This window comes from Pseudomonas sp. Emmai (assembly GCF_055179735.1).
In genome coordinates, this window is sequence record NZ_CM143685.1 from 5463435 (window position 1) to 5577287 (window position 113853).

Below are 113853 nucleotides of genomic sequence, written 5' to 3' on the forward strand. Positions count from 1 at the left end.
GACATTGGTGGTGAAGCGCAACACCTGAGCTTCGCCCTCGCCTTCGACGTCCACGGCAATCGCCACGAACGGAGCGTCGTCGACTTTGATGCCGACTTTCTCGACCGGGGTAATCAGGAAGTAGTCATCGCCGTCGCGGCGGATGATGGTCGAGAACAGCTTGACCATCGGCTTGCGCCCGATCGGCGTGCCCAGGTAATACCAGGTGCCGTCCCGGGCGATGCGCATGTCGATGTCGCCGCAGAAGTCGGGGTTCCACAGGTGGACCGGTGGCAAGCCTTTGGTCTTCGGGATTTGCCCCAGCAGGTCGTTGGCTTTTTGCGGGCCACTCATGGCGTTCTCCTTGGAATTACTGTTCGCCGAGCCCCAGCAGGCTACGCGCGTATTGCTCCAGCGGCGGGCCCAGCAGGTCTTCTGGCTTGGTGTCGTGGAACGTCAGTAAACCGCCACGACTCTTGATCCGTGCAGTATCGATCAAATACTGGGTGCTGGTCTCGATCAACATGATCTGAATCACGCCGCTGTCGATACCGAGGCGATCCACGGCTTCCTGGTCGAGCCATTCATCCGAGTTGCCGATGCGGTCGTCAGCCTTGGCAAACCGCGTGTACAGCAAGTAATGCGCACCGGCGGCCCGGGCTTCGCCCATGGCCGCATCGAGCCCTTCCGGCGCACGGGCGCGGCGGACCATCGGGAAGTATTCGATAAAGCCGTCGAAGGCGGTTTCAGCCACCACATTCGGGCGCGGATAAGCGCTGCCCGGCGGCGCAAAAGCACCTTGGGCGATGTAGATGAAGGAGTCCGGCTGGATACGGAAGTTGTTCACGCGCTGACTGTTGCTGTGATCCAGCAGCCCCGCGTCGCTCATGTGATAGCGAACACCTTCGCCCATGTCGCTGACATTCATGCAGCCACCAAGCGCCATAACGGCCAGCAGCAAAACCAGGCTACGCATCCTACCCTCCAGAAGCCGGTGACGGAAAACCGGCGAATGGGCGTTGGATGCAGCTTCCGCGCCAGTCCTTGGGTCTATCGATAATTCGAGTTTGGAAACACAGACTGTGGCGAGGGGGCTTGCCCCCATTCGGCTGCGCAGCCGTCGTGAAATCGGAGAATGCCGTTTTTACTGGCACAACGCAGGGGAATGTTTTGGGGCCGCTTCGCGACCCAACGGGGGCAAGCCCCCTCGCCACAAAGGCCCTGTCAGCCGCCGATAATCTTCATGATGGTCGCACCACCGGAGAACGCCACTTCCTGCTTGTCCCCCAGGGCTTTCACCAACAGCCGCTGCAACGCCGGCAACGCCTGATGACGCGGCTTGTCCAGCAAGTCGCCGACATAGTGGCGATTGCTCGACGACAGGCAACCATGCAGCCAACCGGTCGACGACAGCCGCAGCCGCGAACACGTCCGGCAGAACGGCACGCTTTCGTTGGCGATCACGCCAAAGTAGCCCTGCCCCGGAATTTCGTAGCGCACCGCCGTGGCATCCACCGGCGCGTCGGCTTGCAGGTATTCATGACGCTCGCCGATCAGGCTCAGCAACTGCTGAAGGCTGACGAACTGCTGCAAAAAGGCATTGTTGTCGCTGGCCAGGTGGCCCATGCGCATCAGCTCGATAAAACGCAGCTCATAGCCACGCTCCAGACAGTAATCGAGCAGCGGCATCACCTGGTCGAGGTTCTGCCCGCGTAACGGCACCATGTTGACCTTGATCTTCATCCCGGCCGCTGAGGCCTGGTCCATACCATCGAGCACAGTCGCCAGGTCGCCACCACGGGCAATGCTGCGAAACGCACTGGCGTCGAGGGTATCGAGGGAAACGTTGATGCGCCGGATGCCGGCATCCACCAGCAGCGGCAGTTTTTTCGCCAGCAGCTGACCATTGGTGGTCAGGCTGATGTCTTCAAGCCCCATCTGGCCGACGGCGTTCATGAAGGCTTCGAGTTTGGGACTGACCAGCGGCTCGCCACCGGTAATACGCAACCGCTCGATGCCGGCGGCCTCGATCAAATACGCCACACCGCGCGCCATGGCCTCGGCCGACAATTCATCCTGCGCAGCCACCAGCCGCTTGCCGTTAGGCACGCAGTAGGTACACGCGTAATTGCAGGCGGAGGTCAGGCTGATCCGCAAATTGCGAAAACGCCTGCCTTGACGGTCAACGATCATGGATCACTCCGGCGGAAGAAGTTTCGGGACCGCTAAAACTTGACTCACAAATCAAGTTTTAGCAAGTCCCAAGCCTGAGTATATTCCTGCGGTACGGCGCCATGTAGCGAAATAATGGCGCCATCAGGCAGCTGAATGGCTCAGCTGCTTGGGGTGTCGGTGTCGCGCTTGCGTTTGTTGCCCATGCGCACGCCGATGTCCATCAGGAACTGGAAGAAGCCTTCCTGATCTTCCAGCACATTGCTCCAGAACGGCGAGTGATACAGCGCCACAGCGCCATGCACCAGCGCCCAGGACGCGCAGTAGTGGAAGTACGGCGGCACGTCTTCGAGCTTGCCTTCGCTGATCCGACCCTTGATCAGCAGGGTCAGGCGTTCGAAGTTCGAGGCACGGATCTTGTGCAGCTCCTCGACCATCTCCGGCACCTGGTTGCCCTTGACCACCTTTTCTTCCAGGCGATCGAACAAGCGATAGCGCTGCGGGTCGCGCATGCGGAATTCGAAGTAGGCCCGGGACAGGGCTTCCTTGTCCTTGTCGACATCGGCCGAATGCAACAGCTCATTCAAATCGCGCTCGTAATCGAGCATCAGGCGCAGATAGATCTCGGCCTTGGATTTGAAGTGCTTGTAGATCGTGCCTTTGCCGATACCGACGGCATCAGCAATCATCTCGACGGTGACACTGTCTTCACCCAGTTCGAGGAACAGCTTGAGCGCGGTATCGAGAATTTCTTGCTCGCGGCGACGAAACTCACGGACCTTACGAGGTTCTTTATGCATAAGAAAAGGTCTGTAGGGGTCAAAATTCGAAGCCGCGTATTATGCCTAACTTGCGCCAAAATGCACGGATCATCCGACCATATCTGCGTTTCTTGATCATTTCACGCACGGCCCCCGGTTGATGAGAACTCTTCCGAAGCGCCCGTATTCCAAAATTGTTTAAAAACCGGGGCCGCTAAACTGGACTCGGCGCAATACTGATCAATACTTGAACTGTCGGCGGGGCATCTCCCCCAAGTGCCGCGTCGATATAGGTACCAACGGACCGCGTGCCTTTGTTTTACTCCTAATGGTCTTAACCCGGATTCACCCCCCAGAACCCGGGTTTTTTTTGCCTGCGATTCAGTGGGCATCGCCGCGCAGGAGCTGCCGAAGGCTGCGATCGTTACCGGCGTTACGCCGATGCCCTGACGTGCGCCAACGGAAACAACCGCTTGAAATTCTCGGTCGTCTGCTCGGCAAACCGCTCGTAGGATTCCCCGCGCAACATCGCCAGAAACTCTGCCACTTCCCGCACATATTGCGGCAGGTTCGGTTTGCCGCGATAAGGGATCGGTGCCAGGTACGGCGAGTCGGTTTCCACCAGCAAACGGTCGGCCGGCACTTTGCTCGCGACATCGCGTAACGCATCGGCATTGCGGAACGTGACAATCCCGGACAGGGAAATGTAATAACCCATGTCCAGCGCAGCCTTCGCCATGTCCCAGTCTTCGGTGAAGCAATGCAGCACGCCGGCCTGGGGCAACGCGGCTTCGCGCAACAGCGCCAGCGTATCAGCACGGGCACCACGGGTATGGATGATCACCGGTTTGCCGGTTTGTTGAGCAGCCTGCAGGTGCAGGCGGAAGGATGCCTGCTGCAATTCGGCGGCTTCCGGCTCGTAGTGGTAATCCAGGCCTGTTTCACCAATCGCCACCACCCGCGGGTGATTCAGCTCCTGCAACAGCCAATCCAGCGCGGGCGCGGCACCGGGTTGCACGTCCAGCGGATGCACGCCGACCGAACAATCGACGTCGTCATAACGCTCGGCCAGGGCTTTGACATCGGCGGCGTTATCGACGCTGACGCCGATGCACAGAAAGTGCCCTACCCCGCGCTGCCGGGCCGCATCGAGTGCGGCATCCAGGGAGCCGTCATGGGCGGCGAGGTCGAGGCGATCAAGGTGACAATGGGAATCTACGAGCATAAAAAGGGCTGCAACTTACATCGTATGAGTGGGACGGTCGGATTTCAGGGCTCCGGCCAGATGGGTTTCGATTCGACTGCGGGCGGCGTTGTCACCGTCGTTGAACTGCACGCCCACCCCGGCAGCCCGGTTGCCCTGAGCGCCTTTGGGGGTGATCCAGCTGACTTTGCCGGCGACCGGAATCTTCTCCGCTTCGTCCATCAGGTTCAGCAACATGAACACCTCATCGCCCAACTTGTAGCTTTTGTTGGTCGGGATGAACAGGCCACCGTTCTTGATAAACGGCATGTAGGCCGCGTACAGCACGGACTTGTCCTTGATGGTCAGGGACAAAATGCCGTTACGCGGTCCGGTATTGACGGGTTCATTCATGCTGACCTCCACGGCTGATGCTCAGAGTCTAGTCACTTCTGGCCCGGCAAAGACACCCATTGCACCAGCAGCGCCTCAAGCAACAGCGCCGGATTCAGGTTGGCCTTGCTCATCACCTTCTGACGCTGGGCGAGGATCCAGTCCTGAATAGCGAGGACCTTGCCCTGACCGGACTTCTGCGCCAGGTATTGAATGACCTTGCGCATGTCCATCAGGCCCAGGCCTTGTTCATCCTGGGTCAGTTGATAGCGCAGGATCAGGCTCGACCAATCGCAGAACCAGTCAAACAGCAGTAACTGGGGAAGGCTTTTCCATTCTTCGGCCAACTGGGTCGGCGATTTCTGTTGCTTGAGCAACTGCTTCACGCCTTCGACCACCAGCAAGCGCTGTTCGCGAACGCCTTGAGTCTGCAACTTGACCGCGGCCAATGGCGAACCGGCGGCCAGGGTCAGCAATTCGACGCGTTCATCCTGCGTACAGTCCGGCAACGCCGTCGCCAGCCACGCCAGGCTCATCGCCTCGCTGGGCAGCGGACAGGCCTGCTGCTGGCAACGACTCTTGATCGTTGGCAGCAGACGGCTGGTCTGGTGGCTGACCAGCAGCAATACGGTATCGCCGGACGGTTCTTCGAGGCTTTTGAGCAAGGCGTTGGCGGCGTTGACGTTCATCGACTCGACCGGCTCGATCAGCACCACTTTGCGCCCGCCCATCTGCGCGGTCTGGACCACGAAACTGACGAGGTCACGCACCTGATCGACCTTGATCGCCTTGTCCGCTTCTTCGGGCTCGAGGATGTAGTTGTCGGGGTGGCTGCCGGCCTTGAGCAGCAGACAAGATTTGCACTCGCCGCAGGCATCCTGGGCAGTCGGACGCTGACACAACAAATGCGCCATCAACCGTTCGGCCAACGCACGCTTGCCGATCCCGGCCGGGCCATGCAGCAAATAGGCGTGGGCGTGCTGTTTACGCCCCGCCAGTTGCTGCCAGAGCTCGTCCTGCCACGGATAGGCCTCAGCCACGGGTCAGCTCCAGCAAACGCGGGAGCAACCCATCCAGCGACTGCTGGACTTGCGGCAGCGGCTGGGCGGCGTCCACCAACACGTAACGGGCAGGATCGGCTTCGGCGCGCTTGAGAAAGGCGCTGCGCACGGCATCGAAAAAGGCACGGCCTTCGAGTTCGAAGCGATCCAGCCGACCGCGCGCACTGGCGCGGGCCAGGCCGACTTCCACCGGCAGATCGAAAATCAGCGTCAGGTCCGGGCGCAAGTCGCCCTGGACGAAGGCTTCCAGCGTGGCGATGCGTTCCAGCGACAAACCGCGACCGCCGCCCTGATAGGCGTAGGTCGAATCGGTAAAGCGGTCGCACAAGACCACCGCGCCCCGGGCCAGTGCCGGGCGAATCACCTCGGCCAGGTGCTGGGCACGGGCGGCGAACACCAGCAACAGCTCGGTGTCGGGGTTCATGACTTCATCCACCGGGGCCAGCAGCACTTCGCGAATGCGCTCGGCCAGTGGCGTGCCGCCCGGTTCGCGGGTCAGCAGCACTTCGATACCGGCGGCGCGCAGGCGCTCGGCCAGGTATTCGCGGTTGGTGCTCTTGCCGGCGCCTTCCGGGCCTTCCAGAGTAATAAACAAGCCAGTCACAGGCAGTCCTTAATCAGAGTCATTGCGGGCTTTGCGGCGCGGCTGCATCCGGTGCGGGCGCGGGTGCAGGTTCTTGTGCGGGCATCGGTGGTACAGATTCTGGCGCGGGCGTGGATTCCGGTGCCGGGGCCGGCTCTTGGGCCGGGACCTGTGGCACCGCTTCCGGCGCAGTATCCGGGGAAGCGGCGGGAATCGGCGTCTCGGCCTCCGGCGTCACGGGTGCATTCGCCGGTGCCGGGCTGGAGCGGTAATCGGCACGACGCTTGAGCTGAAATTCACGCACTGCCGAGTTATGGGCATCCAGGTCATCGGAGAACACATGGCTGCCATCGCCGCGAGCGACAAAATACAAACTGTTGCCGGCCACCGGGTTCAGCGCCGCATGAATCGCTTCGCGGCCGACCATGGCAATCGGGGTCGGTGGCAGGCCGGAGATCATGTAGGTGTTGTACGGCGTCGCTTCCTTGAGGTGGGCGCGGGTCAGCTTGCCGGTGTAGCGATCGCCGAGACCGTAGATCACGGTCGGATCAGTCTGCAACAACATACCGATCGCCATCCGCCGCACGAACACGCCAGCAATCTGCCCGCGCTCCTGAGGCACGCCGGTTTCCTTCTCCACCAGCGAGGCCATGATCAGCGCCTGATAGGGTTCGGTGTACGGCACATCAGCGGCGCGCTTGTCCCATTCCTTGGCGAGCACTTCGTCGAGGCGCTCGTAGGCTTTTTTCAGCAGCTCGGCGTCGGTCATGCCACGCACGAAACTGTAAGTGTCGGGAAAGAAGCGACCCTCAGGGAAAATCCCGCTATGGCCGATCTTGTCCATCACTTGCGTGTCACTCAGGCCGTTCAGGGTTTGCTTGAGTTTGTCATCCTTGGCCAGAGCCGCACGGACCTGATGGAAATTCCAGCCTTCGACCAGGGTCACGCTGTACTGCACCACTTCGCCGCGTTTCCACAAATCGATCAGACCGTCGACGGTCATCCCGGGCAGCATGCGGTATTCGCCACTGTGGATCGGCGTGGCGGCGAGGTTGAAACGCCAATAGACGCGCAACCAGAAGGCGTCCTTGATGACGCCGTCGGCTTCGAGTCGATAGAAGGTGCCGGTGGGAGTCGTGCCCTTGGGCACTTCCAGCAGTTCTTCCTGGGTGATGTTCAGCGGCTGTTCCAGCGCCGAATGGATTTTCCAGGCCGAAGCGGCCATTAGCAGCCCCGCCAGAACCAGTCCGGTTTCCAGCAGCAGCAAAAATTTACGTCTCACGTATCAAGCATCCAGTAGCGCGCGGGCAATGGTTTGGAGTTTACGGGTGAGCGGGCCAACCGACCAGCTCAGTGCTGCATAGGCGCGCACCGGCCAAACGCCATACACGCTGTTGCAGACGAAGACTTCATCGGCCCATTGCAACTGATCGAGGCTGATGTCGGTGATTTGCGTGGGGATCCCCAATGACTCAGCCTGAAACAATAATTCGGCGCGCATCACACCGGCTACGCCGCAGCGTTTGAGATCGGCGGTGATCAGCACACCGTCGCGCACCAGAAACAGATTGCTGAAGACGCCTTCAATCACTCGACCGACCCGATCAAGCATCAGGCCTTCAGCGTGGTCGGTGTCTTGCCATTCGGAACGGGCGATCACCTGCTCCAGGCGATTCAGATGCTTGAGCCCGGCGAGCAACGGCTGGTTGGACAGGCGCGTGGCGCAAGGGAACAAGCGGACACCCTGCTCGCCATGGACGACAGGATAAGCTGCGGGAGGATTGCCTTGCAGAATGCATCGGGCCTGGGCCGAAGGATCGGGCGCGTAACCGCGCAAACCGTCGCCACGGGTGAGGATGAGCTTGAGCACGCCCTCGCCCATTGCGGCGGCGTAGGCCAGCAGCTCGCTGCGGATCAAAGAATGATCGGCAGTAATCGCCAGGCGTGAACAACCCTGCGCCAGCCGCGACAGATGCCGCTCCAGCAACAACGGTTGCCCGCCTCGCACAGCGATGGTCTCGAACAGACCATCACCGTAAGCCAGGCCGCGATCCTTCAGCGACAACGTGTCAGCCGGCTGACCGTCGACCCAGCTGTCCATCAGTCAGCGAACCGGCGGAACACCAGCGAGCCGTTGGTCCCGCCAAACCCGAAGGAGTTGGACAGCACCACATCGATATCCATGTTGCGCGCGGTGTGCGGCACGAAGTCGAGATCGCAGCCTTCATCCGGCTCATCGAGGTTGATGGTCGGCGGTGCCACCTGGCTGTTGATCGCCAGGACACTGAAGATCGCCTCGACCGCGCCCGCCGCACCCAACAGGTGACCGGTCATGGACTTGGTCGAACTGACCGCCAGTTTGTAGGCGTGATCGCCGAACACCGACTTGATCGCACAGGCTTCAGCGAGGTCGCCGGCCGAAGTCGAGGTGCCATGGGCGTTGATGTACTGAACCTGGTCGCCATTGATCTTGGCGTCGCGCAGGGCATTGGTGATGCAACGAGCAGCACCGGCGCCGTCGGCGGGAGGCGACGTCATGTGGTAGGCATCGCCACTGGTGCCGAAGCCGATCAGCTCGGCGTAGATGGTCGCGCCACGGGCCTTGGCGTGTTCCAGCTCCTCCAGCACCAGTGCACCGGCGCCGTCGGACAGGACGAAGCCATCACGGCCCTTGTCCCATGGACGGCTGGCGCGGGCTGGCTCATCGTTGCGGGTCGACAGTGCGCGGGAGGCACCGAAGCCACCCATGCCCAGACCACAAGCGGCCATCTCGGCGCCGCCGGCAATCATCACGTCGGCTTCGTCGTACATGATGTTGCGTGCCGCCATGCCGATGCAGTGCGTACCGGTGGTACACGCGGTGGCGATGGCGTAGTTGGGTCCCTGTGCACCGAGGTGAATGGACAGGAAACCGGAAATCATATTGATGATCGAGCCAGGCACGAAGAACGGTGAAATCCGACGAGGGCCGGAATCATGCAGCGTGCGGCTGGTTTCTTCGATATTAGTCAGTCCGCCAATACCCGAACCCATGGCCACGCCGATGCGCTCACGGTTGGCGTCGGTGACTTCCAGACCCGAGTTACGCACAGCCTGAAACCCTGCGGCCAGACCATACTGGATGAACAGATCGAGCTTGCGAGCTTCCTTGACCGACAGGTATTCCTCAACATTGAAGCCCTTGACCGAGCCGCCAAAGCGGGTGGAATAGGCAGAAAGGTCGGTGTGTTCGATCAGACCAATGCCACTGCGGCCAGCCAGAATGCCCTGCCAACTGCTCGGCACATCCGTGCCCAGTGGCGACAACATACCCATACCGGTGACTACGACGCGTCTACGCGACACAGCACTCTCCTTTTTCAAATGGCGACTTTGCATCAGGCCTAAAGAAAAAACCGCACGCCGTGATGGCAGTGCGGTTTTTCCATGACAGCAAGCAGCGATTACAAGCTATTAAGCCTGATGGTTAGTAACGTAATCGATTGCAGCTTGTACAGTAGTGATCTTCTCAGCTTCTTCGTCAGGGATTTCGGTCTCGAATTCCTCTTCCAGAGCCATCACCAGCTCAACGGTGTCAAGGGAGTCGGCACCCAGGTCTTCAACGAAGGAAGCAGTGTTGACCACTTCTTCTTCTTTAACGCCCAGTTGCTCAGCAACGATTTTCTTGACGCGCTCTTCGATGGTGCTCATACCTTGTTTTCACTCCTAATGGACAAATTCAGGCAGCTGGCCAGTGGGTAAGTGTATAGAAAGACTTTTCAGTTTTTCAACTGAAAGCTTCACTCCTCAAACCCGACGACCCTCTGCCTATAAATAGATTGCAGCTTTATAACGGATTTTAGACAGCTCGTATGACATTTTTTTGAAGCAATCCGTCACATTTAACTCATGTACATCCCGCCGTTCACCGGGATTGTAGCCCCAGTAACGTAAGCCGCACCGTCGGATGCAAGAAAAGCGACCACAGACGCGATCTCTTGAGCTTGCCCCAGACGGCCCAGCGGAATCTGTGTCACCAAGCCTTCACGCTGCGCTTCAGGCAGTTCGCGGGTCATATCAGTGTCGATGAACCCTGGAGCCACCGAGTTTACTGTAATCGAACGCGAACCGACTTCCCGCGCCAGTGCCCGGCTGAAACCTTCCAGACCGGCCTTGGCGGCAGCGTAGTTTACTTGGCCTGCGTTGCCCATGGCACCCACAACAGAGCCAATACTGATAATTCGTCCCCAACGGGCCTTGGTCATGCCGCGCAAAACACCCTTGGACAGGCGAAACAGACTGTTCAGGTTGGTATCGATGACGTCGCTCCATTCGTCGTCTTTCATGCGCATCATCAGATTATCGCGGGTGATGCCGGCATTGTTGACCAAAATTGCCGGGGCGCCAAACTGCGCAGTGATGCTTGCCAGCACCGCAGCAACCGATTCATCACTGGTGACGTTCAGTTCCAGGCCAGTGCCTTCAATAGCGTTTTCTTTCAGGGTTGCCGCGATGCGCTCGGCACCCGAGGCGGAGGTCGCGGTGCCAATGACGATGGCGCCCTGACGACCCAGTTCCAGGGCGATGGCCTGGCCGATACCGCGGCTCGCACCGGTGACCAGTGCAACTTTACCTTGCAGACTCATGCAAGTTTCTCCTGATTCAGGCCAGCGCCGCGCAAGCGGCAGCGAAAGCGTCTGGGGTATTGAGGTTGGATGTCGCCACGCCTTCGGCGCAGCGTTTGTTCAGGCCGGCAAGCACCTTGCCCGGGCCGCACTCGACCAGTTGGGTCGCGCCCTTGGCCGCCAGTGCCTGGACCGATTCGACCCAGCGCACAGGCTTGTAGAGCTGCTCAAGCAGATCGCGCTTGAGGGTCTCCAGATCAGCCGGCACATTGGCGCTGACGTTCTGCACCACCGGGATCTGCGGGGCCTGCCAGTCAATGGCAGCGATGGACTCGGCAAAGCGCTCGGCCGCCGGACGCATCAGTTCGCAGTGGGACGGCACGCTGACCGGCAACGGCATGGCGCGCTTGGCACCACGGGCCTTGCAGCCTTCAATGGCACGTTCGACCGCCGCCTTGGCACCGGCGATCACCACTTGGCCAGGGGAGTTGAAGTTGACCGCACTGACCACTTCGCCTTGCGCCGCTTCGGCACAAGCCGCCAGCACATCGGCATCTTCCAGACCGAGGATAGCGGCCATGCCGCCCTGCCCGGCCGGAACGGCTTCCTGCATCAGCTTGCCACGGGTTTCGACCAGTTTCACCGCGTCGGCCAGGCTCAGGCTGCCCGCCGCCACCAGGGCGCTGTACTCGCCCAGGCTGTGACCGGCCACATAAGCCGGACGCGCGCCGCCTTGCGCCAGCCACAGACGCCACAAGGCGATCGAGGCGGTCAGAATGGCCGGCTGGGTTTTATCGGTTTGATTGAGTTGCTCTTCCGGCCCTTGCTGGGTCAGTGCCCACAGGTCGTAACCCAGAGCATCGGAAGCTTCTTTGAATGTTTCGAGGACCACTGGATGTTGCGCGCCCAACTCGGCCAGCATGCCGAGGGACTGCGAACCCTGTCCTGGAAAGACGAATGCGAGGGAAGCAGACATGTAACAAGCCCCTAATGATCTTGTCGTCGGAGAATTGACGTCCCGCTAGAGGGACACAAGAAACTGACAGTTGGATGGCCAATTGAACTGAGCGGTCACATTTAAGCATTGTCCGACGAAAACGCCTAAGGCAACAAATCCTCCAGACGACCGTGAAGCCGCTCAGGAAGATTTTCCTGGATCTCGATCAGGGCACGCTGGATCGCACTCTGGAAACCCTGCACACCGGCCGAACCGTGGCTTTTCACCACAATCCCCTGCAAGCCGAGAAAGCTCGCGCCGTTGTGCCGCGCCGGGGCAAGGTCCGCTTGCAAGCGCTTCATCAGCGGCAGCGCCAAGGCCCCCACCATGCGTGAGGCGACGCTTTTCTTGAACAAGGCCTCGATGCGCCCGGCGATCATGGTCGCCAGGCCTTCGCTGGACTTGAGCAGGATATTGCCGACAAAACCGTCACACACCACCACATCCGCCTCGCCCCGGTACAAACCGTCACCTTCGACAAAACCGATGTAGTTGATGCCCCGGGCGTTCTGCAACAAGGTCGCCGCCAGCTTGACCTGCTGGTTGCCCTTGATGTCTTCGGTACCGATGTTCAGCAGCGCTACTCGCGGGCGAACCACGCCGAGGGTTTCCGCCGCCACCGAGCCCATGATCGCAAACTGCAACAAGTGCTCGGCACTGCAATCGACGTTGGCACCGAGGTCGAGCAACTGGCAATAGCCCTTCTGGGTCGGAATGGCCGCGATCATCGCCGGACGATCAATGCCCGGCAACGTCTTGAGTACAAACCGCGACAACGCCATCAGCGCCCCGGTGTTGCCGGCGCTGACACAGGCCTGGACCTTGCCATCGCGCAACAACTCAAGGGCCACGCGCATTGACGAATCAGGCTTGCCGCGCAGGGCCTGGGCAGGCTTTTCGTCCATGCTGATGACTTCGGACGCCGGCGTAATCGACAGGCGCGCGCGATCCACAGCCGAATGGCCGGAGAGCAGCTCTTCCAAAAGGGTAGGTTGACCGACGAGGGTCAGGTGCAGCGAGGGTGTAGCAGACAGGCAAGCAAGGCTGGCCTGAACAATGCTGCGGGGACCGAAGTCCCCGCCCATTGCGTCAATCGCGATGACTTGAGCAGACAAGTGATTACTCGTCAGCGCCCTTGTCGATCACTTTACGGCCACGGTATACGCCTTCTGGCGATACGTGGTGACGCAGGTGAATTTCACCGGTGGTTTTTTCTACAGACAGAGTGCTCGCCGTCAGGGCGTCGTGCGAACGACGCATGTCACGGGCAGAGCGGGATTTTTTGTTCTGCTGAACAGCCATAATTGATTAACTCCTAAACGTTTGGGTCACGCTTTAACTGCGCCAATACACTGAACGGGTTGGACCGCGTTACCTCGTCCTCGCTCGGTTCGGGCTCATCGAGACCCGCCGGCTGCTGGCATTCTTCCGGATGATGAGCAGGCACAATGGGCAAGGCGAGCAAAAGCTCCTCCTCGATCAGTGACTGCAGATCCAATGGATCTTCGCCCAGTTCCAGCACGTCATAACCTTTCGGCAACGACTGGGTATTCGCACCCTCTTTCACCACAGCATAACTGCATTCGCTGTGGATCGGCAGGGTGACCAGCTCAAGACAACGCTGGCAAACCATTTTGACTTCGGTGTCGATAAAACTGTGGATTACCACAGACTTACGTTCATCTCGTTCAAAAACGAATTTAGCCTGCACCGTACCGACAGTGTCGGAAAGCGGGTCGCAGAGTCTCTCCAAATCGGCCAGCAGCAGTTCACCTTGAAGGGTGGTGCCACGATCAGCCAATTTGCGCGGGTCAACGTGAGGTGGAATCGGGTCATTCAACATAGGCGCAGCATTATAGGGATGCACCCAGCCATGTCAAAGGAAATTCAGCCCTGTCCGTCACTTGGAAGCCTCGCTAGAATTCGCCCCTGCCTTTTGGAGATGCCCATGCTGCCTTTATTACTCGCTTCAAGCTCGGCCTATCGCCGGGAATTGCTGGCCCGATTGCAGCTTGAGTTTACCTGCCGCTCGCCGGATATCGATGAAAGCCATCGCCCGGACGAGTCCGCGATTAATCTGGTCAAGCGCCTCGCCGAAGAGAAAGCACGCGCCCTGGCCGACAGCCACCCCGCGCATCTGATCATCGGTTCCGATCAGGTCGCGGTGCTCGGCGAGCGCATTATCGGCAAACCCCACACATTCGAAAAGGCCCGGGAACAATTGCTCGCTTCCAGCGGCGCCAGCGTGACCTTTCTGACCGGCCTGGCCGTGCTTAATAGCCAGACCGGTCACTGTCAGGTCGATTGCGTGCCCTTCACCGTGCACATGCGCACACTCGACCCGGCGCGCATTGAACGCTACCTGCACGCAGAGCAGCCCTACGACTGCGCTGGCAGCTTCAAGGCCGAAGGTTTGGGGGTGAGCCTGTTTCAACGCACCGAAGGCCCTGACGCCACCAGCCTGATCGGCCTGCCGCTGATTCGCTTGATTGATATGTTGCTGGCCGAGGGCGTGCAAATCCCCTGAGCACAAAAAACCGGCCACGAAGGCCGGTTTTTTTATGCCGCAGCAGATTCAGCGCAACGACGGACCATGAAACCCCATCCACATCGCCAATTGCTCGGCCACGCTGGCGCCGAGCTTCTTCGAGAAGCGATCAAACGTCGATTCCTGAATGGTGAAGTCCACCAATTCTTTCTCGCCAATCACATCCCGGGCGACCGAGCTGGCATTGCCCAGGCCATCGATCAAGCCCAGCGGCAGCGCTTGCTCACCGGACCAGACCAGCCCGGAGAACAACTCCGGATGCTCTTTATCCTTGAGCCGATCGCCACGCCCTTTCTTCACGCTGTTGATGAACTGCTGGTGCGTAGTATCGAGCACGCCCTGCCAGAACTGAGTTTCCTCAGGCTTCTGCGGCTGGAACGGGTCAAGGAACGACTTGTGTTCACCCGAGGTGTAGGTGCGACGTTCGACGCCGAGCTTCTCCATCGTCCCGACAAAGCCGTAGCCGGCCGCCGTCACACCGATGGAACCCACCAGGCTCGCCTTGTCGGCATAGATCTGATCGGCCGCGCTGGCGATGTAATAAGCGCCGGAAGCGCCCAGGTCCGAAATCACGGCATACACCTTGGTATCCGGATGCAAACCGCGCAGACGCTTGATTTCGTCGTACACGTAACCCGACTGCACCGGACTGCCGCCCGGGCTGTTAATGCGCAGGATCACGCCCTTGACCTTGGTGTCTTCAAAGGCTGCACGCAGACTGCCGACGATGTTGTCGGCGCTGGCAGACTCCTTGTCGGCGATCACGCCATTGACGTCGATCAACGCGGTGTAGTTGGAACCGCGGGTCGCGCTTTTTTCCATGTCCATTAACGGCGTGAACAGCAGCAGCGCCGCAAACAGGTACACGAAGGTCAGCAGCTTGAAGAAAATCCCCCAGCGGCGCGAGCGGCGCTGTTCCTGCACGCTTGCCAGCAAGGTCTTTTCCAGCAGCTTCCAGCTCTTCTCGTCACCGCCATCCGCGCTTGCCTTGGCAGGCGCTTTCCATTCGTCGGTCATGCCATCTACCCCAGCAAAATCGTATTAAGCCTGACGAAGCCAGGCATGCAATTCGGAAAAACGATCAATGGACAGCCGCGGCCCGAACAGCTTCAGCGCCTCGATGGATTGGGCGCCGTAACTCACGGCAACCGAATCCATACCGGCGTTGCGCGCCATTTGCAGGTCAAAGGACGAATCCCCGACCATCAACGCCTGCTGCGCCGAAACGCCGCAATGCGCGAGGATCTCTTCCAGCATCAGAGGATGAGGCTTGCTGGCAGTTTCATCGGCGGCACGGGTGATATCGAAATAGTCTTCCCAGCCGTGCGCCTTGAGCACTCGATCCAGCCCACGACGGGCCTTGCCGGTCGCGACCGCCAGGTGATAACCCTCGTCACGAAAGGCGGCCATCGACTCGACAACACCTTCGAACAACGGCGAAGGCACGGCTTCGGCCGCGATGTAGTGATCGGCATAGTGCTGACGGAACGCTATCAGCTCGTCATCGCCGATCTGCGGGTACAACGTGCGAATCGCCTCGGGCAAGCCCAGGCCGATAATGCCTTTGACGGCAAAGTCGTCGCACAATTGAAAACCGGAGCGCTCGGACGCGACATGCATCGCCTCGACAATCCGACCAATGGAATCGGCCAGCGTGCCATCCCAATCAAAAATCAGCAGCTTGTAATCAGAGGGGTGCACTCAGGCGCTCCACGGTCTTGGCCCACATCTCGTCCACTGGCGCCTGCAACTTCAGCTCGCCGCCATCTGGCAACGGCACGGTCAGCATGTAGGCGTGGAGGAACAGGCGTTTGCCGCCCAGGTCACGAATTTCCTTGCTGAAATCGTCATCGCCGTACTTGGTGTCGCCAGCGATGCAGTGCCCGGCGTGCAACGTATGGACACGGATCTGGTGTGTCCGGCCGGTGATCGGCTTGGCTTCGATCAGGGTGGCAAAGTCGCCGAAACGGCGCAGGACCTTGAACACGGTCACAGACTCCTTGCCCTCCTCCTCATCGACCTCGACCATGCGCTCGCCGGAGCGCAGGTTGCTCTTGCCCAGCGATGCACGAACCTGCTTGATCGAGGCCGCCCAGTTGCCGCGGACCAGCGCCATGTAGCGCTTGTCAACGCCATCGCCGCGCAAGGCCGTGTGCAAGTGACGCAACATGCTGCGCTTCTTGGCGATCATCAGCAGGCCGGAGGTGTCACGGTCGAGCCGGTGAACCAGTTCGAGCTCCTTGCAATCGGGACGCAACTGACGAAAGGCTTCGATTACCCCGTAGGTCAAGCCGCTGCCGCCGTGAACCGCGATGCCGCAAGGCTTGTTGATCACGATCAACGCCTTGTCCTCGAAGATAATCGAGGCTTCGAGGCGCTGGAGCAGGCCTTGTGCCAGCGGCACCGGCTCGTCGCGCTCAGGCACGCGAACCGGCGGCACGCGCACGATATCGCCCGCCTGCAGCTTGTATTCGGGCTTGATCCGGCCTTTGTTCACTCGCACTTCGCCTTTGCGCAAAATGCGGTAAATCAAGGTCTTGGGCACGCCTTTGAGCCGAGCGAGAAGGAAGTTATCAATACGTTGGCCGGCATATTCCGGCGAGACCTCCAGCAGTTGTACGGCTGGGGTCGAAGGGGCAGTAGTCGTCATGGCGCGGATGATAACAATTTTTTATGGAATTGAAGCACTTAATCATTGCTGCTATAGTCGCGAACGCCGCCAAAAGCGGCCTGGACAGCGGACTAACGGTCAAAAACCGGCCCTGACCAACGCAATTCACCAGGACGCGAGGCCGTCCTACGGGGCTTTCGCTACGTAACGGTGGAGTTTGCAGGTGTTACGAGCGCAGGTGACATGAGGCCTGAATCAAGCCGCAAAGCAGAGTTTTCACTCGCCTTGCTCGCCAATATTCATGGCCAGTTCACAAAGTGCAGTCAGCTGCGAATGACCCCGAGCGAACGCTTCGGAAACAACGCCTAAATTAGCCATGATGCGTGACCTCCCCTTTCGGAGCTCACGGTAAATGCCAACCCGCTGCGGATTCTGCGCGCGGCAGCACCCGAATTATCAGGGATACGTGTAGGGTGGAGATGCACAACCGCTGGACTGTGTAGCAATAGGCTTTATCAAGACGCTTCATCTCGTCCACAGCCGCTGGTTGATTCCTCCTCCTGACTGAGTGCTTAGTAGCCACAGCAAGCAGGACGCGTACGTCGCGACGCCGGCCCACATTGGTCGCCATCGCTAGACACTGGAGTGTCCAACCACTCTTGACGCACCTGACACCGACCGTGAGAAGTCGTGTGTGCCGAACGCCGTTTCCGGCAGCCCGGAAACCGACGGTACTACATGAAAAGAATGCTGATTAACGCAACTCAACCCGAAGAGTTGCGTGTTGCACTGGTAGATGGCCAACGCCTCTACGACCTGGACATCGAATCCGGTGCACGCGAGCAGAAGAAGGCCAACATCTATAAAGGCCGGATTACTCGCATCGAACCAAGCCTAGAGGCTGCCTTTGTCGATTTCGGCTCCGAGCGCCACGGCTTCCTGCCCCTCAAAGAAATCTCCCGCGAATACTTCAAGAAAGCCCCCGAAGGCCGCGTCAACATCAAGGACGTCCTGACCGAAGGCCAGGAAGTCATCGTTCAGGTCGAAAAAGAAGAACGTGGCAACAAGGGCGCAGCCCTGACCACCTTCATCAGCCTGGCCGGTCGCTATCTCGTTCTGATGCCGAACAACCCGCGTGCCGGCGGTATCTCCCGTCGCATCGAAGGTGAAGAGCGCAACGAACTGCGTGAAGCCCTGAACGGCCTGGTTGCCCCGGCCGACATGGGTCTGATCGTGCGCACTGCCGGCCTGGGCCGCAGCAGCGAAGAAATGCAGTGGGACCTCGATTACCTGCTGCAACTGTGGACCGCTATCAAAGAAGCCTCGCTGGATCGCTCCGCGCCATTCCTGATCTACCAGGAAAGCAACGTGATCATCCGCGCCATCCGCGATTACCTGCGCCAGGACATCGGCGAAGTGCTGATCGACAGCGTTGAAGCCCAGGACGAAGCCCTGACCTTCATCCGCCAGGTGATGCCGCAGTACGCCAGCAAGATCAAGCTGTACGAAGACAGCGTTCCGCTGTTCAACCGTTTCCAGATCGAAAGCCAGATCGAGACCGCTTTCCAGCGCGTCGTCGAACTGCCTTCCGGCGGCTCCATCGTCATCGATCCGACCGAAGCCCTGGTGTCCATCGACATCAACTCGGCGCGCGCCACCAAAGGCAGCGACATCGAAGAAACCGCCCTGCAGACCAACCTTGAAGCCGCCGAAGAAATCGCCCGTCAGTTGCGCTTGCGCGACATCGGCGGCCTGATCGTCATCGACTTCATCGACATGACCCCTGCCAAGAACCAGCGCGCCGTGGAAGAGAAAGTCCGCGAATGCCTGGAAGCCGACCGCGCTCGCGTGCAAGTCGGTCGCATCTCGCGCTTCGGCCTGCTGGAAATGTCCCGTCAGCGCCTGCGTCCATCCCTGGGCGAAAGCAGCGGCATCGTTTGCCCGCGTTGCAACGGCACCGGCATCATCCGTGACGTTGAATCGCTGTCGCTGGCGATTCTGCGCCTGATCGAAGAAGAAGCCCTGAAAGACCGCACTGCCGAAGTTCGCGCCCAAGTGCCGATCCCGGTCGCTGCGTTCCTGCTCAACGAAAAACGCAACTCGATCACCAAGATCGAACTGCGCACCCGTGCCCGCATCGTCATTCTGCCGAACGACCACCTCGAAACGCCGCACTTCGAAGTTCAGCGTCTGCGTGATGACAGCCCGGAAGCCCACATCAACCAGTCCAGCTACGAAATCGCTGCTGCCGCTGCCGAAGTGGAAGAAGTCCAGCCCGCCGCTGCGACCCGCACCCTGGTTCGCCAGGAAGCCGCGGTCAAGACTGCACCGGCCCGCGCCAACGCTCCGGTCCCGACCGAAGTCGTCGCTGCCGCGCCTGTTGCAGCACCGGTTGCCGTGCCAGAGCCAAGCCTGTTCAAAGGCCTGGTGAAGTCGCTGGTCAGCCTGTTCGCGACCAAGGAAGAGCCTGCCGCTCCGGTTGTGGTTGAAAAACCAGCAGCCACCGAGCGTCCGGCCCGTAACGAAGAGCGTCGCAACGGTCGTCAGCAGAGCCGCAACCGTAACGGTCGCCGCGATGAAGAACGCAAGCCTCGTGAGGAACGTGCACCGCGTGAAGAACGCGCACCACGTGAGCCACGCGAAGAGCGTCAGCCACGCGAAGCCCGTGAAGAGACCACCGCTCCGGTCGTCGCTCGCGAAGAACGCGCACCACGCGCTCCACGTGAAGAACGTGCACCGCGCGCTCCACGTGAAGACCGCAAGCCACGTGGCGACCGCGAAGAGCGTCCGGTACGTGAACTGCGTGAACCACTGGATGCCGCGCCTGCTGCGCCAGCCGCTGCCGCTGCCGTCGCTGCGACCGCTGAAGAGCGTCCAGCCCGTCAGCCACGCGAAGAACGCGCGCCACGCCCACCGCGTGAAGAGCGTCAACCACGTGCCGAGCAGGCTGCAGCCGCTGCCTCTGAAGAAGAAGTGCTGACCGGCGAAGAGCAACTGCAGGAAGAAGGGCAGGAAGGCGCCGAAGGCGATCGTCCACGCCGCCGCTCCCGTGGCCAGCGTCGTCGCAGCAACCGTCGCGAGCGTCAACGCGATGCCAACGGCAACGTGATCGAAGGTTCGGAAGAATCCGAGTCCGCCGAAGGCGAAGCCAACGAAACCAGCGAAGCACCAAGCGCTGCCGATCTGGCCACCGGCCTGGCTGTTACCGCAGCCGTTGCCAGTACCTTGATCAGTGCTCCTGCCGAAGCCCAGGCTTATGAGCAAGCCGAACGCGCTACCGCTGCCGTGCAGGAAACTGCACCGGTAGAAGCGCCGGTTGTTGAAGCGACTACCCCGGTAGAAGCCACCGCCGCTCCGGAAGTTGAAGTAGCGCCGGTTCGCGAAGCACAGCCTGAAGTTCAAGCTGCCGCCGAGCCTGCTTACGTTGCCGAGCCTGTGGTTGTCGCTGAATCGGTTGCCGACACGTCGAGCGAAACCGTGACCGAAGCTGTCCGCGAAGTGCGTGAAGAGCAAACCGCGTTCAACTGGGTTGCCGAGCCGGTAGCCGCCGAGCCAGTCGTCGAAGCGCCAGCGCCAGTCGTTGAAGCTCCGGTCGCTGAAGCGAAGGTCTCCGAGCCTGTGGTTGTCGCCGCCGAGCCTGCCCCGGTCGTCGAAGCCCCGGTTGTCGCCGAAGTGGCTGCACCGGTGGTCGAAGCCGCCCCTGTCAGCGCCCTGACCGAAAATGGCCGCGCGCCGAACGACCCGCGTGAAGTGCGTCGCCGCAAGCGTGAAGCCGAGCGTCTGCAGAAAGAAGCCGAACTGGCTGCCGCTGCTGCTCCGGTTGTAGCCGAGCCAGCACCGGTTGTTGCCGAAGTGGTCGAGGCAGCCCCTGCCCCGGTCGCTGAAGTCGCTGCCGAGCCGGTTGAATCGGTGATCGACGAAGCACCACGCTCCGTTCAGGACGCGGTACAGCAACACGAACAAGCCCTGGAAAAAGAGCACGAGCCTAAACCCCTCGTCTGATTCCATCGGCCACTAAAAAGCCCCGCCTGGTGATCCAGGCGGGGCTTTTTTTATGCTGATTGCTTACCAGATTGCCGATCATTCCCACGCTCCGCGTGGGAATGCCTCTATGGACGCTCCGCGTTCGGCTTTGGATGGGACGCGGAGCGTCCCGGGCTGCATTCCCACGCAGAGCGTGGGAACGATCATCCAAACACTAACTTCTCAGGCACATCCACATCCCACAGCACACCGGGATCATCCACCGCGACTTCAACCACCCTGGCCTGCGCAAACAACGGCTTGGCCCCGCGATCACCGGCCAACGCCATCAATCCCTGCCCAAAGCGTCGGCTAAACCCCACCGGATGCCCAAACTCGCCCTCATGCACCGGCACGCTGATGCAATCCTCGGCAATCCCCGCCAGCACTTGCTCGATGCTCGACGGCAGGATAAACGGCATGTCCCCCAGCACAATCAACCAGCCACCCAGTTGCGCACAGGCCGCCACTCCAGCGGCAATGCTGTCGCCCATACCCCTGGACTCGATCAGCACAATCTCGAAGCCGTAAGCCTGAGCCATGCGAATCACCTGCGGGCGATCTGCGGTGGTCACCAGTACACGCCTCTCAAGGCTGACAGGCAGATTCACCAACACCTGCTCGATCACCGAACGCACAGCGCCATCGCGACCGGCACAGTCGGCCAGCAACTTGTCCTTTTCAGCCCCGGCGACCTGGCGAAACCGACTGCCTTGCCCTGCTGCCAGCACGATGACACCGATGGGCTCGCTCATACGTCCTCCCGCAACGGCTTCTTCTGCTTGAGTTCGACGCCGTTCTTGATCGCCACGATTTCGGCCAGCAGCGACAAGGCGATTTCCGCCGGGGTGTGGCTGCCGATGTGCAGTCCAATCGGGCCGTGCAGCCGCTCGATGGCCTGTTCTGACAAGCCTAGCTGAGCCAGGTTGTCCCGGCGTTTCAGGCTGTTGACCCGCGAACCCAGTGCGCCGACATAGAACGCCCTTGAATCCAGGGCGGTGAGCAGCGCCATGTCGTCCAGCCGTGGATCGTGGGTCAGGGCGACGATGGCGGTGCGTTCGTCGGTCTGAATGGCCAACACGGCGTCGTCGGGCATGCCCGGCACGAAACGACCGTGCTGTTCCTCCCAGCCGTAGACGAACTCGGTGCGCGGATCGCAGATCAGCACTTCGAAATCCAGCAGCCGCGCCATTTCCGCGACATAGCGCGACAGTTGCCCGGCGCCGATCAGCAACAAGCGCCAACGAGGGCCGTAAATCGCGCGCAAGGTGCTGCCGTCAAAACTCAGCACGTCGGTCTTGTTCGCCGGCTGCAACATCACTTCACCGCTCGCCAGATCCAGCGAACGGGCGACGATTTCATGGGCTTCGCAGCGGGCCAGCAACTCGGCGACCCATGCTGGATCGCCGACGCGCTCTTCGGTCAGGCGCAGCGTGCCGCCACACGGCAAACCAAACCGCGCCGCCTCCTCACGGGTGACGCCGTACGTGATCAACTGCACGGGCGGCCCGTCGGCCGGGATACGGCCGTCGTGCAGCCGCGCGATCAGGTCATCCTCGACACAACCGCCCGACACCGAGCCGATCACCACGCCGTCTTCACGCAACGCGAGCATGGCGCCAGGCGCCCGGGGCGCGGTGCCCCAGGTCTGGACCACGCTGTACAACACCACCCGCTGACCGGCGCGGCGCCATTCGAGCACGCTGCGCAAGACGTTCAGATCGACGCTGTCCATCAGGCGTCAGCCTTCTGCCAACCCTGCAGTTGATAGCGAACCGGCAGGCTGCGGATGCGTTTACCGGTGGCGGCAAAGATCGCGTTGCACAGCGCCGGCGCAATCGGCGGCACGCCCGGCTCACCGACCCCGCCCAACGGCACGTCGCCCGGTGGCGTGACCAGATGCACCGCAACTTCCTTCGGCGCCAGGGACATGCGCGCCACTTCGTACATGTGGAAGTTGTCCTGCTGGACCTTGCCGTCCTTGAAGCTGATTTCGCCAAGTACCGCGTTGCCCAGGCCCATGACGCAGGCGCCTTCGAACTGCGAACGAATGCGTTCGGGATTGATCTGCGGACCGCAATCCACGGCGATGTCAGCCTTGTGCACGATCAGGGTGCCGTCGTCTTTGACTTCGACCTCAATCACCGCCGCCACATAGGTGACGAAGCTGTAATGCACCGCCAATCCCAGGCCTCGACCCTTGGGCAGCGTGCGCCCCCAACCGGCAGCCTTGGCGGCGGTTTCGAGCACCGTGCGCAGCCGTGCGGTGTCGATCGGATAACGCTCGGGGGATTCGCCGTAGTTCCACTCTTCACTCAAAGTGCGCGGATCGATCTGACGGTCCGGGCCGAGCAATTTGATCTGGTACTTCAGCGGATCCTGCTTGGCCTTGTGGGCCAATTCATCAACGAAGGTCTGAATCGCGAAGCCGTGGGGAATGTTCGACACCGAGCGATACCAGCCGACCCGGGTGTGCACCGTCGCTTCGGGGTTTTCCAGGCGCACGTTGGGAATCGCGTAGGCCATGTTGGTGAAGCCCATGCCCAACTCGAACGCGGCCTCGTGGTTCATGCCCGGGGCGAACAACGCGGTGATGCTTGGCGCCACGGTGCGGTGCAACCAGCCGGAGGGCATGCCGTCCTTGTCGAGGCTGGCCTTCAGGTACTCGGCGGACACGGTGTGGAAGTACGAGCAATGGATGTCGTCTTCACGGGTCCATTGCACGCGCACGGCCTTGCCGGGGAATTCCTTGGCGAGGATCGCTGCTTCGACGACGAAATCCGGCTTCGATTTACGCCCGAAACCACCGCCCAACAAGGTGACATTGAAGGTGACGTTATCGAACGGCAGGCCGAGGCGTTCGCCAATCCTCTCGCGGGTGACTTGCGGTGCCTGGCTTGGCGCCCAGGCTTCGCACACGCCGTCTTTGAAGCGGGCGATGGCGACCATCGGCTCCATCGGCGCCTGGGCCAGGTGCGGCAGATAGTAGGACGCTTCGAGGGTGCTGCCAGCGCCGGCCAGGGCCTTGTCGATGTCTCCGGTATTGCGCACCACTTTGCCCGGTTTGAGCGAGGCGGCTTCCAGCTCCTTGCGATAGGCGACCGAGTCGTAACTGGCATTGGGGCCGTCGTCCCACTCGATTTTCAAGGCTTCGCGGCCCTTGATCGCGGCCCAGGTGTTGCTCGCCACCACGGCCACACCGCCCAATGGCTGGAACTCCGAGGGCAGCGGGCGGCTTTCAATCTGCAAGACCTTGATCACACCAGGGACCTTCAGCGCCGCGCTGTCATCCACGGACTTGACCTTGCCGCCATATACCGCCGGACGGGCAATCGTGGCGTAGAGCATGCCGTCGAAATGCACATCGGCGCCGTAAATCGCACGACCGTTGACGATGTCGGCACCGTCGATGGCGCGTACGCCTTCCTTGCCGATGTAGCGAAATTCCGACGGCTGCTTGAGTCGCAGGCTGTCACGGGCCGGCACCGCCAGCGCACCGGCCGCGGCGGCCAATTCGCCATAACCGAGTTCGCGTTTAGTGGGTTGGTGAATGACCTTGTGCAACTGCGCATGGCATTCGCCAACCGGGACTTTCCACTGTTCGGCGGCGGCCTGTTCCAGCATGGTCCGCGCGGCAGCACCGCAGCGGCGCATCGGCTCGTACCAGTGACGCATGCTGCGCGAGCCGTCGGTGTCCTGGTTGCCGAAGCGCACTTCATCACCCGGTGCCTGTTGCACCTTGACCAGCGCCCAATCGGCGTCCAGTTCATCGGCCACCACCATGCTCAGACTGGTGCGCACGCCCTGGCCCATTTCCGACCGGTTGCACACCACAGTCACCGTGCCATCAGCGGCGATGCTGACGTAGACCTTCGGATCATCGATCCAGCCGTTGGGCATGCCGTCGGCGCCGAATTTCTTCGGCTTGTCTTCAGCGAAAGCATCCTGCCAGCCCCAACTGGCGGCGAGTACCAGCGCACTGGTGGCGCCGACGCCTTTGAGAAAGCCGCGACGGCTGAGGTTGCTCAGGGCGAAATCATTCGGGAGCTGGCTCATGCCTTGGCCTCCTTCAGATGAGTGGAGGCCTGACGAATGGCGGTTTTGATGCGGTTGTAGGTGCCGCAGCGGCAAATATTGCCGACCATCGCTTCTTCGATCTGCTCATCGCTGGGGTTGGGGTTGGTCTTGAGCAATGCCGTGGCCGACATGATCTGCCCGCCCTGGCAGAAACCGCACTGGGCCACGGCGGTGTCGAGCCAGGCTTGCTGGACGATTTGCCCGACCGGGTCGGCGTGCAGGTTGTCGATGGTGCGCACGTCCTGGCCCACGACCGAGCCAATCGGTGTGATGCAACTGCGCGCCGGCAAGCCGTCGATATGGATGGTGCAGGCACCGCACAGGCCCATGCCGCAGCCGAATTTGGTGCCGTTGTAACCGGCCACGTCGCGGATTGCCCAGAGCAGCGGCATATCCTCGGTCACATCGAGTGGATGGTCTTGGCCATTGAGTTTCAGGGTAATCATGGGCACGCCCGCATAGTGTCAGGGTTATGGGGTCGAGCAATCTGCCGCCGGGGGTTGGCGGTGGGTTCACGCAGATCGGCTCAGGCTAATGGGCTCTCTTATGCAGACGGTAGTGTCTGCATCGGGCCTTTGGTGGAGCAAATGCTTGCATCGTTAGGGGGCTAAGTTAACCCAGCATTAACAAAAAAGCCCTGCTGAGACAGGGCTTTTTTAGCTGCAGGTTTTAAGCTGCAAGCTTCAAGTCGAAGCAGAGCAGCACACGCTATTAGGATTGTAGCTTGCGGCTTGAAGCTTGAAGCTTGAAGCTTGCCGCTACCGCTAATAGCGGTTCGGCTCCATTTCCAGCTCGACGCTGAATCGTTGCCAAATGTCGGCCTGGATCCGTTGCGCCAGCGCCAGCAGTTGCAGGCCGGTCGCGCCGCCGTAGTTGACCAGCACCAGCGCCTGCAATTTATGCACGCCGGCATCAGCCTCGCGGAAACCTTTCCAGCCGGCCTTCTCGATCAGCCAGCCCGCCGCCAGTTTCATCTGCCCGTCCGGTTGTGCGTAGGCCACCAGATCCGGGTATTCCACCTTGAGCCGGGTCACCAGCGCCGCCGGCACCAACGGGTTTTTGAAGAAGCTGCCGGCATTGCCGAGCACCGCCGGGTCCGGGAGCTTTTCGCTGCGGATGCTGCAAATCGCCTGACTGACATCGGTTGGTGTCGGGTGGTCGATGCCTTGCTCGGTCAGGCGCTGACGCACCGGACCGTATTCCAGATGCAGGTGCGCGGTGCGGTTCAGGGTGAACCGCACCCGCAGAATCAACCAACGCCCCGGCTGCTGTTTGAACAGGCTGTCGCGGTAGGCGAAGTTGCATTCTTGCAGGGTGAAGTCGCGCAGCTCGCCGGTCTGGCGATCGAGCGCAGTGAGGCCGGCGAACACGTCCTTGATCTCGACGCCGTAGGCGCCGATGTTCTGCATCGGTGCCGCGCCCACGGTGCCGGGGATCAGGCTGAGGTTCTCCAGCCCCGACAATCCCTGGGCCAAGGTGTGTTGCACAAACGGATGCCAAGGCTCGCCGGCCTCGGCTTCGATCACCACCTGGCTGCCGTCATCGCTGAGTACGCGAATGCCACGGCTGGCCATGCGCAGCACCAAGGCCTGGATATCCGCGGTCAGCAGCAAGTTGCTGCCACCGCCGATCACCAACAGCGGCAGGGCGTTCGAAGCGGCATAGTCCAGGGCTTCACGCACGTCGGCGTCGCTGTGGGCTTCGGCAAACCGCTGCGCCCGCACATCCACGCCAAAACTGTTGAACGGCTTGAGAGAAACCCCGGATTGGACCAGCAAACTCATAACCGCCCCTTCAGCTCGACCACCAGCAAATCACTGGCGCGCTCGATCAAATCCAATACTTGCTCGAAGCCCTGGTCGCCGTCGTAGTACGGGTCCGGCACCTCGTCGATCTCAGAGGCATAACGACGCAGGAACAGGTCCAGTTCGGCCTTGCCCTTGGCCGGTTGCAGGGCCTTGAGGTTGCGCAGGTTGCTGTTGTCCATCGCCAGGATCAGGTCGTAAGTGGCGAAATCCGCTCGGCTGACTTGCTGGGCGCGCTGGGCTGACAGGTCATAGCCGCGCAGCTTGGCCGCGGCCTGGCTGCGCTTGTCCGGGGCCTTGCCGACGTGCCAGTCACCGGTGCCGGCGGAGGCCACTTCGACTTGATCGGCCAGCCCGGCCTCGCGCAGCTTGTGCCGCAGCACCCCTTCAGCCGTGGGCGAACGGCAGATGTTGCCCAGGCAGACGAACAGAACCCGCATCAGGCCTCCAGCAGGCGACGAACGCGCTCAAGGTCTTCGACGGTGTCAACGCCGTGGGGCGGTGCAATCAACGCGTCGGCGACGTGAATCCGCACGCCGTGCCACAGGGCGCGCAGTTGTTCCAGGGATTCGGTGTTTTCCAGCCAGCACGGGCCCCAGCTGACAAAGTCATGCAGGAAACCGGCGCGGTAGGCATAGATGCCGATGTGGCGGCGATACGGCACGCCTTCGGGCAGGTGCTCGCGGCTTTTGGCCAGTGCGTCCCGGGCCCACGGCAAGGTGGCGCGACTGAAGGTCAGCGCCAGGCCATTGAGGTCGCTGACCACTTTGACCACGTTGGGATTGAACAGGCTTTCCACGTCTTCGATCGGCTCGGCCAACGTGGCCATGCGCGCTTCGGTGTGGGCAGCGAGGTTGGCGGCAACCTGATCGATCACGCTCGGCGGGATCAGCGGTTCGTCGCCCTGGACGTTGACCACAATCGCATCGGGGGCCAGGCCCAGTTTCGTCGCGACTTCGGCCAGACGGTCGGTGCCGGAATTGTGGTCTTCGCGGGTCAGCACCACTTCGGCGCCAAACCCCTTGCAGGCCTCGACGATGCGCGCATCGTCCGTCGCCACCACCACCCGTTGGGCGCTGCTTTTGCTCGCCTGTTCCCAGACGTGCTGGATCATCGGCTTGCCGGCGATCAGCAGCAGCGGTTTGCCCGGCAAACGGGTGGAGGCGTATCGCGATGGAATGACAACGGTAAAGGCTGTGGTCATTTATCCAGGCGCTCGTCGGTGGTCAGGGTGCGGGCTTCGGTTTCGAGCATCACCGGGATGCCGTCGCGAATCGGGTAGGCCAGGCCAGCGCCCTTGCTGATCAGTTCGGTCTTGTCGGCGCTGAGCTTGAGCGGGCCTTTGCAGACCGGGCAAGCGAGGATGTCGAGCAATTTGGTGTCCATGAGCATTCCCTGGATAAAACGGTTTTAAGGCAAAAGACGAGCCGGCAACAGGCGCATCAGCTGCGTATCGAACCAGGCCACGAAGGCCGGCGATGGCACAGCATCGACCGCCAGGTACCACCAATCGGCGGCGGCAAAGGCACGGCACTTCACCGCATCCTTTTCGGTCATCACCAACGGCAATGACGGTGTGAAATTCAAGGCCTGCACGCTGTACTCGGCGTGGTCGGCAAATGCATGGGGTATTGGCCGCCAGTGTAGCGTTTCGAGGGTGGTGAAGAAACGCTGGGGATTGCCGATTCCGGCCACGGCGTGCAGGGCCTGGCCTTGGGCAAAGTGATCCAGTGGCTTGCGTTCGCCGCTTTTCAGATTGAGCAGCGCGGTGGGTTTTAGCTGGAAGGCAAAACCGTCGTCGCGATCAGTGGCGGCGCCGTTGTACAACACCGCGTCGACGCTTTGCAGGCGTTCGATCGGCTCACGCAACGGCCCGGCGGGCAGGCAGCGCTTGTTGCCCAGGCCACGGGCGGCGTCGATCAGCACCAGCTCGAGGTCGCGGGCCAATCGATAATGCTGCATGCCGTCGTCGGACAGGATCAGATCCAGCGGTTCACTGGCGAGCAGGGCTTTGACGGCGCTGCTGCGATCCGGGTCGATCATCAGCGACACTCCGGTGCGCTGGACGATCAGCAAAGGCTCATCACCGGCGATGTCGGCACCTTGATCGGCCTCGACCCGCCATGGCAGTTGCGGCGGTTTGGCCCCGTACCCACGGCTGACCACGCCGACCCGCAATCCGTGGCGCTGGCAATGTTCGATCATCCACAGAATCAGCGGCGTCTTGCCCGTACCGCCGACGGTGATATTACCCACGACGATCAGCGGCACCGGCGGCTGGTAAATCTCACCCTCGCCCGCCAGAAAACGCTTGCGCTTGCCCGTGACCACGCGCCGATACAGCCATTCCAGCGGCTGCAACAGCATCAGGGCCGGATGACCGGCATACCACGCGGCGAGCAAACGATCGGACATGGCCATCAGGGCGCGGGCGCCGCCTCGACCGTGGTCATGCGCAAGTGGCTGAAACCGAGCTTGCCGGCGGCGTCCATGGCAGTGATAACGGATTGATGCTGGGTCTTGCCGTCGGCACTGATGGACAGCGGCAGGTTGGTGTCGCCGTTGGATTCTTTCTGCATCGCGTCCATCAGGCTGGCCAGGTCATTCTTCGGCAACAACTGATTGTTGACCGAAAACACGCCCTCGGCGCTGATGGCGACATCCAGTTGCTTGACCTGCTGGTCTTCAGCCGGCGAACCGCTGACCGCTTCCGGCAGTTCGACACGCAACTGGGTTTCCCGGGTAAAGGTGGTGGTCACCACGAAAAACAGCAGCAGGACAAACACCACGTCGATCAGCGACACGAGATTGATGTCTATGTTTTCCCGTTGCTTGCGGCGGAATTTCACGCTTTTTTGCCCTCGGACAGGTCCACGTCACGGTCGCCCTGCACCACTTCAACCAGCTTGATCGCTTCCTGCTCCATCTCCACCACCAGCTCATCGATGCGCCGTTGCAGGAACCGGTGGAAAAAGACCGACGGGATACCGACGATCAGGCCCGAAGCCGTGGTGATCAAGGCTTTGGAAATACCGCCGGCCAGCACTGCGGCGTTGGTGGTCATGCCCGTGCCCATGAACGAACTGAAGATATCGATCATGCCCAGCACCGTCCCCAGCAACCCGAGCAATGGGGCCATGGCGGCGATGGTGCCCAGCGCATTGATGTAGCGTTCCAGCTCGTGGATGACCCGGGCGGCAGCTTCTTCAATGCACTCTTTCATGATCTCGCGACCATGCTTGGAGTTGGCCAGGCCGGCGGCGAGGATTTCGCCCAGCGGCGAGTTGGCGCGCAGTTCCTTGAGCTTTTCTTTATTGAGTTGTTTGTCTTTGATCCAGACCCAGACCTGCCCGAGCAAATGCTCCGGGGCCACACGGCTGGCGCGCAGGGTCCACAGGCGTTCGGCAACGATCGCCATGGCCACGATGGAACTCAGGATGATCGGAATCATCATCCATCCGCCGGATTTAACCAATTCCCACACAGTGACAGTCCCCTCGAAAAAGTGCGCCACTCTAACATAGGGGGTCGGCGCACCGAAGACCGGGATGTCGCATCCCGTCTGGCGGGTCATTTGTTCATCGCCGGCGCATCGCGCCAGAAGCGCCGTTGTTGACGCATCGTTCGCGGGGGCTCGAAGTTTCCCAGCAGCAGACGGACGGCTCCATGCTCGACGCTGTCGTAGATGCGCAGGCCACGCTTGCGATAGCGCGCCGTCACCGTGGGATGGGGGTGGCCGAAGGAATTGCCGTGACCTCGGGAAATCAGCACGGCGTTGGGTTGCAGTGCGCTGAGCAGCACCATGGAGGAGGAACTGCGGCTGCCGTGGTGCGGCGCCGCCAACCAATCGGTGGGCTGCGCCAAAGGGCTGTCGAGCAATGCCCGTTCGGCGTGGGTGTCGATATCACCGGTAAGCAGCAAGCGTTCGCCATGGGCTTCGATCTGCAGGACACAGGACTTCTGATTGCTCTCGCTGGCCGAGGACCATTGCCAGAGCTGGAACGTCACGCCATCCCAGGTCCATTGCCGGCCGCTCTCGCAGCCTTCGGCTTGTAATTCGACGGGCAGCGCCAATGGATCGCCACTGATCACCCGCGTGACTGGCAGCCCTTCGTTGATTGCACGAGCGCCGCCAGCATGGTCGGCGTCGGCATGACTGATCAACATCACGTCGAGGCCGCGTATGCCCAGTTTGCGTAATGACGGCAGTACCACGCGCTCGCCAAGGTCGAAATCACCGAAACGCGGGCCGGCGTCATACAGCAGCGTGTGCTGGCGAGTGCGCACAAGGATTGCCAGGCCCTGGCCGACATCCAGTTGCCAGATCTCGGCCAGGCCTTCGGGCACTTCCTCGCGCGGCGGGAAGATCAGCAGCAACAGCATCGGCCAACCCAACGGACGCAATGGCACGCCTCGGGGCATCAATAATAGAAAGGCGCCCAATACGCCGATGGCTCCGACCCATAACGGCACCGCCACCGGCACCCACGCGGGCAACTGATTCGCCATCAACGCCAGCCCCTTGAACAGCAAGTCGATCAGACCACCCGCCAGCCACAGCAACCCTTCCCCTACGTAGGGCACCGGCAACAGCAAGGTCCCGAGCAACGCTGGCGGCAACACCAGCAGACTGATCCACGGCACCGCCAGCAGATTGACCAGCGGCCCGCTGACACTTATCGGTAGTCCCAGCACCAGCAGCACCGGACAGAGGCCGATCGCGATCAACCATTGGGCGCGGGTCCAGGTTTGCCACCAGCGCCAGGGGCCGAGCCGGCCGCCAAAGGTAAAAATCAGCACCGCCACGGCGGCAAAGGACAACCAGAAACCCGGCTGTAGACTCGCCAGCGGATCCAGCAACAGAACGCCATCGAGCGCCAGCAACAGCGGCCACCAGGCACCTAGATGGCGAAAACGCAGGCGCCACAACAGCACCAGACCGATCATCACGCAGGCCCGGCGCACCGGCACTTCGAACCCGGCCAGCAGTCCGTAACCGAGGGCTGCCCCAAACGCCAGCCCACAGGCCCACGGCAGCCAGGGCCAGCGTCCGGGCCACAAGCCATAACGGGCCAGCCCGGCGATCAGCAAATATACGGAGCCGGCGAGCAAACCGATGTGTTGCCCGGAAATCACCAACAGGTGCACGGTGCCGGTGTCTTGCAACACCTGCCAGTCCTCGCGGCTCAACCCGGCGCCATCGCCCAGCACCAACGCCGCCAATGCCCCCGCTCGCCCTTGGGCATCGACACTGAGCAAACGCTGGCGGATACCGTCGCGCCAGGCCCAGCGGGCAGGTGAAAGGCGTTGGCCATCCTTGACCGTGCCAGTGGCGCCGATGCCCTGAGCCAGCAGCCAGGCGTCGTAATCGAAGGCATGGGGATTGAGCAGCCCGGTCGGGCGCTTCAACTTCACCGCCAGGCGCCAGCGCTCGCCGCTGTTGACCGGCGGCCCGTCGTACCAGGCCAGGCGCATCAGCGACGGCACCTTGCCGTGTCGCGAGCGCGCGTCCGCCAATTCGAAACGAACGACCGCTTCATTGTTTTGCGGCAATCCGGTTATCCGACCTTCAACCCAGCGGGTTTCGCCGTCCAGTCCCGCCGACAACCGATCATTCAGTGCCAACTGCGCCTGACCACAGGCCCAACTGAAACCGAACAGGAAAAACGCCAACGGATACGTGCGAAACGGCAGCAGCATCAACGCCACCACCGGCAGCAACAGCCAAAACCAGACCGGCGGTAAAACCGGTAAAAAACGCAGCGCCAGCAACCCGAGCGCCAGCGCCACCATCCCTGTGCGCATAAGCCCGTCCTTGAGAGTCCCTTTTCAAGGCATAGCCGGTTGATCGCACGGCCGTCGTTATCAATTGTCACAAAGTCTGAATGGGCCACTCATAGAATCCAGACATACTTGCCGCCTTAACCGACCGAGAAGCCTTATGCCCCGGCGCTTATTCAAACGCTACATGCCAGACCCGACCAGCATCAGGGAACACAAATCCTTACGCTTTCTCGGCACGCTGCTGCATGACCCCAACCTCTGGCACCTCAATCGTCATTCGGTGGCCCGGGCGATGGCGGTCGGTCTGTTCGCGGCGTTCCTGCCGATTCCCCTGCAAATGCTATTGGCCGCGATCCTCTCGATCATGGTTCGCGGCAATATGCCGATTGCGGTCAGCCTCGTCTGGCTGACTAACCCGATCACCATGCCTGCGGTGTTTTTCTGCACGTACCAGACCGGTGCGTGGCTGATGGATGTGCCTGCCCGACATCTGCCCGATGAGTTGACCTGGGAATGGATCAGCAGCCAGCTCTCGACATTGTGGCAACCGTTTTTGCTCGGGTCGGTGGTGACGGGGTTGGTGCTGGGCGCCCTCGCCTATTGCCTGACGATGATGTATTGGCGGTGGTGGGTGGGACGGCAGTGGGCGCGGCGCAGGAAAAACCGGATGTGAGAATGCAAAACGGCCTCCGCTTGGGAGGCCGTTCTTTTTGTGGTGTCTGGACGGGCGCCTTCGCGGGCAAGCCGCGCTCCTACAGGGTTGCGTCGTTCGCGTATCGGCAAACGACACAAAACCTGTAGGAGCAAGGCTTGCCCGCGAAAGCCGCGACGCAGTCCTGGATCAGGTCCGCATCCCGCGCCCACTCACCAGCAACCGCGCACAACCGATGTACAAGGCCACGGTCGCGACCAGCATGAAGGTGATCGCCACGCTGATCTTGATGTCCGAAACACCGAGGATGCCGTAACGGAAGGCGTTGACCATGTGCAGCACCGGGTTGGCCAGGGACACGGTCTGCCAGAACGGCGGCAGCAAGGAGATCGAGTAGAACACCCCGCCCAGGTACGTCAGTGGCGTGAGCACGAAAGTCGGGATGATAGAAATGTCATCGAAGTTGCGCGCAAACACAGCGTTGATAAAGCCCAGCAGCGAAAAGATCGTTGCGGTCAGTACCACCACCAGGATGGTCACGCCCAGGTGATGCACCTGCAAATCGGTGAAGAACAGCGACAGGATGGTCACGATAATCCCGACCATCAACCCGCGCAGTACGCCGCCCAGGGTGTAGCCGATCAGAATCGTGTGCGGCGACACCGGCGACACCATCAATTCCTCGATGGAGCGCTGAAACTTGCTGCCGAAGAAACTCGACACCACGTTGCCGTAGGAGTTGGTGATCACCGACATCATGATCAGCCCCGGCACGATGTACTCCATGTAGGTGAAGCCACCCATGCCGCCAATCTGCTTGCCGATCAGGTTACCGAAGATCACGAAGTACAGAACCATAGTGATCGCTGGCGGCAGCAAGGTCTGCGGCCAGATCCGGGTGAAGCGCTTTACCTCGCGGTAAACGATGGTATTGAGGGCAACGAGGTTGGGTTGCAGCTCGGAACTCATACCGCCACCTTCGACAGATTTTTCTCCACCAGGGACACGAACAACTCCTCGAGGCGATTGGTTTTGTTACGCAGGCTCAGCACTTCGATGTTCTGCTGCGCCAACTGGGTGAACAGCGCGGTGATGCCCATGGCTTTGTCGACCTGGACTTCCAGGGTATGACCGTCGAGCAGTTTGGTCGGGTAGCCGAGCAACTGCGGGACCACATTCAGGGTGTTCTTGATGTCGAGCAGGAAGGTTTCCACATGCAGCTGGCCAAGCAACTGCTTCATGCTGGTGTTCTCGACGATGGTGCCGTGGTCGATGATCCCGATGTTGCGACACAACTGCTCAGCCTCTTCCAGGTAATGGGTGGTGAGGATGATGGTGATGCCTTTCTGGTTAAGCTCGGTGAGGAAGGTCCACATCGAGCGACGCAATTCGATGTCCACCCCCGCCGTCGGTTCGTCGAGGATCAGCAGGCGCGGCTCGTGAACCAGGGCGCGGGCGATCATCAAGCGACGCTTCATGCCGCCAGACAGCGAACGCGACGGCACATCGCGTTTGTCCCACAGGCCCAGTTGCGTCAGGTATTGCTCGGCGCGTTCCTTGGCGATTTTCGGCGGGATGCCGTAGTAACCGGCCTGGGTCACGACGATGTCGAAAGTCTTTTCGAACTGGTTGAAGTTGAATTCCTGGGGCACCACGCCGATGGAGCGCTTGAGTTGCGCAGGATTCTTGTCCAGGTCGTGACCGAAGATATTCACCGTGCCCGTGGTCTTGTTCACCAGGGTCGAGAGAATGCCGATGGTCGTGGATTTGCCGGCGCCGTTAGGGCCGAGCAAGGCGAAAAAGTCACCTTCGGCGACGTCCAGATCGATACCACTCAAGGCCTGGAAACCGTTGCCGTAGGTTTTGGTTAGCTGCCGGATGGACAGAGCGGAACTCATATCGGGATACGCACCAAGAAGGGAGGAAAGGAATAAATAAGGGCGGGCGGCGATCAATACAACCACGGCGCACGAGCGCAATGGTGCTTGTCGCCGCCACACAAGTACAGTCAAGTGTGTCGATAGTGAGTATTAAGTCAACGCGGTCATGACGGCTTTCTGATACGCCGGGCGCTGTTTCAATCGTGCATACCAGGCTTCCAGATTCGGCTGTGGCGCCCGCTCGATCGGCATCTCGAACCAGGCATAAATGAAGCTGCCGAGGGGAATGTCGCCCATGCCGATTTCATCGCCGGACAGGTAGGGCTTGGCAGCCAGCGCCTGATCGGCCATCGCTAGCAGATCGTTGCATTCCTTGATCGCCGCGTTGATGGCGGACCAGTCCTGCTGCTCTTTCGGCGTGCGCAACACGCCCCAGAACACAGTGCGGAACGGGCCGGCGAAGCTCGACGTGGTCCAGTCCATCCATTTATCGGCGGATGCCCGGGCCTGGATATCTTGCGGATACCAGTGCGTTTCGTTGGCATGTCGCGCCATCAGGTAACGCACGATGGCGTTGGATTCCCACAGCACGAAACCGTCGTCCTGGATCACCGGCACCCGGCCATTGGGGTTCATCGCCCGGTACTGCGGCGTGTCCACCACACCGAACGCACCGCCGGCATCGATGGCTTCATAGGCCAGGCCAAGTTCCTCGGCGGCCCACAGTGGCTTCCTGACATTCGACGAGTTTTTCCGACCCCAGATCTTCAGCATGACCGCCTCTTTATGGATGAATGCGCTGGCAGCATACGCCGGATCAGGCGCGACTCAAATCACTCTGCATGTCCCCCAACAGCACCGGCAGTAGTTCGCCGAAGAGGTGCGGGTAGCACTTTTCCAGGTGCGCGAAAAAGAAGGCTTCGGGCACGTCGGGGAACTGGCCGTGGTCCACCAGGTATTCCATCAACGGCGCGCCGTCGCGGTTGAAGGGATGGAAAACGCTGTCGTTGATGCCATCGAATTCCAGCGGCGCCACATTGAACAACTCGCACAATCCTTGATTGAACGCCGGCGTGGCTTTGACCCAGCGTCCGTTCAGGTACAGCTCGGTATAACCGTGCATGGCGAACACGTCGCTCTTGAGCAGTTCGAGCAGGCGCGGGGTCGACAGGTGATTACGCACGTCCGCCAGGCCAATGCGCGCCGGGATCCCGCAATGCCGGGCGCACCCGGCCAGCAACGTGGCCTTGGGCACGCAATAACTTTCGCCGGTCGCCAAGGCGTAACTGCCGCGCAAGGTGTCTGGGTCGCGGCTGAAGGTGTAGGGGTTGTAGCGCACGGCCTCGCGCACGGCGTAATAGAGGCTGATCGCCTGCTCGCGCGGATCGCGACTGGCACCGCGATGTTTTTCAGCGAACTCCACCACCGCAGGGTGGTCACTATCGATGAAGCGGCCGGGACGCAGATACTCGTGCATGAGGTCGATCTCCTGGGGGAGCCTCGAGTCTATCGACACCTTCAGCACAGAGATAACGACGATTCGGCCAAACATGGGCGCTTTGCCGCTCACCCTGCGAACGATTTCCGAGGCCGGTTGCCAACAGGTCTTACAAAACCCATCCAAGGTTTCCCACGATTTCAATCACATTGCTCTGACCACCCGAAATGGCGGATGCCGTCTAAGCTCTGAACGTTGGTTTTGCCCTGGTTTCACGGAGGATTAAATATGCTGTTGTTGTGGATACTGGTTCTGATCGTCGGCATCGCCTATTTGGCCCACCGCCGCATCTCCCCGCTGCCGGCATTGTGCATCGTTGCGGTCTATGTCGTTGCGATGGGCGCCTTCAGCCATGCACCGGGCTGGCTGCTGCTGGTGCTCTGGGTGCTGATCGCCGCCGTTGCGGCACCGCTATTGCTGCCTGACCTGCGCCGCAAATACTTCAGCGCGCCGCTGTTCAGCTGGTTCCAGAAAACCCTGCCGCCGATGTCGCAAACCGAGCGCGACGCCATCGATGCCGGCACGGTCTGGTGGGACGGTGAGCTGTTCAGCGGCCGTCCGGACTGGGACAAATTGCTGTCCTATCCCAAAGCGCAACTGAGCGAAGAGGAACAGGCCTTTATCGATGGCCCGACCGAAGAACTCTGCGCCATGGTCAGCGACTGGCAGATCGGCCAGGACATGGACCTGCCGCCTGAAGCCTGGGCCCATATCAAGGAAAACGGCTTCTTTGCGCTGATCATTCCCAAGGAATTCGGTGGCAAAGGCTTCTCCGCCTACGCCCACTCCCAGGTGGCGATGAAACTGGCGACCCGCAGCGGCGACCTCGCCTCCACCGTGATGGTGCCCAACTCCCTCGGCCCTGCCGAACTGCTGCTGCATTACGGCACCGACGAACAGCGCAACCATTACCTGCCGCGACTGGCTCGCGGCGATGACATTCCGTGTTTCGCCTTGACCGGTCCGCTGGCCGGCTCCGACGCCGGAGCGATGCCCGACACCGGGGTAATCTGCAAAGGCGAATGGGAAGGCCAGGAAACCCTGGGCCTGCGACTGAACTGGGAAAAGCGCTACATCACGCTCGGCCCGGTGGCCACCCTGCTCGGCCTCGCGTTCAAGGCCTACGACCCGGATCATCTGCTGGGTGACAAGGAAGACCTGGGCATCAGCCTGGCGCTGATTCCGACTGACACCGCCGGCGTTGAAATCGGCCGCCGCCACCTGCCCCTCGGCGCCGCGTTCATGAACGGCCCGAACTCGGGCAAGGATGTGTTCATTCCCTTGGACTTCCTCATCGGTGGCCAGGAAATGCTCGGCAAGGGCTGGATGATGCTGATGAACTGCCTGTCGGTGGGGCGTTCGATTTCCCTTCCGGCGGTGGGCACGGGCGCGGCGAAGTTCACCAGCCTGGTGACCGGCCAATATGCCCAGGTGCGTGAGCAATTCAATGTGCCGCTGTCTGCCTTCGAAGGCATTCAGGAAGCCATGGCCCGCATCGGCGGCAATGCCTGGATGATGGACGCCGCGCGGATGCTGACCGCCAACGCGGTGGACCTGGGCGAGAAGCCGTCGGTGCTGTCGGCGATTCTCAAGTATCACCTGACCGAACGCGGCCGCGAGTGCATCAGCCACGCCATGGATGTGCATGGCGGCAAGGCGATCATCATGGGGCCGAACAACTACCTGGGTCGCAGCTGGAATGGCGCGCCGATCTTCATCACCGTGGAAGGCGCGAACATCCTTTCGCGCAACCTGATGATCTTCGGCCAGGGCGCGATTCGCTGCCATCCGTTCGTGCTCAAGGAAATGGCCCTCGCCGGCCGTGAAGACAAGGATCAGGCCCTTACCGAGTTCGATGGCCTGCTGCTCAAACACATCGGTTTTGCGGTGAGCAACGCCGCCAGCACCCTGGTGCTGAACCTCGGTTTCGGTCATTTCGAACGGGCACCGGGCAATTCGCTGAGCCAGGGTTACTTCCGCGCCCTCAACCGTCAGGCCGCCGCCTTCGCCATGCTCGCTGACTTGAGCATGATGCTGCTCGGTGGCGAGCTGAAACGTCGCGAACGTCTGTCGGCACGCTTGGGGGATGTGCTCAGCAACATGTATCTCGCCTCCGCTGCACTCAAGCGTTATCACGACCTTGATTCGCCAGACCATATGGCGCCGCTGTTTATCTGGGCCATGGAAGAAAGCCTGGGCCAGTCCGAGCGCGCATTGGATGAACTGCTGAGCAACTTCCCGAACAAGGTGTTGGGTTGCCTGCTGCGGGTGATCGTGTTCCCGTTCGGTCGTCGGCACAAAGGACCATCGGATAAACTCGGCGCCGAAGTGGCAGCGGTTATCGGCCGGGCCAAGGGTGATCCGACCCTCGAAGAGTTGCTCGGCGGTTGCTACCGTCCGCAATCCGCCGATGACGCCGTCGGTGCCCTGCAACACGCCTGCAACCTGTTGAGCGCGGCGCAACCGTTGCAGAAAAAACTGCACGTGGCGCTCAAGAGTGGTCAGGTCAAACCGGCTGCCGGGGAGCACGCCATCGATGCGGCACTGGAAGCAGGGGTTTTGCAACCGGGTGAGGCGCAGTCCCTGCGTGACGCCGAAGTGGCGCGACGCAAGGTGATCGATGTCGATGATTTCGACAAGGATGAACTGGCGCTGGCCGACGGAAAGGTCCGCTGATCCTGTAAAAACAGGCGTGGGAGCTTTATACTCCCGCGCCCGTTTTGCTCTTGAGGACTTATCTCGTGTCCAATGTCGTTGCCGATCATCTCGTCTTGCTGGACCACTTGCGCAGCATCCTGGTCGCCGTAGGTGAGGCCGAACAGGTTCCCGAAGAAAGCCATGCCTTGTTCCTGGAGCGCTTCGACGAATTGCGTGCGTTGCTGCCGGTCGATCCGATCGAAAGCCAGTACCTGGGCCAGGACATTCTTTGCCAGGTCATCACCCGCTACCCGCAAATCGCCCACTTGGTGCCGCGCGACCTGCTGTGGTACTTCGCCGGCGACTGCCTGCACTACATGCCTGATGATGAAATCGAGTTGTATCAGGCGCTGGAAGAACGTCGTTTCGAAGCGGAACAGAACGACGAACCGTTCGACTGGAACCAGGAAAAGCAGCTGCTGGCGATGTCGCAGGACGACAGCAAGCACTGATCCCGGATCAGCAACGCAAAAGGCCCGCATGGTGATTCATGCGGGCCTTTTTTTTGTGGCATTTGTGAGGACGCCTTCGCGGGCAAGCCTCGCTCCTGCACGGGACCGCGTTCGCCTGTAGGAGCGAGGCTTGCCCGCGAAGAGGCCCGTCAAAGCAACCCATCACTCTCCGGCAACTCATACTCCGCCGCGACCGTGTTCAAGGCACCCGGTTTACCCGGCTTGCTCAAGGTTGGCTCCTTCTCCAGACACTCCACCAGATAATCGATAAACACCCGCAGCTTGGGCGGCAAGTAGCGCGTCGGTGAATGCAGCAACCACGCACCGCCATGGTAGGACGCCAGAAACGTCCAGTCCGGCAACACCTGCACGATCAACCCCTGCTCCAGCGCATACCGGGCGGTGAAGTACGGCAAGCTGCCAATCCCGATGTGCTGCAACACCGCGCCCAGTCGCACGCCAGTGTGATTGGCCGCGTAACGCCCGCGCACGCCGACAGTCACGGCTTTGCTGCCTTTCTTGAATTTCCAGCGTGCATCGCTCGGGGTTTCGCCCAGGTAGATGCAACTGTGATTGAGCAAGTCGTGGGGATGGGCCGGCGTACCGTGTTCGGCCAGGTATTGCGGGGTTGCGCAGAGCAAGTGGTCGATGGTCAGCAACTGTCGCCCGACCAGTCCTGCGGGCGGGCAATTGGTAATGCGGATCGCCAGATCGACGTTGTCATCGATCAAATCCACCTGCCGGTCTTCGAGCAGCAACTCCACATCCACTTTGGGATAACGCCGCAGAAATTCCGGCATATGCGGGTGAATCACAAATCGGCCCACGGCCTTGGGCACGCTGACCCGCACCAGTCCTTCGGCCTCGTGGGTGAACTGGCCGCTGATCTCCATCACCGACTTGGCCGCGCTGACCATCTCCTGGCAACGCTTGAACACCTCTTCGCCACCATCGCTCAGGCGCAGCTTGCGCGTGGTGCGTTGCAGCAAGCGGGTGGCCAGGGCTTTTTCCAGGCGCGAGATGCTGCGGCTGACCGCCGAGGGCGATGAACCCAGCTGACGTGCCGCTTCGGAAAAGCTGCCGGTCTCGACAACCTTGACGAAAATCGCCATCTCACCCAACAGCGGCAGCGGTAGATTTATGCTCACAGCGCAACAGTCCTTTGATGATTGAACGGATTATCACGCAATTCCACGCTTCATATAATAAAAATAGAAACTTTAATAAGGGCATGGAATATGACGCTTCGCCTCTTTTTCCATAGTGATGACCTCAAGGCCAATGTGGAAGTCCTGGATTGCACGCCCCACGAGCATGAATTCGCGGTCGTTTTGCGCGCCACACTGTTCCACCCCCAGGGCGGTGGACAGCCTTGTGATACCGGCTGGATCGGTGAAAGCCAGGTACTGCGGGTCGTCCAGGATCCAGACCGGATCGTCCATTACGTCGACCACCCGGTACAACCCGGCATGACCCAGATCCGGGTCGATGAACAACGCCGCCAATTCAATACCCGCATGCATTCGGCCGGTCACCTGATCGGCCACTTTGTTCAGGTCCTGGGCTGGATGCCGATCAAGGCCCACCATTGGCCGGGCGAAGGCCGTGTGCAGTTCAAACCGGCGGATTCGGCTGAAGAGATCGAGGCCCAGCCCCTTCAGGACGGTATCGCGCAGTGGATCGCCGATGACCTGCCGCGCCTGACCTCGCTGCGCGAAGGCGCCCGGGAAATCGGCTTCGGCGAACTACCGGCCTACGGCTGTGGCGGCACCCATGTACGTAGCCTGAAGGATTTAGGCACGGTCACGATCGACTCCCTTTCACTGAAAAAGGGCACGCTTTCGGTCCACTACCACGTGGATTGAGCTTGTTGGCGATGTCGGCACCTTCATCGCCTGACGCCGGGGGAGCGTGCATTCGCAGGCTCCGTTGACTAATCGATAGATGGACCTAAACCATGATGCTTGACGTCGAGCGTCTCGATGAGACGTGCATAAAAAAACTGGCCAACGAAGAAGTCCTCGCCATTCGCGTCAAAGGCTTCTTGCCTCAACCGCTGGCGGTGCAGATTGGCGACAAGATCCTTGCGCCGGGCTTTGAGGGTTACATCAACGCGCCGAGCATCGGTCGCATCGGCATGGCGTTTTACGAAGCGGAAAACCAGCCGCTGCTGATCGAAGACTATTTCGAACGCGCCACCAGCAACATCGAGGAACTGCGCAATCGCTGTGCGCCCTACTCGTCCCCGGTCGACACCCTGCGCTGCATGCTCGACGAGTCCTGGCCGGCGGGTGCACATCTGGAGAATCTTTACGGACGCAAAATGTATGTCGGCCTGTCCCGGGTGGTGAAACCCGGCGTGTGCTTTCTCGCCCATCACGACATTTTTGCCAAGGACGCCCCGGACAGTTTTCAGGCCCGCAGCCTGGAGGCGCAGTTCGCCTGCAATGTCTACCTGAACATGCCCGCCGAGGGCGGCGCGTTGCAGATGTGGGACCACGACATTTCCCCCGATCGGTTCGACGAAATGCGTGGCGACAGCTACGGCATCGACCCGGCCCTGCTGGGTCCTCCGACCCTGGAGATTCGCCCTGATCCGGGGGATTTCATCATGTTCAATTCGCGCTGCATGCACTCGGTGACCCCGGGCGTGGCCGATCCGCGCTTGAGCCTTTCGTTCTTTGTCGGTTATCGCGGCAATGCTTCACCCCTGACTTTCTGGAGTTGAAATGCTTTCCAATTACCTGGGCGAGTTTCTGGCGCTGGCGACCATCCACTTTCTGGCCGTAGTCGCACCCGGACCGGACTTCGCCGTGACCATTCGCCAGAGCGTACGCTTCGGTCGACTGGTGGGCATCTGTACCGCGCTGGGCATCGGAGCGGGCATTTCCGTGCACGTGCTTTACACCTTGCTCGGCGTCGGCGCGTTGATGCACACCACGCCATGGCTGCTGACGGTGGCCAAGGTCGTGGGCGGTGCCTACATTCTGTACCTCGGCGTCAGCCTGTTGCGCAGCAAGCCCAAGACTGCCCTGGAAGGCGACAAAGTCGCGGACGAGCCGATGGTGGAACAGACCTTGTTGAAGGCGTTTACCACCGGTTTCCTGACTAACGCGACTAACCCGAAAGCCACGCTGTTTTTCCTGGCGATCTTCACCACCATCATCAGCGCCACAACACCGCTACAGATCCAGGCGCTGTATGGCGTGTGGATGTGCTTCGTCAACGCGCTGTGGTTTGTGATCGTCGCGTTGTTCTTTTCCAGTGCCCGGATTCGGCTGCTGTTCATGCGCATGGGGCACTGGTTCGAACGCACCATGGGGGTGATTCTGATCCTGTTCGCCGGGCGCCTGATCCTGTCGATGTAACCCCGCGCCCCTGCAAAAGGCCCGCTCAGTCAGACTGGCGGGCCTTTTGCATTTCTGCGTCGCTTTTGCCGTTCTGTGCGACAGTTCCCACTTCAGGGGCTCCCCTGTCACTCCCTCGCGGTGTTAGTTTGGAAACCTTTCTGATTATTCGATCAGATATTTCCCACTCACAACCTGCGAAGGAATGCCCCCAGCAATGGATTTTTCTCTCAAGCAACTGGCCGCGACCACCCTGATTCTGGCGAGCCTTTCGTCGTTCACCACACTGGCCCAGGCCAACATCACCCCGCAACAGAGCGCGACCCTTCTTAAGTCTTTCAGTGAAACTTCGGTCACGGATTTCAGGCAGTTCCTGGGTGGCGTGGCCAAGAGCGACCTGGCGAAGACCGCCAACCTCGGCCCGGCCATCAGCGCCTTCCTCGACAACAAAACCCTTTCTGCCGAACAGCAAAACGAGATCACTCGCCTGCTGGGGATTTATGCGCGGGTGAAGTACGGCAGCGCGGCCACCGAGACCCTGCGTGAACTGGTGGCAATTCCGACCTTCCAGGTTGAAGGCGTCGCCCAGCACGACAATCCTGAATTCATCAAGATCGCCGACAAGATCAAGAGCCTGGCCCAAGCCTTCAACCTGAACTTCCGCAACATCGACAATCGCGTCTATGAAATCTCCCTCGAAGGCAGCGGCGATGAGGTCGTGGGCATTCACGCCCATGCCGACGTGGTGCCCGTGACGCCGGAGAACTGGGTCCTGAAGGACGGCACCAAACTCGATCCGTTCAAAGTCACCCTGATCGGCGACCGCATGTATGGCCGGGGTACCGAGGATGACAAGAACGGCATCGTGGTGGCGATGTACGCGATGAAGGTCATCAAGGAAGAAAAGCTGCCGCTGGCCAGGAATTTCAAGCTGCTGGTGGACACCACCGAAGAAACCACCGGCGACGCCATTCCTTATTACTTCGAACACAACCCGACGCCCAACTACAACCTGGCGCTGGATGGCGGCTACCCGGTGGTGATTGCCGAGAAAGGCTACGGCACCGTCATGGCCAAGTTCGCCGTACGCAAGGGCGAAGGTAAAGGCGCCGAAATCATCTCGATGACCGGCGGCATGGCCACTAACCAGATTCCATCGGCTTCCGTCGCGACCCTGGTCACTGACAAACCCGCCGAACTGGCCGCCAGCCTGCAGAAGGCCGGGGCTGATTATGCCAAGCGCAACAGCGGCAACGGCGGCAACTTCGAAGTGAACGCCAAGGTCGACGGCAAGAACGTCAAGCTGACGGTCACCGGCGTTTCTGCCCACTCCTCCGAGCCCGAGTCCGGTGTGAACCCGGTGGCCAGGATGCTCGACTTCATCCATAGCCTGGATGGCAAAGTCGCGCTCAAGCACAACCACATCACCGACGCCGCCCGCTATGCCGCCGACAACTGGGGCCTGGATTACCTGGGTGGCAAATTGGGCGTTGGCTTCTCCGATGCCTTCATGGGTCCGCTGACCACGTCCCTGACCTTTGTCGGGCTGGATGACAAAACCTTCAAGCTCGCCGTCAACCTGCGCGTACCGAAGGGCGAGTCCCCGGAAGCGCTCAAGGCAAAAATTGCTGAAAAGATTGGTGCCTGGAGCAAGAAAACCCACGTAGCGGCGACCTTCGACTACTCGATCGCCGAGCCGATGTACCGCAATCCTGAGGGTGAATGGGTCAAGGCGTTGTTGGCGGTGTCCACGGAAAACCTGGGCATGGAACACAAGTTCGGCTCCTCTGCCGGTGCCACTTCGGTCCATGAACTGCCCAATGGCGTGCAATTCGGCCTGGCCCGACCTGAGGTCAAGTACACCGGCCACACCGACAACGAGTTCAAGACTGTCGACCAGTTCCTGCTGGACCTGCAGATCGTGACCGAGATGATGGGCCGCGTCGGGCAGTTGCCGAAGCTCTGATGCACTTTTGGACCCGCTGCTGTGGCGGGTCCGACTTCTGGAGCTTTCAGCAAAAAACGCACAAACAAAAACGCCGCTCATTGCTGAGCGGCGTTTTTGTTGAATATGGAGCGGGAAACGAGACTCGAACTCGCGACCCCGACCTTGGCAAGGTCGTGCTCTACCAACTGAGCTATTCCCGCAAATGGCGTCCCCTAGGGGACTCGAACCCCTGTTACCGCCGTGAAAGGGCGGTGTCCTAGGCCACTAGACGAAGGGGACACGCTAACTGAAACACATGGTGTGTGTTCCAGTGCCCAAATCCGCATCCGAAGATGTCGGTTCTGGTTTCACTCAGCCCTGCCCGAAAGCAACGCTGTTTAAAATTGGAGCGGGAAACGAGACTCGAACTCGCGACCCCGACCTTGGCAAGGTCGTGCTCTACCAACTGAGCTATTCCCGCAAATGGCGTCCCCTAGGGGACTCGAACCCCTGTTACCGCCGTGAAAGGGCGGTGTCCTAGGCCACTAGACGAAGGGGACACACGTACAACATTCACTCCCTACCGCGTTTCGCTGTGTGCTTTACGCTGTAAGTGGCGCGCATTCTATGGATGGATTGATGGGTCGTCAACCCCCTGATATAAATTTATTTAAATCAATGACTTCGCCGTGCTTTTGGAGGCGAATCGGGGTTTTCCGTCGCCCGCTGTTTGACGCCTATATTCTGGCACCCGCCAAGGCGCTATAGTCCACCCACTCAACGAATGATGGCAATGTGCACTGCGCACGCTATTACTTATATAAGCAGGATGACTGCCGATATAAGTAGAGTCGTGGCCGATTCAACTCGTCGAGCGGCCCTATGCGCTCCCACGCCAAGCCACTACACTCGCACGCGAACCCTATAAAGAGGTCTTACCGGTGACACCACTCATGATCACCCTGCTAGTCGTAGCCGGGATCGCACTATTGATCGCCATTGGCTACATGAACCATGTGGTGGAAAACAATAAGCTGGAAAAGGCCCGTACCAAGGTCGAACTCAACGACCGCCTGCGTCGCTGCGGCGAAATCACCGAGACCTTCCCCGGCCAGTTGATGACACCCGCGCTCAAGCTGTTGTTGACTCGCCTGGAGCTGAACGTCTGCCAGCGCCTGCTGCACCTTGATAAAACCAATGCCACGGTCAAGGCTCGCATCGCCGAACTGAACACCCTGGTCGCCCAGGGCGAATCGATCCCGGTCAACAACCCGCCGGCACCGATCCAGACCGAAGCCAAGGCCAAGGATGTGCGCTTCTTGCTCGAAGCCTTGCACGGCCAGATCACCCGCGCCGCACAGGACGGCTTCCTGCCGACCAACGAAGCCAAGCGCTGGATCCGCGAAGTCCGCCACATCCTGGTCCTGCTGCACATCGAGTTCTTCAACAACCTCGGCCAGCACTCCCTGCAACAAAACCAGCCTGGCCAGGCCCGCCTGGCATTCGAACGCGGCGTGCAATACCTGCGCAAGCAACAGGAACCGCAGCTCTACGCCGAACAACTCGAATACCTGGAAAAACTCCTGGCCCGCGCCAACGCCCAAGTCATGGACCAGACCGCCCCGGCTGAAGGCGAAGTCAACCAATTGACCGAAGGGTTGAAAGACGTCGAGGCTGATGCCGACTGGAAAAAGAAAGCGATTTACGACTGATCGAACCAGTCAGGGAAGAAAGCCACCAGGAGGTGGCTTTTTTTTGCTTTGGATTTGGTGGGGGGAAGATCAAAAGATCGCAGCCTTCGGCGGCGTCTACAGGGCTTGGTGCATCCGATGGTAATGGGTCGGCTGTCAGGCCGCCTTCGCGGGCAAGCCTTGCTCCTACAAGGCTTGGTACATCCGATGGTAATGGGTCGGCTGTCAGACCGCCTTCGCGGGCAAGCCTCGCTCCTACAGGGCTTGGTGCATCCGATGGTAATGGGTCGGCTGTCAGGCCGCCTTCGCGGGCAAGCCTTGCTCCTACAAGGCTTGGTACATCCGATGGTAATGGGTCGGCTGTCAGACCGCCTTCGCGGGCAAGCCTCGCTCCTACAGGGCTTGGTGCATCCGATGGTAATGGGTCGGCTGTCAGGCCGTCTTCGCGGGCAAGCCTTGCTCCTACAGGGCTTGGTACATCCGATGGTAATGGGTCGGCTGTCAGGCCGCCTTCGCGGGCAAGCCTTGCTCCTACAAGGCTTGGTACATCCGATGGTAATGGGTCGGCTGTCAGACCGCCTTCGCGGGCAAGCCTCGCTCCTACAGGGCTTGGTGCATCCGATGGTAATGGGTCGGCTGTCAGGCCGCCTTCGCGGGCAAGCCTTGCTCCTACAAGGCTTGGTACATCCGATGGTAATGGGTCGGCTGTCAGACCGCCTTCGCGGGCAAGCCTCGCTCCTACAGGGCTTGGTGCATCCGATGGTAATGGGTCGGCTGTCAGGCCGCCTTCGCGGGCAAGCCTTGCTCCTACAAAAAGCAGAAGCAGAGCGGCGTACACCGCCCGCTTTTCACCACTCATTAGGCCGAGCGTTAGCTAGCCTGCTTTTGATCTACCCGCCCCTTCGGGAGGCCGAGTGGAGGTTCTGCGTAGTGGGCAGCCCGGCATGGATGCCGGGCTAGCCGCCCCCGGCCATGGATGGCCGATGGCGGCGGGCCCACGGAGCAGGACCGGAGCGAGGGAACGCCGAGCCTCAGCGAGGGGCCGGACGCTGGGGCGAGACCTTTTGGTTCCTTTTGGCTGGGCCGGCATTCCGGGCGTTTGCCAAAAGGGACTCGCCGTAAGGGCGAAACCATAAGTGGCCGTTACCGCAGAAATGGATATGTACACAACAACCACCAAGAACCTGGTCGACCCAAAGGTCGCCAAGTCAAAGGCGGAAGTGCCCAACCATCCCCTTCAACTCAACCCCCAACTGCGCCAACTCAATACTGGAAGCCGCATTCCCCTGCATCGCCAACGAAGACTGATCCGCACTGGCCCGAATACTCGTCACACTGCGATTAATCTCCTCAGCCACCGAACTCTGCTCCTCAGCCGCCGCCGCAATCTGCTGATTCATCTGCTGAATCAACGACACCGCCGCCGCAATACTCCCCAGCGCACTCTCAGTCTGCAACGCATCACTCACCGCCAGCTTCACCAACTCACCACTGTTCTGAATCTGCTGCACCGACGACTGCGCCGCCGAGCGCAAGGCACTGACCAGCCGCTCAATCTCCTCAGTCGATTGCTGAGTCCGCTTGGCCAACGCCCGCACCTCATCAGCCACCACCGCAAACCCCCTGCCCTGCTCACCCGCCCGCGCCGCTTCGATAGCTGCGTTGAGCGCCAACAAATTAGTCTGCTCAGCCACGCTTTTGATCACGCTAAGCACCGTGCCAATGTTCTGGATCTCCGCACTCAAGCTCTCGATGCTGGAACTGGCCGAAGTCGCCGAATCCGCCAACTGCTCGATCCGCGCCATGCTCTGGCGCACCACCTGTTGCCCGCTCTCGACCTTGTCGTCCGCCGTCTGCGCCGCCGTAGCGGCCTCTTCGGCATTGCGCGCCACGTCATGCACCGTGGCGGTCATCTGATTCATCGCCGTGGCGACTTGCTCGGTTTCTTCCTTCTGGCTGCTGACTTCCAGGTTGGTCTGCTCAGTCACCGCCGACAGCGACTGCGCGGAACTGGCCAACTGCTCGATGCCCGCCTGCAAACCACTGACAATACTGCTCAGACCTGCACCCATCTGCTGCATCGCCAGCATCAACTGGCCGATTTCATCACGACGGGTCACTTCCACCGTCGCACTCAAATCACCCGCAGCAATCTGCTGGGCCACACGGATCACACTGCGCAACGGCGCCACGATCAACCGAGTAATCACCCACGCCGCGATCAACCCGACCAACAACGCCAGCGCCGAAGAGCCAATGATCAACAGCGAATTCTTTTTCAGTTCGGCCTGCATCGCCCCGTCTTCGGCCCCATAGGCCTGGTCCACACGCTCCACCACTTGGCCGGCCCGCTGGTGCAGTTGTTCGTAGACGGTTTTTTCCTGGGCCAGCAGCCCGGTGTATTCGGCGAGCTTCTCGCTGAAACTGGCGATATGGCCGGTCACTTCATTGAGGACGGTCTGGTAGCCCTCATCCTTGACCGTGGTTTTCAGCTGTTCGGCCTGGGTCAGTGCCTGATCGGCCTGCTCGATCTTGCCCTTGCCGGCGCTGTCGTCGTCACCCTTGCGACTCTGGTCGAGGCGCACGCGGGCCTCGTTCATGGCCTGCAACATCAACCGCGAGACCTGGCTGACCTGATTGGCCTGTTCGATGAATTGTGCACCGTCCTTGCCCTCGGACTCTTTCAAGCCATAGGCGCCGTCGTCGGCGAGGCCGGCTTGCAGCACGTCGAGGTTATTGGCCACGCTGGACACCGACCAACTGGCCATTTCCAGAGCCAGGTCCTTGGCCTGGGTCAGCGAGACAAATTCGTCAAAGGCCTTGCGGTAGGCGCCAAGCGACTGTTCGACATCGTTCATGACCGGCACGTTGGCCGCCGATTGCGCCTTCAACTGAGTCGACAGGGCAATCAGCCCATCAACCCCCTGGCGCAGGGCATCGGCGGTTTTCGGGTTGCCATGCAAGGCGTATTCCTGCTCCAGCAAACGCACTTTGAGCAAGCCGCTATTGAGCGACGACATTTGCTTGAGCCCGTCGAAGCGATGACTGATGGTTTGCAGGGACCATACGCCAATGGCTGCCACCAAGGCAGTCAACAACAGCACCAGGACAAACCCGATGCCCAGTTTCTTTGCCATACCGAGGTTGGCAAAACGTCCTTGCACGGCCGAAATCATTGCTCGTAGTCCCCTGCCATAGTCTGTAGATGGAGATTCGCAACGGGCCTGTGCCAGCACAAGTCTCTGGCGTCGGAATAATGGCAAAAAGCTACGCCCACGTCGTTTTCAGAACGCTTTAGGTCGATCCGAAGCGGTGGCCTGGAAAAACCGCCGGGCTCGTGGATCGCAGGCATACGCCACATTGATCCGCTGCCAGTCATGGGCCGCACCGGTCGGGCTGAAGGCCGTCGGGGAAGACAGCAGCACGCCGAAACGTCGTGCCTGTGCCCGCAGCTGAGCGTAGTCGCACATTGGCGATCGCGCCCAGATGAACAAGCCACCGCAAGGCTTGCCGAACACCTCCCATTCGGCGTCTTCAAGCAGCTGCAATGCTGCCGTCCTGTCCACGCTCAGGCGCTGACGCTGGCGCTGTACCAGCTTGCGATAGGCGCCGGTGGCCAACAGACTGGCCAGCACCGACTCGCAGAACCGTGATCCGCCCATGCTGCTGATCATCTTGACCTCGGCCAGCCGTGCAATGAGCCCGGCGCTGGCCACCACAAACCCCACACGCAATGAGCTGCTGAGGGTTTTCGAGAAACTGCCGACGTAAATCACCCGGCCCTCGTCATCCAGCGCGGCGAGGCGCGTGCCGGGCCCCTTGTGCATATCGGCATACACGTCGTCTTCGATCACCAGCACGTCATAAGCCTTGCTCAGGTGCAGGACCTGCTGCGCCACCTCCGGTGTCACGCAGCTTCCCGTGGGGTTGTGGTGGTAGCTGTTGATAAACAGCGCACGCGGGCGGTGCTGGATCAACAAATGCTCCAGCACCTGCGTGTCGGGACCTTGCGCGGTACGTGGCACCTCAAGCATGCGCAGCCCGTGCAACCTGAGCAGATCGAACAGCTGAGAAAAACCGGGGCTTTCCACCACCACGCAATCGCCTGGCTTTAGCAGCGTGCGCACGATCAGGTCCAGCCCCTGACTGGCGCCGGTCGTGGTCAGGATGCGACTTTCGTGCGCCTCGATATTGAGTGCTTTGAGGCGCTTTAGGATCTGCTGGCGCAAGGCGAGCAAGCCCAGCGGCGTGCTGTAGTTGAACAGGCCGGCCATGTCGGTGCGGGCCACCTGGCGGATCGCGTAGCTGAGGTCGTCCGTCTCGCGCCAGCTTTCGGGCAAACCGCCACACCCCAGCATCAATTCACCCGACGGGTTCTCGGCGAGCCCCATGTGCATCGACTCCGCGCCTTCGAACCGGGGTAGATCACGCGCATCGGACACCACCGGTGCCGACGCGGCGACAAAGAACCCTGAACCGGGACGTGATGCCAGAACCCCCTGGGCCACCAGGCGTTCACAGGCTTCAACGACACTGGACTGACTGAGTAGATTGAGCCTCGCGATGTGCCGCACGGAAGGCAAGCGCGTCTCGGGCGGCACTTCGCCTTGACGGATCCAGCTCACCATTGCGTCGACGATTTGCTGTACGACCGGCACCATTGCCTGTCGGTCAATTCTCAATTCCATGAGCAAGCAAACTCCTGTCCATTTTGCTGCGCGCAGTTAATCACAGGAGCGCACGCCAGGCTGTGCGACAACGCCGACAAAACCGGCGGTTCTAACCATTTGAAACACATTCCCCGGCGCGGTCACGGAACCCTAAAAAAACCCGCAAACGTGCGGGTCTTTTCCTACAAGGACGTTCCGGATTTCAAAAGGCGGTGACTCCGCCATCCACCGCCAGGGAATGCCCGGTAGTGAAGGCTGCACCGTCACTGCACAGGTACAACACCGCGCTGGCGATTTCCTCGACCTTGCCGATGCGACCGACCGGGTGCATCGCATTGGCGAACTCAGCCTTCTTCGGGTCGGCCTCATAGGCACGACGGAACATGTCGGTGTCGATCACCGCCGGGCACACCGCATTCACGCGGATCTTTTTCTTCGCGTATTCGATGGCCGCGGATTTGGTCAGGCCGATCACCGCGTGCTTGGAGGCGGCGTAGATGCTCATCTTCGGTGCCGCGCCAAGGCCGGCCACCGATGCCGTGTTGACGATCGCACCGCCGCCCTGGGCCAGCAGCAACGGCAATTGATACTTCATGCACAGCCAGACGCCTTTGACGTTGACGCCCATGATCGCGTCGAACTCATCCATCGTGCCGTCGGGCAGTTTGCCTTTTTCGATTTCGATGCCGGCGTTGTTGAAGGCATAGTCGAGACGGCCGTAGGTATTGATCACCTCGTCCATCAGATGTTTTACCTCGCTCTCGACGGTGACGTTGCAACGCACGAAGGTCGCTTCGCCGCCCGCTGTACGAATCAGCGCCACGGTGCCCTCGCCCCCCGCCGTGTCCAGATCGGCGACCACCACCTTCAAGCCTTCGGCCGCAAAGGCCTGGGCGGTGGCGCGGCCAATGCCATTGGCTGCACCGGTCACAACAGCCACCTGGCCGGAAAACGTCATGCTCATTGTTATGTCCTCGAAGAGAAGGATGCGGGGGATCGCGTGTTTGCAGTCTAGCCACGGCACCTTGCGCACGGCAGCACTATCAGAAGGCCGGTTAAGTGCCCATGCGTCACAGTGATAGAGGCGCCCGACTCACTATCACTGCACTGGATCGGCGTGCATTCGCCGCATCAGCCAACCTTGCGGCATCTGCCCTGAGGGTCTATCAACAAAGCTTCCATTCAGCTTGAGTGCCTGTCATGACTACCCAGACCAATCGCCAATTTCTGCTCGCCAAACGCCCGGTGGGTCCGGCGACCCGCGAAACGTTCACCTATCAAGAAGTACCGGTCGGCGAACCGGCGGCGGGTCAGATCCTGGTCAAGAACGAATTCCTGTCCCTGGATCCGGCCATGCGTGGCTGGATGAACGAGGGCAAGTCCTACATCCCGCCGGTCGGCCTCGGTGAAGTCATGCGCGCTTTGGGCGTAGGCAAAGTCGTCGCATCGAACAATCCGGGCTTCGCGGTCGGGGACTACGTCAACGGTGCCCTGGGGGTGCAGGATTATTTCGTCGGCGAGCCACGAGGTTTCTACAAGGTCGATCCAAAACTGGCGCCACTGCCGCGCTACTTGTCCGCACTGGGCATGACCGGAATGACCGCTTACTTCGCCCTGCTCGACGTGGGCGCACCGAAGGCCGGTGACACCGTGGTGTTGTCCGGCGCGGCTGGCGCGGTGGGCAGCATTGCCGGGCAGATTGCCAAGATCAAAGGCTGCCGCGTGATCGGCATCGCCGGCGGCGCGGACAAGTGCAAATTCCTGATCGATGAACTGGGTTTCGATGGCGTCATCGACTACAAAAACGAAGACGTGCTGGCCGGGCTCAAGCGCGAATGCCCGAAAGGCGTGGACGTGTATTTCGATAACGTCGGCGGCGATATCCTCGACGCGGTGTTGAGTCGCCTGGCCCTGAAGGCGCGGGTGGTGATCTGCGGCGCGATCAGCCAGTACAACAACAAAGAAGCGGTCAAAGGCCCGGCCAACTACCTGTCGCTGCTGGTCAATCGCGCGCGGATGGAAGGCTTTGTGGTGATGGACTACGCCGCGCAATTCGCCGCTGCCGGGCAGGAAATGGCCGGCTGGATGGCCAAGGGGCAGTTGCAGAGTCGCGAAGATATCGTCGAAGGACTGGAGACGTTCCCGGAGACGCTGATGAAATTGTTCAGCGGCGAGAATTTCGGGAAGTTGGTGTTGAAGGTTTAACGCGGTAGATCAACAGATCGCAGCCTTCGGCAGCGCCTACAGGGGGATCGCATTTCCCTGTAGGCGCCTGCGTTCGTATTAGGCGATTTCGGCTACCACAGCCGCCAACGCCTTGGCCGGATCCGCCGCCTGGCTGATCGGACGGCCGATCACCAGATAGTCGGAACCGGCGTCCAGCGCCTGACGCGGGGTCAGGATGCGGCGTTGATCGTCCTGGGCGCTGCCCGCCGGACGAATGCCCGGGGTTACCAGTTGCAGCGACGGGTGCGCCGTTTTCAAGGCCTGGGCTTCCAGGGCCGAACACACCAGGCCGTCCATCCCGGCTTTTTCCGCCAATGCGGCCAGGCGCAGCACTTGCTCCTGGGGCTCGATGTCCAGACCAATGCCCGCCAGATCTTCACGCTCCATGCTGGTCAGCACGGTCACGCCAATCAACAACGGCTTGGGGCCGGTGCGCTGGTCGAGCACTTCACGGCACGCCGCCATCATGCGCAGGCCGCCGGAACAGTGCACGTTGACCATCCACACGCCCATTTCCGCCGCAGCCTTGACGGCCATGGCGGTGGTGTTCGGAATGTCGTGGAACTTGAGGTCCAGGAACACTTCGAAACCCTTGTCACGCAGGGTGCCGACGATTTCCGCGGCGCAACTGGTGAACAGTTCCTTGCCGACTTTGACCCGGCACAGTTTCGGGTCCAACTGGTCGGCCAGCTTCAGTGCGGCGTCACGGGTGGGGAAATCCAAGGCGACGATGATAGGAGTCTGGCAGACGGACATGTGCGGGCTCTCAGGCAGGACGAAATCGGCGCGCATTGTAGCGGAACCAGCGCCGCTGCGGGACCCGATGATCGGTAAATCGTCCCGCAACCTCCAGCAAGCCTAGCCTGCGCGGCAATTGTGTCGAGCCCGATACACACAAGACACGCCCCCAACAAAGGTCGACGCTACCCTCGGCAGCCGCAACACGCCCTTACAGCACTTCCCGCCTTCGGGCCGGACGCCTATGCTGAAGCCACAACCTCGCAGCCCATCTTTGTGGTTGGCAGCCTACCTGGCAGATGAACCCACGCATGCACAGCACTCAAGCCCCTGTGAACGACGATCAAAAAGCGCCCGGCGATGACAAACGCTGGAGCATTCGCGCCCTGATCGTCGACGATGACGTCCCGATCCGCGAACTGATGATCGACTACCTGGCCCGGTTCAATATCCACGCCAGCGGCGTCACCGATGGCGCCGCGATGCGCCTGGCGCTGCAGGCGGAACATTTCGACGTGGTGGTGCTCGACCTGATGCTGCCCGGCGAAGACGGTTTGTCCCTGTGCCGCTGGCTGCGCGCCGAGTCGGACATCCCGATCCTGATGCTCACCGCGCGTTGCGAACCCACCGACCGGATCATCGGCCTGGAATTGGGCGCCGACGACTACATGGCCAAGCCGTTCGAACCACGGGAACTGGTAGCGCGGATTCAGACAATTCTGCGGCGAGTGCGCGACGATCGCACCGAACAGCGAGCGAACATTCGCTTCGACAACTGGCGCCTGAACAGTGTGTTGCGCCAGTTGATCGCCGCCGATGGGCTGGTGGTGCCGCTGTCCAATGCGGAATTCCGCCTGCTTTGGGTGTTTATCGAACGTCCGCGCCGGGTGCTCAGCCGTGAACAGTTGCTGGATGCCGCCCGGGGTCGCTCGATCGAAGCCTTTGATCGCAGCATCGACCTGCTGGTATCGCGCCTGCGCCAGAAACTCGGGGACGATCCGAAAAACCCACAGTTGATCAAAACCGTGCGTGGTGAGGGTTACCTGTTCGACGCCCGGGACATCGGCTGATGCGGGCGCGCTTCGATACGCTGTTCGGCCGCCTGTTTGGCGTGCTGCTGATCGCGATCATCCTGGCGCACCTGTTGGCGTTTTTCTGGTTTCACCATTACGGCCCGCCTCCCCCGCCACCACCGCCAGGGTTTTCCGAGGACTTTGACGGGCGGCGTCCGCCGATGGACCCGCGCTTCGCCAATCGACCGCCGCGACCATGGTTCGGCGGGCCGTTGGTGCCGCTGACCTTTCAGTTTGTCTCGCTGATCATCGCCGCCTGGTACGGCGCCAAACTGCTGAGCCGGCCGATCCAGCGCCTGAGCGATGCTGCCGAGCGCTTGAGCGAAAACCTCGACAGCCCGCCGCTGGACGAGTCCGGGCCACGGGAAGCGCGGCAAGCGGCCCATACGTTCAATAAGATGCAGCGCCGGATTATCGAACAAGTGCAGCAGCGCTCGCGGATGCTCGGCGCGGTGTCCCACGACCTGCGCACGCCGTTGTCGCGGCTCAAGCTGCGCCTGGAGCAGATCGACGACCACAAGCTGCAAGGCCAGATGCGCCAGGATCTGGATGACATGATTCACATGCTCGACGCCACGCTCACCTACCTGCACGAACATCGCACCAGTGAAGCCCCGCAGTGGATGGACGTGCAGGCGCTGGTGGAATCCCTGAGTGAAAACGCCCAGGACCAGGGCGCCAACGTCCAGGCCAGCGGGCATTGCGCGCCGCTGCAAGTGCAGCCGATGGCCTTGCGCTCGTGCATCAACAACCTGATCGACAATGCCCTGCGTTATGCCGGGGAAGCCCTGATTACCCTGGAAGACAGCCGAGGACATCTGGTGATCCGGGTGATCGATCACGGGCCGGGGATTGCGGCGGACAAGCGTGAAGCGGTGTTCGAACCGTTCTTCCGGCTGGAGGGTTCGCGCAACCGTAACTCCGGCGGGGTTGGCCTGGGCATGACCATTGCCCGGGAGGCTGCGGAGCGCCTGGGTGGGCGGTTGAGCCTGGAAGAGACGCCTGGTGGTGGTCTCACGGCGGTCATTAACCTGCCGCGCGTTTGAAAAGATCGGTCGGTCGCTGAAACCCTCTGTGTACCAATCGGTACAAACGCCACATACCCACGACAACTTGCCCCTTGAGGCTGCATAAGCCGGTGCACTCACCGGTTTTCCGTCCAAAGGAGTGAGCCCAATGATCGGTAGCGTCAGCAGCAACTACACGAGCTATACCAGCACGAGCACCAGCAGCACGACGGCCAACGCCGCCCGCCGTGCGCAATTCCAGAAAGAGCTGTTCACCAAGCTCGACAGCAATGGCGATGGCTCTGTGAGCCAGGACGAGCTGAAAACCGCCCAGGCGGATAAACCCGACAATCGCCTGTTGGCGGACCTGAGCAAGCACTTCACCGACCTCGACAGCGATGACAACGGCAGCCTGAACAGCGAGGAAATGGCCGCGATGGCCCCACCCGCACCGCCTCAGGGCCAGGCACCGAACACCGACCTGGCCGACGCGTTGCTGGGCGCCCTGGACGCCGACGGCGACGGCAACCTCAGCAGCGATGAACTGAACAACGGCCTGAGCGCCGCCGGCAGCACGGCCGACAGCAAGGAAATCTTCACGGCCCTGGACAAAAACGAGGACGGCACCGTCAGCAGCGACGAACTCAAAGCGGCCCTGCAGGCGGGTCGCGAGCAAAACAGCGACAGCGCCACCGTCCATTCGAACGTCAGCGAAGCCATCAACAAAATGATCGCCAACCTGACCAAGCAATATTCGCTCGATAACGTGGCGAGCACCGGTCAGTACCTGAACCTCTCGACCTGACCCAAAAGCTTCGCGGGCAAGTCGGATCGCCGCACCGCTCTCTCCCACAGGGTTTGCGTCAGGTCGCGATGTTCGAACGACGCGGACCTGTAGGAGCGAGCGGTGCGGCGATCCGACTTGCCCGCGAAGAGGCCATCACAGACACAAAATCAGCGTCGGTCTTCGACGCGCGCCTGGCTTTTGCTCCAGTCAGTCAACAGGCTGTACGCCACCGCCAACAATGTCGGCCCGATGAACAACCCGATAAACCCGAACGCAATCAACCCGCCAAACACCCCCAGCAGCACGATCACCAACGGCAGGTTCCCGCCGCGGCTGATCAGGTACGGTTTCAGTACGTTGTCCACACCGCTGATGATGAACGTGCCCCAGATGCCGAGGAACACCGCCATCCCGTATTCACCCTTCCACGCCAGCCACGCCGTGGCCGGGATCCAGATCAGCGGCGGGCCCATCGGGATCAGGCTCAACATGAACGTCACGATCCCCAGCACCAGCGCCCCGGGCACCCCGGCAATCAGGAAGCCGATCAACGCCAGGACTGCCTGGGCTGCCGCTGTGCCGATCACGCCATTGACCACCCGCTGCACAGTGCCGGCGACAAGTTCGATGTAATACCCGGCGCGGTCACCGATCAGGCGTGACAGCAAGCTATGGACAAACGTCGCCAATCGCGGCCCGTCCCGGTAGAAAAAGAACACAAAGACAATGCTCAACGTCAGTTCGAGAATGCCGCCGCCGATCTGCGCACTGCGCGCCAGCAACCAGTTGCCGACCTGCCCGAGATAAGGCTTGATCGCCAGCATCATCGCTGCGCCCTGCTCGTCAATGCTGTTCCAGATCCCCACCAGCCGCTCACCGACCAAGGGAATGCTGCCCAGCCAGACCGGTGCTTCCGGCAGGCCATCGACCTGCACATCCTTGATGAACACCGTGGCATCGCGCACGTGATCCGCCAGGTTGAAACCCAGCCACACCAATGGCACCGCCACCAGCAACATCCAGCCCAGGGTCAGCAAGGCCGCCGCCAGGGATTCACGCCCGTTGAGCCAACGGGTCAGCAAGCGCATCAGCGGCCAACTGGCAAACGCCAGCACCGCGCCCCAGAACAGCGCCGACCAGAACGGCGCCATCACCCAGAAGCTCGCGCCAAACAGCACCAGGAGCAGAATCTGCACCAATAGCCGATCGTTATTGATCATCGAAATCTCGAAAAAAGTCAGACAGCCAAAGAGTAGGCGAACGTGAGGATCACGTTCGCCTGATGCAGCTTATCGCAACAGTTCGACGTGCAGGCCAGAGCCATCGACACTGCCGGTTTCCATGCGCGCCGCCCGCACGCCCTGGGCGATCAGCGCCTGGCGCCAGGCTTCGGCCTTGGCCCCGGAAACACTGACCCGCAACGTGGTGTCGAGGTTCAGGCCACGGGAAATCAAGCGCAGCCAGGTGTCATCGGGATCGGCATTCAGTTTCGGGAAGTCGAGCTCGCCGGTGCTTTTGAGCTGGCGCAGCAACGTTGCGGAGGTGGGCAACAAATCCCCCAGCGGCGCCGCCGATTCAAACTGTTCGACGTGCAGGTACGCTTTGCGATTGCCCCGGGTGATGCTGTAGAGCGCCACCAGCGAATTGTCCTTGGGGGCCGCCAGCCGCAAGAGCAGATACGCCTGTTGCTCGTCCGCGCCATAGAGCTTGGAGTTGCCAAAGACTTCATTGGCCCACAGGCTGCTTTCGCCGCAATCCCGGGCCTGACACCAGAACAGCAGTTCCGCGCCCTGCTTCTGCAAGGCTTCGCGGGCGGCGGTAAAGGCTTCGGTGGAGGCATGCTCCGGCGGCAATTCGTAAGTTACCGAAGTGGTTTGCCCTCGGGCGCTGACCTGACCATCGAAGCGCAACTGGCCGCTGATCTTGCGAATCGAGCCCAGCGGATAGATCCGCTCAAGCTCCATCGGCGGGCGATAGTCGACGATCTGCGCATCGGCCAGGCGCGGCACGATCGGCAGGTCCTGGCTGCCCGGAACATCGGCTGCAAATAACATCGGACTGAAACAACACAATGCCAACAGGCTGAGTGAACGCTTAGGCAGGCTCATTGGATAAGCATGGCCTGGGCGACCGCGAGGCCATTCGGGGTCGCTGCGGTGTAGAGATCGATCATGGTTGTCTCCTTTTTCAACCCGCCCAGCCTCGGCAGTTGCCCGTCGCAAGTCAAGGAACGGCGAAGAACCGATTGAAACAGTCTGCGACAAGATCGGCGCCAGGCTCGTCATTCAGGTGCAAATGATGGCCACCTGGCAGCTGTTCTCGGCTAAAGGGTAGACGCTCCAGCAACTCCGGATGTTTGGCGAGCATGCCGTCGGCCGCCACCACCAGCCGCGTAGGACAAGTGATGCGCTGCACGAAGGCCATCGCCTGTTCCTGGGTCAGGCGCAGCGGCGACGGTAGCGTCAGGCGGCTGTCGGTACGCCAGGTGTAGCCGCCCGGCACCGGCATCAGGCCCCGTTGCGCCAGCAGTTCGGCGGCTTCGCGACTGACCGCCACCAGGCCTTTCATCCGGGCTTCGACAGCGCGATCAAGGGTGGTGTAGACCGGTTTGCGCTTCTCCCGCAGATCCAGTTGCGCTTGCAGGGCCATGCCCATGCGTTCGGCAGCGTTTTCGCCTTTGTCTGTAGGAGGAATGACGCCATCGATCAGGGCCAGATGGGTGACACGCTCCGGCATCGACCCGGCGACGATCAACGAAGCGATCGCGCCCATGGAATGGCCCAGCAGCGCAAATTTCTTGAGTCCAAGCTGTTCGGCGACTTGCAGTACATCGTGGGCGTAATCCCACATCGCGTAGCCAGCGCCTATCGGCCGATGCCCGGAGTGACCGTGGCCAGCCATGTCCAGGGCAATAATCCGCAAGCCTTTGAGCCTGGGTGCCAACCGGGCAAAGCTGTTGGCGTTGTCCAGCCAGCCGTGCAAGGCGATCACCGGCAAGCCATCCTCGGGCCCCGACAAGTGCGCCGCCAACTCGATGTGCGGCAGGCTCAGACGCACTTCTTCGACGACGCTGCTCATGCGCAATCCTGCTGGCGGCGACCTTCCCAGCGGCTGAACAGGTTCTTCAGCAACGTGGCGGTGTCCTGGGGACGTTCGAGGGGAAACATGTGGCCGCCAGGCATGGTCAAGGACTCGCCGAACGGCATACGCCCGACGGAGCTGGCGTGATGGCGCATGACCACGCGGCTGTTATTGCCGCGCACCACCGCCAGCGGCACTTTCAACTGCCGGGCGCGGCCGGGGCTGGTGTGGGGTACGCCGCGATAGATGCTGATTTCCGTGGCGGGGTCGAAGCGCAGGCGCAGCTTGTCGCCGACTTTGTGCAAACCGTGTTGCAGGTAGGCGTCGAAGCATTCCGGGTCGAAACCGCGAAACAGGGTTTTGCCGGCGAAATAGCGGCGGGCGCTGTCCAGGTCGGCGAACTCTTCACGCCGGCCCAGGGTGCGCCCGGCGGGCGTCAGGCGATCAATGAAACCGAAACGCTTGGCGGCGAGGATCACCCATTGATCGGCGCGAGTCAGCACCGGCGAATCGAGCATCACCACCCCGCGATACAACTCGGGGCAACGCAGCGCCGCGTGCAAGTGCAGCACACCGCCGAAGGAATGGCCGACGCCCCAGACCGGTTCCGGCTGTCGCTTCAGGTGATGGATCAACTCGTCCACCAGGTTGCGCCAGTTGTCATCGGCCGGGAAACGCGGGTCATGGGCGTGCTGCTCCAGATGCGTCACCTGATATTCAGGTGCCAACGCCGCGAACAACTTGCCGTAGGTCCCAGAAGGAAAGCCATTGGCGTGGGCGAAAAAGATCTGCTGCGACATACCGGTCAATCCATGGGCGAGAAACGTGGGGTTGATTGTCCGTAAGACAGTGGACTACAGCAATGACCGTAACTGACAGGAATGATGACAGTCTGGCCATGGCTATGGGCAATCCGGCATTGCCCCCCTGTGGCGAGAGAGCTTGCTCCCTCGCCACAGGTATTGCTCGGCCGATAGAACGTCGTTTAACGGGAAGGCGGATTCTCCCCCAATGGCACCACCGCCATGGTCAACCGCGACACACAACTGGCCTTGCCCTCATCACTGGTCAAACGGATATCCCACACATGGGTGGTGCGGCCGATATGGATCGCCTTGGCCACCGCCGTCACCCGCCCGCTGCGCAAGCCGCGCAAGTGGTTGGCGTTGATTTCCAGGCCCACGCAATAGAACTTGCTGGCATCGATGCACAGGTAACTGGCCATCGAGCCTACGGTTTCGGCCAGCACCACCGAGGCGCCGCCGTGCAGCAACCCGTAAGGCTGATGAGTGCGATGGTCGATGACCATGCTGGCGCTCAGGGACTCGTCGTCGAAGGCTTCGAAGCGAATATCCAGCACTTCGCCGATGGTGTTTTTCTGGATCGCGTTCAATTGTTCAATGTTGGGAGCGGTACGCCACAGACTCATCGCTGACTTCCTTTATTGAGGGTGTTCGTTGCTCAATCCTGCCACAGCACCGCTTCATTGCGCTCGCTCCATTCTTCGAAGCGCGCCCCGTACGCGGCTTCGATCACGTTGCGCTTGATCTTCAGGGTCGGGGTCAGGAAGCCGTTTTCCACCGCCCAGCTGTCCTTGACCACCACCAGGCGGAGCAAGCGTTCATGTTTATCGAGGGCGCCGTTGACCTCTTCCAGGAGTTTTTCCAGGCTCGAATGCAAAGCGTTGCGCGCTGAACTGGCGGCATCCTGCAAACCCACCGCCGACAGCACGCACAATCCCATCGGCGCGCTCAAGCCATCGCCGACCACGCACACCTGCTCGATCCGCGAATGCACCGCCAGGCGATTTTCGATCGGTGCCGGGGCCACGTATTTGCCTTTGCTGGTCTTGAAGATTTCCTTCAGGCGCCCGGTCAGGCGCAAGTGACCTTCGGCGTCCTGCTCGCCCTTGTCACCGGTACGCAGGAAGCCGTCCTCGGTGATCGTATCGGCGGTTTTTTCCGGCTCCTTGAAATAGCCGAGCATGGTCGCGCCGCTGCGCACCAAGACCTCCCCGGTCTCGGCGATCCGCACTTCAACCTCCGGACACGGCTTGCCGATCCAGCCCGGCTTGTCGTCTCCCGGCCGGCCGATGTGCGAGTACCCGCAACTTTCGGTCATGCCGTACACCTCCAGCACGTCCAGCCCGAGTTTGCGGTACCACAGCAGCAAGGTCTGCGGCACTGGCGCGGCGCCGGACAGGGCCACGCGCAGCGCATCAAGCCCCAGCCCGGCGAGGACTTTGTGCCCGACCCGCTTGCCGATAAAGGGCAGGCCGAGCAGGAAATCCAGGCGTTTTGCCGGAATCTTGCTGTACACGCCCATCTGGAATTTGGTCCAGATGCGCGGCACGCCGAACATCGCGGTCGGGCGCGCGCGCTGCAGATCGGTGAGGAAGGTGTCGAGGCTCTCGGCAAAGAACACGGTTTGTCCGGTGTAGATCGACGCCAGCTCGACGAACATCCGCTCGGCGACATGGCACAGCGGCAGATAGGACAGCAACCGGTCCGACTCGCTGAGGCCGAACAACTGCGTGCCACGGGTGGTGGCGAAGCCGAGGTTGCCGAAGCTGTGCATCACGCCTTTGGGCAGGCCGGTGGTGCCGGAGGTATAGATGATGGTCGCCAATTGCTCGGCGGCGGGTTTCGGGTCGTCCTGGATCGGCGAGCTTTTCTGCAGGTCGTCCCAGCTGAAATTGAAGGCGCCCGGCGGATGCAGCGGCAAGCTGATGGTCGGCAGGTCCGGGCTGACGCCGCGAGACATGCCGGGCCAATCATCCAGTTTGCCGACAAACGCCAGCGCCGCCTCGGAGTGTTCCAGCACTTGGGCCACGGATTCAGCAGTGAGGTTGGGGTAAAGCGGCACTGACACATGCCCGGCCATCCAGATCGCCAGATCGGCGATGATCCAGTGGGCGCAGTTTTTCGAGATCAAGGCGATGTGGCTGCCTTGGGGCAGTTCCCGGGCGCGCAACCAATGAGCGGCGCAGCGGGCTTGATGGCCGACATCGGCCCAGCTCAGTGTCTCGACCTGGCCGCCGCCCAGTGGCTGGACCAGAAAGCGCTGGCGGGGATGGCGGGCTTCACGTTCGTAGAACACGTCCAGCGGCAAACGAAAAGCAGCAGGCATGCGACTTGCTCCTTTGTTTTTGGTCTGGAGCAAGCGTAGTCAACCGAGCAAGTGCTTGGTCAACTATTTCACACGGACCTGTAGGAGCGAGGCTTGCCCGCGAAGGCGTCGTGTCAGTCGACATCGTTGCTAAATGACACGACGCCTTCGCGGGCAAGCCTCGCTCCTACGCAAGTGTGCGGGTCAGGGGTGTTTGATGCCGTTGAGCTTCATGCCGCCGGCCAGCGGCAAGTCGCCTTCCAGCTCCGCCAGGCCGGCGGTTTTCACCGCTTCCGGGTCTTGCACATGACCGTGCTGCAGGTAGCCCAGCAAGTTGCCCACCAACGGGTTATGGCTGACCAGCAACGCGTGATCGACCGACACCAACTGCTCGGCCACCGCTTGCGGGCGGTTGTCCGGGGTCAGCCACTCGACGGTGCGGATCTCGGGGGCGAACCCCAGCGCTTCACGGACCAGTTGCGCGGTCTCCTGCGCACGCAGGTAAGGACTGGCATAAATGGCCGTAATCGGCCGGCCGATCAACTCGGCAGCCGTGCGCAGCACTTCTTCACGACCGTGGGCGGTCAATGCCCGTTCGGAGTCTGGACGCGTGCCGTGTGGCTCGGCTTCACCATGACGCAATACCCAGAGTTTCATAGCTTAGGCTCCTCATCTCGGGCCGGATGCGGTGCAGGCGCTACAACGTGCGGCGCTTCACCTTCCGGGGTACGCGGCGTCGGCCAATCGGCGAACGGCCAAGGCTTCTGGTCGCTGTGAAACGTGCCGAAACGACCGATCTGCGCCAGGAACTGGCTCAGGCTGTCGCCGAAGTTCATCAGGCTGGCGCTCGGGGCGCCATAGATCAAACGATAGATCAACTGCACCAGCACTACCGCGCCGAGGATAAATTGCGCCACTTGCCAGACCAGCAAGAAGACGATCATCCACAACACTCGCAGCAGAATGGATTCGTACTTGGCTTCTGTTTTCGGATCGTTCATGTGCCGCTCCCTGCCCGTAGATAAAGCAATCAGTTGAAACCGCTGGTGGAGATAAAGTCGACGTCGGTCTTCGGCTCGGCCCGCATTAACAGTTCGATCACCTGCTCAAGCGTGCGCCCTTCAAACAAAATCGCGTGCAGCCCGGCGACCAGCGGCATGTACACGCCCGCTTCCTGGGACTTGGCCTTGAGCACTTTGAGGGTGTTCACGCCTTCGGCGACTTCGCCCAGGCGCGTCACTGCGTCTTCCAGGCTCAGGCCCTGGCCGAGGGCGAACCCGACCTGATAGTTGCGGCTTTTCGGCGACGAGCACGTGACGATCAAGTCACCAACGCCCGCCAGACCGAGGAAGGTCATCGGGTTAGCCCCCTGATTCACCGCGAAGCGGGTCATTTCCGCCAAGGCCCGGGTAATCAGCATGCTCTTGGTGTTTTCGCCCATGCCCAGCGCCACGGCCATGCCGGCGATGATGGCGTAGACGTTTTTCAACGCCCCGCCCAACTCCACGCCAAAACGGTCGGCGCTTGCATAGACGCGGAAAGTGCGGCCGTGCAGGGCTTCCTGGACCCGCACGCAAAGTTCTTCGTCTTCGCTGGCGACCACCGTAGCGGTCAGGGCGTGTTCGGCGATTTCACGGGCCAGGTTCGGCCCGGACAGCACACCGATGCGCGCTTGCGGGGCGATCTCTTCGAGAATCTCGCTCATCAGCTTGAACGTGTGGGCTTCGATGCCCTTGGTCAGGCTGACCAGCAATTTGCCGCTCAAGCGTTCGGCATACGGCACCAGCACCGCGCGCAACGCGCTGGACGGCAGCGCGACGAAGCACAGGTCGCAGGCGTCGAGGGTGGCAGGCAGGTCGGTGACCGCCGTAACACCCGGCAGGATCTTGATGCCTTTGAGGTAACGCGGGTTCTCGCGATTGACCCGGATGGCCTCGGCCTGTTCGGGGTCACGCATCCACTGCAGGACCTGATGGCCGTTCTCGGCCAGCAGGTTTGCCACGGCGGTACCAAAACTTCCGCCTCCCAGGACCGCAATTGGGCGCTGTTCAGTCATATGCAATCCGTTAATCCATACCAGTGGCGATGCCGGCATTATACGGAGCGGCCCAGTGGCGGCCAGCCCCCGCGTCAATTACCGACACGTGTAGGAAGAAGACCAACAAATCCGAGGAAAATGCCCATAACGTGACTGGAAAAGTGACTGAGCTCGGTTAACATGCGCGCCACTTAATCGCTACCAAGGCTGTGTCGTGTCTTTTGGCCCCTCCTCACCTCGCTCGTCGCTGCTGCTGGCGCTGTTCTTCAGCCCGGTTTTGCTGGCCGACGACCTGTTCCTCGACAGCGATCCGTTGCCGCAAGTACTGACGGCGACGCGACTCAAGCAGTCGCCGGCCGCCGTGCCGGGGAGCATGACGGTGATCGACAGCGAACTCATCAACGCCAGCGGCGCCCGGGACATCAGCGAATTGCTGCGCCTGGTGCCGGGGATGATGGTCGGCAACATCAATGGCAACCAGGCGGCAGTGAACTACCACGGCACCAATGCCAGCGAAGCCCGGCGCATGCAGGTGTTGATCGATGGCCGTTCGGTGTACCGCGCCGGCCTGGCCACCGTGGACTGGAGCGATATTCCGGTGGCGATGGAAGACATCGAGCGCATCGAAGTCTTTCGCGGCCCTAACACCGTCAGCTACGGCGCCAACGCGCTGATGGCGGTGGTCAACATCATCACCCGCAACCCGGCGGACAGCCACGGCACGCGCCTGAAAGTCACCCGGGGCCAGCGCGGCATCAATGATTTCTACGCCAGCCAGGGCACCGGTTGGGACGGCGGCGATCTGCGCCTGTCGCTCTCCGGCCAGCAAGACGACGGCTTCGACTCGGACCGCACCGGCGCCGATTACCGCGACAGTCGGCGCTTGAACCGTTTCAACCTCGCGGTCAGCCAATCGCTCAATGAAAGCCAAAGCATCGATTGGCAATTGAATGCCAAGGACGGCAGCAACCAGCGACCGTATACCTACCGCCCGGTGTTCTCGGGGATTACCGCTGCCGGGAACAATTCCGACGTAATCGCCAAGGATTACGCGGGCTCCCTGCGCTGGAACCTGGACATCAATCCCGATCACAGCCTGTATATCCAGGGCTCGGCGCAACATTGGGATCGCCAGCAGACCTGGCGCGCCTGTGATGCCGAAGTGTCGTTCAGCCCCGAGCTGACCGACCTGTGGCAACTCAACCCGAATTACGCCGAACGCCTGGCGCGCAATATGGCGCGCTACACCGGCCCCGGCGCCCCGGCAGGTACTGCGGCGGAACAAGCGTTGGGCAATCAGGTGCTGGCGCAATGGAAGAACGGCGCCAAGCGAACCTTGTGTGGCGACATCGACCAGAGCGCCCGGGAATCGCGCTACGACCTCGAACTGCAAGACACCCTGAGCCTGTCCGATAGTCTGCGGCTGGTCAGCGGCATGAACTATCGTTACGACCGGGCAGATTCCGAGACCTACTTCAATGGCACCCTCGACGACACCACCTGGCGCACGTTCGGCCAACTTGAGTGGCGCGCCAGCGAACACTGGTTGCTACAGGGCGGCGCGATGTTCGAAGACACGCAACTGACCGGCAGTTCGCTGACCCCACGGGTGGCGGTCAATTACCTGATCAACCCGCGCCACGGCTTGCGCGCGGTGTATTCCGAAGCCATCCGCTCACCGGACATGTTCGAGAACAACGTGAACTGGAGCTATCAGGTGACCAATCTGCGGCCCAGCGCCTATGGCCAGTCCAGCGCCCGCTATTTCGTGAAGACCCGTGGCCCCGGCGACCTCGACAAGGAACGCATGCGTTCCCGGGAACTGGGCTACAACGGTTTCTTCGTCGAGCTGGGCCTGGCGGTGGATGTGAAGCTGTTCTACGACGAAATCACCGGCATGATCAGTGAGCCGTTGCGCAACAACCAGTACATCGCCAGCAACGCCAACAACTCACGCTTCACCGGCACTGAAACCCAACTCGACTGGCACGTCAGCCGTGCCGATCGCCTGCGCCTGACCTATGCCTACGTCGATGCCAAGGCCAGCAACCCGCTGGACCAACAGCAGACGGCACGCAACAGCGGTTCCGCCGGTTGGCTGCGCAACTGGGGCCAAGGCTGGAACAGCGCGCTCTTCTACTATGGGGACGACGCCCTCAACGGTTACCGCTTCGAACGGCTCGACACGCGCATCGCCAAACGCATCGGCCTGGGCAAGGCCAACCTGGAACTGGCCGGCGTGCTGCAACAGCGCCTCGATAACCAGCCCACCACCTTCATCGACAACAATTACGACGAGCGCCGGGTGCTCTACTTCAGCGCGGAGCTGGCGTTTTAGATGCAACCTCAGTCACGGAAGACGCCAAGCCTTGGCCATTTGTTGGCCGTGCTGTGGCTGGCGTTCGGCGGGCTGCTTTGCAGTCTGTCGGCTTGTGCCATGGAGATTCTGCTGACCGGTGCCGAAGACAGTCCCGGCGTGCAATCTTTCACCCAGGCCCTGAATGAGCTGCGCCCCACCGACAGCGTGCGTTTCCAGCCGCTGGCCAGCCTGCCGGCACCGAGTCAATTGCCCGGCGGTACGCGCTTGATTTTACTTGACCTGCCGAGCCTCGACTGGCGCCTGCAAGACAGCCAGGGCCCGGCAACATTGGTGCTGCGCATCAGCCGCCTGCAAGCGCGGCAACGCCTGAATAATCTGCTGCCCCCCCACCTCAGCCTCTTGTGGAGCGATCCGCCTCTGGACCGGCAATTGCGCCTGACCCGATTGGTGCTGCCCCAGGTGCGCCGGGTCGGCGTGCTCTATGACCGGCACAGCGAATTCCTCTTGAAAGAACTGCGCCAGGCCGCCCTGCCCCTGGGCCTGGAGATCGTCGCCGAACGTTGGGACAACACCAACGACAGTCGCCCGTTGCTGACACTGCTGAAAAACAGCGATGTGCTGCTCGGGCTCGATGACCCCGATTTGTACAACCCGAAAACCGCGAAAAACCTGCTGCTCAGCAGCTATGCACGACAGATGGCGCTGATCGGCCCCAATGCCGGTTTCGTCAAGGCTGGCAGCCTGGCCAGCACCTACAGCGACCAAAGCGACTGGCTGGCGATTCTCGACGAGTTGCTCGACCGGCCACCGGCCACCTGGCCGCGTACGCTCTACCCCAGGCACTTCAAAGTCTTAAGCAATCCACAAGTGGCTCGTTCATTAGGTATTGAACAGATGAATGAAGCATCTGTTGCCGCACAGTTGGCTGAAGGAGAAAGCCGCCCATGACCTTCCGACGCCGTTGGGACATCAACACCCGAACCCAGATCATCAGCCTCGGCCCTGCCCTGCTGCTGACCTTGCTGCTGATCAGTTTCTTCACCTTCGTGCGGATCCAGGACTTGCGCCAGGAGCTCAACCACACCGGTCAACTGATCGCCAACCAGTTGGCACCGGCTACCGAATACGGTGTGATCTCCGGCAACAACGACGTGCTGGAAAGTCTGCTCAAGGCCACGCTGGCCACGCCCAATGTGCGCTTTCTGGAAGTGCAGGACAGCGCCAACCGGATTCTGGTGTACGTCGAGCAACCGTCGGAATCCCACAACCGCTCGCAGCAGGTCGAAGTGTTCCAGGCACCGGTGCGGTTGCAACGGATCGCGCTGAACAATGACTTCTTCCAGAACACCAAGACCTCGGTCAGTGCGCCGAGCGAGGACTATCTGGGGCGGGTGATCGTCGGCCTGTCCAACGACGCCTTCAGCCAGCGCCAGCAGGAGATCCTGCTCAAGGCCGGGATCCTCGCGTTGTTCGCCTTGCTGTTCACCTTTCTGTTGGCCCGGCGCCTGGCCGGCAGTCTGTCGCAACCGATCCGCGACATCGGTAACGCGGTCAAGGCGATCCAGAAAGGCGACTACAGCACGCCGCTACCGATCGTCGACGACACCGAGCTGGGGGCCTTGTCGCAACACATCAACAACCTCGCCGAAGGTCTGGAAAAGGCCAGCCGCGAACAGCAGCAAGCGATGTCGCAGTTGATCCAGACCCGCGAGGAAGCGGAAAAGGCCAACAACGCCAAATCCGACTTCCTGGCGATGATGAGCCACGAACTGCGTACCCCGATGAATGGCGTGCTGGGCATGCTGCAATTGCTCGAAACCACCGACATGACCGAGGAGCAGGTCGAATACGCGGCGCTGGCGTCGGAGTCCACCGAACACTTGCTCAAGGTGATCAACGACATCCTCGACTTCTCGCGCATCGAGCGTTCGGAACTGGAGCTGGAGCACATTCCGTTCAACCTCGCCGACCTGATCGGCAGCTGCGCCCAGTCGTTCCAGCACAGCGCGGTGCAACGCAAGCTCGACCTTGAGCTGCTGATTCCCGACGACATGCGCGCCTTGCAGGTTCAGGGCGATCCGACGCGGATCCGGCAGATCCTGGTCAACCTGATCGGCAACGCTCTGAAGTTCACCGAACAGGGCCGCGTGACCATCGAGCCGCAGTGGCAGTCCCTGGATCACGAATTGCTGTGGTTCACCTGCACCGTGCGCGACAGTGGCATCGGGATTTCCCCCGAAAGCCTGGAATTGATGTTCAACGCGTTCCAGCAGGCCGACAGTTCCATTTCAAGACGTTACGGCGGCACCGGGCTCGGTTTGCCGATTGCCCGCACCCTCGCCGAACGCATGGGCGGTACGTTGCGGGCCCAGAGCGAGGAAGGTCGCGGGTCGGTGTTCACCCTGGAAATCCCCCTCGCGCTTTATAAGCAGGCTTTGCCGGAACTGCCGGCGCCACGGGTGCCGACCGGCAATGGCAACGGTGAAGGACGCAATGTGTTGCTGGTGGAGGACAATCCGGTCAACCAGACGGTTATCGAAGCCATGTTGCGCAGCCTGGGCTTTACGGTCAGCGTCGCCACCGACGGCGCCCAGGCGGTACGCAGTGCCGAGAGTCTGATTTTCGAGGCGATCCTGATGGACTGCCGGTTGCCGATCATCGACGGCTATGAAGCGACCCGCCAGATTCGCCAATTGCCCGGTTGCCTGGACTTGCCGATCATCGCCCTGACGGCCAACGCCTTGCAGGGTGACCGCGAAGCGTGCCTGGCGGCGGGCATGAACGATTACCTGGCCAAGCCCTTCAAACGCACTGATCTGCAGCAAATTCTGCAGCGTTGGGTGCAGTAGTGCTGTCCTTTCGGCTATCTGCGACTGGCGTGAAAGGCGAAAGTGCGGCAGTCTTAGGCACCCGAACAGGCCCGAAAAGGGGCTTGAATAATAATTTCAGTGCACAAGTGTACATTCATGTCCTTGGTGCTGTGACTTTCACCACAACGCAATAGTCTATGAGTAGGCTGTCGACTCGAGGCATGAACGCTTCGATCGGCCGGGAAGATTTGCCCCACCCTGCCGCACGGGACTATTGAGGAGCTCGCATGACCAAACAAAACGCCTTTACTCGGGAAGACCTGCTGCGCTGCAGTCGCGGTGAGCTGTTCGGCCCAGGTAACGCGCAACTGCCCGCCCCGAACATGCTGATGGTGGATCGCATCACCCATATCAGCGAAGAAGGTGGCAAGTACGGCAAAGGTGAATTGGTCGCCGAGCTGGATATCACTCCAGACCTGTGGTTCTTCGCCTGCCACTTCGAAGGTGATCCGGTGATGCCGGGCTGCCTGGGCCTCGACGCCATGTGGCAACTGGTCGGCTTCTTCCTGGGCTGGCAAGGCCTGCCAGGCCGCGGTCGTGCACTGGGGTCGGGCGAAGTGAAGTTCTTTGGTCAGGTCCTGCCGACTGCCAAGAAAGTTACGTATAACATTCAGATCAAGCGCGTCCTCAAAGGCAAGCTGAACCTCGCTATCGCCGATGGTTCGGTCAGTGTCGACGGCCGCGAAATCTACACCGCCGAAGGCCTCCGGGTCGGCGTGTTCACCTCCACTGAAAACTTCTAAGGGTTATCCGCATGCGCCGCGTCGTTATCACTGGTCTGGGCATCGTTTCGTGCCTGGGCAATGACAAAGAGACCGTCTCCGCTAACCTGCGTGCAAGTCGCCCGGGCATCCGGTTCAACCCGGAATATGCCGAAATGGGTCTGCGTAGCCAGGTTTCCGGCTCCATTGACCTGCCGCTTAAAGAGCTGATTGATCGCAAGACCTTTCGCTTCGTCGGTGACGCAGCGGCTTACGCTTATGTAGCGATGAAAAGCGCCATCGAAGACTCGGGCCTGACCGAAGAGCAGGTATCCAACCCGCGTACCGGCCTGATCGCCGGTTCCGGCGGTGCTTCCACGCTGAACCAGATGGAAGCGCTGGACACCCTGCGTGAAAAAGGCATCAAGAAGGTTCTGCCGTACTACGTCACGCGGACCATGAGCAGCACCGTTTCCGCTTGCCTGGCCACACCGTTCAAGATCAAGGGCCTGAACTACTCCATCGCATCTGCCTGCGCCACCAGTGCTCACTGCATCGGTACCGCCATGGAACAGATCCAGATGGGCAAGCAGGACATCGTGTTCGCCGGCGGCGGTGAAGAAGAGCATTGGAGCCAATCGTTCCTGTTCGACGCCATGGGCGCACTGTCCAGCAAGCGCAACGACACGCCGGAAAAAGCCTCCCGCGCCTACGACGCTGACCGTGACGGTTTCGTCATCGCCGGCGGTGGCGGCATGGTCGTGGTCGAAGAGCTGGAACACGCTCTGGCCCGTGGCGCGAAGATCTACGCGGAAGTCGTTGGCTACGGCGCGACCTCCGACGGCTATGACATGGTCGCACCAAGCGGCGAAGGCGCCATCCGCTGCATGCAGATGGCCATGTCCACCGTCGACACCCCGATCGACTACCTGAACACCCACGGCACCTCGACTCCGGTCGGCGACCTCGCGGAAATGAAAGGTGTGCGTGCGGTGTTCGGCGACAAGGCACCGGCCATCAGCTCCACCAAGAGCCTGTCGGGTCACTCCCTGGGCGCCGCCGGCGTTCACGAAGCGATCTACTGCATGCTGATGATGGAAGGCAACTTCATGGCGGGTTCCGCCAACATCGACGCACTGGACCCGGAAGTGGCTGACATGCCGATCCTGACCAAGACGCGCGAAGACGCCACCATCAACACCGTGATGAGCAACAGCTTCGGCTTCGGTGGCACTAACGCTACGCTGGTACTGAAGCGCTGGGCCGGCAAGTAATACCCCGCCGCCTCGCCGCACAGAAAAACGCCCCGACTGGTTCGGGGCGTTTTTTTTGCACTTGGAAAAAGCCATCGCAATGCTTTTGCAGGAGCCAGGCTCCTACAGGTACGGCGTTCAAGCAGCGGATTTGTTCATCGCGAACATGAAACTTTTGTCATCTAACTCAGCCACCTGCGACCGAATGTCGCGTGTTTAGCGGGCTGCGGGACTTTTGCAGTTTTCGCAATTATTCGTTGCCGAACGAAAGCGTTTACTTAGGAAGCTAACAAAACATATAACAGAGGCCTGCACACGCCTTGGTGCAGGTAACTGAGATTGGAGCTAGCAGATGACTGTAAAAGTAACTGAACGCGACGATTCACATAAATCCCATGAAGGCATCGCCGCCGGTATCCGTATCTGGGATGTACATCAACAAGACATGCTGGTCGGCATGTTCCATTCCGAGACCGATGCGCATAACTACAAGTCTGAACTGGAAACACTGGAGCAGCAGCGCGAACTGCGATCTGCCCAGGCGTGAAGCAACTACAGCATTGAAAACGACAAACCCCGCCATGAGCGGGGTTTGTCGTTGTAGCGGGCCCTAAAGGCTTACCACATCAGATCATCAGGAATCTGGTAGGCCGCGTACGGATCGTCCTCGGCCGCGACTTCTTCTTTCTTGACGTTGAGCTGCACGATCCGCTGCGGATCGCGCTCCTGGATCTTCAGGGCCGCCTCACGGGGGATCACTTCGTAACCGCCGGCGTGATGCACGATCGCCAGGAAGCCGTTGCTGAGCTGGTTGCGCATCAGCGGGTTGACCGAGAGGCGCTTGACCTTCTTGTCATCGACGAAGTTGTAGTAGTCCTCGGTGGTCAGCTTCGGCAGGCGCGAGACTTCGATCAATTGCTTGACCTGGGCGGCGCGGGCCTTGGCCTCGGCCTTCTCCTGCTGCTGGCGATTCAGTTCCTGGTCGCGCTTGACCTTCTCGGCCAGCGCTTCCTTGGCCAGGCGTTGCTGGGTGTCATCCTGTTCGACCTGGCCTTTATGGACCAGGCGCTGCTGCTTCTGCTTCTCTTTGCCGACCTGTTTGGCCTGCTTTTGGTTGACCAGCCCTGCTTTGAGCAACTGGTCGCGAAGGGAAATGCTCATGGTGCTTATTTCTCACTTAGGCAACTGCTCAACCGCAGCTGGGCAAATTCTTTTCCTGACGTTTGGCTTCGCCCCACAGGGCGTCCAACTCTTCGAGGGTGCAATCTTCTATGGGACGGTGGGTGTCGCGCAATGCCTGTTCGATAAATCGGAAGCGTCTTTCGAATTTGCTGTTGGCGCCACGCAGGGCCGTTTCCGGGTCGACCTTCAGATGTCGCGCCAGATTGACCACCGAAAACAGCAGGTCACCGACTTCATCGGCAATCGCGGCCGAGTCGTTATCGGCCATGGCTTCGAGCACTTCATCGAGTTCTTCGCGGACCTTGTCCAGCACCGGCAGCGCATCCGGCCAGTCGAAACCGACCTGCCCGGCACGCTTCTGCAACTTGGCCGAGCGGGACAGCGCGGGCAGCGCCGCAGGCACATCATCGAGCAAGGACAGCTGTTCAGGCGCGCACGATTTCTCGGCGCGTTCCTCGGCCTTGATCTCTTCCCAGCGCTGTTTGACCTGTTCCTCATTCAGACGCGGGACGTCCAGCGGCGCGTACAGATCGCCGGTGGGGAACACGTGAGGATGACGCCGAATCAATTTGCGGGTGATGCCGTCGATGACCCCGGCGAATTCGAAACGCCCTTCTTCCCGGGCCAGTTGGCTGTAATAAACCACCTGGAACAGCAGATCGCCCAACTCGCCCTGCAAGTGATCGAAGTCACCGCGCTCGATGGCGTCGGCGACTTCGTAGGCTTCTTCCAGGGTGTGCGGAACGATCGTGGCGTAGGTTTGCTTGATGTCCCACGGGCAACCGAACTGCGGGTCGCGCAGGCGGTTCATCAGGTGCAATAAGTCTTCAAGTGAATACATCTTTTTTAATCTCTACATCGTCAATGCGATGTGTCGGCCAACCGGGAACCTGTAGGAGCGAGGCTTGCCCGCGAAGGCGTCGTGTCAGTCGAGATCTTTATTGGCTGACACGACGCCTTCGCGGGCAAGCCTCGCTCCTACAGGGGGACCGCTTCACGGTGTACGGTTACGCCGGGTTTCGATGATGTTCGGCAATTGGGAAATTCTTCCCAGCAACCGCCCCAATGCATCCAGCCCCGGAATCTCGATGGTCAGGGACATCAACGCGGTGTTGTCCTCTTTGTTCGAGCGGGTGTTGACCGCCAGCACGTTGATCCGCTCGTTGAGCAGTACTTGCGACACGTCACGCAGCAGGCCGGAACGGTCGTAGGCACGGATGATGATGTCCACCGGGTAGGTGAGCACCGGCACCGGGCCCCAGCTGACCTGGATGATCCGCTCCGGCTCGCGCCCGCCCAGTTGCAGCACCGAGGCGCAGTCCTGGCGGTGAATGCTCACACCGCGGCCCTGGGTGATGTAACCGACGATCGCATCCCCCGGCAGCGGCTGGCAGCAGCCGGCCATTTGGGTCATCAGGTTGCCGACGCCCTGGATCTGGATATCGCCGCGTTTGCCAGGCTTGTAACCGGTGGCTTTGCGCGGGATCAGTTCCAGCTGTTCGTTGCCGCGTTCCGGCTCGACCAGTTGCTGCGCCAGATTCACCAACTGCGCCAGGCGCAGATCGCCGGCGCCGAGGGCGGCGAACATGTCCTCGGCAGTTTTCATGTTGGCCTTTTCGGCCAACTTGTCGAAATCCACTGCCGGCAAGCCGAGGCGTGTGAGTTCACGTTCGAGCAAGGTTTTACCGGCCGCGACGTTCTGATCACGGGCCTGCAATTTGAACCAGTGAACGATCTTCGCCCGCGCCCGCGAGGTGGTGACGTAACCCAGGTTCGAGTTCAGCCAGTCGCGGCTTGGAGTGCCGTGTTTGCTGGTGATGATCTCGACTTGCTCACCAGTTTGCAGGCTGTAGTTGAGCGGCACGATGCGCCCGTTGATCTTGGCGCCACGGCAGTTGTGGCCGATCTCGGTGTGCACACGGTAGGCGAAGTCCAGCGGCGTCGAGCCTTTCGGCAAGTCGATGGCGTGACCGTCCGGGGTGAAGATGTAGACCCGGTCCGGCTCGATATCGACCCGCAACTGATCCGCCAGGCCGCCGATGTCGCCGAGTTCTTCGTGCCACTCGAGGACCTGCCGCAGCCAGGAGATTTTCTCTTCGTACTGGTTGGAACCTGCCTTGACGTCGGTGCCCTTGTAGCGCCAGTGCGCGCAAACCCCGAGCTCGGCTTCTTCGTGCATGGCATGAGTGCGGATCTGCACTTCCAGCACCTTGCCTTCGGGGCCGATCACCGCCGTGTGCAGCGAGCGGTAGCCGTTCTCTTTCGGGTTGGCGATGTAGTCGTCGAATTCTTTCGGGATGTGTCGCCACAGGGTGTGGACGATGCCGAGCGCGGTGTAGCAGTCGCGCATTTCCGGCACCAGCACGCGAACGGCGCGCACGTCGTAGATCTGGCTGAACTCCAGACCCTTGCGCTGCATTTTGCGCCAGATCGAATAGATGTGTTTGGCCCGGCCGCTGATGTCGGCATCGACGCCCGTGGCGGTCAGCTCATTCTTCAGCTGGTTCATCACGTCGGCGATGAAACGCTCGCGATCCAGGCGTCGCTCATGCAGCAACTTGGCGATCTGTTTGTACTGGTCGGGCTCAAGGTAACGGAAGGACAAGTCCTCCAGCTCCCACTTGATATGACCGATCCCCAGGCGATGGGCGAGCGGCGCGTAGATGTCGAAGACTTCACGGGCCACGCGGTTGCGTTTTTCGTCGTCGGCGGTTTTCACCGCACGGATCGCGCAGGTGCGTTCGGCCAGTTTGATCAGTGCGACGCGTACGTCGTCGACCATGGCCACCAGCATCTTGCGCAGGTTTTCCACCTGGCCCTGAGTGCCCAGCACCAGGGATTGACGGGGGCTCAGGCTGGCGCTGATCGCCGCCATGCGCAACACGCCGTCGATGAGTTTGGCGACCACCGGACCGAAGCGCTGGCTGACCGCCGGCAGTTCAATCTGGCCTTCGCGCACGCCGCGATACAGGATCGCGGCAACCAACGAATCCTGATCAAGTTTGAGGTCGGCGAGAATCTCGGCGATCTCAAGGCCCGTGCGGAAACTCGAGGTCCCTTCGGACCAGAGGTTTTTCGCCGCATTGGCTTGCTGTTCAGACGCACGAGCGAACTCGCACGCTTCTTTCAAGGCTTCGCGATCCAGTGCCTGATCGACAGTGACCGCGTGATCGAGCCAAGCCTCGAGATTGATACTGCCGTCGGTGTTGATCGGCTGGTGTGCTCTCACCTGTACCATCTTGCTTTACCTTCCCTACGACGCAGATTCAATGCGTCAAATCGCTGACCTTCATTGCCCGTGAGCCCGCGCCGGGCGAGTGCGCGGCGGCTGCACGGGCGGCCAGTCGGACCAGACGAGCCATCCTAGCTCGCTTCAAATAACGCCATGGCCTCGACATGTGCCGTCTGAGGAAACATATCGAGAATCCCGGCACGTTTTAACCGGTAGCCCTGCTTGATCAATTCGACCGTATCGCGCGCCAGCGTTGCCGGGTTGCACGACACATACACCAACCGTTCGGCGCCCAGGGACTTGAGCTTGCGCACCACCTCAAAAGCACCGTCACGCGGTGGGTCCAAGAGTACCGCACAAAAGCCTTCGCGCGCCCATTCGGCATCAGCCAAAGGCTGGGATAAATCGGCCTGAAAAAACTTCACATTATGCAGATTGTTGCTAGCGGCGTTCGCAGCGGCGCGCTCGACCATCGCCTGCACGCCTTCGACCGCCACCACTTCGCGTACGGTCTTGGCCAGCGGCAAGGCAAAATTGCCCAGGCCGCAGAACAGATCGAGGACGCGTTGATCGGCTTCAGGTTTCAGCCAATCCAAAGCCTGGGCCACCATCGCTTCATTAACCCCGGCGTTGACCTGGATGAAATCCCCCGGCCGATACGCCAGGTTCAGGTCCCACTGTTCCAGGCGATAACCCAGCGCTTGATCGGCCTGAACCGGTTGCGGTTCACCGTCGCCATGCAGCCACAACTGGGCTTCATGGAATGCGCAGAAATCCTTGAGGATCGTCAGGTCGGCTTCGGACAACGGCGCCATGTGCCGCAGCAACACCGCCAGCGACGAGCCACTGAACAATTCCACATGCCCCAGCGCCTGAGGTTTGCTCAAGCGTCGAAGCATCTCCGGCAAGCGGGTCATGATCGGCTGCAAGGGCTGTACCAGCACCGTGCATTCGCTGATCGCGATGATGTCCTGGCTGCCAGCAGCCCGGAAACCGACTTCGAGTTTTTTCGCTTTCATGTCCCAGCGCACCGCCACGCGGGCGCGGCGGCGGTAACCGAATTCCGGACCGCTCAACGGCGCTGCCCACTCTTGGGGTTCGACACCGGCGACCTTGGATAATTGCTCGGCGAGCATGCGCTGTTTCAGGGCGAGTTGTTCGCTGTGGGGCAGGTGCTGCACGCTGCAACCGCCGCAGCGACCGGCATGGGGGCACGGTGCCGGGCGACGCAGTTCGCTGGCCTGGAATACGCGCTCGGTGCGGGCCTCGACCACTTTGCCGTGGGCATTGAGCACCCGCGCCTCGACGTCCTCACCGGCCAACGCGCCGATGACGAACCAGGTGCGACCTTCGAAAAATGCGATACCGCGACCGTCATTGGCCAGGCGCTCGATGCTCAAGCGCTGCTTTTTGCCGGTCGGGATTTGCGGGGCCTTGCTACCGCCCGTGGGTTGGAAGCGCAGGCCTCTCTCTTGCTTGGCCATCAGTTGGGCGCGTCGAAAATGCCGGTCGACAAGTAACGGTCGCCACGGTCGCAGATGATCGCGACGATCACCGCGTTTTCAACTTCCTGGGACAGGCGCAGCATCGCTGCCACCGCACCACCCGAGGACACGCCACAGAAAATGCCTTCTTCGCGGGCCAGACGACGGGTCACGTCTTCGGCTTCGCTTTGGGCCATGTCGACGATGCGGTCAACGCGGTCGGCCTGGTAAATCTTCGGCAGGTATTCCTGCGGCCAGCGACGGATACCCGGGATCGCCGAGCCTTCCATCGGTTGCAGGCCGATGATCTGCACGTTGTCGTTCTGCTCTTTCAAGTAGCGCGACACGCCCATGATGGTGCCGGTGGTGCCCATCGAGCTGACGAAATGCGTGATGGTGCCCTCGGTCTGGCGCCAGATTTCCGGGCCGGTGGTGGTGTAGTGCGCCTCGGGGTTATCCCCATTGGCGAACTGGTCCAGCACCTTGCCACGGCCTTCGGCTTCCATCCGTTGGGCGAGATCGCGAGCGCCTTCCATGCCTTCTTCCTGGGTCACCAGGATCAGCTCGGCGCCATAGGCCGTCATCGCGGCTTTGCGTTCGGCGCTGGAGTTGTCCGGCATGATCAGGATCATCTTGTAACCCTTGATCGCGGCGGCCATGGCCAACGCAATCCCGGTGTTACCCGACGTCGCTTCGATCAGCGTATCGCCGGCATGGATCTGCCCACGCAACTCGGCGCGGGTGATCATCGACAGCGCCGGACGGTCCTTGACCGAACCCGCCGGGTTATTCCCTTCGAGCTTGAGCAAAAGGGTATTGCTGGTGGCGCCAGGCAGGCGCTGCAAACGGACCAGCGGAGTGTTGCCGACGCAATCGGCGATGGTTGGGTACTGCAAGGTCATGGCGTATTCGCAATCCAGACTGCGGGGGCGCCTATCATACCGGCAAACGTTCGCAGGCCATATCACGCAAAGTGTGGTGCTTATGGCTTATGGGAATAAGGGGCTGACGCACAACTCATCGGCTTCACCCAGGTTGCTTTTGCAATCAGGGTAAATGAGAGATTTGTGTCAGCACTGCTGACACTTTTGTCGGTTGGTAAATATTGAGCTGGAACGGTGCGACTTTGAGCTTACGGTCCATGAAGGCTAGGAAATTGTCGCGCCAGTGGTGCGACTTTTTCTTCAATCGAGTGAGAAAGGTGACTGAGAAGACCTCTTCGCGCGCAAGTCCATTTCCAAAGGGTGAGTGTTGTTCAGACAGTTTGTGGGCCAGCGCAATTGTCTCACCAGTGGTGAGACTTTCTCTTCAGCTTGGGAGACAGTGATGGCTAGTAACGTCTCTTCGCTGGCGACACCGCTATCAGCCAATAACCGCATATTCAACCGCAACCCGGTCTCCGTGTTCTGCGCCCAAAGCGTCCCACCCTGACGCTGCACCGCATTCCTGGCAATGCTCAACCCCAACCCGAACCCGCCATCCCCCGGCCGCGAACCATCGAGGCGAATAAAGGGCGAGAAGATCCGCTCCAGATCGTCTTCGGCCACCCCGCCACCCTGATCCTCCAGCCACAAATGCCAGAAGTCGCCATCACGCTGTCCACCGAGGCGGACCACGCCGCCGTTGGGGGAATGCCGAATGGCGTTGCGCAGGATGTTTTCCAGGGCTTGGGCCAAGGTATTCAGATGACCGCGCACCCAGCAGGACGAATCCACTGCGCAGTGCAGCCGACTCGCTGGCCAACCACTTTCATAGCAGGCGTTTTCCGTGAGCATGTCCCACAGCGCCTGGATCTGGATCGATTCGTCGGGCAACCGTGTGCGTTCGGTGTCGAGCCAGGCCAGTTGCAGGGTGTCGTCCACCAGGCGCTGCATGCCATCGACTTCGCGGCCGATACGTTCGCGCAGTTGCACCAAGCCCTGCTCGCTTTCGCTGGCCACTCGCAGACGACTCAGGGGGGTGCGCAGTTCGTGGGACAGGTCGCGCAGCAGTTGTTGTTGCAGGGCGACGGTGCTTTGCAGGCGCTCGGCCATGTGGTCGAAGGCGCGGCCCAGTTCACCCAGCTCATCCGAGCGATTGGTGGTGTGGCTCGACAGGCGCACGTTCAATTGGTCGGCACGCCAGGCGTTGGCCTGCTCGCGCAGGCTGTTCAACGGCACTACCAACAATCGATACAAGCCGACGCACAGCAGCAAAGTGAACAATCCGGGAATGACCCCGTTGGTAATCACCCGCCAGAACACCCGGTACTGTCCGGGCATGAAACGCGGTGGCAGTTCGATTACCAAATTGCCAGCGTGGGGGTCGCCGGGAAACGGCAAACGCAGCCACGGCAGGTTTTTCTTGTGGATGGGCCAGTCCAGGCCGCGCAAGAAGGTCACCCGCTCGATTTCCTTGTCCGTCAGCGGATGGCTGCTCAGCGACTGCAAATCACCACCCACGACGCCAACCCAGCCCGCTTCACGCTGTTGCATGCCTTGTAGCCATGCATCGATGCCCGCCCGCTGGCGCTGCTGCCACGCTTGTTCGGCTTCGGCGGCGTAGCGGGTCAGCGCGCCGCGGGCGTCATCGGACAGGAACTGGTTGCGCTCCTCCATGTAGCGACCCCAGGACCAGCTCAACCAGATCATCAACAGACAAAACGCCACCAACAAACACGCCAGTTTCCAGAACAGCGAGTGCCGGCCCGGCAGGTCAGACCATTTCATCGACGGCACTCAGCACGTAACCCTTGCCCCAGACCGTGCGCACTTCCCGTTCGGTGTAGCCGATGGCCTTGAGCTTGCGCCGGATCTGGCTGATATGCATGTCGAGGCTGCGGTCGTGGGCCGCGTAGCCCCGTTGCAGCACCTGCTGATAAAGGAAGGCCTTGCTCAGTACTTCGTCATTGTTGCGATTGAGGATTTCCAGCAGCCGATATTCGCTACGGGTCAGGCCGGCGGCGTGTTCACGATAGAAGACTTCGCACTGGTCCTCGTCAAACAACAGGCTATGAACCGGATTGACCACCGCGAAGGGCTCAGGCCGCCGGTCGAGTGCCACCCGGCGCAGGATGGCTTCGATGCGCACCCGCAACTCGGCCATGCTGAAGGGTTTGGGCAGGTAGTCGTCGGCGCCCAGGCGAAAACCACTGATGCGATCGGCCTCGGCGCCCAGTGCCGACATCAGCACCACCGGGGTGGAGTGGCTCTGGCGCAATTGGGTCAGCACGTTCAACCCGTCCAGCCCCGGCAACAGAATGTCCATCAGCACCACATCGAACGGTTGCCCCCGGGCGATGGCCAGGCCTTCCTGGCCGTTCTGGCACCAGGTCACCTGAAAACCGCAACGCCCCAGGTGCTCGTGGACATAAGCGCCGAGCACGAGGTCGTCTTCTATAGACAGGATACGAGGATGGCCAGCAGTGATGGGAGTCATGACTATCTGCAAATAATTCTCAGTTGGCGATTATTCAAGATTGCCTCGTCAGGGGCAACCCAAGGTTTGCCCAGGCGGCAAAAGCGCCGCTCCAACCGACGGATGACGACATCAATTTTACGAAGATTGCCCGCCAGCAAATCGCTACACTGCGCAGGTGGTGCGTGCCGGATGCACGCGCGGGTCCAATAAATAGCGGGATGCAGGAGAAATGCGTGCTTAAGAAACTGGGAATTAAAGGCCGCGTGCTGTTGCTGACCTTGCTGCCCACCAGCCTGATGGCGTTGGTGCTGGGCGGCTATTTCACCTGGATGCAGCAAGCGGACCTGCAAACCCAACTCATGCAGCGCGGCGAGATGATCGCCGAACAACTTGCGCCGCTGGTCGCCCCGGCCATGGGCCACAAGAACACCGACCTGCTGGAACGGATCGCCACCCAATCCCTGGAACAGACCGACGTGCGCGCCGTGACCTTCCTCGCCCCCGACCGCACACCGCTGGCCCATGCCGGCCCGACCATGCTCAACGCGGCACCAATCGGCAACAGCTCGCAAATGCTGCGCCGCAGCGGCAATGACGCGACCCGCTACTTGCTGCCGGTGTTCGGCAAGCACCGCAACCTGGCCGGCGACCTGATCCCCGACGAAGCCGACCGCCTGCTCGGCTGGGTCGAACTCGAACTGTCCCACAACGGCATGCTGCTGCGCGGTTACCGCAGCCTGTTCGCCAGCCTGCTGCTGATTGGTGCCGGTCTGGCCGGCGCGGCGCTGCTGGCGCTGCGCATGGGCCGCACGATCAACCGGCCGATCAGTCAGATCAAACTGGCGGTGGCGCAACTCAAGGACGGTCATCTGGAAACCCGCTTGCCACCGCTTGGCAGCCAGGAACTGGATGAGCTGGCGTCGGGCATCAACCGCATGGCCGGCACCCTGCAAAACGCCCAGGAAGAATTGCAGCACAGCGTCGACCAAGCCACCGAAGACGTGCGCCAGAACCTGGAAACCATCGAGATCCAGAACATCGAGCTGGACCTGGCGCGCAAGGAAGCCCTGGAAGCGAGCCGGATCAAATCCGAATTCCTGGCCAACATGAGCCATGAAATCCGCACGCCGCTCAACGGCATTCTCGGCTTCACCCACCTGCTGCAAAAAAGCGAACTGACCCCGCGCCAGCTCGACTACCTGGGCACCATCGAAAAATCCGCCGACAGCCTGCTGGGGATCATCAACGAGATCCTCGACTTCTCGAAAATCGAGGCCGGCAAACTGGTGCTGGACAATATTCCGTTCAACCTGCGCGACCTGCTGCAAGACACCCTGACCATCCTCGCCCCCGCCGCCCACGCCAAACAGCTGGAACTGGTGAGCCTGGTGTACCGCGACACGCCGTTGTCGCTGGTCGGCGATCCGCTGCGCCTGAAACAGATCCTGACCAACCTGGTCAGCAACGCGATCAAGTTCACCCGCGAAGGCACCATCGTCGCCCGGGCCATGCTTGAGGAAGAACACGAAGACAGCGTGCAACTGCGCATCAGCATTCAGGACACCGGCATCGGCCTGTCGAACCAGGACGTGCGCGCCCTGTTCCAGGCGTTCAGCCAGGCGGATAACTCGCTGTCGCGCCAGCCCGGTGGCACCGGTCTGGGGCTGGTAATTTCCAAGCGCCTGATCGAGCAGATGGGCGGCGAGATTGGCGTCGACAGTACGCCGGGGGAAGGCTCGGAATTCTGGATCAGCCTGAGCCTGCCAAAAACCCGCGACGACGCCGAGGACCTGCCCGGCCCGCCGTTGCTCGGGCGTCGGGTGGCAGTGCTGGAAAACCACGAACTGGCCCGTCAGGCGTTGCAACATCAACTGGAAGACTGCGGCCTCGAAGTCACGCCGTTCAATACCCTGGAAAGTTTGACCAATGGCGTCACCGGCGCCCATCAGACCGACCAGGCGATTGAGCTGGCGGTGCTCGGCATCACCAGTAATGACATGCCGCCAGAGCGTCTCAACCAACACATCTGGGACCTTGAACACCTGGGCTGCAAGGTCCTGGTGTTGTGCCCGACCACCGAGCAGACCCTGTTCCACCTCTCGGTGCCCAATCCCCACAGTCAGCTCCAGTCCAAACCGGCGTGCACGCGCAAGTTGCGCCGGGCCCTGTCGGATCTGGTCAACCCGCGCCAACAACGCAGCGAGCCCGGCGAACCGGTGTCGAGCCGTGCGCCGAAAGTCCTTTGCGTGGACGACAACCCGGCCAACCTGCTGCTGGTACAAACCCTGCTCGAAGACATGGGCGCCAAGGTGCTCGCCGTGGAAAGCGGTTACGCCGCGGTCAAAGCGGTGCAGAACGAAACCTTCGACCTGGTGTTGATGGACGTGCAGATGCCCGGCATGGACGGACGCCAGAGCACCGAAGCGATTCGTCAGTGGGAAAGCGAGCGGCATTGCACGCCGCTGCCGATCGTGGCCCTCACCGCCCACGCCATGGCTAACGAAAAACGCGCCTTGCTGCAAAGCGGCATGGACGATTACCTGACCAAACCGATCAGCGAACGGCAACTGGCCCAAGTGGTGCTGAAGTGGACCGGCCTGGCCCTGCGCAATCTGGTGCCGGAACGTTCCAGCGACAGCCATGGCGGCGGTGAATTGCTGGTGCTCGATCACGAAGAAGGCCTGCGCCTGGCCGCCGGCAAAGCCGATCTGGCGGCGGACATGCTGGCGATGCTGCTGGCCTCGCTGGAAGCCGATCGCGAGGCGATTCGCGTCGCCCGCGAAGCTAACGATCAGAATGCCTTGATCGAACGGGTCCATCGCCTGCACGGGGCCACGCGTTACTGCGGCGTGCCGCAACTGCGCGCCGCCTGCCAACGCAGTGAAACCCTGCTCAAACAGCAAGACCCGAAAGCGACGGCGGCACTCGAAGAACTGGAACGCTCGATCAATCGCCTGGCGACGCAGGCGCGCATCAGCGCCTGATCCAGCGCAAAGGACACGCACGGAGAACGGGTTAAGGTCAGCGACATGACCCAGGAGAGCACGATGCGCACGATTCTGTTCAGCAGCCAGACCTACGACCGCGACAGCTTTCTCGCGGCAGACTTGCCCGCCGGCATCGAATTGCAGTTTCAAGCGGCGCGCCTGAGCCTCGACACCGTGGCGCTCGCCGAGCAGCACGACGTGGTGTGCGCCTTTATCAACGATGACCTCAGCGCCCCGGTGCTCGAACACCTGGCCGCTGGCGGCACCCGGTTGATCGCCCTGCGTTCGGCCGGTTACAACCATGTCGACCTGGTCGCGGCGAAACGCCTGAACCTGGCCATCGTGCGCGTACCGTCCTACTCGCCCCACGCCATTGCCGAGCACGCGGTGGCGTTGATCCTCGCGCTCAACCGGCGCCTGCACCGCGCCTACAATCGAACACGCGAAGGCGACTTCAGCCTGCACGGGCTGACCGGTTTCGACCTGGTGGGCAAGACCGTCGGCGTGGTCGGCACCGGGCAGATCGGTGCGACCTTCGCCAAGATCATGCACGGTTTTGGCTGCCAGTTGCTCGCCTACGATCCCTACCCCAATCCCCAGGTCGAAGCCCTCGGCGCGCGCTACTTGAGTTTGCCGCAGCTATTGGCCGAGTCGCAGATCATCAGCCTGCACTGCCCGCTCAATGAGCAGAGCAAATACTTGATCAACCGCGAGTCACTGGCGCACATGCAACCGGGGGCGATGCTGATCAACACCGGGCGCGGCGGCCTGGTGGACACGCCGGCGCTGATCGACGCCTTGAAGGACGGGCAATTGGGCTATCTGGGGCTGGACGTGTATGAAGAAGAGGCTCAGCTGTTCTTCGAGGACCGCTCGGACTTGCCCCTGCAAGACGATGTGCTGGCGCGGCTGCTGACCTTCCCGAACGTCATCATCACCGCGCACCAGGCCTTCCTGACCCGCGAAGCCCTGGGCGCGATTGCCGCGACCACCCTGCACAACATCGCGGCCTGGGCCGCCGGCGCGCCGCAGAATCAGGTCGAAGGCTGATCGGGATCAGGGCTTGGTGATCGAAGACGCCAGGATCATCAGCCCCAGCCAACCGAAGCCGATCAGGCGCTGTTGCAGGGAATGCCCGGGACGCAGCAAAAACCAGACAAAAAACGGTGGTAACAAAAACACCATGACTTTCAGCCAACCTTCCACCGGACGTGGCCACGTGGCGGCGGGCGGCGTATTGGCTGCAACAACGCCCCGGCGACGGTGCCGCGAAACCGGCGCGGGTGGAATTTCGGGCGTTGGCTCGACCTTCGGTGCCGGTTCGGCAGGGGCAAACGAAACTTCGGGGACGTGCGCATCGCGCGGCAACTGACCGAAGGAGATCGGTGTAGCCCTGGAGGTCGTCGCTGGCTCCGCCGCTAAAGGTGCGCCGCAATGAATGCAGGTGTGTGCCGTAGAGCTGATGCTCTTTTTGCATTCAAAACATTCGATCCAGGCCATTTCCATTCCTTAGGGGTGTAAAAGCGGCAGTGTGCCATGAGTGCAGGGAGGATTTGAACCTGATCGAAGGTCACATGCCCGCGCCATGCTGCGCTGATGCCCGTGCTAGCATACCGCGCATATTTGGAGGACCCATGGTCGAACACGATTTCCGCTACACCCTGATGAACCCGCAGCACACCCTGACCGAATGCCGCGCCCTGGTGCCGGGGCGTTATCAAGTCACCGGCAATGGCGGCTCGATTCGCAATAATGACGTGCTGGTGGTCACCCTCAAAGGTGCCAAGGACTTGTCCATGCGCCTGACCGTCGAAACCGTTCGCCACCTGATCAACCCGCCCGGCCAATGGGTCGCGGTGGCCAGTGGTCCGGTGTTCGGTGAACTGGCGATCCATACCTGGAAGGTCAACTGCGACAGCTGCGCCAAAGAACTGAGCTTCGAGTTCGCGGTCGACGCCAAGCTGGGCAACAAGGCCGAAAAGCCTGCCGCCACCGCGCGGATTGCCGAGTTGGGTTGGACCACCGTTGGCGAGAAACACCTGTGCCCGACATGCCAGGAGCCTGCGTGATGAAACACCTTGCCCTGGCGGCCGTGGTGGGCGCCAGTCTGATGGGCTGCGCCGCCGAACCGGTTCAACTGCAACAGAACCGCAGCTACATTCTGGAATGGATTGGCGAACGTCCGCTGATGGATTACAGCCACCTGACCATCACCCTGGGTGACGACGGTCGGGCCTACGGCAACGGCGGCTGCAACCATTGGTTCGCGCCGTACACCCTGGACGGCGACAAGCTGAGCTTTGGCAAAGTCGGCAGCACCCGCAAACTCTGCGCACCGGCGTTGATGGAGCAGGAACAGCGTTTCCTGCAGGCGCTGGAAAATGTGCAGCGCTGGGACATTTCCCCGATCGACCAGATGCGTTTCTGGCCGGCCGAGGGCAAGCCGTTGCGTTGGTGGCTTGAAGAGGGTTGATCTCCTCCTCCGCGATCGCTGATGATCGTTCCCACGCTCTGCGTGGGAATGCCGCCCGGGACGCTCCGCGTCCCTGTGACGCAGAGCGTCACTTGATGCATTCCCACGCATAGCGTGGGAACGATCTGACACTGACTCAGTTCTGCGCCTTCAACGCCTCCAGCTTCGCCATCACCCCCGCCGCCGTCTGTTCACCCATCAACTGCTCCCGCACCTTGCCCTTGTTATCGATGATGTACGTCACCGGCAACGCTTCACTGCGTGGCAAATCGAAAAGCTCCGCCGGGTCCTGGGCCAGCACGGTGAACTTGATCCCCAGTTTTTCACTGGCGCTTTTCAGCTCTTCGCCCTGCACATTGTCGAAGTTGACCCCGAACACACCGATCTTCTTGCCCTTGAGTTCCTCGGCCAAGGCATTCAACTGTGGAATCTCGGTTCGGCACGGGCCGCACCACTCCGCCCAGTAATTGAGCACCAGCCATTGTTTATCGAGGCGCCCCGCCGCGACTTTGTGACCGTCCTGGTCAATGCCATAGTCGTTACCGCAGCCCCCCAGCATCAGCGCCCCGATGATCGCCAATGCCGCTGCCAATCGCCTAGTCATGTCGTGATCCTTGTTCAAAATTGAATGCGCCTGCGACCCATCGCCTCTCGAGGTTCTGGATTGCGCGCTGCACAGTTAGAATAGCCGCCACCTTACGCAAGATGCGACCCGCACATGACCGATCTGACGCTTTATCACAACCCGCGCTGCTCGAAATCCCGCGGTGCGCTCGAACTCCTTGAGGCCCGTGGCCTGGCCCCGACCGTGGTGCGCTACCTCGAAACCCCGCTGGACGCCGCGCAACTCACGGGCCTGCTGAAAAAACTCGGCATCACCGCCCGGCAACTGCTGCGCACCGGCGAGGACGAGTACAAGACCCTCAACCTGGCCGACGCCAGCCTGAGCGAGGCGCAATTGATCGCCGCCATCGCCGCGCACCCGAAACTCATGGAACGACCGATCCTGGAGGTCGGCGACAAAGCGGTCATCGGCCGTCCGCCGGAGCAAATCCTGGAGCTGTTGCCGTGAGCGCGCCGTACATTCTGGTCCTGTATTACAGCCGCAGCGGCTCGACCAATGAAATGGCCCGGCAGATTGCCCGTGGTGTCGAGCAGTCGGGCATGGAAGCGCGCTTGCGCACCGTGCCGCCGATTTCCACCGAGTGCGAAGCGGTGTCGCCGGACATTCCGGACGAAGGCGCGTTGTACGCCAGCCTCGACGACCTGAAGAACTGCGCCGGCCTGGCCCTTGGCAGCCCGACTCGCTTCGGCAACATGGCGGCGCCGCTCAAGTACTTCCTCGACGGCACCAGTAACCTGTGGCTGACCGGCGCCCTCGTCGGCAAACCGGCGGGTGTGTTCACGTCCACCGCAAGCCTGCATGGCGGCCAGGAAACCACACTGTTGTCGATGATGTTGCCGTTGCTGCACCACGGCATGCTGATTACCGGCCTGCCCTACAGCGAATCGGCGCTGCTGGAAACCCGTGGCGGCGGCACGCCCTACGGCGCCAGCCATCACGCCGGGGCCGACGGTAAACAGGGTTTGAATGAGCATGAAGTCGCGCTGTGCCGAGCCCTGGGCCTGCGCCTGGGCAAGACCGCGCAGAAACTGGAGGGCTGACATGGCCAAGAAGCCGAAGATACTGCCCTCGATCGCATGGCTCGAACCTCGGGTGCGGGCGATGCGCGCGGTCAGCCTGCTGTGCTATTTCGGTCTGGTGGGATTGCTCTGCGCTTACTACCTGCTGGTCGCCGATCTGCATGGCGCGCGGCCGTGGGTGATTTTGCTGATCGAACTGGTGCCGCTGCTGTTGCTGGCGCCGGGGATGATTGTCGGCAGCGCCCGCGGGCATTCGTGGATGTGTTTTGTGGTGAATTTGTATTTCATCAAGGGCGCCCTGGCCGCGTATGACCCGAACCGGCAGCTGTTTGGTTTGCTGGAAATGGGCGCGAGCCTGGCGGTGTTTTGCTCGGCGTTGTTGTATGTGCGGTGGCGGTTTCAGTTGAATCGCAAGTTGGCGGGGGAAGGCGAGATTTCGGTTGCCTGACTGCCTACAGTGATCGTTCCCACGCTCTGCGTGGGAATGCATCAAATGACGCTCCGCGTCACAGGGACGCAGAGCGTCCCGGGCGGCATTCCCACGCGGAGCGTGGGAACGATCAACGCTGCGCGTGGGAACGATCGTTAGCGTCAATGATTCACGGTGTACGCCAACATCATCGAAATCTGGCTCATCGCCCGCCCGCCACTTTGTTCATGCCACTGGTTGAACACGTCCTGCACCAACGCCAGGTCCCGCTGGCTGGTCGGCACCTTGTCGACGATCTTCTGCGCATTCAACCCCGCGACCACGTCATAGCTGGGCACAAACGTATCCTTGCCGACCATGCGCAGGAAGCGCGGCGCCGACAGCCCGCCCAGTTGATGACCGCGCTTTTTCAGGAAGGTCCACAAGCCGACGATGTCGGTCACCGGCCACTCGGCGATCAGCTCACCGAAGCTGCCCTTTTCATGGGCCACGTCGAGGATGAATTGCGCATTGCGCGGCACGCTCTTGAGTTTGCCCAGGTGGCGGATGATCCGCGCGTCCTGCATCAGGCGCTCCAGGTGTTCGGCGCTCATCAGCACGACTTTTTCCGGGTCGAACTTGAAGAACACTTCCTCGAAGGCCGGCCACTTGGCGTCCACCAGGCTGTGCTTGAGCCCGGCGCGAAAGACCCGCAGGGCCATGGTCGAGAGATAACGGTCGTCGCTGATCTTGCGCAATTGCGCCGGGGTCTTGGGAACCGGCAGATGGGCTTCCAGTTCAGCCGCCGAACCGAAACGGTTCAGACAGTACTCGTGCAGCCACTTGTAATCGCGCATGCCCTCTCCTGAGGATTGAAACGAAAAACCTGTGGGGGCGCGCGAGCTGTGGCGAGGGGGCTTGCCCCCGTTTGAGTGCGTAGCACTCACAAAATCTCCAGCATGCCGACGATTTTGGGGCCGCTTCGCAGCCCAACGGGGGCAAGCCCCCTCGCCACAGGGCCCGCTCCCGAACAATGTTGTTTAGAGGTTGACTACGTTGACGAACCGCGAGGCGGCGGTTTCGTCGATGCGCAGGTTGGTGAAGTCGAACAGGTTGCGGTCCGCCAGTTGCGACGGCTGTACATTCTGCAGGCTGCGGAAAATGCTTTCGGTGCGCCCCGGGGTCTTGCGCTCCCACTCTTGCAACATGTCCTTGACCACCTGGCGTTGCAGGTTTTCCTGGGAGCCGCAGAGGTTGCACGGGATGATCGGGAATTGCTTGAAATCCGCATAGGCCTGGATGTCTTTTTCGTTGCAGTAGGCCAGCGGACGGATCACCACGTTGCGCCCGTCGTCAGACCGCAGCTTCGGCGGCATGGCCTTGAGCGAGCCGTTAAAGAACATGTTGAGGAAGAACGTTTCGACGATGTCGTCGCGGTGGTGACCGAGGGCCATCTTCGTGGCGCCGATTTCGTCGGCGAAGGTGTACAGCGTGCCGCGACGCAGGCGCGAGCACAGCGAGCACGTGGTTTTGCCTTCCGGGATCAGTTCCTTGACCACTGAATAGGTGTCTTTCTCGACGATGTGGTACTCGACGCCTAACGCTTTCAAATACGCCGGCAGTACATGCTCGGGGAAACCGGGCTGCTTCTGGTCCATGTTCACGGCCACGATCTCGAACCGGATCGGGGCGACCTTCTGAAAGTGCATCAGCACGTCGAGCAGGGTGTAACTGTCCTTGCCACCGGACAGGCAGACCATGACCTTGTCGCCGTCTTCAATCATGTTGAAATCGGCAACAGCCTCACCGGCCTGGCGGCGAAGGCGCTTTTGCAGTTTGTTCTGGTTGACCGTAAGAGTGCCCATGACGCGAAATCCGTGAGGTGTGACGAAAGGCCGGCATTTTACGCAAATCGCCGATAGATCAAAAGATCGCCCCTGTAGGCGTTGCCGAAGGCTGCGATCTTTTGATCTTTGGCCATTTCAGTGTTGACCGAAGAACAAGATCAAAAGATCGCAGCCTGCGGCAGTTCCTACAAGTCTTAACCGCGATTAACCCCGGGGTTTACAGCGCGATTTGCTCTAACGCCCTGCAACCTGCGCCGGTAACTCCTTTCTATACTGCGACATAAGGTCGCACACATATTCAGACCTTTACTTACTTGGCCACTTTGGCCCGTAGGCGCTCCGCTGGGGGGCGATGGCAATAACAAGAGGAGTGACTGGCATGATCCATCACGTAGTGGGGCTCTTCACCCACCCCGACCAGGAATGGAAAGAAATTCGTGGCGACCAAGAGGAAAGCATCAGCCACATGTACCTCACCCACACGCTGATTCTCGCGGCGATCCCCGCCGTGTCGGCTTTTATCGGCACTACACAAGTTGGCTGGGTCATCGGTAGCCGGGCACCGGTGATGCTCACGACAGAAAGTGCGCTATGGATGACGATCATGTCGTACGTGGCGATGCTCGGCGGCGTGGCGGTCATGGGCGCGTTCGTGCACTGGATGGCCCGGACCTATGACGCCAACCCGAGCCTGGCCCGTTGCGTTGCGTTTGCCACTTACACCGCGACACCGCTGTTCGTGGGCGGGTTGGCGGCGCTGTATCCACACATGTGGCTGGGGATGGTCGTGGGCACGGCCGCCATCTGCTACACGGTGTACCTGCTGTACGTGGGTTTGCCGACCTTTATGAACATTCCATCGGACGAGGGATTCCTGTTTTCAAGCTCGGTGCTGGCTGTCGGCCTGGTGGTGCTGGTGGCCATCATGGCGTTTACCGTTATTGTCTGGGGACTCGGCGTGGGGCCGGTCTATACGAACTAGCTTTTGCCTATAAAACGATCTGCCAATACAGGCCGCCGCAAGGCGGCCTTCTAATGAGCGGGGCACGACCATTCGGCGCCTCACTGATTCGCAAGTCCCGAGGGTTGCGGCATACTCGACGTCTCTGGAGATCCATCAAGCATGCCCGAGCAACTCAATACCCGCGTCGAAGACTGTTTCCAACAAGCCGAATCCTTTTTCAAACGACCTTTCAAACGCCCCGTGGTGAGCCTCAAGCTGCGCGGGCAAAAAGCCGGTGTCGCGCACCTGCACGAGAACCTGCTGCGCTTCAACCCGCAGCTGTACCGGGAAAACACCGAAGACTTCCTCAAGCAGACCGTCGCCCACGAAGTCGCGCACCTGATCGCCCATCAACTGTTCGGCGACCGCATCCAGCCCCACGGTGAAGAATGGCAACTGATCATGCGCGGCGTGTACGAACTGCCGCCCAACCGCTGCCACACCTACGACGTCAAACGCCGCAGCGTTACCCGCTACATCTACAAATGCCCATGCCCCGACAGCGATTTCCCGTTTTCGGCGCAGCGCCATGGTTTGGTGCGGCAGGGGCGACGGTATTTGTGCCGGCGATGCCGCAGTACGTTGGTGTTCAGTGGGGAGATGCGGGTCGAGTAACCGTATGATCGTTCCCACGCTCCCGCGTGGGAATGCCGCCATGGACGCTCAGCGTCCACTGTGCCGCGGAGCGTCACGGGATGCATTCCCACGCGGAGCGTGGGAACGATCAATCAGCTCACAACTTTCGCCGCTCGCAATTGCTCAATCCGCTGCGCGCTAAGCCCCAATTCCCCCAACACCTGATCCGTATGCGCCCCCACCGCCGCACCGATATGCCGTGGTTCAGGCAACCCCTCGGAAAACTTCAACGGACAGGCCATCTGTGCCTGAGTCGATCCATCCCCCCGAGGCACCTCAGTCACCACACCCCGCGCCTGCAACTGCGGATGCCGCACCGCCTCGGCCACGCTCAATACCGGTTCGACACACGCATCGACCCCGGCGAACAGCGCGCACAACTCGGCAAAGTCATGCTTCTCGAATTCCATCTTCAACTCGTTTTTGAGCGCCTGTTGCTGCTCGGGCTGGGGCGACAAACCCTGGGCCGCCAGTTCCGGCCGGCCCAGTGCCGCGCACAGTTGCTGCATGAAGGGCGGTTCCAGGCTGCCCACCGATAACCAGCGGCCGTCGCGGGAGCGGTAATAGTCGTAGAAACTGCCACCATTGAGCATCTGCTCTTCGCGCCCCGGCTCCACGCCGCAAGCCAGATAGCCAGCGCCGGCCATGGCGTGCAGGCTGAAGGCGCAGTCGGTCATGCTCACGTCCAGATGCTGGCCCAGCCCTGTCGTCTGCCGGGCGATCACCGCCGCCAGCAAGCCGATCACCCCATGCAGCGAGCCACCGGCAATGTCTGCCGCCTGAATCCCCAACGGTAGCGGGCCGCTGTCGGCGCGGCCGGTGTAGCTCGCCAGCCCCGCCAGCGCCAGGTAGTTGATGTCGTGCCCGGCGCGATCCTTGTAGGGGCCGGTCTGGCCGTAGCCGGTGATCGAGACGTAAATCAGCTTCGGATTGATCGCCTTCAAGGCTTCATAGCCCAGGCCCAGGCGCTCCATCACGCCGGGACGAAACTGTTCCAGCACGATGTCGTAAACCGCCAGCAACTGCTTGATCACCTCCAGCGCCTCGGGCTGCTTGAGGTCCAGGGCCAGGCTGCGCTTGTTGCGGTTCAAATAAGCGTGGCTGGCGGAGACGCCCTGATCGTGGGGCGGCAGCACCCGCAGCAGGTCCAGGCGGGTCGGCGATTCGATGCGCAGCACCTCGGCGCCCATGTCCGCCAGCAACAACGAGGCGAACGGCCCCGGCAGCAGTGTCGAGAAATCCAGAACCTTGAGTGATGCCAATGGACCGAGCATGGGTGATCTCCTTGAGCGATGCTTCCAGACTAGGCAGCCAAAGCCATTGCGGCAATCACCCGATGTGCCAGCAACGGTGACGGTTACGCTCAAACCCCAGGCATGAAAAAACCCGCCGAAGCGGGTTTTTCCTTGCAGCGAGGCTTACTTGACGTTGCTTGGGGTTGGGCCTTCGGCCACACCCAGGTCGTCTTCTGCGCGTTCGTCGGAGATGCCGCGACCGCCAGAAGCCAGCTCGGCGTGCATCACATCGGTGTCCAGCTCCTTGACCCACTTGGCCACAACCAGGGTGGCAACCGCGTTACCCACCAGGTTAGTCAGGGCGCGGGCTTCGGACATGAAGCGGTCGATGCCGAGGATCAGCGCCAGACCGGCAACCGGCAAGTGGCCAACCGCCGACAGGGTGGCGGCCAGGACGATGAAGCCCGAACCGGTCACGCCAGCCGCGCCTTTGGAGGACAGCAGCAACACCACCAGCAGTGTGATCTGGTGCGTGATGTCCATGTGGGTGTCGGTCGCCTGAGCGATGAACACGGCCGCCATGGTCAGGTAGATCGCGGTACCGTCGAGGTTGAACGAGTAACCGGTCGGAATCACCAGGCCCACGACAGATTTCTTCGCGCCCAGACGCTCCATTTTGATCAGCATGCGTGGCAGTACCGATTCCGAAGAAGAAGTACCCAGCACGATCAGCAGTTCTTCACGGATGTAGCGAATCACTTTCAGCACGCTGAAGCCGTGGGCGCGAGCGATACTGCCCAGCACTACCAGCACGAACAGCAGGCACGTGATGTAGAAGCACGCCATCAACTGACCCAGTTGCACCAGCGAACCCACACCGTAGGCACCGATGGTGAAGGCCATGGCACCGAAGGCACCGACTGGCGCGAGCTTCATGATCATGTTGATGATGTTGAACATCACGTGGGCAAAACGATCGATGAAGTCCAGGATCGGCTTGCCGTAGGCACCCAGGCGATGCAGGGCGAAACCGAAGATGACCGAGAACATCAGCACTTGCAGGATATCGCCGGTGGCGAAGGCGCCGAAGATGGTGTTCGGGATCACGTTCAGCAGGAAGCCAACGACGCTTTGATCAGCACCGGCGGCGACGTATTGCGCGACTTTGGAGGCATCCAGCGTGGTCACGTCGATGTGCATGCCGGCACCCGGCTGGATGATGTTGACCACCACCAGACCGACCAGCAATGCGATGGTCGAAACGATTTCGAAGTAGAGCAGCGCGTAGCCGCCGGTCTTGCCCACCGATTTCATGCTCTGCATGCCAGCGATACCGCTGACGACGGTGCAGAAGATGATCGGGGCGATGATCATTTTGATCAGTTTGATGAACCCGTCACCCAGCGGCTTGAGGGCCACACCGGTCTGCGGATAGAAGTGACCGATCAGAATGCCGATGATGATGGCAACGATCACCTGGAAATACAGGGATTTGTACAGTGGCTGACGAGTCGTCATTGCAAAGTTCCTCAAGAGTGCCCCGTGACAACATCCATCTGTTGCCCAAGACACTTCATTTGCGAACCCTCCTGCACTGGAGGGATTTGTTTTGTCGAGCTGCGCAACGGCCAGCATCTGCCGGTTGTATCGCAAAGCCCGTGCCACCTTCGCCAAAATCCCTGCAAGCCTTTTGACATCAAGGGCTGCCGGGTTTTCTTCGTCACCAGTCAGTTACAGCAATGTGGCGGATTCCCGCCATTCCTACAAACCTCGTCCTACAATTTGGCGGATATCCGCCTTGTTCCTCGGCAAGCCCTGCCGCTACCATCGGCCGCTTAATGGACGGACCTGCCCTGCTATGCGCGAACGCACCATCGCCAGTCATTTCGCCCGTGCCGCCCTCGGCGGTGCACGCCGACGCGGCCTGGATTATTCCGGCTTGTTGTTACAACTGGGGATCAGCCCTGAGTTGCTCGACGAGCCGCGGGCACGCCTCGCGCCGGAGCAGTTCACCCGGCTTATCCAGAGCCTGTGGCAGGCGCTGGACGACGAATACCTGGGATTCGGGCCGGCACCGAGCAAACCCGGCAGTTTCGCCATGATGTGCCATGCCCTGATCCACTGCCGCAACCTCGATAAGGCACTGCAGCGCGGCTTATTGTTTTATAGCCTATTCCCGGAGGCTCCGCGCCTGACCCTGAGCCGCGAAGACGACATGATCCGCCTGAGCCTCGACGATTCGCAGGTGTGGGACCCGGACCACTTCCTCACGGAAAGCCTGCTGGTGATCTGGCATCGCCTGGGCAGTTGGCTGATTGGCCAGCGCATTCGCCTGGAGCAAGCGACGTTCAGCTACCCGAAACCCGAACATGGGGCCGAATACGATTTGCTGTTTCCCTGCCATTTGGAGTTCTCAACGCAGCAAAGCAGCCTGGTGTTTCACAGCCGCTACCTGAACATGCCGCTGTTGCAGGACGAACGAACCCTCAAGCATTTCCTCGAACGCTCCCCCGCCGACCTGCTGTCGCGCCCGGACGACGGCGACAGTTTGAGCAGCCAGTTGCGCCGCTTGCTCAGCCGCGACAGTTCACGCTGGCCGGACCTGGAAGCCGTCGCCGCGCACCTGCACATCAGCCCGCAGACCTTGCGCCGGCACTTGCGGGAAGAAGGCAGCAGTTTTCAGGAATTGAAGGATCAACTGCGCCGGGACATCGCGATTTATCACCTGGGGCGGGCGGATCTGTCGTTGCAACAGATTGCCGAGCAATTGGGGTTTTCCGAGCCTTCGGCGTTTCATCGGGCGTTCAAGAAGTGGACCGGGTTAACGCCGGGGGCTTATCGCGCCCAAGAGAATTGAGCGCACGCCGATCGTTCCCACGCTCTGCGTGGGAATGCAGCCCGGGACGCTCTGTGTCCCAAAGAGCCGAACGCGGAGCGTCCGTTGAGGCATTCCCACGGGTCGCGTGGGAACGATCATTACATCACCGGGAAATGAATCCGGAACGCCGCCCCGCCCAACGCCGAATCCCCGAGGGTCAACTGGGCGCTGTAGCTCTCGATAATGTCCTTGACCACCGCCAACCCGATCCCCTGCCCCGGATGCTGGCGATCCAGGCGTTCGCCCCGTTGCAGGATCCGCGCGCGCTGGTCCGGCGGTACGCCCGGTCCGTCGTCTTCCACGCACAATTCAATCCCGCTCAACGTCTCGCGCACGCTGATGCGCACTTCGCCGAGGCACAGTCGGTAGGCGTTTTCCAGCAAGTTGCCCATCATTTCCAGCAAGGCACCCTGCTCGATCGGCACGTAACACTGTTCCGGCAAATCGAAAGCCACCCGCACGCGCTTGTCGCGGTAGACCTTGTCCAGCGTATCGCAGAGGCTTTGCAGCACCGGGCGCAGGCGCACTTGATGGCGCACCAGGCCGCTTTTGCGCAGGCTGGCGCGTTGCAATTGGTAGCTGATCTGCTGGCTCATGCGTTCAATCTGCGATTGCAGGACCCAGGCCTGATCACGGTCCGCCGGGCGCTGGGCCATGTCCTCGCTGACGCTCTGCAACACGGTCAACGGGGTTTTCAGGCTGTGGGCCAGGTCGTCGAGGGAATCACGATAACGGCTGCGTTGCTCGCGCTCGCTGTGCAACAAGCGGTTGAGGGAGCCGGTCAGGCGCAGCAGTTCCCGGGGGTGTTCTTCGCTGAGGCTTTGGCGGGTGCCACTTTCGATTTCGTCCAGCTCCTGGCTCAAGCGACGCAACGCCTGCAAGCCCCAGGTCAGTCCTATCCAGAGCAACGCCAGCAGCACCAGCAATGCGGCGCCGAAGCCGAGGTAGAGGTTTTCCCGCAGGCCTTCAACGGTAACTTCGTACTCGCGCACCGGTTGCAGGGCGACGATGCTGAACGCCGCGCTTTTGCCGCCGAGCAACTTGACCTCGACGTCGTAGACGAAGAATTCCTGGCCGCTGGTTTCACGGATCCGCGCAAATTCGTTACCGCGTCCGTCATAGCGCGGCTTGTAGTTGATGTTCTCTTCCTGGGTGGCCTTCGAGCGCCAGACCAGACGCCCTTCGCGGTCGTAGATGTAGCCGAGCAAGCGGCTGTCGGTGAGGTTGAAACGCTCATCGGGCAACTGCAACGGCATCTGCAAGCGGTTGTTTTCCACCCGGGCGGCGGAGATCAGCGTAGTGACGTCCGAGGCCAGGCGTTGCTCGATGGAATCCTGCAACGCCAGGCTGAACGCGCCCTGCATCGCCGGCAACAACGCCAGCATGAACAACACCGCCAACAGTGTGGCGGCGAGCATCAGGCGGACGCGAAGGGAACGAATCAAGTGCAGCGCTCATTGAACAGGTAGCCGAGGCCACGCACGGTATCGATCGGCTTGAACCCGGACGGGCCTTCGAGTTTGCGGCGCAAGCGGCCGACCAGCACTTCGATCACATTCGGATCGCGCTCGTCGTCGTCCGGGTAGAGCTGTTCCATCAAGCGGTCCTTGGCCACCACTTGCTGGTGATGGCGCATCAGGTATTCCAGGATCCGGTACTCGTAAGCGGTCAGCGCCAGCGGCTGTTCGTCGAGGGACGCCTGCTTGCGATTGAGGTCCAGCAGCAAGGGCCCGGCAACGATGGTCGATTGGGTGAAACCGCTGGAGCGACGCAACAAGGCATTGAGCCGGGCGTCCAGCTCTTCGAACTGGAACGGCTTGACCACGTAGTCGTCGGCCCCGGCGGCCAGGCCTTCAACCTTGTCCTGCCAGTTGCCACGGGCGGTGAGGATCAGGATCGGAAAGGTCTTGCCCCGGGAACGCAGCTGACGGATCAGGTCCAGTCCTCCCATGCCCGGCAGGCCGAGGTCGATCACCGCCAGGTCATGGTTGAACTGTTCGGTCTGGTACAACGCCTCTTCGGCATTGGCCACGGACTCGACCACGTGGCCGCTATCCGTCAGGCGGGTTTGCAGGTGATGGCGCAACAGCGCTTCATCTTCGACGACCAGCAGTTTCATAACGCTCTCCCGGGCAAAACAACCTCTCCAGAGGCACGCGCACATGCCTCAATGGTCAACATGGCAACGCCGGATCACCCGTTTTGGGTGACCCGGCGCAGGTCTGTCACGAACCGCTTATTAGAAAGCGTAGTTGGCAGACAGGTACGTCTGGGCGCTGCTGTTCAAGGCCAGCGACCCTTGTTTGCTACCACCGCGTTCGCTCATTTCGGTGCTGGCATTGGAGCGCAGGTAACGGTAACCCAGCTCGACCGAGGTGTTCTGGGAAACTTGCTGCAACACACCGACCTGGCCACCGAGGGCGTAGCCGATGTCGCTGTCGCGGCTGAAGCCCGGGGACTCCTGGGTCATCTTGGTGATACCGGCGGTGGCGCCGCCAAACAGTTGGGTGCTGCCGCCTACCGGGTAGAACAGATCGTAGCTGCCCAGCAGGTTTTCCTGGCGCAGTTTAATGCCATTGTGCGAGCCCGACACGTTGTCGTAAGTGGCGTAGTAACGGCCCTGGGTGTTTTGCTGGCCCAGACGCACACCCCAGGTGGTGTCTTTGCCGATCACGCCATCGGCGTTCGGGCTGTTGAGGTTGTCGTTCAGGGCGTGGGATTTATTGACCTTATCGCTGGTCTGGCCGAGGGTCAGGCCGGCGAAGTTGCCGTCGGTGGCGTTGGCCGCCGCACTGGCGCCGAAAACAGTGAAAGCCAGCAGCAGTTTTTTCAATCCAGTCATAGGAAATTTCCTTATGCGTTATCGCTTTTTGGGTACGGGGCAAGGTTACTCACCCGGCCCTGAACTCCCCCTGAACGCACTCTGAACCTGAGCTGAATCAAATCGACTAGGCTGTTTTGATCACTGTCTTAATAGGAGATCCGACCATGCGCATGTTTCTTGCCCTCGTCTTGCTGGCCTTGAGCGGGTTGACCCAGGCGGCGATCAAGACCGAAGAAATCCCGTACCAGAGCACCGACGGCACGAAAATGATTGGCTACTACGCCTATGACGACGCCATCAAAGGTCCGCGCCCAGGCGTGGTGGTGGTGCATGAGTTCTGGGGGCTCAACGATTACGCCAAGCGCCGGGCCCGGGATCTGGCCGGGTTGGGTTACAGCGCACTGGCCATCGACATGTACGGCGGCGGGAAGAACACCGAGCATCCGAAGGACGCCATGGCCTTCATGCAAGAGGCGTTGAAGGACAGCGCGGTGGCCAGCGCCCGCTTCCAGGCCGGGCTCGATTTGTTGAAAAAACAGCCACAGACCGACCCGAACAAACTCGCGGCCATCGGTTATTGCTTCGGTGGTGGCGTGGTATTGAATGCTGCGCGTCAGGGTCTGCCGTTGAAAGGTGTGGTGAGTTTCCACGGCGCACTGGCGACCAATACGCCGGCAACACCGGGCAGCGTGAAGGCGAAGATTCTGGTTGAGCATGGTGCCAAGGACAGCATGATCACTGCGGACAACGTGGCGGCGTTCAAGGCTGAGATGGACAAGGCTGGGGCTGACTACAAGTTCGTCAGTCTGGCGCAGGCCAAGCATGGGTTCACCAATCCGGATGCGGACCGGTTGAGCCATGGCGATCACGGGGGGCCGGATATTGGCTACAACAAAGCGGCGGATGAGAGTTCGTGGGCGGACATGAAAGCCTTCTTCAAGAAAATATTTGGCTAACACCCTGATCGTTCCCACGCAGAGCGTGGGAACGATCGCCGTAGGGCTACCCACCGTCAACCCAACCCGGCAAAATGCCCGCCATGACCTCGACCCCCGCCCTACCCGCCTGCTGCACCCCACTCGATGCCCATTGGCCGCTGCCGTTCGTGCTGCCCGATACGGTCTTGCTGAGCACGCACTTCGACACCTCGCAACTGGCCAGTGATGATTTCCAGCGCAGTGCCATCGCGCCGCCAGCGAGTATTCAGCGGTCGGTGGCCAAGCGTCAGGCGGAGTTTCTCGCCGGACGCGTCTGCGCCCGGGCGGCGTTGCAACAATTGGAAGGGCTGAGTTTTGTCCCGGAAATCGGCGAAGACCGCGCGCCGGTATGGCCGGCGCACATCACCGGCTCGATCACCCACAGCACCGGCCGGGCCGCAGCGATTGTCGCGAACAAGGCGCACTGGCGCGGCCTGGGCATGGACCTGGAAAACCTGCTCAACGTCGAACGGGCCGAACGCCTGGCCGGGGAAATCCTCACGCCGCCGGAGTTGCAGCGCATGGCCGCTGGTACGAAAGATCAACTGGCGATGCTGGTGACCCTGACCTTTTCGGTGAAGGAAAGTCTGTTCAAAGCGCTGTATCCGATCGTGCAGAAGCGTTTTTATTTCGAACATGCCGAAGTGCTGGAATGGACGGCGGCGGGTCAGGTGCGGTTGCGGTTGCTCACTGATTTGTCCAGTGAGTGGCGTCACGGGACGGAATTGGAGGCGCAGTTTGGGGTGCGGGATGGGCAGTTGTTGAGTTTGGTCAGTATCAAGGCTTGAGGACGCCATCGCGGGCAAGCCTTGCTCCTACGGGGCAGTGTGGCCACCACATGCCTCACCGCTTCTCCTGATTGCGAGGCCAACTCAAACTGAAACACGCCCCACCCAGGCTTTTGCTCTTGCTGATCAGCGCCCGCCCGCCATGCCAATGGACGATGCGCCGCACAATCGACAGGCCGAGGCCATGCCCGCCGGACGCGCGGGTGCGGCTGTCATCGAGGCGCAGGAACGGCGTGAAGATTTTCTCCCAGGCGGTTTCCGGCACGCCCGGCCCGTCATCCTCGACGTCCACCCGACAGCGCAACTGGCCCACTTGATAACTGACGGTCACCCGCGACTGCGCGTGGCGCATGGCGTTGCTGACCAGGTTTTGCAGAGCACGGTGCAAATAGCGCGGTTCGGCTTCGACCCAGGCTGCGTCGCAATCGGCGGCGGACAGGCACAACCCGCGCTGCACCGTAACTTGCGCGCGCAGCGGCGCCAATTCTTCGATCACCTGATTGACCAGTGCGTCCAGATCGACCCGCTGGAAATTCAGCGCCGGCGAGCCCTGCTCCAGCCGCGCGTAAGTCAGCATCTCGTCCACCAGTTTGTCGAGGTCCTCGATGTCGTGGTCCATGCCTTCGCGGTATTTTTCCAGGGCCTGGGGCGTGGTGGCCGAGCCGATCATCTCCAGGCCAAACCGCAGGCGCGCCACCGGGGTGCGCAGTTCGTGGGACACGGCGCGCACCAGTTCGCGCTGGATCGCCAGCAACTGCTGCAAGTGTTCGGCCATGCCATTGAACGCCGAGGCCAGGCGCCCGACCGAATCCGCACCGCGCGCCGGGACACGGGTTTCCAGACTGCCCTTGGCGATGCGCGTGGCGGCGGCTTCGAGACCGCGCAAACGGCGCTCCAGTTGCCGCACCAACAGGTACACGATCAGACCGATCAGGGTCAGGCCCAGCGCGGCGATCAGCACCAGCCACTCCGGCGGATACGGGTTCATCTGGAACAACGGGCCAATCTCCAGCACCCACGGCGTGCCGACCATCCCGGCAAACACCCGGATCGAATCGCCGCCCTTGCCCAGCGCCATCACCGTGTCGCCTTCGGACACCCGACGACTCTGGTCCTCGTCCATGTCCGCCTGTTCGACCTTGACCAGTCGCAAGTCAAAACCAAAGCCTTTGTCTTCCTTCAATTGCGCCAGACGCTCGGGTTGCTCGGCGACCGGGTAGCGCACCAGTTCGTCGGCCAACAGGTAAATGGTCGCCCGGGCCAGTTGCTCACTGATCTGCTGCACTTCGCCGGTGAGCACCAGTTGTTCCTTGTCGCTGACCAAGCGATAAACCTTCGCCGCATGCGGGCCGGTCTGTTCGACCAGTGCCTGGCCGCGCAGCACGCGGGTGCGCTGGGTCAGGTCGAGGTCGGTCTGGGAGAAGGTTTGCAACGCCAGCGGGATGCCCAGCAGGCGCTCCCACACCAGTAATGCACGGTGACGTTCGGTCTCGTTCATCGGTTGCAGGTTGTCGGCCATCAGCGAGAACGTGCCATGGGCCAAGCGTTCGCGGTACTGCTCGCTGCGCACCTGGTTGAGCAGGTGCAGCGCCAGCACGCCAAGCACCGCCACCAGGATCAGCGCCGCACACATGCCGCCGTAGATGCGCAGGAAGATCGAGTTCACAGCGTGCAGGCTTCCGGTACGAACAGATAACCTTTGCTACGCACGGTCTTGATCAGACGTGGATGCTCCGGGTCGTCGCCGATTTTCGGGCGAATGCGCGAGATGCGCACGTCGATGGAACGGTCCTGGCCGTCATAGCCGATGCCGCGCAGGGCGGTGAAGATTTCTTCCCGGGACAGGATGCGCCCGGCGTTGGCCACCAGCAGCCACAGCAGGTCGAACTCGGCGCTGGTCAGTTCGATGCCGTTGTCGTTGAGCCAGGCTTCGCGTAGCGCGTTGTCCACCACCAGCGGGCCGAATTGCAGACGCCGGAGTTTTTCCGGGGCCACTTCCGGCGCTTCGCTGCGGCGCAGCAACGCCTGGATACGCGCCAGCAGCAAGCGCGGGCGCACCGGTTTGCACACGTAGTCGTCGGCGCCCAGGTCCAGGCCGAGGATCTGATCGGTGTCGTCGGTGCGGGCGGTGAGCATCAGGATCGGGCCGTCGTACTTGTCGCGCACCTTGCGGCAAATGCTCAGGCCGTCTTCACCGGGCAGCATCAGGTCGAGAATCACCAGGTCCGGTTGTTCCTTGATGATCCGCGCCGCGGCCAGGGCGCCGTTGCCTTCGATCGATACGCGCAGGCCATTGGCTTCCAGGTAATCGCGGGTCAGTTCGGCCAGACGCTGGTCGTCCTCGACAATCAATACCTGCCAGGCTTCTTGCTCCACGGGTGACCTCTGCTTGCCAACAACACTAATAAGGAAGGATCCGCCCGTCTTTTTGTAATGATTGGGGAGGATAAGAATGCGTGTATACCGGCCGATTGTATAAACGCCACCCGCCGAGAAAACAAGTCGGCAAATGCGTTCGGACAACCGCGGATTTTGTGATAGGGTTCGCGCCCTTAAAAATCCAAATGGCTGTTTTCAATCATTGAAAATCGTTGAAAAACGGCTCGATCCAGCAGCGTCGCGGCTTACACGCTCGTTCCACCTTTCACCCACAATTTACGCACAGGTTTATCCACAGGTAGTACGTTGCAACACTCCCCGAAACGCACTATCTTGTACCCCGGCGCTAAAAAAACCCTACATGTAGGGTTTTTGCTTAAAAGCCCAACCACATTTCAGACCCGGAACTCAAGCGCTTTATTGCCTGTTTACGGTTGAACCAAGCGAGATTTTCAAAGACCAAACCACACAAGTGGATGGCACCGTTTTTTCAGGCCAGAGCGGCCAGAACGGTACGGGTGTTGCAGTCATAACTGGCACCCAGAAAGGAATCCGGTTTCGAGCCCAGGCTCGCAGCCAAGACTTCGGCAAGGAAGCTGCGTCATCAGCCTTTTTCCTACTGCCCTGAAGTCGTTATGCCCGACACCCGTCGGTTGTAGTGCTTCAGGACAGAACGGTGGGCACCGTGATGGTGCCCAAACAAACATAGAGAATGTGGAGACAACCCCCCATGCAAACCGACACAACTCGCGAGAACCCGCAGGGCACCTTGCCGCAGGCTGCTGATTCGTCTTCGGACCTGTCCGCCACCGCGCCTGGCCAACTGCGCGTGATCAAGCGTAACGGCACTGTCGTTCCTTACACCGATGACAAGATCACCGTCGCCATCACCAAAGCGTTTCTCGCAGTTGAGGGCGGCACCGCTGCCGCCTCGTCGCGAATCCACGACACCGTTGCCCGCCTGACCGAACAAGTCACCGCGACCTTCAAGCGTCGCATGCCTTCGGGCGGCACCATCCACATCGAAGAAATCCAGGACCAGGTCGAACTGGCCCTGATGCGTGCCGGCGAGCAGAAAGTGGCTCGCGACTACGTGATCTACCGTGACGGTCGTTCGAAAGAACGCGCCGCCCACGCACCGATCGAGGAAGCGGTCAACGCTCACCCATCGATCCGCATCACCCGCGCCGATGGCACCTTTGCACCTCTGGACATGGGTCGCCTGAACACCATCGTCACCGAAGCGTGCGAAGGCCTGGAAGAAGTCGACGGCGACCTGATCCAGCGCGAAACCCTGAAGAACCTGTACGACGGCGTGGCCCTGACCGACGTCAACACCGCCCTGGTGATGACCGCCCGTACCCTGGTTGAGCGTGAGCCGAACTACTCGTTCGTGACCGCCCGCCTGCTGATGGACACCCTGCGTGCCGAAGGCCTGAGCTTCCTGGAAGTTGCCGAAAGCGCGACTCACCACGAAATGGTCGACCTGTACGCCAAGGCCCTGCCTTCGTACATCGCCAAGGGTATTGAATTCGAATTGCTGAACCCGATCCTGGCCACCTTTGACCTGGAAAAACTCGGCAAGGCCATCAACCACGAGCGCGATCAGCAGTTCACGTACCTGGGCCTGCAAACCCTGTACGACCGTTACTTCATCCACAAGGACGGTATCCGCTTCGAACTGCCGCAGATCTTCTTCATGCGTGTGGCCATGGGCCTGGCGATCGAAGAGAAGAACAAGGAAGACCGTGCGATCGAGTTCTACAACCTGTTGTCGTCCTTCGACTACATGTCCTCGACCCCGACCCTGTTCAACGCCGGTACTTTGCGTCCACAGCTGTCGAGCTGCTACCTGACCACCGTGCCGGATGACCTGTCGGGCATCTATCACGCGATCCACGACAACGCCATGTTGTCGAAATTTGCGGGCGGCCTGGGCAACGACTGGACGCCGGTTCGTGCCTTGGGTTCGTACATCAAGGGCACCAACGGCAAATCCCAGGGCGTGGTTCCGTTCCTGAAAGTGGTGAACGACACCGCCGTTGCCGTTAACCAGGGTGGCAAGCGCAAAGGCGCTGTGTGTGCCTACCTGGAAACCTGGCACATGGACATCGAAGAGTTCATCGAACTGCGCAAGAACACCGGTGATGATCGTCGTCGTACCCACGACATGAACACTGCCAACTGGATCCCTGACCTGTTCATGAAGCGCGTCTTCGATGACGGTCCGTGGACCCTGTTCTCGCCTTCCGAAGTTCCGGATCTGCACGACCTGACCGGCAAGGCCTTCGAAGAGCGTTACGAGTACTACGAAGCCCTGTCCCAGTACCCGGGCAAGATCAAGCTGTTCAAGACCATCCAGGCCAAAGACCTGTGGCGCAAAATGCTGTCCATGCTGTTTGAAACCGGCCACCCATGGCTGACCTTCAAAGACCCGTGCAACCTGCGCAGCCCGCAGCAGCACGTGGGCGTGGTCCACAGCTCGAACCTGTGCACCGAGATCACCTTGAACACCAACAAGGACGAGATCGCCGTTTGCAACCTGGGCTCGATCAACCTGCCGAACCACATCACCAACGGCAAGCTGGACACCGCCAAGCTGGAACGCACCGTGAACACCGCCGTTCGCATGCTCGATAACGTTATCGACATCAACTACTACTCGGTGCCACAAGCGAAGAACTCCAACTTCAAGCACCGTCCGGTTGGCCTGGGCATCATGGGCTTCCAGGATGCGCTGTACCTGCAGCACATTCCGTACGGTTCCGATGCGGCTGTCGAGTTCGCCGACAAGTCCATGGAAGCGGTCAGCTACTACGCGATCCAGGCTTCCTGCGACCTGGCCGACGAGCGCGGCGCCTACGAGACGTTCCAGGGTTCGCTGTGGTCCAAAGGCATCCTGCCGCTGGATTCGCAACAGATCCTGATCGAGCAACGTGGCCAGAAGTACATCGACGTTGACCTGAACGAATCCCTGGATTGGGCACCGGTTCGTGCCCGCGTGCAGAAAGGCATTCGTAACTCCAACATCATGGCCATCGCGCCGACCGCGACCATCGCCAACATCACTGGCGTGTCGCAGTCGATCGAACCGACCTACCAGAACCTCTACGTGAAATCGAACCTGTCGGGCGAATTCACCGTGATCAACCCGTACCTGGTTCGCGACCTGAAGGCTCGCGGTCTGTGGGACTCGGTCATGATCAACGACCTGAAGTACTACGACGGTTCAGTGCAGCAGATCGAACGCATCCCGCAAGAACTCAAAGAGCTCTACGCCACCGCGTTCGAAGTGGACACCAAGTGGATCGTTGACGCGGCCAGCCGTCGTCAGAAGTGGATCGACCAGGCTCAGTCCCTGAACCTGTACATCGCCGGCGCATCGGGCAAGAAGCTGGACGTGACCTACCGCATGGCCTGGTACCGTGGTCTGAAAACCACTTACTACCTCCGTGCCCTGGCCGCGACCAGCACCGAGAAGTCGACCATCAACACCGGCAAGCTGAACGCTGTTTCCAGCGGCGGCAACCACGGTGAAGATTCGGTCCTGGCCGCTCCGGCCGGTCCTGCTCCAGTGCCGAAGGCTTGCGCCATCGACGAGCCGGATTGCGAAGCTTGCCAATAAGCTGAGCCGGTAGGCGCTGCAAGGCGCCTTACCTGAAACCCCCGATCAGTCCTCTGGATTGTCGGGGGTTTTCTTTTGTCTGGCGCAAAGGGTTGTCTGGTCTGACGCCTTCGCGGGCAAGCCTCGCTCCTACAGGCTCTACGTCGTCCACGTGATCGACACAAAACCTGTAGGAGCGAGGCTGCCCGCGAAGAGGCCTGCCCGATCACCACAGAATCCGCGCCCGGACAAAAACCCCGGGCATAAAAAAACCCCTCTTGCGAGGGGTTCTTTATGCCGCGCGTTCCAGCATCAGGTCATCTGAATGATGGTCTGCATGATGGTGCTCTGGGTGGAGATGGTCTTGGCGTTCGCCTGGTAGTTGCTTTGCGCCTTGATCAGGTTGACCAGTTCGTTGGTCAGGTTGACGTTGGACTCTTCCAGGGAGTTGGACTGGATCGAGCCCAGGGTGCCGGTTTCCGGAGCGTCGTAGCCCGGGATACCCGAGGCGAAGGTCTCTTTCCAGCTGGTGCCGCCGACCGCCTGCAAGCCTTGTTCGTTGGTGAAGCTGGCCAGCGCAACCTGGCCGATGGCCTTGTTCTGGTTGTTGCTGAAGTTGGCGAACAAGGTGCCGGTGCCGTCGATGGTCAGGTTGGTGATCTGGCCGGTAGCGTAACCATCCTGGGTCGGAATCGTGCGCGAGGTGTCCGCGTTGTACTGGGTGGTCTTGCCCATGGAAATGGTAATGCCAGCCGGGTTGGCACCGGCGCCGTTGGCCGTCCAGGTGCCGTTGGTCACGGTGCCTGGCACCCAGCCTGTCATTTTCAGGTCACTGCTGATAGTCGGGAGCGTAGCCGGCGGGACCGGCGGCGTGCTCACCTGCAGCAAATTGCCATTGGTGTCGAATGTCAGCGTCGAGGCGATCGGCGGGGTAGCAGGGTCGGTTGGATCACTGCCCGTCGCATCCGGGTTACGACCGTCCACCAGGGTGTAGACCTTCCAGGTATTGGCACCGGTTTTCACCACGTACTGATCCATCGGGTGCATGTTGCCCTGACTGTCATAGATCGGGGTGGTGAACTGCTTGGTGAAAGATGCCGATTTGGTCGGGTCGAATGGAACCCCCGTGGCCGCTGTGTTATCGACCGGCAAGGACGTCGAGTTCAAGTTAATCGACGAAGTCACCACCGTCGTGGTCTTCGGTGCCAGGTTCGAGGTGTCGAGTTTCAGGTCAGTCAACACGCCGTTAATGATCTTGCCGTTGGCATCCACGCCATAGCCTTGCAGGCGGGACGTCTGGTCGCTGTTGGTGATGAAACCGTCCTTGTCGACCTTGAACGTACCGTTACGGGTGTACGACAACGAACCGCTATTGCTCAGGGTGAAGAAACCCGAGCCGTTGATGCCCATGTCCAGCACGTTGCCCGTGTTGTTGACGTCACCCTGGGTGAACTGCTGGGAAACGTTGGACAGGCGCACGCCGCTGCCAACCACCTTGGTGCCGCTGCCGAGCTTGGTCGCCGAGTAGACGTCTTCAAACTCTGCGCGAGAGGATTTGAAACCGGTGGTCGCCACGTTGGCGATGTTGTTACCGGTCACATCCAGTTGTTTGTTGGCTGCATAGAGACCGCTAAGGCCGATATTGAAAGACATATTCCACTCCTTTGTGCCGTGTTAGTCGGCTCTATATACCAATGGTTTGAACTTTGGACAGGGCAACCGGGCCCAGGCCTGCGAGGTTGAGCATCAGCTCGCCGCCCGTCTGGCTGAGGGTCACACTGTTGACGGTCGCCGGCAGGTACACCGCCAGGTCCGTCGCCTTGCCGTCGATCGGCGTACTGGCCTTGATGGTGTAGGCGCCGACCGGAACGGCAGTGCCGCTCGAATCCTTGCCATCCCATGTGAAGCTGGAGTTGCCGACGGCTCGGGAGCCCAGGTCGATGGTTCTGACGGTCTTGCCGTCTTTGTCGGCAATGGTCACGGTGCCGCTGGCGATCGACGAGGTCAGGTTCACCGAGCCGTTGACAGGCTTGGTCGGATCATCGATCTGGATATTGTTGGTCTGCACGATCACGGAACGGCCCACCAGGGAGGAAGCCTGCAATGCCTGCGAAGAGTTGTAGTTGCCGGCAATCGAGCTGACCGTGTCGTTCAGCGTGGTGATGCCTTCCAGGCTGCTGAACTGCGCCAACTGCGCCACGAACGCACTGTTGTCCTGCGGATCCAGCGGGTTCTGGTTTTTGAGTTGGGTCACCAGCAATTGCAGGAACGCATCTTTGCCCAGCGTCTGGCTACCGGTGGCGCTGTTGGTCGCCGAAGCAATGCCGCCCGCCGTGGAGTTGCTGGTCTTGACCGACGAGTTCGCCAGAATGTCGTTAATGCTCAGGCCGCTGGTGGAATCGGTAACACTCATCTGAGTCGCCCCTTATCACTGACCGAGGGTCAGGACCTTCTGCATCATGGTTTTGGCGGTGTTCATCATTTCGGCATTGGTCTGGAACGAACGGCTCGCGGAAATCATGTCGGCCATTTCTTCGACGACGTTGACGTTCGGGTAGTAGACGTAGCCCTTGGCGTCGGCAGCCGGATGGTTCGGCTCGTAGCGCGCGTCAAGGTTGCTCTGGTCTTCGACCACGCCCAGCACTTGCACGCCTTGGCCGGCGGCGTCCTGGTTCTGGAACAGCGAATCGCTGCCGCCGCTCTGGCCGCCCTGGAACATGGTGGCGAACACCGGGTGACGGGCGCGGTAGGTCTGGTCGATGCTCGACGAGACGGTTTCGGCGTTGGCGATGTTCGAAGCGACGGTGTTCAGACGAGTCGTCTGGGCACTCATGCCGCTACCGGCGATGTTGAAAACACTGGCGAGGGACATGACTTACTCTCCACGCAGGGCTGAAACCAGCCCTTTGAATTTGCTGTTGAGCAGGGTGAAGCTGGCCTGGAAGCCGACCGCGTTTTCCGCGTAGTTCGACTGTTCCAGTTGCGCGTCCACGGTGTTCTGGTCGATCGACGGTTGCATCGGCGTGCGATACAACAGCGACTCGTCGCCATTGCCCAGGCCTTGCGCTTCGATATGACGGCTGTTGGTCATGTTCAAGGCGAAAGAACCGCTCTTGGTTTTCTCGTTCTGTGCGGCAAGCACTTTGGAGAAGTCCAGATCCCGAGCCTTGTAGTTCGGGGTGTCGGCGTTAGCGATGTTGTTGGCCAGGACTTCAGCACGCTGGGCGCGGAAGCCCAGGGCTTGTTCGTGGATACCGAGCGCTTTATCGAAGCTGATGCTCATGTCGGGAAACCTTCGGGTGACCTGATTTTTCGTAACTTGAACATAGCAAGCGGCGTGCCAATTCAAAAAACCCCGTAAACCGGGGCTTTGCGGGCATCGGCAAAGCGGCAATGCCAGAAAAGCGGCAACGGGTTTCCGCCGCCTGCCGCTTTTCTGCCGCTTTCCCACGGCCAACACCGATTCAATTGCAGGAGCGAGGCTTGCCCGCGAAAGCGTTGGGTCAGTCAATGATGATGCTGTCTGGCACATCGCCTTCACGGGCAAGCCTCGCTCCTACGTCATGCAAAAGCAGCACGCATAAAAAAGGAGCCCCTGAGGGCTCCGTTTTTATGCGCGCTGCTTTTGCATCACTTCGCCTGGTAAATGATCCCCGGGCTGCACTGGACCATCTGGTAATGATCCGGCAAACCGTTCAACGCTTCAGAAGCGCCAAGAAACAGATAACCGCCCGGCTTCAACGTGCTGTGGATGCGCAACAGGATGTCCTTCTTCACCTCGGCGGAAAAGTAGATCAGCACGTTGCGGCAGAACACGATGTCGAACTTGCCCAGGGCCGCGTAGCTGTCCAGCAGGTTGAACGAGCGAAACTCCACCCGGCTCTTGATCGGCGCCTTGATCGCCCAGCGGCCCGGCCCTTTCGGGTCGAAGAAACGCTGCAGGCGTTCGGGCGACAGACCGCGGCCGATCGCCAGGCTGTCGTACTCGCCGGTCTTGCAGTTGGTCAACATGGTGCCGGACAAATCGGTGGCAACGATCTGCGCCCCCATCTTCAACTGGCCCATGTTGGTCCGCTCGAACTCGTCGATCGACATCGACAGCGAATACGGTTCCTGACCCGACGAACACGCCGCCGACCAGATCCGCAGGCGTTGGCCGGGAGCCGCCTTGATGGCTTCGGGCAGCACCTTGTTCTTCAAGACTTCAAACGGATAGGTGTCACGAAACCACAGGGTCTCGTTGGTCGTCATGGCATCCACCACCATTTCGCGCAAACCACTGCGCGGCTGGGTCTGGATGCGCTGGACCAGCTCACCCAGGGATTTGATGCCCTGCTGTTCCATCAGTTTGTTGAGACGGCTCGAAACCAGGTACTGCTTGTTTTCACCGAGCAAAATGCCACAGGCTTTCTCCAGGAAGACCCGGAACTGTTCGAAATCCAAATTACCTGTAGACAAAGATACCGCCTCTTAAATCGTGTTGACCGCCAGGGGCAGAAGGCCCCTAGCTGATATCTGCTGCTTTGATCCGGTCGACTACCCGGGATGCCAGGTCATCAGGACGGAATTTGGCAAGGAAGTCATCAGCACCGACTTTCTTGACCATCGCCTGATTGAACACACCCGACAACGAAGTATGCAGGATGATATGAAGCTTTTGCATGCGAGGGTCGCTGCGGATCTCGGCCGTCAGGGTGTACCCGTCCATCTCCGGCATCTCGATGTCGGAAATCATCATCAGGAACTCTTCTTCCGGCTTCTTGCCCTCATCGACCAGCTTGCGCAGGTAATCCAGCGCCTGTCGACCGTCGTTCAACGCCACCACTTCGACGCCGACCGTTTGCAGGCAACGCGAGACCTGCTTGCGCGCCACCGACGAGTCATCGACCGTCAACACCCGCAAGGACAACGCCTTGTGCTGGGTTTCGACATCGACCACACCCACCGAGATCGCTTCCGGTGTCGGCGCCACTTCCGCCAGGATCTTCTCGACGTCGATGATTTCGACTAACTGATTGTCGACCCGAGTCACAGCCGTGAGGTAATGATCGCGTCCAGTGCCCTTGGGTGGCGGATGAATCTCCTCCCAGTTCATGTTGACGATGCGCTCTACCGAACGGACCAGGAAACCCTGGGTCTTGGTGTTGTACTCCGTGATGATCACGAAGGGATTGCTTTGGTCGAGCAACCGACCGGAACCAGTGGCCATCGCCAGGTCCAGGATCGGAATGGTCGCCCCACGAATATTTGCCACACCGCACACGACGGGACTGGACTTGGGCATCAAGGTCAGTTTGGGGCATTGCAGCACCTCACGAACCTTGAACACGTTGATGCCATACAGCTGCTGACCGTCGAGACGGAACAACAACAGCTCCAGGCGATTCTGCCCTACCAGTTGCGTGCGCTGGTTTACCGAATCCATTACACCAGCCATGCCCAGACTCCTACACCAACAACGCTAAGTTGTGTTGCGACGCACATTCATCACTAAACGGCACGGCGCTTGCTTTTTAACCCGTATGAACGAACAAACGACATTTTTCCGACGCCTGACATCAACCTACCGCAATTTGCTGTGCGTGGTGTCGGCCGTTTGCTTATTTCCTGTTGGCAGCCCTGCCGTTGCTGACGCGGTTACCTTGCCTGATATGCTTATCGGCGTGACTCAGGGCTTTCTTGAATTCACCGTAGAAGACTATCTGGCCACCAGTCAAACGGAAGGCCGCTACGAAATCGAGGTCAAGCAGCTCGATCCACGCCTGCGCATGCCCATGTGCGACAAGGAATTGACAGCCACACTGGAGAGCCCGGCGACCCCGATTGGCCGGGTCACGGTCAAGGTTCGCTGTGAGGGTAGTTCCCCGTGGACCGTGTTCGTACCCGCTCAAGTGCGCCTGTTTCGGGACGTTGTGATCACCACCCGCCCCCTCAAGCGCGCCGGGATTATCGAACCCGGCGACGTTGCTATGCGCGAGCGGGACATCAGCCTGATCAACCAGGGCTATTTCACCTCGGTTGACCAGGCCATCGGGCAAAAACTTACCCGACCAACGGTCGGCGATCAGGTCATTACCCTGGTCCATCTGGAACAGGCTGAAGTGGTGCGCAAGGGCGACCAGGTGGTGATTACCGCCCGCAGTGGTACGCTCAGTGTGCGGATGCCGGGTGAAGCGCTGTCCAATGGCGGCCTGGCCGAGCAAATACGGGTCAAAAACCTCAACTCCATGCGGGTCATCAAGGCGCAAGTCACCGCGCCGGGCCAAGTGGAAGTG

The 113853-nt window shown here is 60.9% G+C and carries 108 protein-coding genes, 4 tRNA genes and 1 pseudogene (2 of these 113 running past the window's edge); 34 read left to right on the forward strand and 79 right to left on the reverse strand.

Features of this window, described 5'->3' with window-relative positions; all coding sequences use genetic code 11:
• The 17 genes from ACY4LX_RS25040 to ACY4LX_RS25120 form a co-directional block, all read right to left on the reverse strand.
• On the reverse strand, positions 1-333 hold the 5' portion of the coding sequence (locus tag ACY4LX_RS25040; RefSeq protein WP_463258160.1) for a DUF1285 domain-containing protein. Its footprint begins 228 nt before the window's first position; the window shows 333 of its 561 coding nt (coding positions 1-333); it begins with the start codon at positions 331-333; its stop codon lies off the left edge, out of view.
• 16 nt (positions 334-349) lie between these two features.
• On the reverse strand, positions 350-955 hold the full coding sequence (locus tag ACY4LX_RS25045) for a DUF4823 domain-containing protein (RefSeq protein WP_149660002.1): 606 nt from the start codon (positions 953-955) through the stop codon (positions 350-352).
• Positions 956-1203: 248 nt separating this feature from the next.
• Positions 1204-2172 carry a GTP 3',8-cyclase MoaA gene (locus tag ACY4LX_RS25050; protein ID WP_463258161.1) on the reverse strand — a complete coding sequence of 323 codons (969 nt, stop codon included), beginning with the start codon at positions 2170-2172 and terminating at the stop codon, positions 1204-1206.
• Positions 2173-2312: 140 nt separating this feature from the next.
• Positions 2313-2951, reverse strand: coding sequence for a TetR/AcrR family transcriptional regulator (locus tag ACY4LX_RS25055; protein WP_133838378.1), 639 nt, complete (start codon positions 2949-2951; stop codon positions 2313-2315).
• A gap of 394 nt (positions 2952-3345) precedes the next feature.
• The gene (locus ACY4LX_RS25060; RefSeq protein ID WP_149660000.1) at positions 3346-4137 is read right to left on the reverse strand and encodes a TatD family hydrolase; all 792 of its coding nucleotides are present in this window, start codon (positions 4135-4137) and stop codon (positions 3346-3348) included.
• Between the two features lie 15 nt (positions 4138-4152).
• The gene (locus ACY4LX_RS25065; protein WP_463258162.1) at positions 4153-4509 is read right to left on the reverse strand and encodes a PilZ domain-containing protein; all 357 of its coding nucleotides are present in this window, start codon (positions 4507-4509) and stop codon (positions 4153-4155) included.
• Between the two features lie 32 nt (positions 4510-4541).
• Positions 4542-5528, reverse strand: coding sequence for a DNA polymerase III subunit delta' (locus ACY4LX_RS25070; RefSeq protein ID WP_463258163.1), 987 nt, complete (start codon positions 5526-5528; stop codon positions 4542-4544).
• Positions 5521-6153: a dTMP kinase gene (gene tmk / locus ACY4LX_RS25075; RefSeq protein ID WP_149659998.1), complete on the reverse strand. Its 633-nt coding sequence runs from the start codon at positions 6151-6153 to the stop codon at positions 5521-5523. The genes ACY4LX_RS25070 and tmk overlap by 8 nt, the downstream gene beginning before the upstream one ends.
• Before the next feature lie 19 nt (positions 6154-6172).
• A complete protein-coding gene (gene mltG, locus ACY4LX_RS25080) occupies positions 6173-7414 on the reverse strand; it encodes an endolytic transglycosylase MltG (RefSeq protein WP_463258164.1) in 1242 nt (413 codons plus the stop codon).
• A gap of 3 nt (positions 7415-7417) precedes the next feature.
• The gene (gene pabC, locus ACY4LX_RS25085) at positions 7418-8233 is read right to left on the reverse strand and encodes an aminodeoxychorismate lyase (RefSeq protein WP_463258165.1); all 816 of its coding nucleotides are present in this window, start codon (positions 8231-8233) and stop codon (positions 7418-7420) included.
• Positions 8233-9477 (reverse strand): beta-ketoacyl-ACP synthase II, encoded by a 1245-nt coding sequence (gene fabF, locus ACY4LX_RS25090; RefSeq protein ID WP_149659995.1) that lies wholly within the window; start codon positions 9475-9477, stop codon positions 8233-8235. Before fabF ends, pabC begins: the two co-directional genes overlap by 1 nt.
• A gap of 108 nt (positions 9478-9585) precedes the next feature.
• The gene (gene acpP / locus ACY4LX_RS25095; RefSeq protein WP_003442511.1) at positions 9586-9822 is read right to left on the reverse strand and encodes an acyl carrier protein; all 237 of its coding nucleotides are present in this window, start codon (positions 9820-9822) and stop codon (positions 9586-9588) included.
• Positions 9823-10013: 191 nt separating this feature from the next.
• The gene (gene fabG / locus ACY4LX_RS25100) at positions 10014-10757 is read right to left on the reverse strand and encodes a 3-oxoacyl-ACP reductase FabG (RefSeq protein ID WP_463258166.1); all 744 of its coding nucleotides are present in this window, start codon (positions 10755-10757) and stop codon (positions 10014-10016) included.
• Between the two features lie 16 nt (positions 10758-10773).
• On the reverse strand, positions 10774-11712 hold the full coding sequence (gene fabD / locus ACY4LX_RS25105) for an ACP S-malonyltransferase (protein WP_463258167.1): 939 nt from the start codon (positions 11710-11712) through the stop codon (positions 10774-10776).
• Positions 11713-11837: 125 nt separating this feature from the next.
• Positions 11838-12848, reverse strand: a complete 1011-nt coding sequence (gene plsX / locus ACY4LX_RS25110; protein WP_149659992.1) for a phosphate acyltransferase PlsX — start codon at positions 12846-12848, stop codon at positions 11838-11840.
• Positions 12849-12852: 4 nt separating this feature from the next.
• On the reverse strand, positions 12853-13035 hold the full coding sequence (gene rpmF / locus ACY4LX_RS25115; RefSeq protein ID WP_008152339.1) for a 50S ribosomal protein L32: 183 nt from the start codon (positions 13033-13035) through the stop codon (positions 12853-12855).
• Between the two features lie 13 nt (positions 13036-13048).
• Complete coding sequence (locus ACY4LX_RS25120) at positions 13049-13576, reverse strand: YceD family protein (protein ID WP_004371317.1); 528 nt, start codon at positions 13574-13576, stop codon at positions 13049-13051.
• Between the two features lie 105 nt (positions 13577-13681).
• On the opposite strand from ACY4LX_RS25120, the gene ACY4LX_RS25125 reads away from it, so the two are divergent.
• On the forward strand, positions 13682-14260 hold the full coding sequence (locus ACY4LX_RS25125; protein WP_463258168.1) for a Maf family protein: 579 nt from the start codon (positions 13682-13684) through the stop codon (positions 14258-14260).
• Between the two features lie 48 nt (positions 14261-14308).
• Here ACY4LX_RS25125 and sppA read toward each other — a convergent pair whose 3' ends face one another.
• The 3 genes from sppA to rluC are packed head-to-tail and all read right to left on the reverse strand — an operon-like array spanning position 14309 to position 16931.
• A complete protein-coding gene (gene sppA, locus ACY4LX_RS25130; protein ID WP_463258169.1) occupies positions 14309-15298 on the reverse strand; it encodes a signal peptide peptidase SppA in 990 nt (329 codons plus the stop codon).
• Positions 15299-15322: 24 nt separating this feature from the next.
• Positions 15323-15982: an HAD-IA family hydrolase gene (locus ACY4LX_RS25135; protein ID WP_149659989.1), complete on the reverse strand. Its 660-nt coding sequence runs from the start codon at positions 15980-15982 to the stop codon at positions 15323-15325.
• Positions 15969-16931, reverse strand: a complete 963-nt coding sequence (gene rluC / locus ACY4LX_RS25140; RefSeq protein WP_054051763.1) for a 23S rRNA pseudouridine(955/2504/2580) synthase RluC — start codon at positions 16929-16931, stop codon at positions 15969-15971. The genes ACY4LX_RS25135 and rluC overlap by 14 nt, the downstream gene beginning before the upstream one ends.
• Before the next feature lie 699 nt (positions 16932-17630).
• Here rluC and rne point away from each other — a divergent pair.
• Entirely contained in the window at positions 17631-20894 is a 3264-nt protein-coding gene (gene rne, locus ACY4LX_RS25145; RefSeq protein WP_463258170.1) for a ribonuclease E, read from the forward strand.
• Positions 20895-21079: 185 nt separating this feature from the next.
• Here the strand turns inward: rne and ACY4LX_RS25150 are convergent, their stop codons facing one another.
• From ACY4LX_RS25150 to ACY4LX_RS25205, 12 genes are all read right to left on the reverse strand, one after another.
• On the reverse strand, positions 21080-21670 hold the full coding sequence (locus ACY4LX_RS25150) for a nucleotidyltransferase family protein (protein ID WP_463258171.1): 591 nt from the start codon (positions 21668-21670) through the stop codon (positions 21080-21082).
• Entirely contained in the window at positions 21667-22650 is a 984-nt protein-coding gene (locus ACY4LX_RS25155; protein ID WP_463258172.1) for an XdhC family protein, read from the reverse strand. The genes ACY4LX_RS25150 and ACY4LX_RS25155 overlap by 4 nt, the downstream gene beginning before the upstream one ends.
• On the reverse strand, positions 22650-24971 hold the full coding sequence (locus ACY4LX_RS25160) for a xanthine dehydrogenase family protein molybdopterin-binding subunit (RefSeq protein ID WP_463258173.1): 2322 nt from the start codon (positions 24969-24971) through the stop codon (positions 22650-22652). Before ACY4LX_RS25160 ends, ACY4LX_RS25155 begins: the two co-directional genes overlap by 1 nt.
• Positions 24968-25438, reverse strand: coding sequence for a (2Fe-2S)-binding protein (locus tag ACY4LX_RS25165; RefSeq protein ID WP_149659983.1), 471 nt, complete (start codon positions 25436-25438; stop codon positions 24968-24970). The genes ACY4LX_RS25160 and ACY4LX_RS25165 overlap by 4 nt, the downstream gene beginning before the upstream one ends.
• Before the next feature lie 318 nt (positions 25439-25756).
• On the reverse strand, positions 25757-26776 hold the full coding sequence (gene murB / locus ACY4LX_RS25170) for a UDP-N-acetylmuramate dehydrogenase (protein ID WP_463258174.1): 1020 nt from the start codon (positions 26774-26776) through the stop codon (positions 25757-25759).
• A complete protein-coding gene (locus ACY4LX_RS25175; protein ID WP_149659981.1) occupies positions 26773-27237 on the reverse strand; it encodes a low molecular weight protein-tyrosine-phosphatase in 465 nt (154 codons plus the stop codon). Before ACY4LX_RS25175 ends, murB begins: the two co-directional genes overlap by 4 nt.
• The gene (kdsB, locus tag ACY4LX_RS25180) at positions 27237-28001 is read right to left on the reverse strand and encodes a 3-deoxy-manno-octulosonate cytidylyltransferase (protein WP_463258175.1); all 765 of its coding nucleotides are present in this window, start codon (positions 27999-28001) and stop codon (positions 27237-27239) included. Before kdsB ends, ACY4LX_RS25175 begins: the two co-directional genes overlap by 1 nt.
• Positions 27998-28183 carry a Trm112 family protein gene (locus ACY4LX_RS25185; RefSeq protein WP_007945752.1) on the reverse strand — a complete coding sequence of 62 codons (186 nt, stop codon included), beginning with the start codon at positions 28181-28183 and terminating at the stop codon, positions 27998-28000. Before ACY4LX_RS25185 ends, kdsB begins: the two co-directional genes overlap by 4 nt.
• A gap of 24 nt (positions 28184-28207) precedes the next feature.
• The gene (gene lpxK / locus ACY4LX_RS25190; protein ID WP_463258176.1) at positions 28208-29218 is read right to left on the reverse strand and encodes a tetraacyldisaccharide 4'-kinase; all 1011 of its coding nucleotides are present in this window, start codon (positions 29216-29218) and stop codon (positions 28208-28210) included.
• A complete protein-coding gene (locus tag ACY4LX_RS25195) occupies positions 29218-29646 on the reverse strand; it encodes an ExbD/TolR family protein (RefSeq protein WP_133838401.1) in 429 nt (142 codons plus the stop codon). Before ACY4LX_RS25195 ends, lpxK begins: the two co-directional genes overlap by 1 nt.
• Complete coding sequence (locus ACY4LX_RS25200; RefSeq protein WP_463258177.1) at positions 29643-30281, reverse strand: MotA/TolQ/ExbB proton channel family protein; 639 nt, start codon at positions 30279-30281, stop codon at positions 29643-29645. Before ACY4LX_RS25200 ends, ACY4LX_RS25195 begins: the two co-directional genes overlap by 4 nt.
• 86 nt (positions 30282-30367) lie before the next feature.
• Positions 30368-32602: a DNA internalization-related competence protein ComEC/Rec2 gene (locus tag ACY4LX_RS25205; protein ID WP_463258178.1), complete on the reverse strand. Its 2235-nt coding sequence runs from the start codon at positions 32600-32602 to the stop codon at positions 30368-30370.
• Between the two features lie 136 nt (positions 32603-32738).
• On the opposite strand from ACY4LX_RS25205, the gene ACY4LX_RS25210 reads away from it, so the two are divergent.
• Positions 32739-33254 carry a DUF2062 domain-containing protein gene (locus tag ACY4LX_RS25210; protein WP_463258179.1) on the forward strand — a complete coding sequence of 172 codons (516 nt, stop codon included), beginning with the start codon at positions 32739-32741 and terminating at the stop codon, positions 33252-33254.
• A gap of 168 nt (positions 33255-33422) precedes the next feature.
• Here the strand turns inward: ACY4LX_RS25210 and ACY4LX_RS25215 are convergent, their stop codons facing one another.
• The 4 genes from ACY4LX_RS25215 to ACY4LX_RS25230 all read right to left on the reverse strand — a co-directional run bounded on the left by ACY4LX_RS25215 (position 33423) and on the right by ACY4LX_RS25230 (position 36590).
• A complete protein-coding gene (locus ACY4LX_RS25215; RefSeq protein WP_123407003.1) occupies positions 33423-34202 on the reverse strand; it encodes an ABC transporter permease in 780 nt (259 codons plus the stop codon).
• Positions 34199-35131, reverse strand: a complete 933-nt coding sequence (locus ACY4LX_RS25220; protein ID WP_149659976.1) for an ABC transporter ATP-binding protein — start codon at positions 35129-35131, stop codon at positions 34199-34201. The genes ACY4LX_RS25215 and ACY4LX_RS25220 overlap by 4 nt, the downstream gene beginning before the upstream one ends.
• 132 nt (positions 35132-35263) lie before the next feature.
• Positions 35264-35887, reverse strand: a complete 624-nt coding sequence (locus ACY4LX_RS25225) for a glutathione S-transferase family protein (RefSeq protein WP_463258180.1) — start codon at positions 35885-35887, stop codon at positions 35264-35266.
• Between the two features lie 43 nt (positions 35888-35930).
• Complete coding sequence (locus ACY4LX_RS25230; protein ID WP_463258181.1) at positions 35931-36590, reverse strand: transglutaminase-like domain-containing protein; 660 nt, start codon at positions 36588-36590, stop codon at positions 35931-35933.
• Between the two features lie 249 nt (positions 36591-36839).
• Between ACY4LX_RS25230 and ACY4LX_RS25235 the strand changes: the two genes are divergently transcribed.
• Positions 36840-39287: an acyl-CoA dehydrogenase gene (locus tag ACY4LX_RS25235; protein ID WP_463258182.1), complete on the forward strand. Its 2448-nt coding sequence runs from the start codon at positions 36840-36842 to the stop codon at positions 39285-39287.
• A gap of 65 nt (positions 39288-39352) precedes the next feature.
• Complete coding sequence (locus ACY4LX_RS25240; RefSeq protein ID WP_149659972.1) at positions 39353-39760, forward strand: PA2817 family protein; 408 nt, start codon at positions 39353-39355, stop codon at positions 39758-39760.
• 149 nt (positions 39761-39909) lie between these two features.
• Here the strand turns inward: ACY4LX_RS25240 and ACY4LX_RS25245 are convergent, their stop codons facing one another.
• Complete coding sequence (locus ACY4LX_RS25245; protein WP_463258183.1) at positions 39910-40908, reverse strand: LysR family transcriptional regulator; 999 nt, start codon at positions 40906-40908, stop codon at positions 39910-39912.
• Positions 40909-40998: 90 nt separating this feature from the next.
• Here ACY4LX_RS25245 and ACY4LX_RS25250 point away from each other — a divergent pair, with 90 nt between their 5' ends.
• The 4 genes from ACY4LX_RS25250 to ACY4LX_RS25265 all read left to right on the forward strand — a co-directional run bounded on the left by ACY4LX_RS25250 (position 40999) and on the right by ACY4LX_RS25265 (position 45073).
• Positions 40999-41625 carry an alanyl-tRNA editing protein gene (locus ACY4LX_RS25250; RefSeq protein WP_149659969.1) on the forward strand — a complete coding sequence of 209 codons (627 nt, stop codon included), beginning with the start codon at positions 40999-41001 and terminating at the stop codon, positions 41623-41625.
• Between the two features lie 92 nt (positions 41626-41717).
• The gene (locus ACY4LX_RS25255) at positions 41718-42488 is read left to right on the forward strand and encodes a 2OG-Fe(II) oxygenase (protein ID WP_149659968.1); all 771 of its coding nucleotides are present in this window, start codon (positions 41718-41720) and stop codon (positions 42486-42488) included.
• Between the two features lies 1 nt (position 42489).
• Positions 42490-43128, forward strand: coding sequence for a LysE family translocator (locus tag ACY4LX_RS25260; RefSeq protein WP_463258184.1), 639 nt, complete (start codon positions 42490-42492; stop codon positions 43126-43128).
• Between the two features lie 196 nt (positions 43129-43324).
• Positions 43325-45073 carry a dipeptidase gene (locus tag ACY4LX_RS25265; protein ID WP_463258185.1) on the forward strand — a complete coding sequence of 583 codons (1749 nt, stop codon included), beginning with the start codon at positions 43325-43327 and terminating at the stop codon, positions 45071-45073.
• A gap of 106 nt (positions 45074-45179) precedes the next feature.
• On the opposite strand, the gene ACY4LX_RS25270 is transcribed toward ACY4LX_RS25265, so the two are convergent.
• The 4 genes from ACY4LX_RS25270 to ACY4LX_RS25285 form a co-directional block, all read right to left on the reverse strand.
• Positions 45180-45255, reverse strand: a tRNA-Gly gene (locus ACY4LX_RS25270).
• Positions 45256-45258: 3 nt separating this feature from the next.
• Positions 45259-45334 (reverse strand) — tRNA-Glu (locus ACY4LX_RS25275).
• Between the two features lie 105 nt (positions 45335-45439).
• A tRNA-Gly gene (locus tag ACY4LX_RS25280) sits at positions 45440-45515 on the reverse strand.
• A gap of 3 nt (positions 45516-45518) precedes the next feature.
• Positions 45519-45594, reverse strand: a tRNA-Glu gene (locus ACY4LX_RS25285).
• Positions 45595-45987: 393 nt separating this feature from the next.
• Here ACY4LX_RS25285 and ACY4LX_RS25290 point away from each other — a divergent pair.
• Positions 45988-46746 carry a hypothetical protein gene (locus ACY4LX_RS25290; protein ID WP_463258186.1) on the forward strand — a complete coding sequence of 253 codons (759 nt, stop codon included), beginning with the start codon at positions 45988-45990 and terminating at the stop codon, positions 46744-46746.
• Between the two features lie 1187 nt (positions 46747-47933).
• Here ACY4LX_RS25290 and ACY4LX_RS25295 read toward each other — a convergent pair.
• From ACY4LX_RS25295 to ACY4LX_RS25310, 4 genes and pseudogenes are all read right to left on the reverse strand, one after another.
• A complete protein-coding gene (locus ACY4LX_RS25295; RefSeq protein ID WP_413787206.1) occupies positions 47934-48815 on the reverse strand; it encodes a methyl-accepting chemotaxis protein in 882 nt (293 codons plus the stop codon).
• Positions 48816-48842: 27 nt separating this feature from the next.
• Positions 48843-49901: pseudogene (locus ACY4LX_RS25300) on the reverse strand (methyl-accepting chemotaxis protein); the annotation flags it as partial.
• A 108-nt stretch (positions 49902-50009) separates the two neighbouring features.
• A complete protein-coding gene (locus tag ACY4LX_RS25305) occupies positions 50010-51413 on the reverse strand; it encodes an aminotransferase-like domain-containing protein (RefSeq protein WP_463258187.1) in 1404 nt (467 codons plus the stop codon).
• Between the two features lie 184 nt (positions 51414-51597).
• On the reverse strand, positions 51598-52359 hold the full coding sequence (locus tag ACY4LX_RS25310) for an SDR family oxidoreductase (RefSeq protein WP_123407028.1): 762 nt from the start codon (positions 52357-52359) through the stop codon (positions 51598-51600).
• Positions 52360-52595: 236 nt separating this feature from the next.
• Between ACY4LX_RS25310 and ACY4LX_RS25315 the strand changes: the two genes are divergently transcribed.
• Complete coding sequence (locus ACY4LX_RS25315; RefSeq protein WP_463258188.1) at positions 52596-53600, forward strand: NADP-dependent oxidoreductase; 1005 nt, start codon at positions 52596-52598, stop codon at positions 53598-53600.
• A 78-nt stretch (positions 53601-53678) separates the two neighbouring features.
• Here the strand turns inward: ACY4LX_RS25315 and pyrF are convergent, their stop codons facing one another.
• A complete protein-coding gene (gene pyrF, locus ACY4LX_RS25320) occupies positions 53679-54377 on the reverse strand; it encodes an orotidine-5'-phosphate decarboxylase (protein ID WP_166656078.1) in 699 nt (232 codons plus the stop codon).
• A 293-nt stretch (positions 54378-54670) separates the two neighbouring features.
• Here pyrF and ACY4LX_RS25325 point away from each other — a divergent pair, with 293 nt between their 5' ends.
• The 3 genes from ACY4LX_RS25325 to xopAW all read left to right on the forward strand — a co-directional run bounded on the left by ACY4LX_RS25325 (position 54671) and on the right by xopAW (position 57244).
• Positions 54671-55429, forward strand: coding sequence for a response regulator (locus ACY4LX_RS25325; RefSeq protein ID WP_133840472.1), 759 nt, complete (start codon positions 54671-54673; stop codon positions 55427-55429).
• Positions 55429-56478, forward strand: coding sequence for a sensor histidine kinase (locus ACY4LX_RS25330; RefSeq protein WP_149659961.1), 1050 nt, complete (start codon positions 55429-55431; stop codon positions 56476-56478). The genes ACY4LX_RS25325 and ACY4LX_RS25330 overlap by 1 nt, the downstream gene beginning before the upstream one ends.
• A gap of 130 nt (positions 56479-56608) precedes the next feature.
• Entirely contained in the window at positions 56609-57244 is a 636-nt protein-coding gene (gene xopAW / locus ACY4LX_RS25335; protein WP_463258189.1) for a XopAW family type III secretion system calcium-binding effector, read from the forward strand.
• Positions 57245-57393: 149 nt separating this feature from the next.
• Here xopAW and ACY4LX_RS25340 read toward each other — a convergent pair whose 3' ends face one another.
• The 9 genes from ACY4LX_RS25340 to ACY4LX_RS25380 all read right to left on the reverse strand — a co-directional run bounded on the left by ACY4LX_RS25340 (position 57394) and on the right by ACY4LX_RS25380 (position 65471).
• Complete coding sequence (locus tag ACY4LX_RS25340) at positions 57394-58446, reverse strand: AI-2E family transporter (RefSeq protein ID WP_463258190.1); 1053 nt, start codon at positions 58444-58446, stop codon at positions 57394-57396.
• A 69-nt stretch (positions 58447-58515) separates the two neighbouring features.
• Complete coding sequence (locus ACY4LX_RS25345) at positions 58516-59334, reverse strand: DUF4892 domain-containing protein (RefSeq protein ID WP_463258191.1); 819 nt, start codon at positions 59332-59334, stop codon at positions 58516-58518.
• A 115-nt stretch (positions 59335-59449) separates the two neighbouring features.
• Positions 59450-60304 (reverse strand): alpha/beta hydrolase, encoded by an 855-nt coding sequence (locus ACY4LX_RS25350; RefSeq protein ID WP_149659957.1) that lies wholly within the window; start codon positions 60302-60304, stop codon positions 59450-59452.
• Positions 60301-61107 (reverse strand): alpha/beta fold hydrolase, encoded by an 807-nt coding sequence (locus tag ACY4LX_RS25355; RefSeq protein WP_149659956.1) that lies wholly within the window; start codon positions 61105-61107, stop codon positions 60301-60303. The genes ACY4LX_RS25350 and ACY4LX_RS25355 overlap by 4 nt, the downstream gene beginning before the upstream one ends.
• A gap of 185 nt (positions 61108-61292) precedes the next feature.
• Complete coding sequence (locus ACY4LX_RS25360; protein ID WP_149659955.1) at positions 61293-61736, reverse strand: hotdog fold thioesterase; 444 nt, start codon at positions 61734-61736, stop codon at positions 61293-61295.
• A 32-nt stretch (positions 61737-61768) separates the two neighbouring features.
• Positions 61769-63436 carry an AMP-binding protein gene (locus tag ACY4LX_RS25365; RefSeq protein ID WP_463258192.1) on the reverse strand — a complete coding sequence of 556 codons (1668 nt, stop codon included), beginning with the start codon at positions 63434-63436 and terminating at the stop codon, positions 61769-61771.
• Between the two features lie 183 nt (positions 63437-63619).
• Positions 63620-64072 carry a phosphohistidine phosphatase SixA gene (gene sixA, locus ACY4LX_RS25370; RefSeq protein WP_133840463.1) on the reverse strand — a complete coding sequence of 151 codons (453 nt, stop codon included), beginning with the start codon at positions 64070-64072 and terminating at the stop codon, positions 63620-63622.
• The gene (locus ACY4LX_RS25375) at positions 64069-64416 is read right to left on the reverse strand and encodes a DUF4389 domain-containing protein (protein WP_123510001.1); all 348 of its coding nucleotides are present in this window, start codon (positions 64414-64416) and stop codon (positions 64069-64071) included. The genes sixA and ACY4LX_RS25375 overlap by 4 nt, the downstream gene beginning before the upstream one ends.
• 29 nt (positions 64417-64445) lie before the next feature.
• Complete coding sequence (locus tag ACY4LX_RS25380; protein WP_463258193.1) at positions 64446-65471, reverse strand: NAD(P)H-dependent glycerol-3-phosphate dehydrogenase; 1026 nt, start codon at positions 65469-65471, stop codon at positions 64446-64448.
• Positions 65472-65667: 196 nt separating this feature from the next.
• Here ACY4LX_RS25380 and ACY4LX_RS25385 point away from each other — a divergent pair, with 196 nt between their 5' ends.
• The 6 genes from ACY4LX_RS25385 to ACY4LX_RS25410 all read left to right on the forward strand — a co-directional run bounded on the left by ACY4LX_RS25385 (position 65668) and on the right by ACY4LX_RS25410 (position 73144).
• Positions 65668-67791, forward strand: a complete 2124-nt coding sequence (locus ACY4LX_RS25385) for a TonB-dependent receptor plug domain-containing protein (RefSeq protein ID WP_463258194.1) — start codon at positions 65668-65670, stop codon at positions 67789-67791.
• A complete protein-coding gene (locus ACY4LX_RS25390; RefSeq protein ID WP_463258195.1) occupies positions 67792-68721 on the forward strand; it encodes an ABC transporter substrate-binding protein in 930 nt (309 codons plus the stop codon). It abuts the gene before it with no gap.
• Entirely contained in the window at positions 68718-70622 is a 1905-nt protein-coding gene (locus ACY4LX_RS25395) for an ATP-binding protein (RefSeq protein ID WP_463258196.1), read from the forward strand. The genes ACY4LX_RS25390 and ACY4LX_RS25395 overlap by 4 nt, the downstream gene beginning before the upstream one ends.
• Before the next feature lie 248 nt (positions 70623-70870).
• Positions 70871-71386 (forward strand): 3-hydroxyacyl-[acyl-carrier-protein] dehydratase FabA, encoded by a 516-nt coding sequence (fabA, locus tag ACY4LX_RS25400; RefSeq protein WP_042560484.1) that lies wholly within the window; start codon positions 70871-70873, stop codon positions 71384-71386.
• Positions 71387-71397: 11 nt separating this feature from the next.
• Positions 71398-72618, forward strand: coding sequence for a beta-ketoacyl-ACP synthase I (gene fabB / locus ACY4LX_RS25405; protein ID WP_463258197.1), 1221 nt, complete (start codon positions 71398-71400; stop codon positions 72616-72618).
• 331 nt (positions 72619-72949) lie between these two features.
• Complete coding sequence (locus ACY4LX_RS25410) at positions 72950-73144, forward strand: hypothetical protein (RefSeq protein WP_133840456.1); 195 nt, start codon at positions 72950-72952, stop codon at positions 73142-73144.
• Between the two features lie 71 nt (positions 73145-73215).
• Here the strand turns inward: ACY4LX_RS25410 and ACY4LX_RS25415 are convergent, their stop codons facing one another.
• The 7 genes from ACY4LX_RS25415 to ACY4LX_RS25445 all read right to left on the reverse strand — a co-directional run bounded on the left by ACY4LX_RS25415 (position 73216) and on the right by ACY4LX_RS25445 (position 81912).
• Positions 73216-73758: a DUF2058 domain-containing protein gene (locus ACY4LX_RS25415; protein WP_149662109.1), complete on the reverse strand. Its 543-nt coding sequence runs from the start codon at positions 73756-73758 to the stop codon at positions 73216-73218.
• A 28-nt stretch (positions 73759-73786) separates the two neighbouring features.
• Positions 73787-74620, reverse strand: coding sequence for a nucleoside triphosphate pyrophosphohydrolase (gene mazG, locus ACY4LX_RS25420; protein WP_463258198.1), 834 nt, complete (start codon positions 74618-74620; stop codon positions 73787-73789).
• A 153-nt stretch (positions 74621-74773) separates the two neighbouring features.
• Complete coding sequence (gene relA / locus ACY4LX_RS25425; RefSeq protein WP_463258199.1) at positions 74774-77017, reverse strand: GTP diphosphokinase; 2244 nt, start codon at positions 77015-77017, stop codon at positions 74774-74776.
• 125 nt (positions 77018-77142) lie between these two features.
• Positions 77143-78495 (reverse strand): 23S rRNA (uracil(1939)-C(5))-methyltransferase RlmD, encoded by a 1353-nt coding sequence (gene rlmD / locus ACY4LX_RS25430; RefSeq protein WP_463258200.1) that lies wholly within the window; start codon positions 78493-78495, stop codon positions 77143-77145.
• Entirely contained in the window at positions 78495-79397 is a 903-nt protein-coding gene (gene cysM / locus ACY4LX_RS25435) for a cysteine synthase CysM (protein WP_463258201.1), read from the reverse strand. The genes rlmD and cysM overlap by 1 nt, the downstream gene beginning before the upstream one ends.
• 282 nt (positions 79398-79679) lie before the next feature.
• Entirely contained in the window at positions 79680-81203 is a 1524-nt protein-coding gene (locus ACY4LX_RS25440) for a histidine kinase sensor domain-containing protein (protein WP_463258202.1), read from the reverse strand.
• Positions 81190-81912: a response regulator transcription factor gene (locus ACY4LX_RS25445; protein ID WP_463258203.1), complete on the reverse strand. Its 723-nt coding sequence runs from the start codon at positions 81910-81912 to the stop codon at positions 81190-81192. Before ACY4LX_RS25445 ends, ACY4LX_RS25440 begins: the two co-directional genes overlap by 14 nt.
• A gap of 215 nt (positions 81913-82127) precedes the next feature.
• Between ACY4LX_RS25445 and ACY4LX_RS25450 the strand changes: the two genes are divergently transcribed.
• Both ACY4LX_RS25450 and ACY4LX_RS25455 read left to right on the forward strand, forming a co-directional pair.
• Entirely contained in the window at positions 82128-84878 is a 2751-nt protein-coding gene (locus tag ACY4LX_RS25450; RefSeq protein WP_463258204.1) for a response regulator, read from the forward strand.
• Between the two features lie 63 nt (positions 84879-84941).
• Positions 84942-85931 carry a 2-hydroxyacid dehydrogenase gene (locus tag ACY4LX_RS25455; RefSeq protein WP_463258205.1) on the forward strand — a complete coding sequence of 330 codons (990 nt, stop codon included), beginning with the start codon at positions 84942-84944 and terminating at the stop codon, positions 85929-85931.
• 6 nt (positions 85932-85937) lie between these two features.
• On the opposite strand, the gene ACY4LX_RS25460 is transcribed toward ACY4LX_RS25455, so the two are convergent.
• Complete coding sequence (locus ACY4LX_RS25460; RefSeq protein ID WP_463258206.1) at positions 85938-86381, reverse strand: hypothetical protein; 444 nt, start codon at positions 86379-86381, stop codon at positions 85938-85940.
• A gap of 134 nt (positions 86382-86515) precedes the next feature.
• Between ACY4LX_RS25460 and ACY4LX_RS25465 the strand changes: the two genes are divergently transcribed.
• Positions 86516-86950, forward strand: coding sequence for a hypothetical protein (locus ACY4LX_RS25465; protein WP_169373559.1), 435 nt, complete (start codon positions 86516-86518; stop codon positions 86948-86950).
• The gene (locus ACY4LX_RS25470; protein ID WP_149662098.1) at positions 86950-87354 is read left to right on the forward strand and encodes an META domain-containing protein; all 405 of its coding nucleotides are present in this window, start codon (positions 86950-86952) and stop codon (positions 87352-87354) included. Before ACY4LX_RS25465 ends, ACY4LX_RS25470 begins: the two co-directional genes overlap by 1 nt.
• 136 nt (positions 87355-87490) lie before the next feature.
• On the opposite strand, the gene ACY4LX_RS25475 is transcribed toward ACY4LX_RS25470, so the two are convergent.
• The gene (locus tag ACY4LX_RS25475) at positions 87491-87958 is read right to left on the reverse strand and encodes a TlpA family protein disulfide reductase (protein ID WP_149662097.1); all 468 of its coding nucleotides are present in this window, start codon (positions 87956-87958) and stop codon (positions 87491-87493) included.
• A 114-nt stretch (positions 87959-88072) separates the two neighbouring features.
• Between ACY4LX_RS25475 and arsC the strand changes: the two genes are divergently transcribed.
• Genes arsC through ACY4LX_RS25490 form a run of 3 tightly spaced genes read left to right on the forward strand, consistent with a single transcriptional unit; the run spans position 88073 to position 89446 of the window.
• On the forward strand, positions 88073-88426 hold the full coding sequence (gene arsC, locus ACY4LX_RS25480) for an arsenate reductase (glutaredoxin) (RefSeq protein WP_149662096.1): 354 nt from the start codon (positions 88073-88075) through the stop codon (positions 88424-88426).
• Positions 88423-89019: an NAD(P)H:quinone oxidoreductase gene (wrbA, locus tag ACY4LX_RS25485; RefSeq protein WP_133840441.1), complete on the forward strand. Its 597-nt coding sequence runs from the start codon at positions 88423-88425 to the stop codon at positions 89017-89019. Before arsC ends, wrbA begins: the two co-directional genes overlap by 4 nt.
• A 1-nt stretch (position 89020) precedes the next feature.
• The gene (locus tag ACY4LX_RS25490; RefSeq protein WP_463258207.1) at positions 89021-89446 is read left to right on the forward strand and encodes a DUF2069 domain-containing protein; all 426 of its coding nucleotides are present in this window, start codon (positions 89021-89023) and stop codon (positions 89444-89446) included.
• A 143-nt stretch (positions 89447-89589) separates the two neighbouring features.
• Here ACY4LX_RS25490 and ACY4LX_RS25495 read toward each other — a convergent pair whose 3' ends face one another.
• Together ACY4LX_RS25495 and ttcA are read right to left on the reverse strand one after the other, a co-directional pair.
• Complete coding sequence (locus ACY4LX_RS25495) at positions 89590-90264, reverse strand: DNA-3-methyladenine glycosylase I (protein WP_123407098.1); 675 nt, start codon at positions 90262-90264, stop codon at positions 89590-89592.
• 183 nt (positions 90265-90447) lie between these two features.
• Complete coding sequence (gene ttcA / locus ACY4LX_RS25500) at positions 90448-91272, reverse strand: tRNA 2-thiocytidine(32) synthetase TtcA (RefSeq protein ID WP_463258208.1); 825 nt, start codon at positions 91270-91272, stop codon at positions 90448-90450.
• A gap of 361 nt (positions 91273-91633) precedes the next feature.
• Between ttcA and ACY4LX_RS25505 the strand changes: the two genes are divergently transcribed.
• Positions 91634-92236 (forward strand): Yip1 family protein, encoded by a 603-nt coding sequence (locus tag ACY4LX_RS25505; protein ID WP_133840438.1) that lies wholly within the window; start codon positions 91634-91636, stop codon positions 92234-92236.
• 141 nt (positions 92237-92377) lie between these two features.
• On the forward strand, positions 92378-92872 hold the full coding sequence (locus ACY4LX_RS25510; RefSeq protein ID WP_008074985.1) for a SprT family zinc-dependent metalloprotease: 495 nt from the start codon (positions 92378-92380) through the stop codon (positions 92870-92872).
• Between the two features lie 113 nt (positions 92873-92985).
• Here the strand turns inward: ACY4LX_RS25510 and ACY4LX_RS25515 are convergent, their stop codons facing one another.
• Positions 92986-94167 carry a CaiB/BaiF CoA transferase family protein gene (locus tag ACY4LX_RS25515; protein WP_463258209.1) on the reverse strand — a complete coding sequence of 394 codons (1182 nt, stop codon included), beginning with the start codon at positions 94165-94167 and terminating at the stop codon, positions 92986-92988.
• Between the two features lie 144 nt (positions 94168-94311).
• Entirely contained in the window at positions 94312-95646 is a 1335-nt protein-coding gene (locus ACY4LX_RS25520; RefSeq protein ID WP_463258210.1) for a dicarboxylate/amino acid:cation symporter, read from the reverse strand.
• A 340-nt stretch (positions 95647-95986) separates the two neighbouring features.
• Between ACY4LX_RS25520 and ACY4LX_RS25525 the strand changes: the two genes are divergently transcribed.
• Positions 95987-96985 carry an AraC family transcriptional regulator gene (locus ACY4LX_RS25525; protein WP_149662091.1) on the forward strand — a complete coding sequence of 333 codons (999 nt, stop codon included), beginning with the start codon at positions 95987-95989 and terminating at the stop codon, positions 96983-96985.
• Between the two features lie 119 nt (positions 96986-97104).
• Here the strand turns inward: ACY4LX_RS25525 and ACY4LX_RS25530 are convergent, their stop codons facing one another.
• The 3 genes from ACY4LX_RS25530 to ACY4LX_RS25540 form a co-directional block, all read right to left on the reverse strand.
• A complete protein-coding gene (locus ACY4LX_RS25530; protein WP_463258211.1) occupies positions 97105-98451 on the reverse strand; it encodes an ATP-binding protein in 1347 nt (448 codons plus the stop codon).
• The gene (locus ACY4LX_RS25535; protein ID WP_033055248.1) at positions 98448-99125 is read right to left on the reverse strand and encodes a response regulator; all 678 of its coding nucleotides are present in this window, start codon (positions 99123-99125) and stop codon (positions 98448-98450) included. Before ACY4LX_RS25535 ends, ACY4LX_RS25530 begins: the two co-directional genes overlap by 4 nt.
• 120 nt (positions 99126-99245) lie before the next feature.
• Positions 99246-99848, reverse strand: a complete 603-nt coding sequence (locus ACY4LX_RS25540; RefSeq protein ID WP_463258212.1) for a hypothetical protein — start codon at positions 99846-99848, stop codon at positions 99246-99248.
• A 146-nt stretch (positions 99849-99994) separates the two neighbouring features.
• Here ACY4LX_RS25540 and ACY4LX_RS25545 point away from each other — a divergent pair, with 146 nt between their 5' ends.
• Both ACY4LX_RS25545 and ACY4LX_RS25550 read left to right on the forward strand, forming a co-directional pair.
• Positions 99995-100786, forward strand: a complete 792-nt coding sequence (locus ACY4LX_RS25545) for a dienelactone hydrolase family protein (protein ID WP_463258213.1) — start codon at positions 99995-99997, stop codon at positions 100784-100786.
• Positions 100787-100869: 83 nt separating this feature from the next.
• Positions 100870-101595 (forward strand): 4'-phosphopantetheinyl transferase family protein, encoded by a 726-nt coding sequence (locus tag ACY4LX_RS25550; protein ID WP_463258214.1) that lies wholly within the window; start codon positions 100870-100872, stop codon positions 101593-101595.
• 55 nt (positions 101596-101650) lie between these two features.
• On the opposite strand, the gene ACY4LX_RS25555 is transcribed toward ACY4LX_RS25550, so the two are convergent.
• Positions 101651-103261 (reverse strand): ATP-binding protein, encoded by a 1611-nt coding sequence (locus ACY4LX_RS25555; protein ID WP_149662086.1) that lies wholly within the window; start codon positions 103259-103261, stop codon positions 101651-101653.
• Positions 103258-103971 (reverse strand): response regulator, encoded by a 714-nt coding sequence (locus ACY4LX_RS25560; RefSeq protein WP_149662085.1) that lies wholly within the window; start codon positions 103969-103971, stop codon positions 103258-103260. The genes ACY4LX_RS25555 and ACY4LX_RS25560 overlap by 4 nt, the downstream gene beginning before the upstream one ends.
• Positions 103972-104704: 733 nt before the next feature.
• Between ACY4LX_RS25560 and ACY4LX_RS25565 the strand changes: the two genes are divergently transcribed.
• The gene (locus ACY4LX_RS25565) at positions 104705-107599 is read left to right on the forward strand and encodes a ribonucleoside-diphosphate reductase subunit alpha (protein ID WP_463258215.1); all 2895 of its coding nucleotides are present in this window, start codon (positions 104705-104707) and stop codon (positions 107597-107599) included.
• Between the two features lie 291 nt (positions 107600-107890).
• On the opposite strand, the gene flgE is transcribed toward ACY4LX_RS25565, so the two are convergent.
• The 6 genes from flgE to ACY4LX_RS25595 all read right to left on the reverse strand — a co-directional run bounded on the left by flgE (position 107891) and on the right by ACY4LX_RS25595 (position 113015).
• Complete coding sequence (flgE, locus tag ACY4LX_RS25570) at positions 107891-109231, reverse strand: flagellar hook protein FlgE (RefSeq protein ID WP_463258216.1); 1341 nt, start codon at positions 109229-109231, stop codon at positions 107891-107893.
• A gap of 31 nt (positions 109232-109262) precedes the next feature.
• Positions 109263-109991 (reverse strand): flagellar hook assembly protein FlgD, encoded by a 729-nt coding sequence (gene flgD, locus ACY4LX_RS25575; protein ID WP_463258217.1) that lies wholly within the window; start codon positions 109989-109991, stop codon positions 109263-109265.
• A gap of 15 nt (positions 109992-110006) precedes the next feature.
• On the reverse strand, positions 110007-110450 hold the full coding sequence (gene flgC, locus ACY4LX_RS25580; RefSeq protein WP_074879168.1) for a flagellar basal body rod protein FlgC: 444 nt from the start codon (positions 110448-110450) through the stop codon (positions 110007-110009).
• A 3-nt stretch (positions 110451-110453) separates the two neighbouring features.
• Positions 110454-110861: a flagellar basal body rod protein FlgB gene (gene flgB / locus ACY4LX_RS25585; protein ID WP_133840424.1), complete on the reverse strand. Its 408-nt coding sequence runs from the start codon at positions 110859-110861 to the stop codon at positions 110454-110456.
• Between the two features lie 347 nt (positions 110862-111208).
• Positions 111209-112036: a protein-glutamate O-methyltransferase CheR gene (gene cheR / locus ACY4LX_RS25590; protein WP_133840423.1), complete on the reverse strand. Its 828-nt coding sequence runs from the start codon at positions 112034-112036 to the stop codon at positions 111209-111211.
• A 46-nt stretch (positions 112037-112082) separates the two neighbouring features.
• A complete protein-coding gene (locus tag ACY4LX_RS25595; RefSeq protein ID WP_123516618.1) occupies positions 112083-113015 on the reverse strand; it encodes a chemotaxis protein CheV in 933 nt (310 codons plus the stop codon).
• Positions 113016-113100: 85 nt separating this feature from the next.
• Between ACY4LX_RS25595 and flgA the strand changes: the two genes are divergently transcribed.
• Positions 113101-113853, forward strand: partial view of a flagellar basal body P-ring formation chaperone FlgA gene (gene flgA / locus ACY4LX_RS25600; protein ID WP_463260646.1) — the 5' portion only. 9 nt of this gene lie beyond the right edge of the window; 753 of the gene's 762 nt are visible here — the first part of the coding sequence; its start codon is at positions 113101-113103; its stop codon lies off the right edge, out of view.

Bases quoted from the DNA above. Each gene is read 5' to 3' on its own strand.
- ACY4LX_RS25045 (WP_149660002.1), bottom strand. From the start codon at position 955: ATGCGTAGCCTGGTTTTGCTGCTGGCCGTTATGGCGCTTGGTGGCTGC.
- ACY4LX_RS25050 (WP_463258161.1), bottom strand. From the start codon at position 2,172: ATGATCGTTGACCGTCAAGGCAGGCGTTTTCGCAATTTGCGGATCAGC.
- ACY4LX_RS25055 (WP_133838378.1), bottom strand. From the start codon at position 2,951: ATGCATAAAGAACCTCGTAAGGTCCGTGAGTTTCGTCGCCGCGAGCAA.
- ACY4LX_RS25060 (WP_149660000.1), bottom strand. From the start codon at position 4,137: ATGCTCGTAGATTCCCATTGTCACCTTGATCGCCTCGACCTCGCCGCC.
- ACY4LX_RS25065 (WP_463258162.1), bottom strand. From the start codon at position 4,509: ATGAATGAACCCGTCAATACCGGACCGCGTAACGGCATTTTGTCCCTG.
- pabC (WP_463258165.1), bottom strand. From the start codon at position 8,233: ATGGACAGCTGGGTCGACGGTCAGCCGGCTGACACGTTGTCGCTGAAG.
- acpP (WP_003442511.1), bottom strand. From the start codon at position 9,822: ATGAGCACCATCGAAGAGCGCGTCAAGAAAATCGTTGCTGAGCAACTG.
- fabG (WP_463258166.1), bottom strand. From the start codon at position 10,757: ATGAGTCTGCAAGGTAAAGTTGCACTGGTCACCGGTGCGAGCCGCGGT.
- fabD (WP_463258167.1), bottom strand. From the start codon at position 11,712: ATGTCTGCTTCCCTCGCATTCGTCTTTCCAGGACAGGGTTCGCAGTCC.
- rpmF (WP_008152339.1), bottom strand. From the start codon at position 13,035: ATGGCTGTTCAGCAGAACAAAAAATCCCGCTCTGCCCGTGACATGCGT.
- ACY4LX_RS25120 (WP_004371317.1), bottom strand. From the start codon at position 13,576: ATGTTGAATGACCCGATTCCACCTCACGTTGACCCGCGCAAATTGGCT.
- ACY4LX_RS25125 (WP_463258168.1), top strand. From the start codon at position 13,682: ATGCTGCCTTTATTACTCGCTTCAAGCTCGGCCTATCGCCGGGAATTG.
- sppA (WP_463258169.1), bottom strand. From the start codon at position 15,298: ATGACCGACGAATGGAAAGCGCCTGCCAAGGCAAGCGCGGATGGCGGT.
- rluC (WP_054051763.1), bottom strand. From the start codon at position 16,931: ATGACGACTACTGCCCCTTCGACCCCAGCCGTACAACTGCTGGAGGTC.
- rne (WP_463258170.1), top strand. From the start codon at position 17,631: ATGAAAAGAATGCTGATTAACGCAACTCAACCCGAAGAGTTGCGTGTT.
- ACY4LX_RS25150 (WP_463258171.1), bottom strand. From the start codon at position 21,670: ATGAGCGAGCCCATCGGTGTCATCGTGCTGGCAGCAGGGCAAGGCAGT.
- ACY4LX_RS25155 (WP_463258172.1), bottom strand. From the start codon at position 22,650: ATGGACAGCGTCGATCTGAACGTCTTGCGCAGCGTGCTCGAATGGCGC.
- ACY4LX_RS25160 (WP_463258173.1), bottom strand. From the start codon at position 24,971: ATGAGCCAGCTCCCGAATGATTTCGCCCTGAGCAACCTCAGCCGTCGC.
- ACY4LX_RS25165 (WP_149659983.1), bottom strand. From the start codon at position 25,438: ATGATTACCCTGAAACTCAATGGCCAAGACCATCCACTCGATGTGACC.
- murB (WP_463258174.1), bottom strand. From the start codon at position 26,776: ATGAGTTTGCTGGTCCAATCCGGGGTTTCTCTCAAGCCGTTCAACAGT.
- ACY4LX_RS25175 (WP_149659981.1), bottom strand. From the start codon at position 27,237: ATGCGGGTTCTGTTCGTCTGCCTGGGCAACATCTGCCGTTCGCCCACG.
- kdsB (WP_463258175.1), bottom strand. From the start codon at position 28,001: ATGACCACAGCCTTTACCGTTGTCATTCCATCGCGATACGCCTCCACC.
- ACY4LX_RS25185 (WP_007945752.1), bottom strand. From the start codon at position 28,183: ATGGACACCAAATTGCTCGACATCCTCGCTTGCCCGGTCTGCAAAGGC.
- lpxK (WP_463258176.1), bottom strand. From the start codon at position 29,218: ATGGCCATGTCCGATCGTTTGCTCGCCGCGTGGTATGCCGGTCATCCG.
- ACY4LX_RS25205 (WP_463258178.1), bottom strand. From the start codon at position 32,602: ATGCGCACAGGGATGGTGGCGCTGGCGCTCGGGTTGCTGGCGCTGCGT.
- ACY4LX_RS25210 (WP_463258179.1), top strand. From the start codon at position 32,739: ATGCCCCGGCGCTTATTCAAACGCTACATGCCAGACCCGACCAGCATC.
- ACY4LX_RS25215 (WP_123407003.1), bottom strand. From the start codon at position 34,202: ATGAGTTCCGAGCTGCAACCCAACCTCGTTGCCCTCAATACCATCGTT.
- ACY4LX_RS25220 (WP_149659976.1), bottom strand. From the start codon at position 35,131: ATGAGTTCCGCTCTGTCCATCCGGCAGCTAACCAAAACCTACGGCAAC.
- ACY4LX_RS25225 (WP_463258180.1), bottom strand. From the start codon at position 35,887: ATGCTGAAGATCTGGGGTCGGAAAAACTCGTCGAATGTCAGGAAGCCA.
- ACY4LX_RS25230 (WP_463258181.1), bottom strand. From the start codon at position 36,590: ATGCACGAGTATCTGCGTCCCGGCCGCTTCATCGATAGTGACCACCCT.
- ACY4LX_RS25235 (WP_463258182.1), top strand. From the start codon at position 36,840: ATGCTGTTGTTGTGGATACTGGTTCTGATCGTCGGCATCGCCTATTTG.
- ACY4LX_RS25250 (WP_149659969.1), top strand. From the start codon at position 40,999: ATGACGCTTCGCCTCTTTTTCCATAGTGATGACCTCAAGGCCAATGTG.
- ACY4LX_RS25255 (WP_149659968.1), top strand. From the start codon at position 41,718: ATGATGCTTGACGTCGAGCGTCTCGATGAGACGTGCATAAAAAAACTG.
- ACY4LX_RS25260 (WP_463258184.1), top strand. From the start codon at position 42,490: ATGCTTTCCAATTACCTGGGCGAGTTTCTGGCGCTGGCGACCATCCAC.
- ACY4LX_RS25265 (WP_463258185.1), top strand. From the start codon at position 43,325: ATGGATTTTTCTCTCAAGCAACTGGCCGCGACCACCCTGATTCTGGCG.
- ACY4LX_RS25290 (WP_463258186.1), top strand. From the start codon at position 45,988: ATGATCACCCTGCTAGTCGTAGCCGGGATCGCACTATTGATCGCCATT.
- ACY4LX_RS25295 (WP_413787206.1), bottom strand. From the start codon at position 48,815: ATGCTGGCGATGCAGCAGATGGGTGCAGGTCTGAGCAGTATTGTCAGT.
- ACY4LX_RS25305 (WP_463258187.1), bottom strand. From the start codon at position 51,413: ATGGAATTGAGAATTGACCGACAGGCAATGGTGCCGGTCGTACAGCAA.
- ACY4LX_RS25310 (WP_123407028.1), bottom strand. From the start codon at position 52,359: ATGAGCATGACGTTTTCCGGCCAGGTGGCTGTTGTGACCGGTGCAGCC.
- ACY4LX_RS25315 (WP_463258188.1), top strand. From the start codon at position 52,596: ATGACTACCCAGACCAATCGCCAATTTCTGCTCGCCAAACGCCCGGTG.
- pyrF (WP_166656078.1), bottom strand. From the start codon at position 54,377: ATGTCCGTCTGCCAGACTCCTATCATCGTCGCCTTGGATTTCCCCACC.
- ACY4LX_RS25325 (WP_133840472.1), top strand. From the start codon at position 54,671: ATGCACAGCACTCAAGCCCCTGTGAACGACGATCAAAAAGCGCCCGGC.
- ACY4LX_RS25330 (WP_149659961.1), top strand. From the start codon at position 55,429: ATGCGGGCGCGCTTCGATACGCTGTTCGGCCGCCTGTTTGGCGTGCTG.
- xopAW (WP_463258189.1), top strand. From the start codon at position 56,609: ATGATCGGTAGCGTCAGCAGCAACTACACGAGCTATACCAGCACGAGC.
- ACY4LX_RS25340 (WP_463258190.1), bottom strand. From the start codon at position 58,446: ATGATCAATAACGATCGGCTATTGGTGCAGATTCTGCTCCTGGTGCTG.
- ACY4LX_RS25345 (WP_463258191.1), bottom strand. From the start codon at position 59,334: ATGAGCCTGCCTAAGCGTTCACTCAGCCTGTTGGCATTGTGTTGTTTC.
- ACY4LX_RS25350 (WP_149659957.1), bottom strand. From the start codon at position 60,304: ATGAGCAGCGTCGTCGAAGAAGTGCGTCTGAGCCTGCCGCACATCGAG.
- ACY4LX_RS25355 (WP_149659956.1), bottom strand. From the start codon at position 61,107: ATGTCGCAGCAGATCTTTTTCGCCCACGCCAATGGCTTTCCTTCTGGG.
- ACY4LX_RS25360 (WP_149659955.1), bottom strand. From the start codon at position 61,736: ATGAGTCTGTGGCGTACCGCTCCCAACATTGAACAATTGAACGCGATC.
- ACY4LX_RS25365 (WP_463258192.1), bottom strand. From the start codon at position 63,436: ATGCCTGCTGCTTTTCGTTTGCCGCTGGACGTGTTCTACGAACGTGAA.
- sixA (WP_133840463.1), bottom strand. From the start codon at position 64,072: ATGAAACTCTGGGTATTGCGTCATGGTGAAGCCGAGCCACACGGCACG.
- ACY4LX_RS25375 (WP_123510001.1), bottom strand. From the start codon at position 64,416: ATGAACGATCCGAAAACAGAAGCCAAGTACGAATCCATTCTGCTGCGA.
- ACY4LX_RS25380 (WP_463258193.1), bottom strand. From the start codon at position 65,471: ATGACTGAACAGCGCCCAATTGCGGTCCTGGGAGGCGGAAGTTTTGGT.
- ACY4LX_RS25390 (WP_463258195.1), top strand. From the start codon at position 67,792: ATGCAACCTCAGTCACGGAAGACGCCAAGCCTTGGCCATTTGTTGGCC.
- ACY4LX_RS25395 (WP_463258196.1), top strand. From the start codon at position 68,718: ATGACCTTCCGACGCCGTTGGGACATCAACACCCGAACCCAGATCATC.
- fabA (WP_042560484.1), top strand. From the start codon at position 70,871: ATGACCAAACAAAACGCCTTTACTCGGGAAGACCTGCTGCGCTGCAGT.
- fabB (WP_463258197.1), top strand. From the start codon at position 71,398: ATGCGCCGCGTCGTTATCACTGGTCTGGGCATCGTTTCGTGCCTGGGC.
- ACY4LX_RS25410 (WP_133840456.1), top strand. From the start codon at position 72,950: ATGACTGTAAAAGTAACTGAACGCGACGATTCACATAAATCCCATGAA.
- ACY4LX_RS25415 (WP_149662109.1), bottom strand. From the start codon at position 73,758: ATGAGCATTTCCCTTCGCGACCAGTTGCTCAAAGCAGGGCTGGTCAAC.
- mazG (WP_463258198.1), bottom strand. From the start codon at position 74,620: ATGTATTCACTTGAAGACTTATTGCACCTGATGAACCGCCTGCGCGAC.
- relA (WP_463258199.1), bottom strand. From the start codon at position 77,017: ATGGTACAGGTGAGAGCACACCAGCCGATCAACACCGACGGCAGTATC.
- rlmD (WP_463258200.1), bottom strand. From the start codon at position 78,495: ATGGCCAAGCAAGAGAGAGGCCTGCGCTTCCAACCCACGGGCGGTAGC.
- cysM (WP_463258201.1), bottom strand. From the start codon at position 79,397: ATGACCTTGCAGTACCCAACCATCGCCGATTGCGTCGGCAACACTCCG.
- ACY4LX_RS25440 (WP_463258202.1), bottom strand. From the start codon at position 81,203: ATGAAATGGTCTGACCTGCCGGGCCGGCACTCGCTGTTCTGGAAACTG.
- ACY4LX_RS25445 (WP_463258203.1), bottom strand. From the start codon at position 81,912: ATGACTCCCATCACTGCTGGCCATCCTCGTATCCTGTCTATAGAAGAC.
- ACY4LX_RS25455 (WP_463258205.1), top strand. From the start codon at position 84,942: ATGCGCACGATTCTGTTCAGCAGCCAGACCTACGACCGCGACAGCTTT.
- ACY4LX_RS25460 (WP_463258206.1), bottom strand. From the start codon at position 86,381: ATGGCCTGGATCGAATGTTTTGAATGCAAAAAGAGCATCAGCTCTACG.
- ACY4LX_RS25465 (WP_169373559.1), top strand. From the start codon at position 86,516: ATGGTCGAACACGATTTCCGCTACACCCTGATGAACCCGCAGCACACC.
- ACY4LX_RS25470 (WP_149662098.1), top strand. From the start codon at position 86,950: ATGAAACACCTTGCCCTGGCGGCCGTGGTGGGCGCCAGTCTGATGGGC.
- ACY4LX_RS25475 (WP_149662097.1), bottom strand. From the start codon at position 87,958: ATGACTAGGCGATTGGCAGCGGCATTGGCGATCATCGGGGCGCTGATG.
- arsC (WP_149662096.1), top strand. From the start codon at position 88,073: ATGACCGATCTGACGCTTTATCACAACCCGCGCTGCTCGAAATCCCGC.
- ACY4LX_RS25490 (WP_463258207.1), top strand. From the start codon at position 89,021: ATGGCCAAGAAGCCGAAGATACTGCCCTCGATCGCATGGCTCGAACCT.
- ACY4LX_RS25495 (WP_123407098.1), bottom strand. From the start codon at position 90,264: ATGCGCGATTACAAGTGGCTGCACGAGTACTGTCTGAACCGTTTCGGT.
- ttcA (WP_463258208.1), bottom strand. From the start codon at position 91,272: ATGGGCACTCTTACGGTCAACCAGAACAAACTGCAAAAGCGCCTTCGC.
- ACY4LX_RS25505 (WP_133840438.1), top strand. From the start codon at position 91,634: ATGATCCATCACGTAGTGGGGCTCTTCACCCACCCCGACCAGGAATGG.
- ACY4LX_RS25510 (WP_008074985.1), top strand. From the start codon at position 92,378: ATGCCCGAGCAACTCAATACCCGCGTCGAAGACTGTTTCCAACAAGCC.
- ACY4LX_RS25515 (WP_463258209.1), bottom strand. From the start codon at position 94,167: ATGCTCGGTCCATTGGCATCACTCAAGGTTCTGGATTTCTCGACACTG.
- ACY4LX_RS25520 (WP_463258210.1), bottom strand. From the start codon at position 95,646: ATGACGACTCGTCAGCCACTGTACAAATCCCTGTATTTCCAGGTGATC.
- ACY4LX_RS25525 (WP_149662091.1), top strand. From the start codon at position 95,987: ATGCGCGAACGCACCATCGCCAGTCATTTCGCCCGTGCCGCCCTCGGC.
- ACY4LX_RS25535 (WP_033055248.1), bottom strand. From the start codon at position 99,125: ATGAAACTGCTGGTCGTCGAAGATGAAGCGCTGTTGCGCCATCACCTG.
- ACY4LX_RS25540 (WP_463258212.1), bottom strand. From the start codon at position 99,848: ATGACTGGATTGAAAAAACTGCTGCTGGCTTTCACTGTTTTCGGCGCC.
- ACY4LX_RS25545 (WP_463258213.1), top strand. From the start codon at position 99,995: ATGCGCATGTTTCTTGCCCTCGTCTTGCTGGCCTTGAGCGGGTTGACC.
- ACY4LX_RS25550 (WP_463258214.1), top strand. From the start codon at position 100,870: ATGACCTCGACCCCCGCCCTACCCGCCTGCTGCACCCCACTCGATGCC.
- ACY4LX_RS25565 (WP_463258215.1), top strand. From the start codon at position 104,705: ATGCAAACCGACACAACTCGCGAGAACCCGCAGGGCACCTTGCCGCAG.
- flgE (WP_463258216.1), bottom strand. From the start codon at position 109,231: ATGTCTTTCAATATCGGCCTTAGCGGTCTCTATGCAGCCAACAAACAA.
- flgD (WP_463258217.1), bottom strand. From the start codon at position 109,991: ATGAGTGTTACCGATTCCACCAGCGGCCTGAGCATTAACGACATTCTG.
- flgC (WP_074879168.1), bottom strand. From the start codon at position 110,450: ATGTCCCTCGCCAGTGTTTTCAACATCGCCGGTAGCGGCATGAGTGCC.
- flgB (WP_133840424.1), bottom strand. From the start codon at position 110,861: ATGAGCATCAGCTTCGATAAAGCGCTCGGTATCCACGAACAAGCCCTG.
- ACY4LX_RS25595 (WP_123516618.1), bottom strand. From the start codon at position 113,015: ATGGCTGGTGTAATGGATTCGGTAAACCAGCGCACGCAACTGGTAGGG.